Source organism: Streptococcus oralis subsp. tigurinus, from assembly GCF_002356415.1.
GTDB lineage: Bacteria > Bacillota > Bacilli > Lactobacillales > Streptococcaceae > Streptococcus > Streptococcus oralis_F.
Genome location: NZ_AP018338.1, coordinates 115,344 through 228,638 on the forward strand (window position 1 = coordinate 115,344; position 113,295 = coordinate 228,638).

The 113,295-nt window shown below is 41.4% G+C and carries 126 protein-coding genes, 1 pseudogene and 2 riboswitches (2 of these 129 running past the window's edge); of the genes and pseudogenes, 97 read left to right on the top strand and 30 right to left on the bottom strand.

Annotated features, from left to right (window positions below; all coding sequences use genetic code 11):
- From STO1_RS00590 to STO1_RS00600, 3 genes are all read right to left on the bottom strand, one after another.
- A protein-coding gene (locus STO1_RS00590) for a DUF1700 domain-containing protein (RefSeq protein ID WP_096421519.1) crosses the window boundary here: on the bottom strand, positions 1 to 584 show its 5' portion. 10 nt of this gene lie to the left of the window's left edge; the window shows 584 of its 594 coding nt (coding positions 1–584); its start codon is at positions 582 to 584; its stop codon lies off the left edge, out of view.
- The gene (locus tag STO1_RS00595) at positions 571 to 897 is read right to left on the bottom strand and encodes a PadR family transcriptional regulator (RefSeq protein WP_000273860.1); all 327 of its coding nucleotides are present in this window, start codon (positions 895 to 897) and stop codon (positions 571 to 573) included. Before STO1_RS00595 ends, STO1_RS00590 begins: the two co-directional genes overlap by 14 nt.
- Before the next feature lie 136 nt (positions 898 to 1,033).
- Positions 1,034 to 2,200, bottom strand: a complete 1,167-nt coding sequence (locus STO1_RS00600; RefSeq protein ID WP_096421521.1) for a CynX/NimT family MFS transporter — start codon at positions 2,198 to 2,200, stop codon at positions 1,034 to 1,036.
- 221 nt (positions 2,201 to 2,421) lie between these two features.
- On the opposite strand from STO1_RS00600, the gene STO1_RS00605 reads away from it, so the two are divergent.
- Together STO1_RS00605 and STO1_RS00610 are read left to right on the top strand one after the other, a co-directional pair.
- Positions 2,422 to 3,252 (top strand): glycosyltransferase, encoded by an 831-nt coding sequence (locus STO1_RS00605; RefSeq protein WP_096421523.1) that lies wholly within the window; start codon positions 2,422 to 2,424, stop codon positions 3,250 to 3,252.
- Positions 3,253 to 3,327: 75 nt separating this feature from the next.
- The gene (locus STO1_RS00610; RefSeq protein WP_061588568.1) at positions 3,328 to 5,178 is read left to right on the top strand and encodes a nucleoside-diphosphate sugar epimerase/dehydratase; all 1,851 of its coding nucleotides are present in this window, start codon (positions 3,328 to 3,330) and stop codon (positions 5,176 to 5,178) included.
- Positions 5,179 to 5,273: 95 nt separating this feature from the next.
- On the opposite strand, the gene STO1_RS00615 is transcribed toward STO1_RS00610, so the two are convergent.
- The 3 genes from STO1_RS00615 to sdaAB are packed head-to-tail and all read right to left on the bottom strand — an operon-like array spanning position 5,274 to position 7,483.
- Positions 5,274 to 5,903, bottom strand: a complete 630-nt coding sequence (locus STO1_RS00615) for an HAD hydrolase-like protein (RefSeq protein ID WP_045617864.1) — start codon at positions 5,901 to 5,903, stop codon at positions 5,274 to 5,276.
- Positions 5,904 to 5,930: 27 nt separating this feature from the next.
- A complete protein-coding gene (gene sdaAA, locus STO1_RS00620; protein WP_096421525.1) occupies positions 5,931 to 6,803 on the bottom strand; it encodes an L-serine ammonia-lyase, iron-sulfur-dependent, subunit alpha in 873 nt (290 codons plus the stop codon).
- Positions 6,804 to 6,811: 8 nt separating this feature from the next.
- The gene (sdaAB, locus tag STO1_RS00625; protein WP_001191177.1) at positions 6,812 to 7,483 is read right to left on the bottom strand and encodes an L-serine ammonia-lyase, iron-sulfur-dependent subunit beta; all 672 of its coding nucleotides are present in this window, start codon (positions 7,481 to 7,483) and stop codon (positions 6,812 to 6,814) included.
- Positions 7,484 to 7,724: 241 nt separating this feature from the next.
- Here sdaAB and STO1_RS00630 point away from each other — a divergent pair, with 241 nt between their 5' ends.
- From STO1_RS00630 to mnmG, 7 genes are all read left to right on the top strand, one after another.
- Positions 7,725 to 8,330: an aggregation-promoting factor gene (locus STO1_RS00630; RefSeq protein ID WP_045617861.1), complete on the top strand. Its 606-nt coding sequence runs from the start codon at positions 7,725 to 7,727 to the stop codon at positions 8,328 to 8,330.
- Between the two features lie 277 nt (positions 8,331 to 8,607).
- Entirely contained in the window at positions 8,608 to 9,414 is an 807-nt protein-coding gene (locus STO1_RS00635; RefSeq protein WP_096421527.1) for an ABC transporter substrate-binding protein, read from the top strand.
- Positions 9,415 to 9,429: 15 nt separating this feature from the next.
- Complete coding sequence (locus STO1_RS00640; protein WP_096421529.1) at positions 9,430 to 10,626, top strand: argininosuccinate synthase; 1,197 nt, start codon at positions 9,430 to 9,432, stop codon at positions 10,624 to 10,626.
- A 27-nt stretch (positions 10,627 to 10,653) separates the two neighbouring features.
- The gene (gene argH / locus STO1_RS00645; RefSeq protein ID WP_096421531.1) at positions 10,654 to 12,045 is read left to right on the top strand and encodes an argininosuccinate lyase; all 1,392 of its coding nucleotides are present in this window, start codon (positions 10,654 to 10,656) and stop codon (positions 12,043 to 12,045) included.
- A gap of 427 nt (positions 12,046 to 12,472) precedes the next feature.
- Positions 12,473 to 13,594, top strand: coding sequence for a tRNA 2-thiouridine(34) synthase MnmA (gene mnmA, locus STO1_RS00650; RefSeq protein WP_096421533.1), 1,122 nt, complete (start codon positions 12,473 to 12,475; stop codon positions 13,592 to 13,594).
- Between the two features lie 140 nt (positions 13,595 to 13,734).
- Complete coding sequence (locus tag STO1_RS00655) at positions 13,735 to 14,190, top strand: NUDIX hydrolase (RefSeq protein ID WP_033584759.1); 456 nt, start codon at positions 13,735 to 13,737, stop codon at positions 14,188 to 14,190.
- Positions 14,191 to 14,198: 8 nt separating this feature from the next.
- Positions 14,199 to 16,112: a tRNA uridine-5-carboxymethylaminomethyl(34) synthesis enzyme MnmG gene (gene mnmG / locus STO1_RS00660; RefSeq protein WP_096421535.1), complete on the top strand. Its 1,914-nt coding sequence runs from the start codon at positions 14,199 to 14,201 to the stop codon at positions 16,110 to 16,112.
- 36 nt (positions 16,113 to 16,148) lie between these two features.
- Here the strand turns inward: mnmG and rnjA are convergent, their stop codons facing one another.
- Both rnjA and STO1_RS00670 read right to left on the bottom strand, forming a co-directional pair.
- Positions 16,149 to 17,831, bottom strand: coding sequence for a ribonuclease J1 (gene rnjA / locus STO1_RS00665; protein ID WP_096421537.1), 1,683 nt, complete (start codon positions 17,829 to 17,831; stop codon positions 16,149 to 16,151).
- A 1-nt stretch (position 17,832) separates the two neighbouring features.
- Positions 17,833 to 18,066 (bottom strand): DNA-dependent RNA polymerase subunit epsilon, encoded by a 234-nt coding sequence (locus STO1_RS00670; RefSeq protein WP_000639581.1) that lies wholly within the window; start codon positions 18,064 to 18,066, stop codon positions 17,833 to 17,835.
- 209 nt (positions 18,067 to 18,275) lie between these two features.
- Here STO1_RS00670 and STO1_RS09730 point away from each other — a divergent pair, with 209 nt between their 5' ends.
- The 16 genes from STO1_RS09730 to dltD all read left to right on the top strand — a co-directional run bounded on the left by STO1_RS09730 (position 18,276) and on the right by dltD (position 32,896).
- Positions 18,276 to 18,464 carry a hypothetical protein gene (locus STO1_RS09730; protein ID WP_071788332.1) on the top strand — a complete coding sequence of 63 codons (189 nt, stop codon included), beginning with the start codon at positions 18,276 to 18,278 and terminating at the stop codon, positions 18,462 to 18,464.
- Between the two features lie 404 nt (positions 18,465 to 18,868).
- Positions 18,869 to 19,552: a tRNA (adenosine(37)-N6)-threonylcarbamoyltransferase complex dimerization subunit type 1 TsaB gene (gene tsaB / locus STO1_RS00685; protein ID WP_096421539.1), complete on the top strand. Its 684-nt coding sequence runs from the start codon at positions 18,869 to 18,871 to the stop codon at positions 19,550 to 19,552.
- The gene (rimI, locus tag STO1_RS00690) at positions 19,549 to 19,986 is read left to right on the top strand and encodes a ribosomal protein S18-alanine N-acetyltransferase (protein ID WP_096421541.1); all 438 of its coding nucleotides are present in this window, start codon (positions 19,549 to 19,551) and stop codon (positions 19,984 to 19,986) included. The genes tsaB and rimI overlap by 4 nt, the downstream gene beginning before the upstream one ends.
- Entirely contained in the window at positions 19,976 to 20,986 is a 1,011-nt protein-coding gene (tsaD, locus tag STO1_RS00695; protein WP_096421543.1) for a tRNA (adenosine(37)-N6)-threonylcarbamoyltransferase complex transferase subunit TsaD, read from the top strand. Before rimI ends, tsaD begins: the two co-directional genes overlap by 11 nt.
- A gap of 103 nt (positions 20,987 to 21,089) precedes the next feature.
- Entirely contained in the window at positions 21,090 to 21,953 is an 864-nt protein-coding gene (locus STO1_RS00700) for an XRE/MutR family transcriptional regulator (protein ID WP_096421545.1), read from the top strand.
- 115 nt (positions 21,954 to 22,068) lie between these two features.
- A complete protein-coding gene (locus tag STO1_RS00705; protein WP_096421547.1) occupies positions 22,069 to 22,734 on the top strand; it encodes a CPBP family intramembrane glutamic endopeptidase in 666 nt (221 codons plus the stop codon).
- 70 nt (positions 22,735 to 22,804) lie between these two features.
- A complete protein-coding gene (locus STO1_RS00710; RefSeq protein WP_033584774.1) occupies positions 22,805 to 24,031 on the top strand; it encodes an MFS transporter in 1,227 nt (408 codons plus the stop codon).
- Between the two features lie 158 nt (positions 24,032 to 24,189).
- Positions 24,190 to 24,885 (top strand): AzlC family ABC transporter permease, encoded by a 696-nt coding sequence (locus STO1_RS00715; RefSeq protein WP_081730819.1) that lies wholly within the window; start codon positions 24,190 to 24,192, stop codon positions 24,883 to 24,885.
- Entirely contained in the window at positions 24,875 to 25,198 is a 324-nt protein-coding gene (locus STO1_RS00720; protein WP_000253936.1) for an AzlD domain-containing protein, read from the top strand. The genes STO1_RS00715 and STO1_RS00720 overlap by 11 nt, the downstream gene beginning before the upstream one ends.
- Positions 25,199 to 25,301: 103 nt before the next feature.
- A complete protein-coding gene (locus STO1_RS00725; RefSeq protein WP_000724973.1) occupies positions 25,302 to 26,132 on the top strand; it encodes an amino acid ABC transporter substrate-binding protein in 831 nt (276 codons plus the stop codon).
- 154 nt (positions 26,133 to 26,286) lie between these two features.
- On the top strand, positions 26,287 to 27,141 hold the full coding sequence (locus tag STO1_RS00730) for a MetQ/NlpA family ABC transporter substrate-binding protein (RefSeq protein ID WP_096421549.1): 855 nt from the start codon (positions 26,287 to 26,289) through the stop codon (positions 27,139 to 27,141).
- 98 nt (positions 27,142 to 27,239) lie between these two features.
- On the top strand, positions 27,240 to 28,613 hold the full coding sequence (locus STO1_RS00735) for a M20 family metallopeptidase (protein WP_096421551.1): 1,374 nt from the start codon (positions 27,240 to 27,242) through the stop codon (positions 28,611 to 28,613).
- A complete protein-coding gene (locus tag STO1_RS00740; RefSeq protein ID WP_096421553.1) occupies positions 28,606 to 29,667 on the top strand; it encodes a methionine ABC transporter ATP-binding protein in 1,062 nt (353 codons plus the stop codon). The genes STO1_RS00735 and STO1_RS00740 overlap by 8 nt, the downstream gene beginning before the upstream one ends.
- 1 nt (position 29,668) lies before the next feature.
- Positions 29,669 to 30,361 (top strand): methionine ABC transporter permease, encoded by a 693-nt coding sequence (locus tag STO1_RS00745; RefSeq protein ID WP_000137507.1) that lies wholly within the window; start codon positions 29,669 to 29,671, stop codon positions 30,359 to 30,361.
- Between the two features lie 160 nt (positions 30,362 to 30,521).
- Positions 30,522 to 31,676 (top strand): D-alanyl-lipoteichoic acid biosynthesis protein DltB, encoded by a 1,155-nt coding sequence (gene dltB, locus STO1_RS00750; protein WP_096421555.1) that lies wholly within the window; start codon positions 30,522 to 30,524, stop codon positions 31,674 to 31,676.
- A gap of 47 nt (positions 31,677 to 31,723) precedes the next feature.
- Positions 31,724 to 32,896 (top strand): D-alanyl-lipoteichoic acid biosynthesis protein DltD, encoded by a 1,173-nt coding sequence (gene dltD, locus STO1_RS00755; RefSeq protein ID WP_096421557.1) that lies wholly within the window; start codon positions 31,724 to 31,726, stop codon positions 32,894 to 32,896.
- A gap of 174 nt (positions 32,897 to 33,070) precedes the next feature.
- Here dltD and STO1_RS00760 read toward each other — a convergent pair whose 3' ends face one another.
- Positions 33,071 to 33,640, bottom strand: coding sequence for an MptD family putative ECF transporter S component (locus STO1_RS00760; protein WP_096421559.1), 570 nt, complete (start codon positions 33,638 to 33,640; stop codon positions 33,071 to 33,073).
- A 133-nt stretch (positions 33,641 to 33,773) separates the two neighbouring features.
- On the opposite strand from STO1_RS00760, the gene STO1_RS00765 reads away from it, so the two are divergent.
- The 5 genes from STO1_RS00765 (at position 33,774) to nrdI (ending at position 38,473) form a co-directional block, all read left to right on the top strand.
- On the top strand, positions 33,774 to 34,388 hold the full coding sequence (locus STO1_RS00765) for a YesL family protein (RefSeq protein ID WP_007520841.1): 615 nt from the start codon (positions 33,774 to 33,776) through the stop codon (positions 34,386 to 34,388).
- Entirely contained in the window at positions 34,366 to 36,036 is a 1,671-nt protein-coding gene (locus tag STO1_RS00770; RefSeq protein ID WP_021164619.1) for a sensor histidine kinase, read from the top strand. The genes STO1_RS00765 and STO1_RS00770 overlap by 23 nt, the downstream gene beginning before the upstream one ends.
- An 11-nt stretch (positions 36,037 to 36,047) precedes the next feature.
- A complete protein-coding gene (locus tag STO1_RS00775; protein WP_096421561.1) occupies positions 36,048 to 37,334 on the top strand; it encodes a response regulator transcription factor in 1,287 nt (428 codons plus the stop codon).
- Between the two features lie 58 nt (positions 37,335 to 37,392).
- Complete coding sequence (locus STO1_RS00780; RefSeq protein WP_096421563.1) at positions 37,393 to 37,926, top strand: ABC transporter permease; 534 nt, start codon at positions 37,393 to 37,395, stop codon at positions 37,924 to 37,926.
- Between the two features lie 76 nt (positions 37,927 to 38,002).
- Positions 38,003 to 38,473, top strand: a complete 471-nt coding sequence (nrdI, locus tag STO1_RS00785; protein WP_007520838.1) for a class Ib ribonucleoside-diphosphate reductase assembly flavoprotein NrdI — start codon at positions 38,003 to 38,005, stop codon at positions 38,471 to 38,473.
- An 81-nt stretch (positions 38,474 to 38,554) separates the two neighbouring features.
- On the opposite strand, the gene STO1_RS00790 is transcribed toward nrdI, so the two are convergent.
- The 3 genes from STO1_RS00790 to argS all read right to left on the bottom strand — a co-directional run bounded on the left by STO1_RS00790 (position 38,555) and on the right by argS (position 42,296).
- The gene (locus tag STO1_RS00790) at positions 38,555 to 39,817 is read right to left on the bottom strand and encodes an NRAMP family divalent metal transporter (RefSeq protein WP_000084702.1); all 1,263 of its coding nucleotides are present in this window, start codon (positions 39,815 to 39,817) and stop codon (positions 38,555 to 38,557) included.
- 214 nt (positions 39,818 to 40,031) lie between these two features.
- A complete protein-coding gene (locus STO1_RS00795) occupies positions 40,032 to 40,277 on the bottom strand; it encodes a hypothetical protein (RefSeq protein ID WP_000084849.1) in 246 nt (81 codons plus the stop codon).
- Positions 40,278 to 40,604: 327 nt separating this feature from the next.
- Positions 40,605 to 42,296, bottom strand: coding sequence for an arginine--tRNA ligase (gene argS / locus STO1_RS00800; protein ID WP_096421565.1), 1,692 nt, complete (start codon positions 42,294 to 42,296; stop codon positions 40,605 to 40,607).
- 154 nt (positions 42,297 to 42,450) lie between these two features.
- On the opposite strand from argS, the gene argR reads away from it, so the two are divergent.
- Both argR and mutS read left to right on the top strand, forming a co-directional pair.
- The gene (gene argR / locus STO1_RS00805; RefSeq protein ID WP_084911200.1) at positions 42,451 to 42,897 is read left to right on the top strand and encodes an arginine repressor; all 447 of its coding nucleotides are present in this window, start codon (positions 42,451 to 42,453) and stop codon (positions 42,895 to 42,897) included.
- Between the two features lie 50 nt (positions 42,898 to 42,947).
- Positions 42,948 to 45,482 carry a DNA mismatch repair protein MutS gene (gene mutS, locus STO1_RS00810; protein WP_096421567.1) on the top strand — a complete coding sequence of 845 codons (2,535 nt, stop codon included), beginning with the start codon at positions 42,948 to 42,950 and terminating at the stop codon, positions 45,480 to 45,482.
- A gap of 41 nt (positions 45,483 to 45,523) precedes the next feature.
- Here the strand turns inward: mutS and STO1_RS00815 are convergent, their stop codons facing one another.
- Positions 45,524 to 45,982, bottom strand: coding sequence for a DUF3021 domain-containing protein (locus STO1_RS00815; RefSeq protein WP_007520834.1), 459 nt, complete (start codon positions 45,980 to 45,982; stop codon positions 45,524 to 45,526).
- On the bottom strand, positions 45,979 to 46,419 hold the full coding sequence (locus STO1_RS00820; RefSeq protein WP_061588590.1) for a LytTR family DNA-binding domain-containing protein: 441 nt from the start codon (positions 46,417 to 46,419) through the stop codon (positions 45,979 to 45,981). The genes STO1_RS00815 and STO1_RS00820 overlap by 4 nt, the downstream gene beginning before the upstream one ends.
- A gap of 208 nt (positions 46,420 to 46,627) precedes the next feature.
- On the opposite strand from STO1_RS00820, the gene mutL reads away from it, so the two are divergent.
- Positions 46,628 to 48,577, top strand: coding sequence for a DNA mismatch repair endonuclease MutL (gene mutL, locus STO1_RS00830; protein ID WP_096421569.1), 1,950 nt, complete (start codon positions 46,628 to 46,630; stop codon positions 48,575 to 48,577).
- A gap of 430 nt (positions 48,578 to 49,007) precedes the next feature.
- Here mutL and ribE (STO1_RS00840) read toward each other — a convergent pair whose 3' ends face one another.
- From ribE (STO1_RS00840) to ribD, 4 genes are read right to left on the bottom strand one after another with little or no spacing between them, the layout of a single operon-like run.
- Positions 49,008 to 49,475, bottom strand: coding sequence for a 6,7-dimethyl-8-ribityllumazine synthase (gene ribE, locus STO1_RS00840; protein WP_096421573.1), 468 nt, complete (start codon positions 49,473 to 49,475; stop codon positions 49,008 to 49,010).
- Positions 49,476 to 50,681, bottom strand: a complete 1,206-nt coding sequence (locus STO1_RS00845) for a bifunctional 3,4-dihydroxy-2-butanone-4-phosphate synthase/GTP cyclohydrolase II (protein WP_096421575.1) — start codon at positions 50,679 to 50,681, stop codon at positions 49,476 to 49,478.
- 19 nt (positions 50,682 to 50,700) lie between these two features.
- Positions 50,701 to 51,336 carry a riboflavin synthase gene (gene ribE / locus STO1_RS00850; RefSeq protein WP_084939411.1) on the bottom strand — a complete coding sequence of 212 codons (636 nt, stop codon included), beginning with the start codon at positions 51,334 to 51,336 and terminating at the stop codon, positions 50,701 to 50,703.
- Positions 51,321 to 52,421: a bifunctional diaminohydroxyphosphoribosylaminopyrimidine deaminase/5-amino-6-(5-phosphoribosylamino)uracil reductase RibD gene (gene ribD / locus STO1_RS00855; protein WP_033605860.1), complete on the bottom strand. Its 1,101-nt coding sequence runs from the start codon at positions 52,419 to 52,421 to the stop codon at positions 51,321 to 51,323. The genes ribE (STO1_RS00850) and ribD overlap by 16 nt, the downstream gene beginning before the upstream one ends.
- Before the next feature lie 132 nt (positions 52,422 to 52,553).
- A riboswitch (FMN riboswitch) is annotated at positions 52,554 to 52,668 on the bottom strand.
- A 156-nt stretch (positions 52,669 to 52,824) separates the two neighbouring features.
- Here ribD and ruvA point away from each other — a divergent pair.
- The gene (gene ruvA / locus STO1_RS00860) at positions 52,825 to 53,418 is read left to right on the top strand and encodes a Holliday junction branch migration protein RuvA (protein ID WP_033584805.1); all 594 of its coding nucleotides are present in this window, start codon (positions 52,825 to 52,827) and stop codon (positions 53,416 to 53,418) included.
- A gap of 9 nt (positions 53,419 to 53,427) precedes the next feature.
- Positions 53,428 to 53,994, top strand: a complete 567-nt coding sequence (locus STO1_RS00865; RefSeq protein WP_070656861.1) for a DNA-3-methyladenine glycosylase I — start codon at positions 53,428 to 53,430, stop codon at positions 53,992 to 53,994.
- Between the two features lie 79 nt (positions 53,995 to 54,073).
- On the opposite strand, the gene STO1_RS00870 is transcribed toward STO1_RS00865, so the two are convergent.
- The 5 genes from STO1_RS00870 to STO1_RS00890 all read right to left on the bottom strand — a co-directional run bounded on the left by STO1_RS00870 (position 54,074) and on the right by STO1_RS00890 (position 57,635).
- Positions 54,074 to 54,337 carry a SemiSWEET family transporter gene (locus tag STO1_RS00870; protein WP_000166112.1) on the bottom strand — a complete coding sequence of 88 codons (264 nt, stop codon included), beginning with the start codon at positions 54,335 to 54,337 and terminating at the stop codon, positions 54,074 to 54,076.
- A 105-nt stretch (positions 54,338 to 54,442) separates the two neighbouring features.
- On the bottom strand, positions 54,443 to 55,477 hold the full coding sequence (locus tag STO1_RS00875) for a S66 family peptidase (protein ID WP_084939410.1): 1,035 nt from the start codon (positions 55,475 to 55,477) through the stop codon (positions 54,443 to 54,445).
- A gap of 161 nt (positions 55,478 to 55,638) precedes the next feature.
- Positions 55,639 to 55,986: a hypothetical protein gene (locus STO1_RS00880; RefSeq protein WP_096421577.1), complete on the bottom strand. Its 348-nt coding sequence runs from the start codon at positions 55,984 to 55,986 to the stop codon at positions 55,639 to 55,641.
- A gap of 15 nt (positions 55,987 to 56,001) precedes the next feature.
- Positions 56,002 to 56,679: a DUF1129 domain-containing protein gene (locus STO1_RS00885; protein ID WP_033605859.1), complete on the bottom strand. Its 678-nt coding sequence runs from the start codon at positions 56,677 to 56,679 to the stop codon at positions 56,002 to 56,004.
- Positions 56,680 to 56,690: 11 nt separating this feature from the next.
- Positions 56,691 to 57,635, bottom strand: coding sequence for a magnesium transporter CorA family protein (locus tag STO1_RS00890; RefSeq protein WP_033605858.1), 945 nt, complete (start codon positions 57,633 to 57,635; stop codon positions 56,691 to 56,693).
- Positions 57,636 to 57,771: 136 nt separating this feature from the next.
- Between STO1_RS00890 and uvrA the strand changes: the two genes are divergently transcribed.
- A complete protein-coding gene (gene uvrA / locus STO1_RS00895) occupies positions 57,772 to 60,597 on the top strand; it encodes an excinuclease ABC subunit UvrA (protein WP_096421581.1) in 2,826 nt (941 codons plus the stop codon).
- A gap of 36 nt (positions 60,598 to 60,633) precedes the next feature.
- On the opposite strand, the gene STO1_RS00900 is transcribed toward uvrA, so the two are convergent.
- Entirely contained in the window at positions 60,634 to 61,389 is a 756-nt protein-coding gene (locus tag STO1_RS00900; RefSeq protein ID WP_007520822.1) for a hypothetical protein, read from the bottom strand.
- Positions 61,390 to 61,536: 147 nt separating this feature from the next.
- On the opposite strand from STO1_RS00900, the gene STO1_RS00905 reads away from it, so the two are divergent.
- From STO1_RS00905 to STO1_RS01150, 51 genes and pseudogenes are all read left to right on the top strand, one after another.
- Positions 61,537 to 62,598: a M24 family metallopeptidase gene (locus tag STO1_RS00905; protein ID WP_007520821.1), complete on the top strand. Its 1,062-nt coding sequence runs from the start codon at positions 61,537 to 61,539 to the stop codon at positions 62,596 to 62,598.
- A 53-nt stretch (positions 62,599 to 62,651) separates the two neighbouring features.
- A riboswitch (M-box (ykoK) riboswitch) is annotated at positions 62,652 to 62,805 on the top strand.
- A gap of 192 nt (positions 62,806 to 62,997) precedes the next feature.
- Positions 62,998 to 65,658, top strand: coding sequence for a magnesium-translocating P-type ATPase (gene mgtA, locus STO1_RS00910; RefSeq protein WP_096421583.1), 2,661 nt, complete (start codon positions 62,998 to 63,000; stop codon positions 65,656 to 65,658).
- Between the two features lie 135 nt (positions 65,659 to 65,793).
- Positions 65,794 to 66,192: a transcriptional regulator Spx gene (spx, locus tag STO1_RS00915; RefSeq protein ID WP_000591165.1), complete on the top strand. Its 399-nt coding sequence runs from the start codon at positions 65,794 to 65,796 to the stop codon at positions 66,190 to 66,192.
- 66 nt (positions 66,193 to 66,258) lie between these two features.
- Positions 66,259 to 66,828 (top strand): SP0191 family lipoprotein, encoded by a 570-nt coding sequence (locus STO1_RS00920; protein WP_096421585.1) that lies wholly within the window; start codon positions 66,259 to 66,261, stop codon positions 66,826 to 66,828.
- An 86-nt stretch (positions 66,829 to 66,914) separates the two neighbouring features.
- Entirely contained in the window at positions 66,915 to 67,181 is a 267-nt protein-coding gene (locus tag STO1_RS00925) for an IreB family regulatory phosphoprotein (RefSeq protein WP_000507059.1), read from the top strand.
- A gap of 3 nt (positions 67,182 to 67,184) precedes the next feature.
- Entirely contained in the window at positions 67,185 to 67,604 is a 420-nt protein-coding gene (gene ruvX, locus STO1_RS00930; protein WP_002876031.1) for a Holliday junction resolvase RuvX, read from the top strand.
- A gap of 15 nt (positions 67,605 to 67,619) precedes the next feature.
- Positions 67,620 to 67,925, top strand: a complete 306-nt coding sequence (locus tag STO1_RS00935; RefSeq protein WP_000017624.1) for a DUF1292 domain-containing protein — start codon at positions 67,620 to 67,622, stop codon at positions 67,923 to 67,925.
- Positions 67,926 to 68,231: 306 nt separating this feature from the next.
- Positions 68,232 to 69,482: a bifunctional folylpolyglutamate synthase/dihydrofolate synthase gene (locus tag STO1_RS00940; protein WP_096421587.1), complete on the top strand. Its 1,251-nt coding sequence runs from the start codon at positions 68,232 to 68,234 to the stop codon at positions 69,480 to 69,482.
- 90 nt (positions 69,483 to 69,572) lie between these two features.
- Positions 69,573 to 70,028: an SP_0198 family lipoprotein gene (locus STO1_RS00945; protein ID WP_007520814.1), complete on the top strand. Its 456-nt coding sequence runs from the start codon at positions 69,573 to 69,575 to the stop codon at positions 70,026 to 70,028.
- A gap of 310 nt (positions 70,029 to 70,338) precedes the next feature.
- Positions 70,339 to 70,578, top strand: a pseudogene (locus tag STO1_RS00950) (3-oxoacyl-[acyl-carrier-protein] synthase III C-terminal domain-containing protein); the annotation flags it as partial.
- 123 nt (positions 70,579 to 70,701) lie between these two features.
- Positions 70,702 to 72,234 (top strand): cardiolipin synthase, encoded by a 1,533-nt coding sequence (gene cls / locus STO1_RS00955; RefSeq protein WP_096421589.1) that lies wholly within the window; start codon positions 70,702 to 70,704, stop codon positions 72,232 to 72,234.
- A gap of 75 nt (positions 72,235 to 72,309) precedes the next feature.
- A complete protein-coding gene (locus STO1_RS09735; protein ID WP_164497043.1) occupies positions 72,310 to 72,453 on the top strand; it encodes a hypothetical protein in 144 nt (47 codons plus the stop codon).
- 35 nt (positions 72,454 to 72,488) lie between these two features.
- Positions 72,489 to 74,006: a damage-inducible protein CinA gene (locus STO1_RS00960; RefSeq protein ID WP_096421591.1), complete on the top strand. Its 1,518-nt coding sequence runs from the start codon at positions 72,489 to 72,491 to the stop codon at positions 74,004 to 74,006.
- Positions 74,007 to 74,134: 128 nt separating this feature from the next.
- Complete coding sequence (gene nrdD, locus STO1_RS00965) at positions 74,135 to 76,342, top strand: anaerobic ribonucleoside-triphosphate reductase (protein ID WP_172843635.1); 2,208 nt, start codon at positions 74,135 to 74,137, stop codon at positions 76,340 to 76,342.
- 11 nt (positions 76,343 to 76,353) lie between these two features.
- The gene (locus STO1_RS00970; RefSeq protein ID WP_061598879.1) at positions 76,354 to 76,500 is read left to right on the top strand and encodes a hypothetical protein; all 147 of its coding nucleotides are present in this window, start codon (positions 76,354 to 76,356) and stop codon (positions 76,498 to 76,500) included.
- Positions 76,501 to 76,537: 37 nt separating this feature from the next.
- On the top strand, positions 76,538 to 77,038 hold the full coding sequence (locus STO1_RS00975) for a GNAT family N-acetyltransferase (RefSeq protein WP_096421595.1): 501 nt from the start codon (positions 76,538 to 76,540) through the stop codon (positions 77,036 to 77,038).
- Positions 77,039 to 77,042: 4 nt separating this feature from the next.
- Positions 77,043 to 77,639, top strand: a complete 597-nt coding sequence (gene nrdG, locus STO1_RS00980; protein ID WP_096421597.1) for an anaerobic ribonucleoside-triphosphate reductase activating protein — start codon at positions 77,043 to 77,045, stop codon at positions 77,637 to 77,639.
- Entirely contained in the window at positions 77,636 to 78,262 is a 627-nt protein-coding gene (locus STO1_RS00985) for a uridine kinase family protein (protein ID WP_096421599.1), read from the top strand. The genes nrdG and STO1_RS00985 overlap by 4 nt, the downstream gene beginning before the upstream one ends.
- 265 nt (positions 78,263 to 78,527) lie before the next feature.
- The gene (gene rpsJ / locus STO1_RS00990) at positions 78,528 to 78,836 is read left to right on the top strand and encodes a 30S ribosomal protein S10 (RefSeq protein ID WP_001284513.1); all 309 of its coding nucleotides are present in this window, start codon (positions 78,528 to 78,530) and stop codon (positions 78,834 to 78,836) included.
- 82 nt (positions 78,837 to 78,918) lie between these two features.
- Positions 78,919 to 79,545: a 50S ribosomal protein L3 gene (gene rplC, locus STO1_RS00995; protein WP_000160197.1), complete on the top strand. Its 627-nt coding sequence runs from the start codon at positions 78,919 to 78,921 to the stop codon at positions 79,543 to 79,545.
- A gap of 24 nt (positions 79,546 to 79,569) precedes the next feature.
- Positions 79,570 to 80,193 (top strand): 50S ribosomal protein L4, encoded by a 624-nt coding sequence (rplD, locus tag STO1_RS01000; RefSeq protein ID WP_000024550.1) that lies wholly within the window; start codon positions 79,570 to 79,572, stop codon positions 80,191 to 80,193.
- Positions 80,193 to 80,489 (top strand): 50S ribosomal protein L23, encoded by a 297-nt coding sequence (locus STO1_RS01005; protein ID WP_001055347.1) that lies wholly within the window; start codon positions 80,193 to 80,195, stop codon positions 80,487 to 80,489. Before rplD ends, STO1_RS01005 begins: the two co-directional genes overlap by 1 nt.
- A gap of 17 nt (positions 80,490 to 80,506) precedes the next feature.
- Complete coding sequence (gene rplB, locus STO1_RS01010) at positions 80,507 to 81,340, top strand: 50S ribosomal protein L2 (protein ID WP_000512901.1); 834 nt, start codon at positions 80,507 to 80,509, stop codon at positions 81,338 to 81,340.
- 103 nt (positions 81,341 to 81,443) lie between these two features.
- Positions 81,444 to 81,725 carry a 30S ribosomal protein S19 gene (gene rpsS / locus STO1_RS01015; RefSeq protein WP_000533766.1) on the top strand — a complete coding sequence of 94 codons (282 nt, stop codon included), beginning with the start codon at positions 81,444 to 81,446 and terminating at the stop codon, positions 81,723 to 81,725.
- Positions 81,726 to 81,736: 11 nt separating this feature from the next.
- Positions 81,737 to 82,081 (top strand): 50S ribosomal protein L22, encoded by a 345-nt coding sequence (rplV, locus tag STO1_RS01020; protein WP_000818137.1) that lies wholly within the window; start codon positions 81,737 to 81,739, stop codon positions 82,079 to 82,081.
- Positions 82,082 to 82,093: 12 nt separating this feature from the next.
- Positions 82,094 to 82,747, top strand: coding sequence for a 30S ribosomal protein S3 (rpsC, locus tag STO1_RS01025; protein ID WP_096421601.1), 654 nt, complete (start codon positions 82,094 to 82,096; stop codon positions 82,745 to 82,747).
- A 3-nt stretch (positions 82,748 to 82,750) separates the two neighbouring features.
- Complete coding sequence (rplP, locus tag STO1_RS01030) at positions 82,751 to 83,164, top strand: 50S ribosomal protein L16 (RefSeq protein ID WP_000960947.1); 414 nt, start codon at positions 82,751 to 82,753, stop codon at positions 83,162 to 83,164.
- Between the two features lie 9 nt (positions 83,165 to 83,173).
- Positions 83,174 to 83,380, top strand: a complete 207-nt coding sequence (rpmC, locus tag STO1_RS01035; RefSeq protein ID WP_000772918.1) for a 50S ribosomal protein L29 — start codon at positions 83,174 to 83,176, stop codon at positions 83,378 to 83,380.
- 24 nt (positions 83,381 to 83,404) lie between these two features.
- Complete coding sequence (rpsQ, locus tag STO1_RS01040) at positions 83,405 to 83,665, top strand: 30S ribosomal protein S17 (RefSeq protein WP_000440801.1); 261 nt, start codon at positions 83,405 to 83,407, stop codon at positions 83,663 to 83,665.
- Between the two features lie 25 nt (positions 83,666 to 83,690).
- A complete protein-coding gene (gene rplN / locus STO1_RS01045) occupies positions 83,691 to 84,059 on the top strand; it encodes a 50S ribosomal protein L14 (protein ID WP_000616547.1) in 369 nt (122 codons plus the stop codon).
- A gap of 183 nt (positions 84,060 to 84,242) precedes the next feature.
- Complete coding sequence (gene rplX / locus STO1_RS01050; protein WP_000497691.1) at positions 84,243 to 84,548, top strand: 50S ribosomal protein L24; 306 nt, start codon at positions 84,243 to 84,245, stop codon at positions 84,546 to 84,548.
- Between the two features lie 23 nt (positions 84,549 to 84,571).
- A complete protein-coding gene (rplE, locus tag STO1_RS01055) occupies positions 84,572 to 85,114 on the top strand; it encodes a 50S ribosomal protein L5 (protein ID WP_000013542.1) in 543 nt (180 codons plus the stop codon).
- Positions 85,115 to 85,131: 17 nt separating this feature from the next.
- A complete protein-coding gene (locus tag STO1_RS01060) occupies positions 85,132 to 85,317 on the top strand; it encodes a type Z 30S ribosomal protein S14 (RefSeq protein WP_001085697.1) in 186 nt (61 codons plus the stop codon).
- A gap of 213 nt (positions 85,318 to 85,530) precedes the next feature.
- A complete protein-coding gene (rpsH, locus tag STO1_RS01065) occupies positions 85,531 to 85,929 on the top strand; it encodes a 30S ribosomal protein S8 (RefSeq protein ID WP_096421603.1) in 399 nt (132 codons plus the stop codon).
- A gap of 166 nt (positions 85,930 to 86,095) precedes the next feature.
- Positions 86,096 to 86,275, top strand: a complete 180-nt coding sequence (locus STO1_RS01070) for a hypothetical protein (RefSeq protein ID WP_000648250.1) — start codon at positions 86,096 to 86,098, stop codon at positions 86,273 to 86,275.
- A 62-nt stretch (positions 86,276 to 86,337) separates the two neighbouring features.
- Positions 86,338 to 86,874 carry a 50S ribosomal protein L6 gene (gene rplF / locus STO1_RS01075; RefSeq protein WP_096421605.1) on the top strand — a complete coding sequence of 179 codons (537 nt, stop codon included), beginning with the start codon at positions 86,338 to 86,340 and terminating at the stop codon, positions 86,872 to 86,874.
- A gap of 83 nt (positions 86,875 to 86,957) precedes the next feature.
- The gene (gene rplR / locus STO1_RS01080; protein WP_000624044.1) at positions 86,958 to 87,314 is read left to right on the top strand and encodes a 50S ribosomal protein L18; all 357 of its coding nucleotides are present in this window, start codon (positions 86,958 to 86,960) and stop codon (positions 87,312 to 87,314) included.
- Positions 87,315 to 87,331: 17 nt separating this feature from the next.
- Entirely contained in the window at positions 87,332 to 87,826 is a 495-nt protein-coding gene (rpsE, locus tag STO1_RS01085) for a 30S ribosomal protein S5 (protein WP_000874197.1), read from the top strand.
- Positions 87,827 to 87,839: 13 nt separating this feature from the next.
- Positions 87,840 to 88,022 (top strand): 50S ribosomal protein L30, encoded by a 183-nt coding sequence (gene rpmD / locus STO1_RS01090; RefSeq protein ID WP_000057241.1) that lies wholly within the window; start codon positions 87,840 to 87,842, stop codon positions 88,020 to 88,022.
- Between the two features lie 144 nt (positions 88,023 to 88,166).
- Complete coding sequence (gene rplO, locus STO1_RS01095; protein ID WP_000766094.1) at positions 88,167 to 88,607, top strand: 50S ribosomal protein L15; 441 nt, start codon at positions 88,167 to 88,169, stop codon at positions 88,605 to 88,607.
- A 12-nt stretch (positions 88,608 to 88,619) separates the two neighbouring features.
- Complete coding sequence (secY, locus tag STO1_RS01100; RefSeq protein WP_000465390.1) at positions 88,620 to 89,930, top strand: preprotein translocase subunit SecY; 1,311 nt, start codon at positions 88,620 to 88,622, stop codon at positions 89,928 to 89,930.
- A 156-nt stretch (positions 89,931 to 90,086) separates the two neighbouring features.
- Complete coding sequence (locus tag STO1_RS01105) at positions 90,087 to 90,725, top strand: adenylate kinase (RefSeq protein ID WP_084852761.1); 639 nt, start codon at positions 90,087 to 90,089, stop codon at positions 90,723 to 90,725.
- A gap of 116 nt (positions 90,726 to 90,841) precedes the next feature.
- Positions 90,842 to 91,060: a translation initiation factor IF-1 gene (gene infA, locus STO1_RS01110; RefSeq protein ID WP_001029883.1), complete on the top strand. Its 219-nt coding sequence runs from the start codon at positions 90,842 to 90,844 to the stop codon at positions 91,058 to 91,060.
- A 24-nt stretch (positions 91,061 to 91,084) separates the two neighbouring features.
- On the top strand, positions 91,085 to 91,201 hold the full coding sequence (gene rpmJ / locus STO1_RS01115) for a 50S ribosomal protein L36 (protein WP_001808836.1): 117 nt from the start codon (positions 91,085 to 91,087) through the stop codon (positions 91,199 to 91,201).
- Positions 91,202 to 91,218: 17 nt separating this feature from the next.
- Positions 91,219 to 91,584 carry a 30S ribosomal protein S13 gene (gene rpsM / locus STO1_RS01120; RefSeq protein ID WP_000090786.1) on the top strand — a complete coding sequence of 122 codons (366 nt, stop codon included), beginning with the start codon at positions 91,219 to 91,221 and terminating at the stop codon, positions 91,582 to 91,584.
- 17 nt (positions 91,585 to 91,601) lie between these two features.
- Positions 91,602 to 91,985, top strand: coding sequence for a 30S ribosomal protein S11 (gene rpsK / locus STO1_RS01125; protein ID WP_001118385.1), 384 nt, complete (start codon positions 91,602 to 91,604; stop codon positions 91,983 to 91,985).
- Between the two features lie 42 nt (positions 91,986 to 92,027).
- Positions 92,028 to 92,963, top strand: coding sequence for a DNA-directed RNA polymerase subunit alpha (locus STO1_RS01130; RefSeq protein ID WP_000568993.1), 936 nt, complete (start codon positions 92,028 to 92,030; stop codon positions 92,961 to 92,963).
- Positions 92,964 to 92,974: 11 nt separating this feature from the next.
- Positions 92,975 to 93,361, top strand: a complete 387-nt coding sequence (rplQ, locus tag STO1_RS01135) for a 50S ribosomal protein L17 (protein WP_000331493.1) — start codon at positions 92,975 to 92,977, stop codon at positions 93,359 to 93,361.
- Positions 93,362 to 93,623: 262 nt separating this feature from the next.
- Positions 93,624 to 93,890 (top strand): ACT domain-containing protein, encoded by a 267-nt coding sequence (locus STO1_RS01140; protein WP_045617779.1) that lies wholly within the window; start codon positions 93,624 to 93,626, stop codon positions 93,888 to 93,890.
- 9 nt (positions 93,891 to 93,899) lie between these two features.
- On the top strand, positions 93,900 to 95,237 hold the full coding sequence (locus tag STO1_RS01145; protein ID WP_096421607.1) for a PFL family protein: 1,338 nt from the start codon (positions 93,900 to 93,902) through the stop codon (positions 95,235 to 95,237).
- A gap of 236 nt (positions 95,238 to 95,473) precedes the next feature.
- Complete coding sequence (locus STO1_RS01150; protein ID WP_096421609.1) at positions 95,474 to 96,175, top strand: histidine phosphatase family protein; 702 nt, start codon at positions 95,474 to 95,476, stop codon at positions 96,173 to 96,175.
- Positions 96,176 to 96,269: 94 nt separating this feature from the next.
- Here STO1_RS01150 and STO1_RS01155 read toward each other — a convergent pair whose 3' ends face one another.
- The 6 genes from STO1_RS01155 to STO1_RS01180 all read right to left on the bottom strand — a co-directional run bounded on the left by STO1_RS01155 (position 96,270) and on the right by STO1_RS01180 (position 103,900).
- Complete coding sequence (locus tag STO1_RS01155) at positions 96,270 to 97,928, bottom strand: ABC transporter permease (RefSeq protein WP_096421611.1); 1,659 nt, start codon at positions 97,926 to 97,928, stop codon at positions 96,270 to 96,272.
- Positions 97,918 to 99,009: an ABC transporter ATP-binding protein gene (locus STO1_RS01160; protein WP_007520794.1), complete on the bottom strand. Its 1,092-nt coding sequence runs from the start codon at positions 99,007 to 99,009 to the stop codon at positions 97,918 to 97,920. The genes STO1_RS01155 and STO1_RS01160 overlap by 11 nt, the downstream gene beginning before the upstream one ends.
- A gap of 12 nt (positions 99,010 to 99,021) precedes the next feature.
- A complete protein-coding gene (locus STO1_RS01165) occupies positions 99,022 to 100,068 on the bottom strand; it encodes an ABC transporter substrate-binding protein (protein WP_007520793.1) in 1,047 nt (348 codons plus the stop codon).
- 162 nt (positions 100,069 to 100,230) lie between these two features.
- Positions 100,231 to 101,271 carry an ABC transporter substrate-binding protein gene (locus tag STO1_RS01170; RefSeq protein ID WP_096421613.1) on the bottom strand — a complete coding sequence of 347 codons (1,041 nt, stop codon included), beginning with the start codon at positions 101,269 to 101,271 and terminating at the stop codon, positions 100,231 to 100,233.
- A 216-nt stretch (positions 101,272 to 101,487) separates the two neighbouring features.
- A complete protein-coding gene (locus STO1_RS01175) occupies positions 101,488 to 102,258 on the bottom strand; it encodes a response regulator transcription factor (protein ID WP_021164622.1) in 771 nt (256 codons plus the stop codon).
- The gene (locus STO1_RS01180; RefSeq protein WP_007520790.1) at positions 102,251 to 103,900 is read right to left on the bottom strand and encodes a sensor histidine kinase; all 1,650 of its coding nucleotides are present in this window, start codon (positions 103,898 to 103,900) and stop codon (positions 102,251 to 102,253) included. The genes STO1_RS01175 and STO1_RS01180 overlap by 8 nt, the downstream gene beginning before the upstream one ends.
- A gap of 147 nt (positions 103,901 to 104,047) precedes the next feature.
- Here STO1_RS01180 and leuS point away from each other — a divergent pair, with 147 nt between their 5' ends.
- The 10 genes from leuS to STO1_RS01230 form a co-directional block, all read left to right on the top strand.
- A complete protein-coding gene (gene leuS, locus STO1_RS01185) occupies positions 104,048 to 106,549 on the top strand; it encodes a leucine--tRNA ligase (protein ID WP_007520789.1) in 2,502 nt (833 codons plus the stop codon).
- A gap of 173 nt (positions 106,550 to 106,722) precedes the next feature.
- A complete protein-coding gene (locus STO1_RS01190; RefSeq protein WP_070569314.1) occupies positions 106,723 to 107,136 on the top strand; it encodes a YjdF family protein in 414 nt (137 codons plus the stop codon).
- Positions 107,137 to 107,630: 494 nt separating this feature from the next.
- A complete protein-coding gene (locus STO1_RS01195) occupies positions 107,631 to 108,497 on the top strand; it encodes an ABC transporter ATP-binding protein (protein ID WP_033585855.1) in 867 nt (288 codons plus the stop codon).
- A complete protein-coding gene (locus tag STO1_RS01200) occupies positions 108,497 to 109,339 on the top strand; it encodes an ABC transporter permease (protein ID WP_033585856.1) in 843 nt (280 codons plus the stop codon). Before STO1_RS01195 ends, STO1_RS01200 begins: the two co-directional genes overlap by 1 nt.
- Before the next feature lie 18 nt (positions 109,340 to 109,357).
- Positions 109,358 to 109,813: a LytTR family DNA-binding domain-containing protein gene (locus tag STO1_RS01205; RefSeq protein WP_009729708.1), complete on the top strand. Its 456-nt coding sequence runs from the start codon at positions 109,358 to 109,360 to the stop codon at positions 109,811 to 109,813.
- Positions 109,814 to 109,822: 9 nt separating this feature from the next.
- A complete protein-coding gene (locus STO1_RS01210; protein ID WP_084939383.1) occupies positions 109,823 to 110,242 on the top strand; it encodes a DUF3021 domain-containing protein in 420 nt (139 codons plus the stop codon).
- Between the two features lie 94 nt (positions 110,243 to 110,336).
- Positions 110,337 to 111,032 (top strand): GNAT family N-acetyltransferase, encoded by a 696-nt coding sequence (locus tag STO1_RS01215; protein WP_096421615.1) that lies wholly within the window; start codon positions 110,337 to 110,339, stop codon positions 111,030 to 111,032.
- 11 nt (positions 111,033 to 111,043) lie between these two features.
- Complete coding sequence (locus STO1_RS01220) at positions 111,044 to 111,460, top strand: GNAT family N-acetyltransferase (RefSeq protein ID WP_096421617.1); 417 nt, start codon at positions 111,044 to 111,046, stop codon at positions 111,458 to 111,460.
- Between the two features lie 486 nt (positions 111,461 to 111,946).
- Complete coding sequence (gene ruvB / locus STO1_RS01225) at positions 111,947 to 112,945, top strand: Holliday junction branch migration DNA helicase RuvB (RefSeq protein ID WP_080978824.1); 999 nt, start codon at positions 111,947 to 111,949, stop codon at positions 112,943 to 112,945.
- Positions 112,926 to 113,295 carry the 5' portion of a nucleotidyltransferase family protein gene (locus STO1_RS01230; protein ID WP_096421619.1) on the top strand. The gene runs 215 nt beyond the window's last position, so only the first 370 of its 585 coding nucleotides appear in the window; the start codon lies at positions 112,926 to 112,928; the stop codon falls past the right edge of the window. Before ruvB ends, STO1_RS01230 begins: the two co-directional genes overlap by 20 nt.

The following is a 113,295-nucleotide window of genomic DNA, read 5'->3' on the forward strand; positions in this document are numbered from 1 at the left end:
CTGTCACCTCTCTTTCCTTTTTTAAGAATCCATTGTGCCAAGCGGACGATTAGGAGGCCAAAGAAACGAGCTACATAGGAGATACCTAGTAGAACAAGAGAAGAAGCACCGATAGAAAGCAAACCAGCCCCAAAAATCAAGATAAAGGCAGATTTGGCTTCGACTAGGACGCTAAAGCTCTCTACGATAAAAAGTCCACCTAGCAGGATACCCGTTACAGAGACGGTAAAGAAGGCTAAAATGACGGAGACGGCTGCGATAATAATACCGATGATGGCCATGAGGATGCCGATCCCGACCGGAATTCCGATAGGAGCTACTAGCAGGGCCAGGAGGGCAATGTGTAGCAGTTGACGGTCATTCTTTTGAGCAGGGGCTTCATTGACTTTTTTATCGAGAAGATCAGAGAGGATATCATGGGCAGCTTCTTTTGGAGTTCCCAGACTGGCAATGAGTTCCTCTTCGCCCTCTGGGCCTGCATCGTCAAATAGTTCCTTAAAGTAGTCCATAGCTTCGATGCGGTCAGCTTCAGGCAGTTTATTGAGATAGGTTTCTAACTGAGTCAGATAGTCAGTTCTTGTCATGGCGGATACTCCCTTCTATGATGCCGTTGACGGTGTCGGTATAGAGCGTCCACTCTTCCTTTAGAGTAACGAGCTGCTCTACGCCCCGATTGGTCAAGGAGTAGTATTTGCGCATACGCCCCTGAAACTCTCTAGAGTAGGTGGTCAGAAAGCCACTGGCTTCCAATTTTTTGAGAATGGGATAGAGCGTAGATTCTTTGATATTGGCGATGAGTTTAATGGTTTGGCTAATCTCATAACCATAAGAATCTCCCTGCTCCAGTACAGCCAAGATGAGAAACTCGATTAAGGCAGAGGATGTTGGGAAGTACATGGGAAACCTCCTTTATATTATATAAAAATTTTATATATACTCTTTTCAAATATATTGTATCTCAAGTTGAAAGCCCTGTCAAGAAATATGTGTAAAAATTTTATATATAAAAAAACTCCTAGTAAAAACTAGAAGTTTAAAGAATTTTATCAACCCGATCCACCATAAAGAGTGAGATGGTCATGATGATATCGATGGCTAGAAGGGCAAGGACAGCTGGAATCCAAGATTGGAAAAGGTCAAAGCTATAACCAAACAAGGTAGGACCAAAGGCCGCCAAGATGTAGCCCCCTGTTTGCGCCAGGCCTGAGAGTTGCGCAGTCTTTTCAGGCGAGCTGGTCTTAAGTGAGAAGCAAACCATGAGATAAGGAAAGAGAGCACTACAGGCCGTTCCAATTAAGAGGTGAGCGACTAGCCAGTAGAGGAAGTTGTTGCTTGGGTACAAGAGCATGGCAATTCCCATCATACCAGCGATAGAGATGATTGCCAGCATGATTCGACGGTGGCAATCAGATAGACGAGTCGTCAGACTTGGGATGGTCATGGAAAAAGGAATGCTGATCAGCGAGAAGATAGAAGCTAGAAGAGCCGCATCGCTATTAGAAAGACCAGCACTAATAGCCATAGTTGGCAACCAGGTCATACTTGTATAAAAGAGCAAGGACTGAAGCCCGCCAAAGATAATGATAGCCCAGACATCTTTACTTTTTAGAATATTTTCTTTGACTTGCTTTTCTTTTTTGCTTTCTAGGTGGTGGTTGTGGCGATGATTTGGCAACCAGACTAGCAGAGTGACCAGACATAGAAAGCTGAGAACGAGGATGAGGCCCTTCCAAGAACTAGCTTGGGTGATAGGGACCGAAAGATAAGAAGCGATGGCCGTTGAAATCCCCATGGCAGTGACATAGAGAGTTGTTAGGAAGCTAATCTTTTGAGGCTGATTTGCCTGAATCATACTAGGGAGAAGAACATTAAAAATAGCAATGCTCGCACCGATAATCAGAGTTCCTAGATAGAGAAGGGGAAGATTGAAAATCCGAATGACAGAGCCAATAGTTAAGAGGAGAAGACAGTAAGTGAAGAGATGTTCTAGTCCAATTTTTTGTGCCAAGCGACTCGCAAAAGCCGAGAAAAGAGCAAACATCAAGAGAGGGAGACTGGTTAAAATCCCAAGAGAACTAACCTCAACTCCTAGTCCCTGAGCGATATCTCTTAAAATGGTTGGAAGAGCAGTGAAAGGAGAGCGTAAAACGGTACCGATTAAGAGAATTCCTAGGATAAAAAAGAGTGATTGTTTTTTCATAAAAACCTCGAATAGATGATTTTATTAACAGCTTATTTTAAGGTTTTTTCTATATAATGTCAAGTAATGATAGCTAAGAAAGTTCGATTGATTTAAGCGAGAATAGAGTGAAAGGAGATACATTTCTTTACTAGAATTTTCCTTGATTTGATATAAAAATAGGAAAGTGAGAAAATTTGTGATAAAATAGTGGAAGGAAATCTATATATTGGAGAAAAACGGTGCCTGAAAAGCAAAAAATCAGCGTCTTGATGTCGGTCTATGTAAAGGAAAACCCGACGTTTTTGAGAGATGCTATCAAAAGTGTTCAAAATCAAACCTTGAAACCGAGTGAACTTGTTCTTGTTGAGGATGGGCCCCTCACGCCTGAGCTCTATCAGGTGCTAGATGAAGTGGAAGCTCAGTCAGACATTCCAGTGAAACGGTGCCCCTTAGAGCAAAATCAAGGTTTAGGCTTGGCTCTTCGTTACGGTGTTTTGCAGTGCCAGTATAACATTATTGCTCGCATGGATACGGACGATTTAGCCGTTCCGGATCGTTTTGAGAAACAGCTTCAACTGATGGAGAAAGAAAATCTCGATCTCTTAGGTGGGCAGATTGCAGAGTTTATTGACAATCCAGATGAGATTGTGTCTTATCGTCGTGTTCCAACTCAGCACGCAGACATTGTGGCTTATCAGAGAATGAGAAGCGCCTTTAACCATATGACAGTCATGTTCAAAAAGGACATGGTCCTCAAGGCGGGCAACTACGAAGACGGGCTTTACATGGAGGATGATCTCCTTTGGCTCAATATGATTACGTCAGGTGCCAAGACTGGCAACCTAGATCAAATCTTGTGTAAGGTTCGTGTCGGTGCAGGGATGTTTGAGCGTCGAGGTGGCTTGCGTTACCTTAAATTCTACCGTCAAGCTCGCCAACGGATGCTTGAGCGAGGGCAAATTTCTTACATAGAATATGCTAAAAGTATGTTCATTCAGGCAATTGTTGCACTTTGTCCAGGTTTTGTACGTCAGTTTATCTTTGTCAAACTTTTAAGAAAGAGCAAGTAAGACCTGATAGATTGAACGATTCGGGTTATCATAACAATAGTATCATTTGACTCTTTTAAGGGGGAGTAAATTCCTATGAATAAAAAACTAACAGATTACGTGATTGATCTGGTTGAAATTTTAAATAAACAGCAAAAACAAGTGTTTTGGGGGATATTCGATATTCTGAGTATGGTGGTTTCCATCATCGTATCTTATATCTTGTTTTATGGCCTTATAAATCCTGCGCCTGTGGACTATGTGATTTACACTCTTTTAGCCTTCCTTCTCTATCAAATCATGATTGCATTTTGGGGGCTAAATGCTAGTATCAGTCGTTATAGCAAGATTACGGATTTCATGAAAATCTTTTTCGGAGTGATGCTCAGCAGTGTTCTTTCTTATGGAATCTGCTATGCCTTTCTTCCATTGTTTTCTATCCGTTTCATCGTACTCTTCATTTTGTTGAGTACCTTCCTCATCTTGCTTCCTCGTATCACTTGGCAGCTGATTTATTCTAAGCGCAAGCAAGGTAGTGGAGATGGAGAGCATCGCCGTACCTTCTTGATCGGTGCTGGTGATGGTGGCGCCCTCTTTATGAACAGCTACCAACATCCAACTAGCGAGCTTGAGATAGTGGGGATTTTGGATAACGATGAAAAGAAAAAGGGACAAAAACTAGGTGGAATCCCAGTTTTGGGCTCTTATGATAATCTACCTGAATTGGCCAAACGTCACCAAATCGAGCGTGTTATCGTAGCAATCCCTTCGCTTGATCCATCAGAGTATGAACGTATCTTGCAGATGTGTAATAAACTAGGTGTCAAATGTTACAAGATGCCTAAAGTTGAGACGGTTGTTCAAGGTTTACATCAATCGGGTAGTGGTTTCCAAAAAATTGATATCACGGACCTTTTGGGCCGTCAGGAAATTCGCCTTGACGAATCACGTCTGGGTACTGAGATTACAGGCAAGACCATCTTGGTGACAGGAGCTGGTGGTTCGATTGGTTCGGAAATTTGTCGCCAGATTAGCCGCTTCAACCCAGAGCGTATCGTCTTGCTTGGACATGGTGAAAATTCAATCTACCTTATTTATCATGAGTTGATTCGTAAATTCCAAGGGATTGATTATGTTCCTGTCATTGCAGATATTCAGGATTATGATCGTCTTTTACAAGTGTTTGAACAGTACAAACCAGCTATCATCTACCATGCTGCAGCCCACAAACATGTTCCAATGATGGAGCGCAATCCAAAAGAAGCCTTCAAGAACAATATCCTCGGGACCTACAATGTTGCCAAGGCTGTTGATGAGGCCAAAGTACCTAAGATGGTCATGATTTCGACTGACAAGGCGGTTAATCCGCCGAATGTTATGGGGGCGACTAAGCGCGTGGCAGAGTTGATTGTCACTGGCTTTAACCAACGTAGCAAATCAACCTACTGTGCAGTTCGTTTTGGGAATGTTCTTGGTAGCCGTGGTAGCGTGATTCCTGTTTTTGAACGCCAGATTGCTGAAGGTGGTCCTGTAACGGTGACAGACTTCCGTATGACACGTTACTTCATGACCATTCCAGAGGCTAGCCGTCTGGTCATCCATGCTGGCGCTTATGCCAAGGACGGAGAAGTCTTTATCCTTGATATGGGCAAACCGGTCAAGATCTACGACTTGGCTAAGAAAATGGTCCTTCTAAGCGGGCACACGGAAAGTGAAATTCCAATCGTTGAGGTCGGTATCCGACCAGGTGAAAAACTCTATGAAGAACTCTTGGTTTCGACCGAATTGGTTGATAACCAAGTCATGGATAAGATTTTCGTTGGTAAGGTTAACGTCATGCCTCTAGAAGCCATCGATCAAAAGATTGAAGAATTCCGTTCACTCAGTGGAGATGAGCTCAAAGAAGCAATTATTTCCTTTGCAAATGAGACAACCCATGCTGAGTAAGGGTGACTAATTAACTAATTATAAATAAAAGGCCAAGGTTCTGTTTGTACAGGACCCTGGCCTTTTTACTCTGTAATTTCAAATCGTTGTATTATTTATAGTTGCCTAATGATATCGTCAATGGTACGGGCAATCCAATCAGGTTGATAGCTGAGCAAATCAGCCTCTTCTCCAAATCCCCAAGTAACAGCAAACTTTTTAATGCCAGTTTCTTGGGCTCCAATCATATCAAATTTGGTGTCCCCGATGATGAGGACTTGGTCTGCAGGGAGTCGATACGTCTGTAAGGCGTAACGGATGACATCCGCCTTGTGAGGCGTTTCAGGACTGGAACCGAAAATGCCATCAAAGAAATGATGGATTCCCAGATTTTTAGTCATATCATGAGCAGTAGGAGTATTCTTTGTTGTAGTGATGTAGAGAGGGTAGTTTTGCGAAAGCTCTTGGAGTAATTCCGTTATTCGGGGGAAGAGTTGGGCTTCGTGGATTCCTTTTTTCTTATAGTAAGAACGATAGATTTGAACAGCTTCTGAGATTTGTTCTTTTGGAAGGCAGGTCGCAAAACTACTTTCAAGCGGCGGGCCCATAAAACCACGAATAGTTTTGGCATCAGGGCTTGGAACTCCTAGTTGTTCAAAGGTATAGGTGAAGGCATTGTGGATCCCAATGGAGCTGTCAACCAGGGTTCCGTCTAGATCAAAAAAGATAGCTGAGATAGAGGACATGATTTCTCCTAATAGATATAGATAAGCTTATTCTCCGAAGATTTCTTTTTGTAGGCGACGACCAGTCGGAGTGGCTGCAAGTCCACCTTCAGCCGTTTCACGAAAGGCAGTTGGGAGGCTGGATCCGACTTGGTACATGGCATCGATAACTTCATCGACAGGGATTTTAGATTCGATACCTGCCAAGGCCATATCAGCCGCGATAAAGGCAAAGCTGGCTCCCATGGCATTTCGTTTGACACATGGAACCTCAACCAGACCAGCGACGGGATCGCAGATGAGACCCAGCATATTTTTAATGACAAAGGCGATGGCTTGGCTAGCCTGATAGGGAGTTCCACCTGCAGCCAAGGTTAAGGCTGCGGCACTCATGGCAGAGGCCGATCCGACTTCGGCCTGGCAGCCACCTTCAGCACCTGAGATAGAAGCGTTGTTTGCGATAACCAATCCAAAGGCGCCTGCTGCAAAGAGGAAATCGAGCTGTTCTTTGTGGCTGAGGTCAAGTTTTTGGCTAGCTGCAGTAAGAACGGCTGGCAAACAACCAGCACTTCCTGCGGTTGGAGTGGCACAGACCAAGCCCATTTTAGCGTTGTGTTCGTTAACCGCGATGGCATTTCGGGCTGCTGATAGGATGGTAAAGTCTGACAAGGCCTTGCCACTTTTGAGATGGCGATCTAGCTTGGCAGCATCTCCACCCGTTAGACCACTGCGGGATTTGTTTTCACTAAGGCCAAGCTCGACAGAGGCTTTCATGACTTCTAGATTGCGTTCCATGAGGAGGAGAACTTCGTCTCGGCATCGGCCAGTCAGTTCATATTCTGTCGCAATCATGAGTTCTGCGACATTTCCTTGGAAGTCTAGGTCTGCCTGCTCGACCAATTCTTTGATAGAATAAAACATGTTTCCTCCTACTTAAAGAAATTGACATTGTGGAGATGAGGGATTTTTCGGATTTCTTCAATCGCCTCTTCGCAACTTCGACTATCGACTTCGATAATCATAATGGCTTTTTCTCCAGCTTTTTCCCGAGTCACATTCATCTGAGCGATGTTGATATCAAAACGAGAGAGGGCTTCTGTGACGTGGGCAATCATACCCGGAATATCCTGATGCACGATGATGATGGTCGGGGTATTCATGTTGAGAGAGACGGCAAAACCATTGAGTTCCGTAACTTGAATATTTCCCCCACCGATGGAAATCCCTGTCACACTAATGGACTTATGGTCATTCTTTACAGTGATTTTAGTGGTGTTAGGGTGAGGAGCATTGCTGTCTTTCTGAATGGTCCAGACAATCTTGATGCCCCGTTTATGGGCAATCTCGAGACTGTTTGGGATGTCGGGATCATCCGTATCCATACCCAAAATACCAGCGACGAGAGCAAGGTCCGTTCCATGACCACGGTAGGTCTTGGCAAATGAGTTAAATAATTGGAATTCTACCTCTGTTGGCGTATCGTCAAAGATGGAAGAGACGATTTTTCCGATACGAACGGCACCAGCTGTATGGCTACTTGATGGGCCAATCATAACAGGCCCGATAATATCAAAGACAGATTGAAAACGAAGTGATTGCATCTGTTTCCCCTTACAAAGATTCTTATATCTATTATATCAAAGAATGAACCTCTGCGCTTATTTCCCTTATCAAAAACTTAAAATGATTAAAGATGGTATAAAATAAGGTCTTTTGTGACAAAAACCTTCGTAAAACGGTAAATATAAAACATTTTTGTAATATTTCTACATATAACCGTTAAACAACAGTAACATTTAAAAGGTATCATAGATATATTCAATAGAAGGAGAATTTTTAGATATGTCATTAACAACTAAAAAAATCAAAACAACTATCGCAGGAGTAGCAGCTTTGCTTGCTTTCTTTGCCCCAGCTCTTGCCTCTGCACAAGAAACTGTAACTTACACTGTTAAATCAGGTGATACTCTTTCAGAAATTGCTGAGAAGTACAACACGACTGCTGAAAAATTAGCAGCAAAAAACAACATTAAAGATATTCACCTTATCTATGTTGACCAAGTTTTGGTCATCGAAGGGACAGCTTCTACTGCAGCTCCAGCAGCAACAACGGAAGAAACAGCTCCAGTAGCTACAGAAACAGTTGAAGAAGCTCCAGCAGCAACAACAACTTATGAAGCACCAACAGCAGAAAGCAACACTGCAGCAGCTTCTACTGTAAGTGGTTCTGAAGCAGAAGCCAAAGAATGGATCGCTCAAAAAGAATCAGGTGGTAGCTACACAGCTACAAACGGCCAATACATCGGACGTTACCAATTGACAGATTCATACTTGAACGGTGACTACTCAGCTGAAAACCAAGAACGTGTAGCAGATGCCTACGTTGCAGGACGTTACGGTTCATGGACAGCTGCCAAGAACTTCTGGCTTAACAACGGTTGGTATTAAGAATACAAGAGTCCTTTAGGGCTCTTTTTTGTTTCTCTATAACAAAAAGCGTAACAATCTTCTCAGTAATGCTCTATTTGTATAATTCCAACGAAATTCTTCAAATTGTTTTAAAACTCAAATAGTATAAATAAGCTTATTATATGTAAAAATATATCATATAATAAGCTTTTTCTTGATTTAAATGAAATAAAATACAGTTTTCTCTTGACAAACGAGAATGAGAGGAGTATTATTTATACAATAATAAAGTATAAAAATAAAAGGAGGCTCTTCTATGAATAAAGTGAAGAAGGTGTTGATGACGATGTTTGGTTTGCTTATGTTTCCCTTATTGTTTGCTTGTAGTAACAGTCAGTCCCAAGGTGTTGAAGCCATTAAGGCTAAAGGAAAATTGGTGGTGGCCCTAAATCCAGAGTTTGCTCCATTTGAATATCAGAAATTGGTTGATGGGAAAAATCAGATTGTAGGTTCAGATGTTGAGCTAGCCAAAGCCATCGCAAAGGAACTAGGTGTAGAAGTGGAGTTCTCTCCAATGAGTTTTGACAATGTACTGGCTAGTCTTGATTCAGGTAAGGCCGATCTTGCCATATCAGGTGTTTCTAAAACGGAGGAGAGAAGTCAAGTTTACGATTTTTCAATTCCCTACTACACTTCGAAAAATAAGGTTATCGTAAGAAAATCTGAATTAACGAATTACCAATCAGTCAAGGATTTGGCTCAGAAAAAGGTTGGAGCGCAGAAAGGTTCTATCCAGGAAACTCTGGCCAAAGAAACCTTGCAGGATTCTTCTCTCGTTTCACTTCCTAAAAATGGAAATTTGATAACAGATTTGAAATCAGGGCAACTGGATGCGGTTATCTTTGAGGAACCAGTGGCGAAAGGATTTGTAGAGAATAATCCAGACCTAGCCATCGCTGAGTTTGATTTTGACAATGACAAAGAAGATTCCTACGCTGTTGCGATGAAAAAAGACAGTAAAGAATTAAAAGAGGCGATTGACAAAACCATCCAGAAGTTGAAGGATTCTGGGGAGTTGGACAAATTGATTGACGATGCTTTTAAAGCTTCTATCGAAAAATAGAAAGAAGGAAGAGAAATGAATAAGGAAAAAGTTATTTTAGCCTATTCAGGTGGATTGGATACATCAGTTGCTATTACATGGTTAAAAAAAGACTATGATGTGATCGCTGTTTGTATGGATGTGGGTGAAGGAAAAGATTTGGAGTTCATCCATGATAAAGCTCTCAAGGTTGGGGCTGTAGAGTCTTATGTCATTGATGTTAAGGAAGAATTTGCTAATGACTATGTTTTAGTGGCCCTTCAGGCTCATGCCTACTATGAACAAAAGTACCCCTTAGTATCTGCTCTGAGTCGCCCTCTTATTTCAAAAAAACTCGTTGAAATAGCTCATCAGACGGGGGCAACTACAATTGCCCATGGTTGTACAGGTAAGGGAAACGACCAAGTTCGGTTTGAAGTCTCTATTGCAGCTTTGGATCCCAATTTAAAAGTAGTTGCGCCTGTTCGTGAGTGGAAATGGTCTCGTGAAGAAGAAATCCAATATGCCAAAGAAAATGGCGTTCCAGTTCCTGCTGACCTTGATAATCCTTACTCTGTCGATCAAAATCTTTGGGGACGTGCAAATGAATGTGGTGTCTTGGAAAATCCTTGGAACCAAGCACCAGAAGAAGCATTTGGAATCACATCTTCACCAGAAGAGGCGCCAGACAGTCCAGAATTTATTGACATTGAGTTTAGCTGCGGGGTGCCCATCTCCCTCAATGGAGAAAAGATGAAAGTGGCGGATTTGATTCAAAATCTAAATGAAATTGCAGGCAAACACGGTGTCGGTCGTATTGACCATGTGGAAAATCGCCTAGTCGGTATTAAGTCAAGAGAGATTTATGAGTGCCCAGGTGCTGTGACTTTATTGGTAGCTCATAAGGAGATTGAAGACTTGACTCTTGTGAGAGAAGTGGCTCATTTCAAACCCATTATCGAAAATGAGTTGTCCAATCTCATCTATAATGCCTTGTGGTTTAGCCCAGCAACTCAGGCTTTGATTGCCTATATCAAGGAGACACAGAAAGTTGTCAATGGAACTGCAAAAGTTAAACTTTACAAGGGAAACGCCCAGGTAGTGGCTCGAAAATCACCAAATTCTCTTTACGATGAAAATTTGGCGACTTATACCAGTGCGGATACCTTTGACCAAGATGCGGCTGTTGGATTTATCAAGCTTTGGGGGCTTCCGACTAAGGTTTATTCAGAAGTTCAGAAAAATGTAGAGTAGTGACGCGATAGAAAGGGACGACAGGATATGTCGAAAAATACAAAATTATGGGGTGGTCGATTTGAAGGCACTGTGGAAGATTGGGTAGAACAGTTCGGTGCGAGTATTTCCTTTGACCACCAGCTGGCAAGATTTGATTTGATGGGTTCCTTAGCTCATGTTCAAATGCTAGGACAGACTGGCATTTTGAGCTTGGAAGAGGCAGAGCAGATCCAAGATGGTCTGAAAACTTTGTTGCGAGATTTAGAGGCAGGAGAGCTTCATTTTGATATTGCAAATGAAGATATTCATATGAATATGGAAGTGTTGCTGACAGAGAAAATTGGTCCTCTGGCTGGAAAACTACATACGGCTCGTTCTCGGAATGACCAAGTTGCAACGGATATGCACTTATATCTAAAGGAGCAGCTTGGCCATGTCTTGGATAAGTTGGCGAATCTGAATAGTGTTTTGCTGGATTTGGCTGAAAAACATGTGGAAACCATCATGCCAGGTTATACTCATTTGCAACATGCCCAACCGATTAGTTTTGCCCATCATCTCATGGCTTATTATAATATGTTCCAAAGGGATAGCGAGCGCTTTGCATTTAACTTGAAACATACGGACCTATCTCCACTGGGTGCGGCTGCCTTAGCGGGGACAACTTTTCCAATCGATCGTCAATTATCGAGTGATTTATTGGGTTTCCAACAACCCTATACCAATTCCTTGGACGCAGTGAGTGACCGTGATTTTATCTTAGAATTTCTGTCAAATGCCAGCATTTTGATGATGCATATGAGTCGTTTTTGTGAGGAAATCATCAATTGGTGCAGTTTTGAGTATCAGTACATTAGCTTGTCTGATAGCTTTTCAACGGGTTCATCTATCATGCCCCAGAAGAAAAATCCTGATATGGCGGAATTGATTCGAGGGAAGACAGGCCGAGTTTACGGGAACTTGCTTGGGCTATTGACCGTCATGAAGTCTTTGCCTCTGGCTTACAATAAGGATTTGCAAGAGGACAAGGAAGGCATGTTTGATACAGTAGAAACGATTTTAAATTCTCTGGATGTGTTGGCAGGTATGCTATCGAGCATGCAGGTTAATAAGGCCAAAATGCAGCAATCCACAGAGAATGATTTTTCGAATGCGACCGAACTGGCAGATTATTTGGCTGAAAAAGGTCTTCCCTTTAGAGAAGCGCATGAAATAGTAGGGAAATTGGTTCTAGACTCTATCAAGCATGGTAAAAATATTCAAGATTGGGATTTGGAGGAGTTGCAAGTCTACCATCCCTTGATTGAAGAGGATATTTATATCTACTTGCGCCCAGAAACCGCTGTTCAGAGACGGAATTCCTTAGGAGGAACCGGCTTTGAGCAAGTGAAATACCAGATAGAACAAGCGAAGAAAGAACTTAAAGGGGAAAATTGATTCGTTTGCAAAGGAAGAAAGAGAGGTTGAGATGATTTATCAGCCTCTTTCTTGTCTTCTCCAACCAAGCGTGTTATAATGAATACTGCTCAAGCGACCTTCAATCGTTAAAGCACACACGACCTTCAATCGTGAACTGGTCATTTCGTTTATCTTTTATTACGTCGTTAACTCGAAATGAGATGCAAGCTGAGCTTGTCTGATTTATAACCTCAATCAGTCTCCCAGACTGATTGAGCGAACTCGAGATATGCCTGCGACTCGTTGCCTATCATATTTTCATTTTAAGATGATAGGCTAAAATGGTCTCCCAGACCATTTTACTCCTAAAAGCAAACGAAAAGACTATACTCGAAGAAATTCTATTGAAAGTCATAGTAAATAGAATTTTGAGGGTATGAATAAACGAATAGATGGGAGACTTACCATGAGTGATAACTCTAAAACACGTGTTGTCGTGGGGATGAGTGGTGGTGTTGATTCGTCGGTGACGGCTCTCTTGCTCAAGGAGCAGGGCTACGATGTGATCGGTATCTTCATGAAGAACTGGGATGACACAGATGAAAACGGCGTCTGTACGGCGACCGAAGATTACAAGGATGTGGCTGCGGTGGCAGACCAGATCGGCATTCCTTACTACTCTGTCAATTTTGAAAAAGAGTACTGGGACCGCGTCTTTGAGTATTTCCTAGCGGAATACCGTGCAGGGCGCACGCCAAATCCAGATGTTATGTGCAACAAGGAAATCAAGTTCAAGGCCTTTTTGGACTATGCTATGACCTTGGGTGCAGACTATGTAGCGACTGGGCATTATGCTCGAGTGGTGCGTGATGAGGATGGCACTGTTCACATGCTTCGTGGCGTGGACAATGGCAAGGACCAGACCTATTTCCTCAGTCAACTTTCGCAAGAACAACTCCAAAAAACCATGTTCCCATTGGGACATTTGGAAAAGCCTGAAGTACGAAAACTAGCAGAAGAAGCAGGTCTTGCGACTGCCAAGAAGAAAGATTCGACAGGGATTTGCTTTATCGGAGAAAAGAACTTTAAAAACTTTCTCAGTAACTACCTGCCAGCCCAGCCTGGTCGCATGATGACTGTGGACGGTCGCGATATGGGTGAGCATGCAGGACTTATGTATTATACGATTGGTCAGCGTGGAGGACTTGGTATCGGTGGTCAACACGGCGGTGACAATGCCCCTTGGTTCGTTGTCGGAAAAGATTTGAGCCAAAATATCCTCTATGTCGGCCAAGGTTTCTATCATGATTCGCTCATGTCAACAAGCCTAGAGGCCAGTCAAGTTCACTTTACTCGTGACATGCCAGAGGAATTTACTCTAGAATGCACAGCAAAATTCCGCTACCGTCAGCCTGATTCTAAGGTGACAGTACATGTCAAAGGAGACAAGGCAGAGGTCATCTTTGCGGAGCCACAGCGCGCGATCACACCAGGACAGGCAGTTGTCTTTTACGATGGCGAAGAGTGTCTCGGTGGCGGTTTGATTGACAACGCCTACCGTGATGGCAAGGTTTGTCAGTACATATAGATTGACAAATTTTCTCAATTTGCTACAATAATAACAGCAATAGAAATGATGGTCAAAGCTCATGGATGTTGCAGGCTTTTTTGTCCTGCACTCCTTTGGAGTTTTGACTGTTTTTGTGTCGTTTAAGGGAAAGGACAAGAATGACTCAGCAAGATTTTCGGACAAAAGTGGGAAATACTGTTTTTGGTGTTCGGGCGACAGCCTTGATTCTTCAAAATCGCAAGCTCCTAGTTACCAAAGACAAGGGCAAGTATTACACTATTGGCGGTGCGATTCAAGTCAATGAAAGCACGGAAGAAGCGGTAGTTCGTGAAGTGAGGGAAGAGCTGGGTGTCAAAGCTCAAGCTGGGCAGCTAGCTTTTGTGGTCGAAAATCGTTTTGAACAGGACGGTGTTTCCTATCACAACATTGAGTTTCATTATCTGGTGAACTTACTTGAGGATGCCCCATTGACCATGCAGGAAGATGAAAAAACGCAGCCCTGTGAGTGGATTGATTTGGATCAGCTCCAGAATATTCAACTAGTTCCAGCCTTTTTAAAAACAGCCCTACCAGAATGGGACGGCCAACTAAGACACATTCATCTTGAGGAATAGGAGAGAAAATGACTTATAATTTTACGGAAGAATACGATATTATTGTAATCGGTGCGGGACACGCTGGGGTCGAGGCTTCCTTGGCTGCCAGCCGTATGGGCTGCAAGGTCTTGCTCGCGACCATCAACATTGAAATGCTGGCTTTTATGCCTTGTAACCCTTCTATCGGTGGTTCTGCCAAAGGGATTGTTGTGCGTGAAGTCGATGCCCTCGGTGGTGAAATGGCCAAGAATATTGACAAGACTTACATCCAGATGAAGATGCTAAACACAGGGAAAGGACCTGCTGTTCGCGCCCTTCGTGCGCAGGCTGATAAGGAACTTTACTCTAAGGAGATGCGCAAGACAGTTGAAAATCAAGAGAATCTGACCCTTCGTCAAACCATGATTGATGAGATTTTGGTGGAAGATGACAAGGTTGTCGGTGTGCGTACGGCGACCCATCAAGAGTATGCTGCCAAGGCTGTTATCGTGACAACGGGGACAGCTCTCCGTGGAGAAATTATCATCGGAGACCTAAAGTACTCATCAGGTCCTAACCACAGCCTAGCTTCTATTAACCTTGCTGACAATCTCAAGGAACTGGGCCTCGAAATCGGTCGTTTCAAGACAGGAACCCCTCCACGTGTCAAGGCTTCATCTATCAACTATGATGTGACAGAGATTCAGCCAGGAGACGAGGCGCCAAATCACTTCTCATACACTTCACGAGATGAGGACTATGTCAAGGACCAAGTGCCATGCTGGTTGACCTATACCAATGGAACCAGTCATGAGATTATCCAAAATAATCTCCACCGTGCACCTATGTTTACAGGTGTGGTCAAGGGTGTAGGTCCTCGTTACTGTCCGTCGATTGAGGATAAAATTGTGCGCTTTGCGGACAAGGAACGTCACCAACTTTTCCTAGAGCCGGAAGGGCGCAATACAGAGGAAGTCTATGTCCAAGGTCTTTCAACCAGTCTGCCTGAGGATGTCCAACGTGAGCTGGTTCATTCCATTAAAGGTCTGGAAAATGCAGAGATGATGCGAACAGGTTATGCCATCGAGTATGACATGGTCTTACCTCATCAGTTGCGTGCAACACTTGAAACCAAGAAAATCTCAGGACTCTTCACAGCTGGTCAGACAAATGGAACGTCAGGTTACGAAGAAGCTGCTGGCCAAGGGATTATCGCTGGTATCAATGCGGCTTTGAAAATCCAAGGCAAGCCTGAGTTGATTTTGAAGCGCAGTGACGGCTATATCGGGGTGATGATCGATGACTTGGTGACCAAGGGCACCATTGAACCCTACCGTCTCTTGACCAGCCGTGCTGAATACCGTCTCATCCTTCGTCATGACAATGCTGATATGCGTTTGACCGAGATGGGACGCGAGATTGGCCTTGTTGACGATGAACGCTGGGCTCGTTTTGAAATCAAGAAAAACCAATTTGACAATGAGATGAAGCGACTAGATAGCATCAAACTCAAACCAGTCAAGGAAACCAATGCTAAGGTTGAGGAGATGGGCTTCAAGCCATTGACCGATGCGGTGACAGCCAAGGAATTCCTTCGCCGTCCAGAAGTTTCTTACCAAGATGTGGTGGCCTTCATAGGGCCAGCTGCCGAGGACTTGGATGACAAGATTATCGAATTGATTGAAACAGAGATCAAGTACGAAGGCTATATTTCCAAAGCCATGGATCAGGTTGCCAAGATGAAACGCATGGAAGAAAAACGCATTCCAGCTAATATTGACTGGGATGATATTGACTCCATTGCAACAGAAGCCCGCCAGAAGTTCAAACTTATCAATCCAGAAACTATCGGCCAAGCCAGTCGTATTTCGGGAGTGAATCCAGCAGATATTTCTATTCTGATGGTGTATCTCGAAGGTAAAAATCGTAGTATTTCTAAAAATCAAGAAAAGAAAGCATAGAAAAAACAGCTCCGAAGACGGGGCTGTTTTGTTGATTTATTCTTCTTCATCTGGTGTGAGGATCATCGGGATGATGATTGGTTCACGTTCTGTATTTTCATAGAGGAAAGGACGAATGGCGTTGACAATAGCACCATTGATGGATTGTACGCTGGCGTCCTTATTTTTCAATGCGATACGAATAGCATTGAAGAGGATGCGCTGGCTTTGGCGAATCAAGTCTCCAGATTCTCTCATGTAGACAAAGCCTCGGCTGAGGATATCAGGACCAGACAAGATCATTTTAGACTTGAAGTCAACAGTTGCGACTGCTAGAACGACACCGTCTTCGGATAGATCACGACGATCTTTGAGGACAGCAGCGCCGATTTCACCGATACGATTTCCATCAACATAGATGTCTTGCGCGTTGAAATGGCCTGCGATACGGGCAGAGTTAGCAGTAAGGGCAAGCACATCACCATTGCTCATGATAAAGATATTGTCCTTCTCGACACCAGTATCCACCGCTAGTCCAGCATGGACTTTCTGCATACGGTATTCACCATGGACAGGCATGAAGTATTTGGGCTTGATCAAGCGGAGCATGAGTTTTTGCTCTTGCTGACCACCGTGTCCAGAGGTGTGGATATTGTTGATTTTACCGTGGATAACTTCAACACCAGCTTCTGAAATGATGTTAATCAGCTTGTTGACGCTAGTCGTATTTCCAGGGATTGGACTTGAAGAGAAGATAACGGTATCGCCGGGTTGGAGTTGCACCTGACGATGAGTTCCATTAGCGATACGAGAGAGGGCTGCCATCGGCTCCCCTTGACTACCTGTACAGAGAATCAGAACCTCGCCTGCAGGATAGTCTTTGATTTCATTTGGCTCGATAAAGGTTCCCTTAGGAGCTTTGATGTAGCCAAGCTCGATACCGTTGACAATGGCCTTTTCCATCGAACGTCCAAAGACCGCAATCTTGCGTCCAGTCTTAACAGCGGCATCCGTTGCTTGCTGGAGACGGAAGATATTTGAGGCAAAGGATGCAAAGATGATACGTCCTTCAATACCTTGAATGATCTTCATGATGGACTGACCAACGACTTTTTCAGAGTTGGTAAAGGTTGGCACTTCTGCATTTGTCGAGTCAGAGAGGAGGCAGAGCACACCCTCTTCACCAAGGGCTGCCATCCGGTGCAAGTCCGCTGGTTCACCAACTGGGGTGAAGTCGAACTTGAAGTCACCTGTACAGACGATTTTCCCTTGAGGGGTATGAATGACAATCCCTAAAGGCTCTGGAATGGAGTGAGTGGTTCTAAAGAAAGTTGCCTTGAGATTTTTAAAGGTCAACTCAGTGTTGTGATTGATTTCGTAAAGTTTGGCGTTGCGCAAGAGGCCGTGTTCTTCGAGTTTTCCACGGATCAAAGCCAAGGCAAGTGGCCCAGCGTAGATAGGGACATTTGCTTGCTTGAGCAGGAAGGGAATCCCACCGATGTGGTCCTCGTGTCCGTGTGTGATCAAGACAGCCTTGACGCGGTCGATATTGTCCACGATGTAAGAGTAGTCGGGGATAACGTAGTCGATACCCAGCAAGTCATCTTCTGGGAATTTAATCCCAGCATCGACGATGATAATCTCGTCTTGGTATTCAATTCCGTATGTATTTTTCCCGATTTCTCCCAGACCACCGATGGCAAAAACGCCGACTTCTTCAGGTTTAAGAGTGTAGGCCATATTAGAACTCCGTAATCTCGAAAGCGCCAGTTTCTTTTTCGTAATCTAGCAATTTGTCAGACAAGAGTTCGATAAATTCGATGTTGTACTCTGGGCGGTTTTCTTCGACAAGTTGGCGAGCAGCGATACGGCCCTCAAGTTCTGAGTTGGCATCGATGTCTAGGTAAAGTGAGCGTGTTGTTTCACGACGTGGGCTACGTTCTTTTGTTTCTTGATAAAAAACTTTGTAAATCATATAGTTCCTTTCTATTTACAGGTCAGCTTATTCCAAACTTTTAGCAGAGATTTGCTTGATTTCATTCCATTTTGTGTCTAGATTGACCTTGATTCGTTACAATTATTTCAATTATACCACAAAATGAAAAATTAGTAAAAGACGGAAAATGAGAAAGTAAAGGCTGACAAAAGCGTAAAACTTGGATGACAAGATGAAATAAAATTGTTTTGAGCAAAAAAGAAAAAGCCCTTAACCGAAGTCAAGAGCCTACTAACAACACTGGGGGCGAATTATTCAATCGCAATTTCAGTTCTTTAGAAACCAAAGTTTCAGGGGTAGTACTGCAACCCGAAGAATCAAAGATTCAACCTGCATTTCCTACCAGTGTGCAATTATATTTTAACATTGATGGTTAAAAGAGTCAAAGAATTTGCTGTCTTTAATTCCCTCTTTTTTCTCAGCAAAAATCGAGTTAAAACATAAAAAGAAAACAATGCAAACAGATGAATCAACTGGTAAGGGTGTAACGATTATGTTTAAATCGTTGAGAATGATGAGCAAACTATAAGAGATGAAGAAAATAACATTCATCCTTCTAAAAATGTGTCTTTTATCTAGCATAATTGATCCAAATTTCTTACGAAAAGCCTTCCTTTTTATCCTTCACTTATTCTATTCGAAAAAATAAGAAAATCTAAAAAATTTTTTGCACCTTGCTACTCATTTACTGGCAGGTCTTTTTTGTTTGGAAACAAAGAAAATTCCCATGCGTCAGCTTTTGTAGTATAATAGTAAGCAGACAAAAAGATAGGAATGTGTTATGAAAGTATTAGCTTTTGATACGTCTAGTAAGGCTCTTTCTCTAGCCATTTTAGAGGACAAGCAGGTTCTTGCCGAGACTATGATTAATATCAAGAAAAACCACAGTATTACCCTCATGCCTGCCATCGATTTTTTGATGTCGAGTCTGGACCTGACGCCCAAAGATTTGGATCGAATCGTGGTGGCTGAAGGCCCAGGTAGCTACACAGGCTTACGAATTGCGGTAGCAACTGCCAAGACCTTGGCTCATACCCTGAACATCGAGTTAGTGGGGATGTCTAGCCTATTGGCTCTGGTGCCACGCCAACAAGAAGGCTTGTTCGTCCCTTTGATGGATGCGCGTCGCAACAATGTTTACGCAGGATTTTATGAAAATGCCAAGCCAGTCTTGCCAGAAGCACACCTGTCCTTTGCGGAAGTGCTAGAGCAGGTCAAGGATGCTGAACAGGTGACCTTTGTTGGAGAAGTTAGAGCCTTTGTGGAGCAGATCCAAGAACAGCTACCACAAGCTAGCTACCAAGAAACCTTGCCAAATGCAGCTAATCTAGCTCTTTGGGCATGGGACAAGAAAGAAGACTCCTTGCACGACTTTGTGCCAAATTACCTCAAACGTGTTGAAGCTGAGGAAAATTGGCTCAAGAACCATACCGAGTCTGGCGAGCCTTACATTAAACGCCTATGATAGAAATCAAACGAATCCAAAGACAGCCTGACCTAGCTCAATCTATCTATGCTGTCATGGCAGCTGTTTACCCAGTCAGCCCTTGGACGCTGGAACAAATCCAAGCAGACCTGTCCCAAGATCAGACTTGGTATGCTCTGGCTTATGACGGGGCAGAAGTGATTGGCTTTCTAGCCGTTCAGGAGAATCTCTTTGAATCAGAAGTCCTGCAAATCGCTGTCAAAAGAGCCTATCAGGGTCAGGGGATTGCGTCAGCCTTGTTTGCAACATTGCCGACAGCCAAGGAGATTTTCCTCGAAGTCAGAAAGTCAAACCAACGAGCGCAAGCATTTTACAAGAAAGAAAAGATGGCGATCATCGCTGAGCGAAAGGCTTACTATCATGGCCCAGTTGAGGACGCCATTATCATGAAGAGAGAAATAGATGAAGGATAGATATATTTTAGCATTTGAGACATCCTGTGATGAGACCAGTGTCGCCGTCTTGAAAAACGACGATGAGCTCTTGTCCAATGTCATTGCGAGTCAAATTGAGAGCCACAAACGTTTTGGGGGTGTAGTGCCAGAAGTGGCCAGTCGTCACCATGTCGAGGTCATTACAGCCTGTATCGAGGAGGCTCTAGCAGAAGCAGGAATTACAGAAGAAGATGTGACAGCCGTTGCCGTTACCTACGGACCTGGATTGGTTGGAACTCTGCTAGTTGGCTTGTCAGCTGCCAAGGCCTTTGCTTGGGCGCATGGTCTGCCACTTATCCCCGTCAACCACATGGCGGGCCACCTCATGGCAGCTCAAAGTGTCGAGCCTTTGGAGTTTCCCTTGCTAGCTCTCTTGGTCAGCGGTGGGCACACCGAGTTGGTCTATGTTTCTGAGGCTGGGGATTATAAGATTGTTGGGGAAACGCGGGACGATGCGGTTGGTGAGGCCTATGATAAGGTAGGCCGTGTCATGGGATTGACCTATCCAGCAGGTCGCGAAATTGACGAGCTGGCTCATCGGGGGCAGGATATTTATGATTTCCCTCGTGCCATGATCAAGGAAGACAATCTGGAGTTTTCCTTCTCAGGTCTCAAGTCTGCCTTTATCAATCTTCACCACAATGCTGAGCAAAAGGGAGAAAGCTTGTCCAAGGAAGACCTGTCAGCATCTTTCCAAGCAGCAGTCATGGATATTCTCATGGTAAAAACCAAGAAAGCTTTAGATAAATACCCTGTTAAAACCCTTGTTGTCGCAGGTGGTGTGGCGGCCAATAAAGGTCTTAGAGAACGCTTGGCAGCCGAAATCACTGATGTCAAGGTCATTATTCCACCCCTACGCCTCTGCGGAGACAATGCAGGTATGATTGCCTATGCCAGCGTCAGCGAGTGGAATAAAGAAAACTTTGCAGACTTGGACCTTAATGCCAAACCGAGTCTCGCCTTTGATACCATAGAATAAAGAGTCAGCTTGAGGCTGGCTTTTTAACTCCGGAAAATGTCAGAATATTTTGACATAAATGTAAAAATGATGATATAATATGTAAAAATTAGGAGGTGGTCAGATGATTGAGAGAATGGAATTGGGAGAATTTTACAAGGAATTACGTTTGGCGAGAAAACTCAAGCAGTCAGATGTGGCTTGTGAGGGTCTGACAGCATCCCAGCTATCCAAGTTTGAACTGGGCCAGTCTATGCTGTCTGCAGATAAGCTGATTCTAGCTATCCAAGGGATAAATGTGACCTTCGATGAGTTTGGACACAAGCTTAATAACTATCAAGAATCCCCGCATATGCGAATCGGTCGAAAGGTTGTGGATCGTTTTGCCCATCAAGATATGGCTGGCTTAGAGCAACTATTAGAGGAAGTCGAGCAGGAACAGATGGCACAGACTTATCGTCGTTTGAATGCTATTGTGATCAAAGATGCTATCCATTCCTTAGATAAAAGGTATCCGTTAGAAGAGGAGGATAGCGAGTTTTTGACCACCTATCTCTATGCTATCGAGTCTTGGACCTGGTTTGAACTCTATCTTTTTTGCAATACCATGCCTTTCTTAAGTAATCAAGATTTGATTTTTTTATCAACCTCTTTACTTGAAAAATCAAAGGAATTTAAAGAGTTGGTACACAATCGATTGTATGTGAAGCAAGGACTCTTAAATATCATCTCAGAGCTCATGGAACGCAAACTTTTCTCTTACGTTCCAATCTTTGAAGCCGAGTTGGAGAGGATGTTGCGACCGTATGATGTTTTTGAAAAAGTATCATGGCAATTTCTAAAAAAATTGAGTGTTTTCCTTCAGACCAAGGGAAGCAATCAAAAAGAGATTGAACACTTTATCCAATCTTTGCAGGTATTAGAGAATCCCCAATTAATAGCCCTTTTTGAACTACGCTTACAGCAATACAAAGAACTTATCGATTAACAAACAATCGCAAATAAGAAATTCCTATAAGAAAAAATGTCAAATATGCGATTTTCTAAAATAGGGCAGTTTTCGTGTTATACTTTCTTTATTTCATAGTATAGGAGAAAATAGGATGAAAAAGATAATCTCACAATATTACTTTATTATAGCTGTTTTGCTTGTCATTGCTGACCAGTTCTTCATTCGTTTGCTTTTACATAGCGATCTTGCTGCTGGTCTATCTGACTTTGCCTATTATTTGTCGGATATGCTGTTGAATTTTCTTGTGGTTCTGCTTACTATTATTGTTATGGTTTGGTCAGGGAAATGGCAGAAAATCAATAGTAGAAAATTTAAAGGATCTTATCTTTTCTATTCTTTTTTAGCTCTGCTTGCTTTTGTTATTTGGAATTTCGTTACCTTTTTTCTTTTCCCGCCTACTCGAAATGAAATTTCTTATCAACATGCTGCTCCTACTTTTACAGGAGCTACGGCATTTTTAATGTATTTTTTCTATCCTGTGATTGCAGGTCCTATTTTTGAAGAGATGATTTATCGTGGATTGGTGATGACAGCTCTGGAAAAAGGAAAGAAATGGGGACTGGATGTGCTCGGTTCGGCTGCTTTGTTTGGAATCTTGCACATTAGTAACCACGGTTGGGTCTTGACAGACTTTTTCGTATATATGGGTGGCGGTCTCATATTTGCAGTCTTATTTAGAGTGACAAAGTCCATTTATTGGCCTATTGGACTGCACATAGTCTACAATGGCATTGGTCAAATTTTACCGTTGCTGTAATTTTGGGTGCTCAGCAATATCGGTCTATCCTTGGGGAAAAGTTCCCATTTGAACTCAAAAAGGAGTTGCGATGAAAGTATTTATTCAAAATAGAGATTTTAGGCAACTAACCATCAACCAGTGGATTTCAATGGTTGGGGATACAATTTTTTATCTTGCTTTTTTGAATTATGTGGCAGATGCTTCGTTTGCCCCCTTGGCAATTTTACTCATTACGATTTCAGAGACTGTTCCTCAAGTTCTGCAAATTTTTATGGGAGTTTTGGCTGACTTTCAACACCATCGTGTTCTAAAGTATACGGTTATTAGTTTTGTCAAATTTGTACTTTATTCTATAGTGGCGCTTTCGCTTTCAGGGCAGCCCTTTTCCTTATGGCTTGTATTCTTTATTTGTTTAATGAACCTTTTGTCGGATACATTGAGTTACTTTTCAGGAGCCATGCTTACTCCTATTTTTATAAGAATCATTGGGAAAGAACATCTGACAGAAGCTATTGGCTTTAAACAATCAACAGTTAGTTTAGTTCGGACAATCAGTAATATTCTAGGAGGGGTTTTACTAGGAATTCTTTCCATTCAGTTCATTTCCTTGCTAAACGCTCTGACGTTTCTGATAGCATTTGTAGGTATTCTTCTCATAAAAAATGATCTTTTGAAAGTTGAAAAAACAATTAGCTATCAAGAAGGTCTTTCTATAAAATCGTTTTGCCAGCATTTGTTCCAATCATCAAAATTGATCTGGAATATGGATAGAGTGATCTTCATTTTATTTATCGTCTCTATCAGCCAAGCGGTGATTAATGTTACTGTTCCTATTTCAACTCTTTTTTTAAGAAACCAACCGTTTTTGGATTTACAAACTGGTCAATCACTCGCTTTGTTATCAACACTAGAATTGTTAGCACTTATTGTCGGAAGCCTTGTAAGTGGCTATCTGAAAAATACGATTTCTATAAAAACAGCTCTATACGCTTCGGTCGTCATCCAGTTACTCCTTCTAGTAGGATTTGCCACAGTTCATTTTGGTTTGATTCTGCTTTTCAGCTCCTTGGATGCCTTCATCGCAGGGTTACTCTCTCCTAGATTGCAAGAACTCGTCTTTAAACAAATACCTGAGGAGTCAATGGGAGCGGTTCAATCCTCTATTGGTGCTATTACGGTTGTCTTACCAAGTCTATTCACAATCGTTTTCGTAACGATTGCTACAAGTTTTGGGGTCCTAGCGGTCAGCTTTATTCTATTGCTATTACTCCTAACCGCATTTGTCATGCTCTTGAATATTCGTGAGAGCATTTAGAGGAGAATTTGTATAATAGGTGTTTGAGACTGGATCGCCAGTCTTTTTATGACGGCCAAAATCAGCAGACTTTTTTCTCTTCTTTGAATATGTTATAATAGTCCGTGCTGTGGCTGTGATGATGAACAGCCTCAACTGGAGAAAATATGAGGAGAAGGATGAAAGAAAAAGGATTTTGGGAAGGTGTACATGCGGCCATGCCGACTGCCCTCGGCTATGTTAGTATCGGTCTGGCTTGTGGGATTATCGGTGCGCCCTATGTGACACCTGTTGAGATGGGCTTGATGAGCCTCTTTGTTTATGCCGGGAGCGCCCAGTTTGCCATGTTGGCACTGATTGCGGTACAAGCGCCTGTGGCAGCTATTGCTATGACGGTCTTTTTGATCAACTTGCGACTCTTTTTGCTGAGCTTGCATGCATCGACCTATTTCCGTCATACTAGTCTCTGGCAAAATATCGGCATGTCTAGTCTCCTGACAGATGAGACCTATGGCGTTTTGATGGGAGAATTAGCCCATACAGATAAAGTCCATCCTATGTGGATGCACGGGAACAATCTCAATAGTTATGTAGCCTGGTTTATTGGGACAGTGGCGGGGACGGCTTTAGGTGGCCTTCTTCCAAATCCTGAAGTCTTTGGCTTGGACTTTGCCCTTGTTGGGATGTTTATCGGGATTTTTACTTCACAATTTCAGATTATGCAAAGACGGGTTCCTGTACGGAATCTGCTACTAATCCTAGCCGTTGTTGCGGTGTCCTTCTTTTTGCTCTTGACAGTAGTGTCTCAGTCGCTAGCTGTTTTGTTTGCGACCTTGCTAGGTTGTACCATGGGGGTGGTCTTAGATGGTCAGTAAATATCTTTTGTTAGCCGTTATCTTTTCAGGCCTAGTGACTTGGATTCCCCGTATGATTCCCTTCATCTTGGTTAAGTACAAGGGCTTGCCAGCTATCGTCGAGCGGTTTTTGAAGTTTTTGCCTGTTTCCATTATCTTTGCCTTGATCCTTTCAAGCGTAGTGACTGGCAAAGTTGGCAGTCTCCCTCAAATCAAATGGCTGGACTTTTTAGCAGTCTTTCCAACGGCTTGGGTAGCCTTTCGCTACCGCAATCTAGTAGGTACGGTTCTTTTTGGGGTAGTCTTGATTGCAGTCTTGCGTCTGGTCTTTTAAATCAGCCATAAAAAAAACCTATCACCGAGATAGATATCATATAATGGCAAAAAAAAATATTTTCTGTTAAGATAGTAAAGTATTCTATTTTGGAGGAAATGACATGAAAAAAATCGTTAAATACTCATCTCTTGCTGCTCTAGGACTTGTGGCTGTAGGTGTGTTAGCAGCTTGCTCAGGTGGTGCGAAAAAAGAGGGAGAAGCAGCTAGCAAGAAAGAAATTATCGTTGCAACTAATGCTACACCAAAACCATTCAACTATGAAGAAAATGGCGAATTGACTGGTTACGAAATTGAAGTGGTTCGCGCTATCTTTAAAGACTCTGACAAGTATGATGTCAAGTTTGAGAAGACAGAGTGGTCAGGAGTCTTTGCAGGACTTGATGCTGACCGTTACAATATGGCTGTTAGCAACATCAGCTACACTAAAGAACGTGCTGAAAAATACCTTTATGCAGCTCCAACTGCTAAAAACCCTAACGTTCTTGTAGTGAAAAAAGATGACCCTAGCATCAAATCGCTTGATGATATCGGTGGAAAATCAACAGAAGTTGTTCAAGGGACAACTTCTGCTAAACAGCTAGAAGACTACAACAAACAACATTCAGATAATCCAACTGTCCTAAAGTATACTAAAGCGGACTTCCAACAAATCATGGGACGCTTGAGCGATGGCCAGTTTGACTACAAGATTTTTGATAAAATCGGTGTTGAAACAGTCATCAAGGACCAAGGTTTGGACAACTTGAAAGTCATTGAACTTCCAAGCGACCAACAACCTTACGTTTACCCACTTCTTGCTAAAGGTCAAGATGAGTTGAAAACATTTGTAGACAAACGTATCCAAGAACTCTACAAAGACGGAACTCTTGAAAAGTTGTCTAAACAGTTCTTCGGAGACACTTATCTCCCAGCAGAAGCTGATATTAAATAGTGGTATGAAATCATCCAGTCTGAGAAAGGCGGATGATTTCTCAATTTTTAGGTATATAGTTTCAAACTATATGTCTGCCTATCTAATAACAATTTGCTAAATCAAATAAAGTATGAGATACTATTACGGTATTATTTTTAAAGGAGATAGAATCATGAAAATTAAAAAATGGCTCGGTGTAGCGGCTCTTGCTACAGTCGCAGGTTTGGCTCTTGCAGCTTGCGGAAATTCAGAAAAGAAAGCAGACAACGAAACAGTTGTCAAAATTGCAACAGTTAACCGTAGCGGTTCTGAAGAAGCGCGTTGGGATAAAATCCAAGAATTGGTTGAAAAAGATGGAATTAAATTGGAATTCACAGAGTTCACAGACTATTCACAACCAAACAAGGCAACTGCTGATGGCGAAGTAGACTTGAATGCTTTCCAACACTACAACTTCTTGAACAACTGGAACAAAGAAAACGGGAAAGACCTTGTAGCGATTGCAGATACATATATCTCACCAATCCGCCTTTACTCAGGTAAAAATGGGGAAGAAAACAAGTATACCAAAGTGGAAGAAATCCCAGATAACGGTGAAATCGCCGTACCAAACGATGCAACAAACGAAAGCCGTGCGCTTTACTTGCTTCAATCAGCTGGTTTGATCAAATTGGATGTTTCTGGAACTGCACTTGCAACAGTTGCGAACATTACAGAAAATCCAAAGAACTTGAAGATTACTGAATTGGATGCTAGCCAAACAGCACGTTCATTGTCATCAGTTGATGCTGCTGTTGTAAACAATACCTTCGTTACAGAAGCAAAATTGGACTACAAGAAAGCGCTCTTCAAAGAACAAGCTGATGAAAACTCAAAACAATGGTACAACATCATCGTTGCGAAAAAAGATTGGGAATCATCACCTAAGGCTGATGCCATCAAGAAAGTGATCGCAGCTTACCACACTGATGAAGTGAAAAAAGTTATCGAAGAAACATCAGACGGTTTGGACCAACCAGTTTGGTAATAAGACACAGGGAGGTGGGAGAGAGTTTCCACCTCTTGCTTTTGTATAGAGCATGGATTGTAAAGAAGACTATAGGTTCATAGAAAGGTAGAGAGAATATGGTTTTTCCTAGCGAACAAGAACAGATTGAAAAATTTGAAAGGGATCATATAGCCCAGCATTATTTTGAGGTTTTGCGTACCTTGATTTCCAAGAAATCAGTCTTTGCCCAGCAGGTTGGACTCAAGGAAGTCGCAAACTATCTGGGTGAGATTTTCAAGCGTGTGGGGGCTGAAGTGGAGATTGATGAGAGCTACACGGCTCCCTTTATCATGGCGCATTTCAAGAGTTCGCGTCCGGATGCCAAGACCTTGATCTTCTATAACCACTATGACACTGTGCCGGCGGATGGTGACCAGGTGTGGACAGAGGATCCTTTTACCCTTTCTGTGCGAAATGGCTTTATGTATGGGCGTGGGGTTGACGACGACAAGGGCCATATCACGGCTCGTTTGAGTGCTCTGAGAAAGTATATGCAGCACCATGATGACCTGCCTGTCAATATCAGCTTTATCATGGAGGGAGCGGAGGAATCCGCTTCTATGGATCTAGATAAGTATTTAGAGAAACATGCAGACAAACTTCGTGGGGCGGACTTGCTAGTCTGGGAACAAGGGACCAAGAACGCCTTGGAGCAGCTAGAAATCTCTGGTGGGAACAAGGGGATTGTGACCTTTGATGCCAAGGTAAAAAGCGCTGATGTCGATATCCACTCTAGTTATGGTGGAGTTGTGGAATCAGCTCCTTGGTATCTCCTTCAAGCCTTACAGTCTCTTCGTGCTGCAGATGGTCGTATCTTGGTCGAAGGCTTGTATGAGGATGTCCAAGAGCCGAATGAACGAGAATTGGCCTTGGTGGATACTTACGCCCAACGAAATCCAGGGGAAATTAGTCACATTTATGGTTTGGAATTGCCTCTCTTACAAGAGGATCGTGTAGCCTTCCTAAAACGTTTCTTTTTTGAGCCAGCCCTTAATATCGAAGGGATTCAGTCAGGTTATCAAGGGCAAGGGGTTAAAACGATTTTGCCAGCAGAAGCTAATGCCAAGTTAGAAGTTCGTTTGGTTCCTGGCCTAGAACCTCACAATGTCCTGGAAAAAATTCGGAAACAGCTAGACAAAAATGGCTTTGATAAGGTAGAATTATACTATACCTTGGGAGAGATGAGCTATCGAAGCGATATGAGCGCACCAGCCATTCTCAATGTGATCGAATTGGCCAAAAAATTCTATCCACAGGGCGTTTCAGTCTTGCCGACTACAGCAGGGACAGGACCTATGCATACGGTCTTTGATGCCCTAGAGGTACCCATGGTGGCCTTCGGTCTAGGAAATGCCAATAGCCGAGACCATGGTGGAGATGAAAACGTGCGAATCGCCGATTACTACACCCATATTGAATTAGTAGAGGAGCTGATTAGAAGCTATGAGTAGAGATATTATCAAGTTAGATCAGATCGATGTGACTTTTCACCAAAAGAAAAGAACCATCACAGCGGTCAAAGATGTGACTATTCACATCCAAGAAGGGGATATCTACGGAATCGTTGGATATTCTGGAGCAGGGAAATCAACCCTTGTACGGGTGATTAACCTCTTGCAAAAGCCATCTGCAGGAAAAATTACCATTGATAACGACGTCATTTTTGATGGCAAGGTGACCTTGACGGCAGAGCAGCTGCGTCGTAAACGTCAGGATATCGGGATGATTTTCCAGCATTTTAACCTGATGAGTCAAAAGACGGCAGAGGAAAATGTAGCCTTTGCCCTTAAACACTCTGGACTCAGCAAGGAAGAAAAGAAGGCCAAAGTAGCTAAGTTGTTAGACTTGGTTGGCTTGGCGGATCGTGCTGAAAACTACCCTTCACAACTATCAGGAGGGCAAAAACAGCGTGTGGCCATTGCGCGTGCCTTGGCCAATGATCCAAAAATCTTGATTTCAGATGAGTCAACGTCTGCTCTTGACCCTAAGACAACCAAGCAGATTTTGACCTTATTGCAAGATTTGAACCAAAAATTAGGTTTGACTGTTGTTTTGATTACACACGAAATGCAGATTGTCAAAGACATTGCTAATCGTGTGGCAGTCATGCAGGATGGCCGTTTGATTGAAGAGGGTAGTGTCCTTGAAATCTTCTCAGACCCTAAACAATCTTTGACCCAAGACTTCATCTCTACTGCAACAGGTATTGACGAAGCCATGGTCAAGATTGAGAAGCAAGAAATCGTAGAGCATTTATCTGAGAACAGTATCTTAGTGCAGCTCAAGTATGCAGGGGCTTCGACAGACGAGCCACTTTTGAATGAATTGTACAAACATTACCAAGTAACGGCTAATATCCTTTATGGAAATATCGAAATTCTCGATAGCACTCCTGTTGGAGAATTGGTTGTGGTCTTGTCAGGTGAAAAAGCAGCGCTAGCAGGTGCTCAAGAAGCTATCCGTCAAGCGGGTGTCCAGTTAAAAGTATTGAAGGGAGGACAGTAGAATGACAGAGTTGATTCAAACTTACTTACCAAATGTCTATAAGATGGGCTGGGCTGGTCAAGCAGGCTGGGGAACAGCCATTTATCTAACCCTTTATATGACAGTTCTTTCCTTCATTATTGGAGGGTTCTTGGGGCTTGTTGCAGGTCTTTTCCTCGTCTTGACAGCACCAGGCGGTGTCTTGGAAAATAAGGTTATCTTTTGGATTTTAGACAAGATTACCTCTATTTTCCGTGCGGTTCCTTTCATCATCCTCTTGGCAATCATGTCGCCACTGTCTCACTTGATTGTAAAGACTAGTATCGGGCCAAATGCAGCCCTTGTCCCACTTTCTTTTGCAGTCTTTGCCTTCTTTGCCCGTCAGGTGCAGGTGGTCTTGGCTGAGCTGGATGGTGGTGTCATTGAGGCGGCGCAGGCTAGTGGAGCGACATTCTGGGACATCGTGGGTGTTTACCTATCAGAAGGTTTGCCAGATTTGATTCGTGTGACGACTGTGACCTTGATTTCCCTTGTTGGGGAAACAGCTATGGCGGGAGCGGTCGGAGCTGGTGGTATTGGTAACGTAGCCATCGCTTATGGATTTAACCGCTACAATCACGATGTGACTATCTTGGCAACCATCATTATCATCTTGATTATCTTTACAATCCAATTCTTGGGAGATTTCTTGACCAAGAAATTAAGTCATAAATAAATGGAAGGAGCCCAACGGGACTCCTTTTTGTTTTCTTACCGAAATGCAAGAAGAGTAAAGTTTCTTTTTAGAAATATGCTATAATAAAGAAAGGCCTCTCAATTAGCAAATCGGAAAGTTTGCTGTAGGAGGGATGATAATGTAAAGGAGTTTGTCTGGTATGAATTATTTCGAGGGGAATGAGTTTTTCCTTCTCTTGTTTGTAGTTTTACTGATTGGTTTTGTGGTAAACTTTTTTGAAAAACGTAAAGACTACTATATTTTGACGCTCTCCCTCTTATTTGCAGGAGCTATTTATGGCAAGAGTAGAGCAATGATGGTCTATTTACTCGCCTTTGTCATTTACCAATATTCTCTAGTTTTTCTAGCACAGAGGATAGAAGCAAAGCGACTGAAACCACTGGTTTTTCTTTCCATTCTTCCTTTGGTGATCAATAAAGTCTTTGCCTTGACTTCTCTGCATTTGTTGGCCTTTATTGGAATTTCTTACATGTCCTTTAAGACCATTCAGATTATGCTAGAAATATCGGATGGCTTGATTAAAGAAAAAATCAGTGTAAAAGATTATTTACAGTTTTTGCTCTTTTTTCCAACAGTTAGTGCTGGTCCGATTGATCGGAGTAGGAGATTTTTAAAAGAGATAAACGATGTCATGCCTCGAAAAGAGTATCTAGAGTTAGCAGGGGACGGTGTGTATCGTATCGTTCTAGGCCTTCTTTACAAGGTTGTTTTGTCAACCTATGTGTACCAGATATTACTCGCTCTAAGCAATACTGGCACAGTCGTTTACTCAATTAAATATATGTACCTTTACACCCTGTATCTATTCTTCGACTTTGCAGGCTATAGTCTAATGGCCGTTGGAAGTAGTAATATTCTAGGTATTCAGACACCGATGAACTTTAACAAACCTTTCTTGAGTGTTGATATCAAGGATTTCTGGACTAGATGGCATATTACCTTGTCGACCTGGTTGAGAGATTTTGTATTTTCAAGAGTATTGATGCAGGTTATCAGGAAAAAATGGTTTAAAAACAGGCTACACAATGCAACCTATGCCTATATGGTCAATATGTTGGTCATGGGTTTTTGGCATGGTCTTAGTGTTAGCTACATTCTTTATGGTTTTTACCATGGTGTCTTGATGGCTGGATTTGAAGTGTATCAAAAGAAAAGCAATTTTTATAAGAAAAATAAAAACAAAAATTGGTATAAGCTACTAAGTTGGTTTGTGACCATGAATTTGGTTATGATTGGTTTCTTTATCTTTTCAGGTGAACCCTATAAAATCTTACTTACGATTTTAAAGAGATAAGAGATTGAAAAGAAATCGGACAGATCGAAGGGATAGGATAAAACGAGATGATTAAATTAAAAGCATTTTTACTATCGCTTGTGCTCGTAATTGCGACGCTTGCCCTTTTAAATGTGACATATGTCAAGAAGATTGATGATTATTATAAAGTCAAGGATAACAGTATTCGTTATAGCACCTCGTATGAAAAATATAAAAGTAGAGATATTTTAACAAGCAATATTACTCCCAATACATTGGTTCTAATGGGTTCTTCAGAGTTGGTTGCGACGATAAATGAAGACTATCATCCAAATAAAATTTTTAACTACAACGATTTTAATATCATGCAGATTGGGACTAGTTATTCTCAAAACATCATTCAGGCTTCTACTTTAGCCTCTATTGAAGGATCTATGAGTAAGCGAAAAGTGGCTATAGTAGAGTCGGTTCAGTGGTTTGAAAAAGATGGGACTCATCAAGATGCCTTTTTGAACAAGGCTTCTCAGGAACATATTTTTCACATGCTAGATAATGACAAGATTAGTAAAGAAACGAAAGAAAAACTAATCAATCGCATTATCGAGATTACCAAGGGGAACAAGCAACAAAATGACATCTACAAAAAATACAAAAGTTATTTCATAGATGGAAAAGGAACCATTGTTGATAAAAAACTATTAGAATTAGATAACGCGATGTATTCCTTTAAGCTCAAACGAAAATTTTATGAAAATCATGAGAAATCAGATTATCCCTCATCAGGAGATAAAACCCCAGACTATGATTGGCAGAAAATGACGAATCAGTTTGTGGAAGAGGTCAAAAAGAAAACAGACAATAATGACTATGCTGTTGATAATAACTACTACAATACTTACTTAAAAGATCGCTATGCATCGCTGAAAGATTCCAATAAAGATTTGAGCTATCTGGAGTCACCAGAATATTCAGATATGGAACTCTTCTTGACAGTTGCCAAAGAATTGGGCATTGAAGTTGAGGTTATTATTTTCCCAGTAAACGGGAAATGGAACGACTACACTGGTGTCTCAAGAGAAATGCGAGAAAAAACTTATAAAAAAATAGAAGATGTCGCAAAAAGCCATGGTGCAACGGTACTAAACTATGGAAACAGAGAGTATGATGATTACTTTTTATTTGACGTGATGCACGTTGGAGTGAAAGGATGGATGGAAGTTGAAAAAGAACTTTACAAATTTGCAAACCAAGCTAACTAACACACACCGTTTAATCTTGTGGACGCTATTTTTCTATACGGTTATCTTGAGCATCGTGATTTACTGTTTTGTGACCGATTTTTCGAATATTCAAGAATTTATCTATAGTGAATTTTAGGATTGTATACAAAAAGGCCCTGGAACTAGGCATTGCTAGTCTTCAGGGCCTTTAGCTTATAGTTTATCAGCTATTTTTTGACTTAGAAATTGGCCAATAACAGCTCCCATCAAGGCGCCTAGGAGGATACTTATGACAAAGAGAAGGATTTTGTCCAACTCTGGAGCGACCATGATACGGTCAATGTATTCTTGGGATTTTCCACGCGCGAGTAAGGTGGCCACGTAAGCTTTGGGGCTGATCCACATGAGGAGGATAGGGCCACTTGTGCTGAAAGCAAAGACGAAGAAGGAGAGGGTGTTTTTGATTCGATCTTTGTAGTTACCGAGACGAGCGATGGCATCTGCTGCAAGACCACAGATGATACCTGGAAGAAAGGTACCAGCACCATGTTTGCTAGCTAGGAAAAAAAGTGCCATAAAAAGACCTAAAGTGGTGATAGAGCCAAAACGAGGGACCTTCGTCAAAAGAAGCATGTAGACACTGCCACCGACAAGGGCAGAAAAGGCAGGTGCGTAGAACATATTACCTGTCTGGTCGACCAGGTGTCCTAGGAAGACTCCAATCCCCACACAGAGAAAGTAGAGGACGGCGGCTAAGAGGGTGGTTAAGATATTTTTCTTCATGAGGATCTCCTTGATGCAAACTAACAAAACCAATTGTATCACGCTTTTTAAGGATTGTAAATGAGAACTCTATATTTTTGAAAACGCTTGAAATATGATATAATGGTTACATTGTTAGTTTAAGGAGAGTAACATGGGAAAATTTCTAGAATTCGTCTTTAATCGTATCTTTTTAGGAATGATTGCGACAGCTTATTTCTGGCTATTAACACTAGCAGGAGGAGTGGTCTTTGGTTTGGCACCAGCTAGTGCCACCCTTATGAGTTTGTATGCGGAGCACGGTTATACCTATCGAGCATACCATTTGAAGGAAGCTTGGGAATTGTATAAGAGCAATTTTGTCAAGAGCAATCTGACTTTCTATAGTTTTGTGTTTGTGGATCTTGTACTGGTTTATGGTTTGTATCTTCTAGTTCAATTGCCCCACCAGACGATTTTCCACCTCTTGGCGACCTTTCTCAATGTCCTTGTAGTTGCTCTTGTCTTTCTAGCCTACACTGTTTCCTTGAAACTTCAGGTGTACTTTGATTTATCCTACCAAAATACTTTGAAACTGTCCCTTATTGGGATTTTTATGAGCTTACCTGCGATTACCAAGGTTTTACTTGGGACGACTCTCCTTGTAGGAGTTGGTTATTATATGCCTGCCTTGCTCTTTTTTGTAGGAATTGGAATGTGGCATTTCTTTATCAGTGATATGTTGGAACCTATTTATGAAAGTATCCATGAAAAATTGGCGACAAAATAGAATGAAGCAGTTCTGGCTTCACTCTCTTTTACGGATTTATAGTTCGGTTATGATCGTGGTCATTGCCAGTTTTGCGATTATGCTATCGTATGCTGACTGGGACTCACGTGAGAAAGAAGCCCAACGGGTTGCAGAACGTGTGACCACTCGGACAGTGAGTGAAGTGGAATATTATCACAGAGAGTCAACCCGACTTGCTCAGTCTTTGGTTGAAAATCAGGCCCGCATCGAAGGAATTTACAAGTATTTCAGTCTCAGCACACCAGACTATTTCTATTGGCAATTAGAGCGTAAAACTTCGCCTTATATCTCGGTTTCCCTGTATGAAAATATTGATGACCTCTATGTTAGGAATGATTTTGTGACTGGAGTGGCTATTGTTCTTCAGGACTATAAGGAAGTGTATGTTTCGACTAGAGAAAAACGCAGTGGAGAGAAAATTCCTGCGGAGGATTTTAAGCCAACAGCCAATAGTTTCGCCATTCCTGTTTCCGATCCTGTGTCTGACAAGGATTTAGGAGTGATTTATATCTCCCTATCCCCAGATGTTTTACATGGAGCTATTGACAATACTCGGGGTCATATCCCAATGGCTGTAACAGTAACTTCGCCTTTTGAGACTGAGATGTTCCATATTGGGGAGAAGGTCTCAGCCGAGCGAGAAAACTGGTTTGTGGGTGTCACCTCTCACGGTTATCAGGTTCGAGTTGCTGTTCCTAAAAATTTTGTTCTTACAGGAACTTTGACGAGTTCAGCTGTCATTATTGGGCTAAGTATTCTCTTTATCATTATTTTGTACGTGACCCTTAGACAGACTTTTTCAAATTACCAAAAGCAGGTCGTAGACCTAGTAGATTCGATCGAGGTGATTGCTCAAGGAGAAGAAGGCCTTCGAATCGATACCTCTGAAAAAGACCAAGAATTGCTTCTCATTGCAGAAACAACCAATGATATGTTGGACCGCCTGGAAAAAAATATCCACGATATCTATCAGCTAGAGCTCAGTCAAAAAGATGCCAATATGCGAGCCCTACAGGCTCAAATCAATCCTCACTTTATGTACAATACTCTGGAGTTTTTACGGATGTATGCCGTCATGCAAAGTCAGGATGAACTGGCAGATATTATCTATGAATTTAGTAGCTTGTTACGCAACAATATCTCCGACGAGCGGGAAACCACGCTGAAGCAGGAGTTGGAATTCTGCCGAAAATATAGCTATCTCTGCATGGTGCGTTATCCTAAATCCATTGCTTATGGTTTCAAGATTGCACCAGAATTGGAAGAAATGAGGATTCCAAAATTTACACTCCAACCATTAGTAGAAAACTACTTTGCCCATGGTGTTGACCATCGCAGAACAGATAATGTCATCAGTATCAAAGCCTTGAAGGGTCAAGGATTCGTTGAAATCTTAGTAGAAGACAATGGTCGAGGAATGTCCTCTGAGAAACTAGCTAGCTTGCAAGAAAAATTAGCTCAGCGAAGTTTTGAACACGAGGCAAGCTACAGTGGAGAGCGGCAATCAATTGGAATAGTAAATGTACACGAACGCTTTGTTCTCTACTTTGGGGATCGCTACCAAATCAGTGTAGAGTCAGCTGAGCAAGAAGGTGTTCGTTACCATATCACTATCCAGGATGAATAGAAAGGGTAGAAATGTATAAAGTTTTATTAGTAGACGATGAGTACATGGTGACAGAGGGGCTCAAGCGATTAATCCCCTTTGAAAAATGGGATATGCAAGTCGTCGCGACAGCTAATCACGCAGATGATGCTTTGGACTATGTTAAGAAAAATCCAGTGGATGTGATCATTTCCGATGTCAACATGCCAGATAAGACAGGACTTGAGATGATTAGGGAAATGAAAGAGCTACTTCCAGATACCTATTATATCTTGCTGTCTGGTTATCAGGAGTTTGATTATGTCAAAAAAGCCATGAACCTTAGTGTCGTGGATTATCTGGTCAAGCCAGTAGACAAGGTGGAGTTGGGCAATTTACTAGAAAAGATTGCGCTACAGCTTCAAGAAAAGGTGGAGCAAAGTCAGACCCTCAGTCAAGAATTAGATGAAGAAGGCTTTATCAGTTTCTTAGCAGGTAAAGAAAACTGGTGGATAGGACTTTCAAAGGAAAAGCAAGGCTCTTTTACCATTCCTTACTATGTTTTGGGGCAAGACTGGCAGATTTTCATCTCTGATCAACCGCTCGATGGCATCGTCGTGACACCATTTGAAGCACCCTACCAGCAGTCCTTTGAGAATTGGAAGATCAATGCTGAAAAAGCCCTCTTCTACGGTTCAGTCAATCTAGAAAAATCCGAGAGTTTGTTTGCTTATTACGAGCCGATTTATCGGGTGATTATCCAAGGGAATATCAATCAAATCATTGAAGAATTAACCCTGCTAGAGAAGGTTGTTTCGAAGAATACCCCGCGCGTGGCCATCACGAAGCAGCTCTTCACCCAGTTTGTCATGGATGTCTTCCATTTGTTTGAACACCTAAAAGCAGATGATATGACGGAGATTGTCAAAGCCATCCATGCCATTAACTCCTTTGAAGAATTGGTTGCCTATATCAAAGAAACCTTGACCAAGTTCTTTGGCCAGTACCGCATGAATGAAAATGTGGTGAGCGTTCTGGAGGTGATTGGGCGTGATTATCAGAAAGAGCTCTCACTTAAGGATATCAGTAAGGATCTCTTTATCAATCCTGTCTATCTCGGTCAGCTAATCAAGAGAGAAACCAACTCAACCTTTGCGGAATTGCTCAATAAACAGCGAATTAAGGCGGCGCAACAACTCTTACTTTCAACCAGTGATAGTATCGAAGATATTTGCTATGCAGTTGGCTACAGTAATGTTGGATATTTCTACAAGGTTTTCCGTAAATTGTGCGGAAAATCACCGAAAGCCTATCGGAAACAAGTTGAAACCAGCTTGTAAAAGTTGTATTCCTGTACAAAAAATGCTATAATGTTCAAAATATCTTATGGAGGAAAACATGAAAAAGAATCCTATTTATCTTTGGGTCTTGTTAGTTCTATCAGCCCTTATTTCATCTATGTCACTATTTGGAATCTTGAGTCCATTGCCAAGTAAAGATGCTCTTCGTGCTAGCCTGGCAAATAGCGGGACGCTCACTGCCCAGCAATTAGAAGACACGGTCAACTATACTTACAAAGTATCAGAATCCTCTCACTCTATTTTTAATATGTTGTTGATTATTTTATCTGCAATTTTAGTTGTAGTAGCCTTTGTATTTCTCGTACGTAAAAACGTACAATTCGCAAACTATACTTATGTTGGCTATGTTCTACTAGCTATTGTTGGTTTGGTTTATAGCTATATGAACGTTCAAGATGCGGTTCAATTAATCAAAGATAGTGCCCTTGGCTTAGGAATGGGAGCATTAGCAAAAGGAACGAATATTTTGTTCATCATTATAAATGTTCTCTTTTTAGCCTTAGTCTTTTACAAGATGTGGCGCCAACAAAAAGATTTGGCCGAAGAAGTCGAAGCAGAAGAAGTTGCCTAAGTATTGACAAAAAAGAACTATCAAGTTACAATCTTGGTAGTTCTTTTTAAATCGTAAACAAAAAATAGAGGTCAACATGAAAAAAATATCCTTAGTGTATATCAGTCTGAGTGGGAATACAGAAAGTTTTGTAACCCGACTCAAGGACTATCTCTTGTCCCAGTACGAAGGGATTGAGGTCCAAAAAATCCATATCAAGGACCTAGTCAAGGAAGGTCAAGAATTCTTTGAAATGGAACATCCCTATATCGCTTTCTTGCCGACCTATCTGGAAGGTGGAAATGGTGTCGATAACGGCGATGTCGAGATTTTAACAACTCCACTGGGCGACTTTATCGCCTATGGGGACAATGCTAGTAAGTGTTTTGGGGTAGTCGGTTCTGGTAATCGTAATTTTAACAATCAATACTGCCTGACAGCCAAGCAGTATAGTCAGCGCTTTGGTTTCCCAGTTTTGGCTGACTTTGAAATGCGTGGTATGCTGGGAGATATTAAAAAGGTCGCAGCGATCATTGCAGACTTGTATGAGTTAGAAACAGAAAAATAAAGTAGTACTGAGGGGCAGTTGAGATTGTCAACTGCTTTTTGAGTATACAAAAAGCACCCCGTAAGGGTGCCATTTTATAAACTATCCTGCTTTTCCGATGGCAAGTGCATAGATAAAGAAAATAGCAAAGCCAAAGAGGAAAATCAATCCTGCGATAGCGAGGAGTTTTAGCCAAGAAGGAAGATTTTTATTTTCACGTGTCACCAATACATAGTTCAAAAGAGCGAAGAATGGTGTTGTCAGGAAAGAACCAATCATGGCGAAGCGAAGCATAGTTGATACTTGACCAGCAAAGAACTTGATGATGATGATACCGATAACAGCTGTGAGGGTCATCCAGATGTTCAAAGATTTGCTATCATCCTCTTTTTGACTTAACAAGAGTCGTAGGGAAACCTGATTAACGCGGGAATAGCCATCGATAACAGTAATGACTGTTCCAAAGATACAGAGAAAGGCGATGAAGGTGATCAAGTAACGGGACCATTCTCCAAGAACAGAGGCATACATACCCACGAATTGAGAGATGTATTTGGCTGAAGCGGCCTCAACTGCTTGTCCTGTAGGATACTGAATGAGTGCTCCGAGTGCTACAAAGAATACAGCCAGGATAGCAGTTCCAATGTAACCAACGTTAAAGTCGAAAAGGGCGTCCTCTGTATTAAAGTTGACAGTCTTTTTCTTTTCAGCAGACCAGAGTGAGTTGATGGCTGAAATTTCAATAGGGGCAGGCATCCATCCTAGGAGGGAAACGATAAAAGGGAGGGCTGCCATTTGCCAAGGTGTCTTCTCGACAAAATCAGAGCTGTATTCTGGATGCTTAATTGCTGCAATGATAACTGCAAGAACAGTTGCAATAGTCAAAGCAGACATGATCCATTTTGCCATACCATCCAATAGTTTGTAGCCACCAAATAGTAGCATGGCCCAAATGACTGCAACAAGGATCAGGGACCACTGAGTGATGCTAAGGCCAATCATTGGGAAGGCGCTAGCGATGATGGCTGAGCAAAGGATAGCGACTCCAGCTGTGTTGACCATGGCAGAGAAAACATTGAGGACAAAGAAAATCCAGAGATAGATTTTTCCTTTTTCGGCATAGCCTTCGACCAAGGTTTTACCAGTGTCAGCAGTATATTCGGCGCCAAAACGGAAAAATGGGTATTTAAAAACATTGGCCAAGATAACCAAGAGGAGTAGTGACCAACCATAAGAACCACCAGCTTGAGTAGAGGATACAATGTGAGAACCTCCAACGGCGGCAGAAGCCATGAGGATTCCTGGTCCCATTGCCTTTAGTTTGCTTGCCCAGGTTGACTGGTTTGATAACGTAACTTGTGACATAATAAACGCTCCTATTTTTGAATTTTCAGAATAATCTGAATAGATAGCTACTATTCTACAAAAAACTTAAAAGAAATGCAAGAATATTTTGAAAAAAGTTAGAAAATCCTGAAAAAATTCACAAAAATCATATGAAAATAACTGTGGCTGTTTCAAGGGGATGACGTTGACTAGGGCGAATAAAAATCCGAGAAGAAAGCTTCTCGGATTTTGATTATTTCAATTGATCTGTGACGTCTTTTGAGAGCAACATTCCCAGATGGTAAGTTTTATTGATATGTGCAATGACATCATTGATGTTGTCAGTCGTGTGAATTTTCTCTTTGATGTCAGCCTTAAATATTTCATCCTTCAAGAGTTGCTCTTGGTAGAGCTTTTGCAGTCTTTCTTTCTCGTACTTATTGAGCAGAAAAAGGAAAACCAAGCTAATTATAACGAGGATATAAGCATATTGGCTCATAGGAAATCTCCATGTATGATAAAGAAATAGTAGTGAATAGATCGAATTAGTGAAGCGCCTAACCAAATCTATGATAGGCTTTGACATTCGTTGCTTAGATTGACTTGCATTCAAGTGACTTGAAGATTACGACCAGCCCTTAAACTAATTAATAGATTTGATTGACCAATTTAGTGAGGTGTTTAGGCAAGTGTCTCTGGTTACGACGTAAAGAAACATAAATCGAGAATATTTATGTTTCTTTACTAGTGAAGCGCCAAGCCAAATCCCTGATAGGATTTGGTGTTAGTTACTTAGATTGCTTTGCAATCAAGTAACTTTGGCGATTTACATCTTCTCTGGCGCTTCTACCCCGAGCAAACGAAGAGCTTCTTTGAGGACGACTGCGGTTGCGTAGCTGAGGGCCAGACGACTGTCGCGCTCAGGACTTTCATCTAGGATACGTGTATGTGCATAATATTTGTTAAATGCTTGAGCCAAACTAATCGCAAATTTCGCAATGATAGAAGGTTCAAAATTATCTGCTGCACGATTGATAATACGTGGGAAGTCTTGGAGTAGTTTAATGATTTCCCAGCTTTCAGCATCATTCAGGCTGTAGTTGCCAGCCGTATTTGGTTTGAAATCGGCTTTGCGCAAGATAGATTGGATACGAGCGTAAGCATATTGAACGTAAGGTCCAGTTTCACCTTCAAAGGATACCATTGCTTCAAGGTCGAAGTCATATCCATTTGTACGGTCGGTCTTAAGATCATAGAACTTGATAGCCCCAACTCCAACAGCATGGGCAACTTGGTCTTTATTTTCTAACTCAGGATTTTTCGCTTCGATTTGGGCTTTGGCACGACTAACAGCCTCTGCGATAGTCGGTTCTAGCAAGATGACATTTCCTTTACGAGTAGAGAGTTTTTTCCCTTCTTTTGTTACCAATCCAAATGGAACATGGACAATGTCTTGACTCCAATCGTAGCCCATCTCTTGTAATACTGCCTTGAGTTGTTTAAAGTGAGCAGATTGCTCTTGGCCAACGACGTAGATAGATTTAGCAAATTGGTATTTGTTTTTACGGTAAAGGGCTGCAGCCAAATCACGAGTGATATAGAGAGTTGCCCCATCAGATTTCTTGATAAGGGCTGGATGTTCAATTCCATATTTCTCAAGATTAACGACTTGGGCTCCTTCTGACTCAACAAGAAGTCCTTTTTCAGCAAGAATGTCTACAACAGCATCCATCTTATCATTGTAGAAGGCTTCCCCGTTGTAACTGTCAAATTCGACTTGCAATTCATTGTAAAGGCGGTTAAATTCCACCAAACTTTCATCACGGAACCATTGCCAGAGAGCGAGAGCTTCCTCATCTCCATTTTCCAGTTTGCGGAACCATTCGCGTGCTTCTTCATCCAAGCTAGGATCCTTTTCAGCTTCAGCGTTGATGCGAACGTAGAGTTTAAGAAGTTCATCGATTGGATGAGCTTTAATAGCTTCCTCGCTTCCCCATTTCTTGTAGGCAACGATCAACATTCCAAACTGTTTACCCCAGTCTCCTAGGTGGTTGACCTTGACTGTTTGATAGCCGATCTTTTGGAAAATATGTGATAAGCTATCTCCGATAACCGTTGAACGCAAGTGCCCAATAGAGAATGGTTTAGCGATATTGGGACTAGACATATCGATAACGATATTTTCTTGCTTGCCAATGGTTTGGTCAGCATAGTGCTCTTTTTCAGTGATAACATCCTGTAATACTTGAGCCGAAATAGCACTTTTATCAAGGAAAAAGTTGACGTAAGGTCCTGTAGCAACAACCTTTTCAAAGGCCTGACTATTAATTTTTTCAGCAATATCTGCTGCAATTATTTGCGGAGCTTTACGCTCGCCCTTTGCTAGAGAAAAGGCAGGGAAGGCGATGTCTCCCATTTCTGAGTTTTTAGGTGTTTCTAGTAAATTTAAAATAGCCTCTTGATCCAGGCTATCAATGACGCTAGCCAACTCGCTAGCAATCAATTCTTTTGTATTCATAAGGGCTCCTTTTGGGCTTTTTTACTATTTTAACACAATTTACTACATTTTTTGAGAAAGAAAAGAATTTTTTTGAATTATCTATTTTTTTTGGTATAATATAGTTATAAAATAAATGTAAAATTTGTTATAAATATTCACTTAAGAGGATAACATGAGAAAAAGAGAACGGCATCAATTGATTAAAAAGATGATCACCGAAGAAAAACTTGGGACACAAAAAGAGATTCAAGATCGTTTAGAAGCTCGTAATGTTTATGTGACACAAACGACTTTGTCACGTGATTTGCGTGAAATCGGCTTGACCAAGATCAAGAAAAATGATATGGTGTATTATGTACTAGCAAATGAGACAGATAAGATTGATTTAGTTGAATTTTTGTCTCATCATTTAGAAGGAGTTGCAAGAGCAGAGTTCACCTTGGTACTTCATACCAAACTTGGGGAAGCTGCAGTCTTAGCAAACATTGTAGATGCAAACAAGGATGAATGGATTTTAGGAACGGTTGCTGGTGCTAATACCTTATTGGTTATTTGTCGAGACCAGCACGTTGCCAAGCTGATGGAAGATCGTTTGCTAGATTTGATGAAAGATAAATAAGGTCTTGGGAGTTGCTCTCAAGACTTATTTTTAACAAGGAGAGACGGAAAATGGCAACAGAAAAGCTATCACCCGGCATGCAACAGTATGTGGATATTAAAAAACAATACCCAGATGCTTTTTTGCTTTTTCGGATGGGTGATTTTTACGAGTTGTTCTATGAAGATGCAATCAATGCAGCGCAGATTTTAGAAATTTCCTTAACGAGTCGGAATAAAAATGCAGAAAATCCGATACCCATGGCGGGCGTCCCCTATCATTCTGCCCAGCAGTATATCGACGTATTGATCGAGCAGGGCTATAAGGTGGCCATAGCCGAACAGATGGAAGATCCCAAACAAGCAGTCGGTGTTGTCAAGCGAGAGGTGGTCCAGGTCATCACACCTGGAACGGTCGTCGATAGCAGTAAGCCGGATAGTCAGAATAATTTCTTGGTTGCCTTAGATCGTGATGGCAATCAATTTGGCTTGGCTTATATGGATCTAGTGACAGGTGATTTTTATGTGACAGGTTTATTGGATTTTACTCTCGTTTGTGGGGAAATCCGTAACCTCAAGGCTCGAGAAGTGGTGCTGGGTTATGACTTGTCTGAGGAAGAAGAACAAATCCTCAGCCGTCAGATGAATCTTGTGCTTTCCTATGAGAAGGAAGGCTTTGAGGATGTCCATTTACTGGATCCACGACTGGCAGCTGTGGAGCAAGCGGCAGCTAGTAAGCTGCTCCAGTATGTTCACCGTACCCAGATGCGGGAATTGAACCATCTCAAACCAGTTATCCGCTATGAAATCAAAGATTTCTTGCAGATGGATTATGCGACCAAGGCTAGTCTGGATTTGGTTGAGAATGCCCGTTCAGGCAAGAAGCAAGGCAGTCTTTTCTGGCTTTTGGATGAAACCAAAACGGCTATGGGTATGCGGCTCTTACGTTCTTGGATTCATCGTCCCTTGATTGATAAGGAGCGAATCGTCCAGCGTCAAGAGGTGGTGCAGGTCTTTCTTGACCACTTCTTTGAGCGTAGTGATTTAACGGACAGTCTCAAAGGTGTTTATGATATCGAACGCTTGGCTAGTCGGGTTTCTTTTGGCAAGACCAATCCTAAGGATCTCTTGCAATTGGCGACTACCTTATCTAGTGTGCCACGGATTCGAGCGATTTTAGAGGGAATGGAGAAACCTGCTCTGGCCTATCTCATCGCACAGTTGGATGCCATTCCAGAGTTGGAGAGCTTGATTAGCGCGGCGATTGCCCCTGAAGCCCCTCATGTGATTACAGAAGGTGGTATTATTCGGACGGGATTTGATGAGACCTTGGATAAATACCGCCGAGTACTCAGAGAAGGGACTAGCTGGATTGCAGAGATTGAGGCTAAGGAGAGAGAAAACTCTGGTATCAGCACGCTTAAGATTGACTACAATAAAAAAGATGGCTACTATTTCCATGTGACCAATTCGCAACTGGGGAATGTGCCAGCCCACTTTTTCCGCAAGGCGACGCTGAAAAACTCGGAACGCTTCGGTACCGAGGAATTAGCCCGTATCGAGGGGGATATGTTGGAGGCGCGTGAGAAGTCAGCCAACCTAGAGTATGAAATCTTTATGCGCATCCGTGAGGAAGTCAGCAAGTACATCCAGCGTTTACAGGCTTTAGCCCAAGGAATTGCGACGGTCGATGTCTTGCAGAGTTTAGCAGTTGTGGCTGAAACCCAGCATTTGATCCGACCTGAGTTTGGAGAGGACTCACAAATCAATATCCAGAAAGGACGTCATGCTGTCGTTGAAAAAGTTATGGGTGCTCAGACTTATATTCCAAATACCATTCAGATGTCAGAAGATACCAGCATTCAACTGATTACAGGGCCAAACATGAGTGGGAAATCTACCTATATGCGTCAGCTAGCCATAACAGCGGTTATGGCCCAGCTAGGCTCTTATGTGCCAGCAGAAAGTGCTCATTTGCCAATTTTTGATGCCATCTTTACTCGTATCGGAGCGGCAGATGACTTGGTTTCAGGTCAATCAACCTTTATGGTAGAGATGATGGAGGCCAACAATGCCATTTCGCATGCGACCAAAAACTCTCTCATTCTCTTTGATGAATTAGGTCGTGGAACTGCGACCTATGATGGCATGGCTCTTGCCCAGTCCATCATCGAATACATTCATGAGCATATCGGAGCCAAGACCCTCTTTGCCACCCACTACCATGAGTTGACTAGCCTGGGGTCTAGCCTGGAACACTTGGTCAATGTCCACGTGGCAACCTTAGAACAGGATGGGCAGGTTACCTTTCTTCACAAGATTGAACCAGGGCCTGCTGACAAATCCTACGGTATCCATGTTGCTAAGATTGCTGGCTTACCAGCAGAACTTTTAGCAAGAGCGGATAAGATTTTAACGCAACTGGAGAGTCAGGGGGGAGAAAGCCCAGCTCCGATGAGGCAAACAAGTGCTGTCACGGAACAGATTTCTCTCTTTGACACGCCTGAAGAACATCCTATCCTAGCAGAATTGGCTAAACTGGATGTTTACAACATGACTCCTATGCAGGCTATGAATGTCTTAGTAGAGTTCAAACAAAAGTTATAAAAAGAATCCCACTCATGCATTTGTGAGTGGGTTTTTCTCTATTACTGTTTATGGGACAAGAGTTGATTGATGTGGTCCACTTTTTTGGCTTCTCTTTTATAGAGGATAGTCCAGATGATAAGGTAGACAATCGCAAACTCCGGAATGAGTTGGAGATAGAAAATCCAGTGGAAGGGGAACCAACCAGCTAGAGTTGCCAGTGGGACAAAGCCAGCCAGCATGAGGAAGAAATGGGAAAGCGTCGCACGGAGTAAGCTCCAGTCACGATTGAATAAGCGACCGCCAAAGCTAAAGAGAACGCCGATAGCTGACCAGATGACCATACAGTAGAGCAAGACCAGGGAACCGTGAACCTGATGTTGCACCATCACTTGGCCAATCAGAGAATCGGGACTCAGTGGGGCGTAGGTATTTGGGGAATAAATGAATGAAAAGATGATAGAAAGGATGAGGCCGATAAGAACGCCAGCGGCTGCGTCGTGAAAGATTTGTTTTTTCATAGTTCTAATTTCTCCTTGATGGTTTTTAGGTAACGGCGAGATGAGTAGGTGAAGCTTTCATTTTTTAGACAGATTTCTATCAGACCGTTGGGAGTGAGCTTGAGATGAGAGATCGAGTCGATATTAATGATTTCTGATTGGGAAATTTGGATAAAAGTGGTCGGCAGAATTTCAAGAACTTGATAGAGCCGTAAATCAATGGCGTAGGTATGACTTGCCGTTTCTGCTAGAATCTTCCGATTCTCGATATAGAAGCGCTGTATCTTACCAATCTTAATTAGATAGACCCGATCATCAATCTTTCCTTTGATTGTTTCTTTTTGGTCAAGATTTTCTGCGAATTCGATGACTTTCTGGACTTTTTCGGTCGGCTGAGGTGTTTGGACAATCAGCTTTTCCTCCTCGTAAGTCTCATTAATCTGTAGTTCTACTTTCATAAATTTCCCTCCTTGTCTTTCATACAAAATTGTGATTACTTCCTGTACACCTTTATTAAACACTATTTTACGACCCATGGCAAGAGCTTTTGTCTATGTGGAGAGATTTGGAGTCTATGTGGTATTTGCTTTTTCTGATAGTATCTGAAATATGGTATAATAGCACTAATCAATTTCTAGGAAAATAGATACAGAAAGGGGCTGAAAGATGTCTCATATTATTGAATTGCCAGAGGTGCTGGCAAACCAGATCGCGGCAGGAGAGGTCATTGAACGTCCTGCCAGTGTGGTTAAAGAGTTGGTAGAAAATGCCATTGATGCGGGTTCTAGTCAGATTATCATCGAGATTGAGGAAGCTGGCCTCAAGAAAATTCAAATCACCGATAATGGTCATGGAATTGCCCACGATGAGGTGGAATTGGCCTTGCGTCGACATGCGACCAGTAAGATAAAAAATCAAGCAGACCTCTTTCGGATTCGAACGCTCGGATTTCGAGGTGAAGCCCTGCCTTCTATCGCTTCTGTCAGTGTCTTGACTTTGTTGACGGCGGTGGATGGTGCGAGTCATGGGACCAAGCTCGTTGCGCGTGGGGGTGAAGTAGAAGAAATCATCCCAGCGACTAGCCCTGTGGGGACCAAGGTTTGTGTAGAGGACCTCTTTTTCAACACGCCTGCCCGTCTCAAGTATATGAAGAGCCAGCAGGCGGAGTTGTCTCATATCATTGATATTGTCAACCGTCTGGGCTTGGCTCATCCTGAGATTTCTTTTAGCTTGATTAGTGATGGCAAAGAAATGACACGAACAGCTGGAACTGGTCAACTGCGTCAAGCCATTGCAGGGATTTATGGTTTGGCGAGTGCTAAGAAGATGATTGCCATTGAAAACTCGGACTTAGATTTCGAAATTACAGGTTTTGTGTCTCTGCCTGAGTTGACTCGGGCTAATCGCAACTATATCAGCCTCTTCATCAATGGTCGTTATATCAAGAACTTCTTGCTCAATCGTGCTATTTTGGATGGTTACGGAAGCAAGCTTATGGTGGGCCGTTTTCCACTGGCTGTCATTCACATCCATATTGATCCCTATCTAGCTGATGTCAATGTGCATCCAACCAAACAAGAAGTGCGGATTTCTAAGGAAAGAGAGCTGATGACGCTGGTTTCAGAGGCTATCGCAAAGAGTCTGAAGGAACAGACCTTGATACCTGATGCCTTGGAAAATCTTGCCAAATCTACCGTGCGCAATCGTCAAAAGGTAGAACAGACCATTCTCCCACTCAAAGAAAATACGCTCTACTATGAAAAAACAGAACTCTCAAGACCTTGTCAAGCTGAGGTGGCTGATCATCAGGTTGAATTAACTGAGGAAGGTAGGGACCTAACCCTGTTTGCCAAGGAAACCTTGGACCAGCTAACCAAGCCCGCAAAACTGCATTTTGCGGAGAGAAAGCCTGCTAACTACGACCAACTAGACCATCCAGAGTTAGATCTTGCTAGCCTCGATAAGGCTTATGACAAGCTGGAGCGAGAAGAAGCATCCAGCTTCCCAGAGTTGGAGTTTTTCGGACAAATGCACGGGACCTATCTTTTTGCCCAAGGGCGAGATGGCCTCTACATTATAGACCAACATGCAGCCCAGGAACGGGTCAAGTATGAGGAATACCGTGAAAGCATAGGTAATGTTGACCAGAGCCAGCAACAACTCCTAGTGCCCTACATCTTTGAATTCCCAGCAGATGATGCCCTTCGTCTCAGGGAAAGAATGCCTCTCTTAGAGGAAGTGGGTGTCTTTCTAGCAGAGTACGGAGAAAATCAATTTATCCTACGTGAACATCCTATTTGGATGGCAGAGGAAGAAATCGAGTCTGGTATCTATGAAATGTGTGACATGCTGCTCTTGACCAAGGAAGTTTCGATCAAGAAATACCGAGCAGAGCTAGCCATCATGATGTCCTGCAAGCGGTCTATCAAGGCTAACCATCGTATCGATGACCATTCAGCCAGACAACTCCTTTATCAGCTCTCTCAATGCGACAACCCCTATAACTGCCCCCACGGACGTCCTGTTTTGGTGCATTTCACCAAGTCAGATATGGAAAAAATGTTTCGACGCATTCAGGAAAATCACACCAGCCTCCGTGAGTTGGGGAAATATTAATACTCTTCGAAAATCAAATTCAAACCACGTCAACGTCGCCTTGCCGTACTCAAGTACAGCTTGCGGCTAGTTTCCTAGTTTGCTCTTTGATTTTCATTGAGTATAAAAGTACAAAAAAGACTGGGAAAAATTTTCAAAATCAGAAAAACGCATAAAATCAGATCTTCAAAAACCTTGATTCTATGCGTTTTATCATAGAAATATTTACTTTTTTTCTTCCGAATACTCGTCAAAGATCTCTTTAAACCACATCAGTTTTATCAGTAATCTCAAAATAGTGTTTTGAGCTAATTTTGCCAGTTTTGTCTGCAACATCGAAGCTGTGTTTTACCAATCTGCGACTGGCTTCCTAGTTTGCTCTATGATTTTCATAGAGTATTCAATTGCGATTTTGCCAAGTTTCTTTATTCATTTAAAAGTAGAGTCTGTTCTAAGCGTCTAATGTACGAATTAGGTTGACCATTTCAATAGCTCCTTGTGCACACTCAGAACCCTTATTTCCTGCTTTAGTGCCAGCTCGCTCTATGGCTTGTTCAATTGTATCTGTCGTTAGCACACCAAACATAACTGGGATTTCGCTATTTAAACTGATTTGGGCGATTCCCTTAGATACCTCGCTACATACATAATCATAATGACTTGTACTACCTCTAATGACAGCGCCCAAGCAGATAATTGCATCATATTTGTTACTTTTTGCCATTTTTGATGCAATCAGCGGTATTTCAAAAGCTCCTGGAACCCAGGCTACCTCGATATCTTTCTCGTTTACATTCCCTCTTTTGAGATTATCTAGTGCTCCAGATAATAATTTTGAAGTTATAAATTCATTAAATCTCGCTACAACAATACCTATTTTAATATCGTTCGCTACTAAATTACCTTCATAAGTGTTCATTTATTTTTCCTCCATATTTAAAATGTGACCCATTCGATTTTTCTTTGTCTTTAAATAAAAACTGTCGTAAGGATTAGCTTCTATTTCGATTGGTATTCTACTGGAAATGGTAATTCCATATTTTTCTAACTGTTCAACCTTGTCAGGATTATTTGTCAGTAAATGTAGTGACTGTAGTCCCAGGTCTTTAAGCATTTGTGCTCCAATGTGATATTCTCTTAAATCACCTTCAAATCCTAACGCAAGATTGGCATCAAGCGTATCCATTCCTTGATCTTGTAAATGATAGGCTTTTAATTTATTGATAAGTCCAATTCCTCGTCCCTCCTGTCGCAAGTAAAGTAAGACACCCGAACCATTCTCAGCAATCATTTTCATAGCTTTATCAAATTGCTGTCCACAATCGCACCGTAAAGAGCCTAAAACATCTCCTGTTAAACATTCAGAGTGGACCCGACATAATACATTGGTTCCATCCTCTATATTTCCCATAATAAGAGCAAGGTGATGTTCCCCGTTTAGTTTATCTATATAGCTAATTGCTTTAAAATTACCGTATCTAGTAGGCATATTGACAGTTGAAACTCGTTCTACCAGCTGATCATATACTTTTCTATATTCTTGTAATTCTTTGATGGTAATTAGTGGAATGTTGTGTTTCTTAGAAAACTGAATTAAATCATCTGTTCTCATCATTTTGCCATCATGATTCATTATTTCACAACATAGGCCACACTCTTTTAGTCCTGCTAATTTTAATAGATCAACAGTTGCTTCTGTGTGTCCATTTCTTTCTAGAACACCACCGTTTTTCGCAATTAAAGGAAACATGTGTCCTGGCCTGCGAAAATCAGAGGGGCTTATATCTTCGGTGACACACATACGTGCGGTCAATCCTCTTTCCTCGGCAGAAATACCTGTGGTCGTTTCCTTATAATCAATTGAAACTGTAAAAGCAGTCTTATGATTATCTGTATTGTTTTCAACCATGGGTGAAAGCATTAATTGATTAGCTAAACTTTCGCTCATAGGCATACAAATTAATCCTTTGGCATAAGTAGCCATGAAATTAACATTTTCTGTTGTGGCTGCTTGTGCGGAACAAATTAAGTCTCCTTCGTTTTCTCTATCCTTGTCGTCTATAACAAGAACAAGTCGTCCCTTCTGCAATGCTTCTAATGCTTCTTGTATTTTTCGATATTCCATTGACTAATCATCCTTTCTGCTAAAATCCATTTTGATATAATAGTTCCTTAGATATCTCTGATTTCAGAGAGTTATCCATCAGTTTTTGCACATATTTGCCTAAGATATCATTTTCAAGATTTACTGTACTCCCGACTTGTTTACTCTTAAGAATGGTTTGTGCCAAAGTATGAGGGATAACAGATACTGAAAAGTTTAGTTTGGAGACTTTAGCGACAGTCAGACTAATGCCGTCAATTGTAATAGATCCTTTTTCAACTATTAAATCTAAAATTTCTTTTTGTGTGTTGATTTGATACCATACAGCATTATCATCTTTTTTTATTGACGAGATTTTTCCTGTACCATCAATGTGTCCTGTAACGACGTGACCTCCAAGTCGACCGTTGACAGATAAGGCTCTTTCTAGATTTACCTCACTTCCATATTTTAATAGTGTAAGAGTTGTTCGGCTCCATGTTTCATTCATTACATCAACTGTAAAGGATTGATGATTGAAATGAGTAACTGTAAGACAGATACCATTTACTGCTATACTATCGCCTAAATGGATATCCGTTAATACTTTTGAGGCTTTAATTGATAGTTTGCAATTACGAGAGTCTTTCTGTATTCTTTCAACTTTTCCGATTTCTTCAATTATTCCTGTGAACATGGATAAATCACCTCACTTTCTATGAGATAGTCATCTCCTATTTGAGAAAAAGCATAAGGCTTCAAGCTAATAGCGTCATTTGGCAAAGAAATACCTTCACCTCCGACAGGAAACTTGGCACTGCCTCCAAAAATTTTTGGTGCAATATATATTTTCAGCTCATCAACAATTTGTTGTTCCAAAGCACTCCAATTCATTAGACTGCCCCCTTCTAGAAGTAGGCTATCAATCTGCATATTTCCTAGATGTTGCATTAAACTTGATAAGTCTATATGATTGCCTTTTTTCTTTATGGGAAGTATTTCACAGCCATGATTTTGATATAGCTTCATTTTATTTTTGTCTTCAGAGGAAGTGGCAATGTAAGTTTTAATATCATTTGCTGTTTTTACGATTTTAGAGGTAAGAGGAGTTCGTAAATGTGTATCGCATATGATACGGATAGGATTTTTCCCTTCCTCCAATCTACATGTCAGCAAAGGATCGTCTTGAATAACAGTATTGACTCCCACCATAATCGCACTAACATGGTGTCGTAACTGATGTACATGCTTTCTTGCCTCTTCTCCAGTAATCCATTTGGATTGATTTGTTTTAGTGGCTATTTTTCCATCCATTGTCATTGCATATTTCATAAAAACATAGGGTACATGCTGGGTAATATACTTTCTAAAACTTTTTATTAAGTTAAGACACTCATTTTCTAAAACTCCAACAGTAACTTGAAGATTATTTTCCTCAAGTATCTTTACTCCTTTTCCAGATACAATAGGGTTACAGTCTAGGCTTCCAATGACTACTCTTGTAATACCACTATCGATTATAGCGTCTATACAAGGAGGTGTTTTCCCGAAGTGACAACAGGGTTCAAGTGTTACATAAAGCGTTGCTCCGACAGGGGATTCTCTACAGTTTTTTAGAGCATTTCTCTCAGCATGTGGGCCACCAAAAAACTCATGATAACCTTGTCCGATAATGTGATTATCTTTTACAATAACTGCGCCAACCATAGGATTGGGATTGACGTAACCAGCTCCTTTTTGTGCCAATTTTATTGCTAATTTCATATATTTTGAGTCGCTCATCTCACTACCTCCAAAAAAAATACCTTGAATAGGGGACTATTCAAGGCATACAAAAGAAAACTTATGCGATTAACAAAAATGCTCTGAAATGACAAGTAATCATTTCAGAGCACGCAAAAAGCACAAATATACTTTTATCTTCTTTCATCCAGACTATACTGTCGGCTTTGGAATTTCACCAAATCATGCCTTTCGGCTCGTGGGCTATACCACCGGTAGGGAATTTCACCCTGCCCTGAAGATAGTTATTCAATTACAGGTGATTATAGTACTTAATTTTCAATATGTCAATAGATAAGCATAAATTATTTTTGATATACTGTATTTGTGATAGTCGATTCTCACTCCTCGGATAAAGAAAATATGATATACTAGATAAACGAAATAAGAGAAAAGGAAAACTATGTACGAATATTTAAAAGGAATCATTACCAAAATTACTGCCAAATACATTGTTCTTGAAACCAACGGTATCGGTTATATCCTGCATGTAGCCAATCCCTATGCTTACTCGGGACAGGTCAATCAAGAATCTCAAATTTATGTGCATCAGGTTGTGCGTGAGGACGCCCATCTACTTTATGGATTTCGCTCAGAAGATGAGAAAAAGCTCTTTCTCAGTCTGATTTCGGTATCTGGGATTGGGCCTGTGTCAGCTCTTGCTATTATCGCTGCTGATGACAATGTTGGCTTGGTTCAAGCCATCGAAAGCAAGAACATCACCTACTTGACCAAGTTTCCTAAAATTGGCAAGAAAACAGCCCAGCAGATGGTGCTGGACTTGGAAGGCAAGGTAGTTGTGGCTAGTGATGACCTTCCTGCTAAGGTGGCAGTGCAAGCAAGCATTGAAAACCAAGAACTGGAAGAAGCCATGGAAGCCATGTTGGCACTGGGCTACAAGGCGACCGAGCTTAAGAAAATCAAGAAATTCTTTGAAGGGACGACGGATACAGCAGAGAACTATATCAAGTCGGCCCTTAAAATGTTGGTGAAATAGGAGAATAATATGACAAAACGCTGTTCGTGGGTTAAGATGACCAATCCGCTCTACATCGCCTACCACGACCAGGAGTGGGGGCAGCCCCTCCATGATGACCAAGCATTGTTTGAGTTGTTGTGTATGGAAACCTATCAGGCAGGCCTGTCTTGGGAAACGGTACTAAACAAACGCCAAGGATTCCGAGAAGCATTTCATGGCTATCAAATTCAAGCGGTCGCGGAAATGACAGATGGGGAGTTGGAAGCCTTGTTAGAGAATCCAGCCATCATCCGAAATCGTGCCAAGCTCTTTGCGACACGTGCCAACGCCCAAGCATTTTTACAAATCCAGAAAACCTTTGGCTCTTTTGACGCTTATCTCTGGTCCTTTGTTGAGGGGAAAACGATCGTGAATGATGTTCCTGACTATCACCTAGCACCTGCTAAAACAGCCTTGTCTGAAAAATTATCTCAAGATCTCAAAAAACGAGGCTTCAAGTTCACAGGTCCTGTTGCAGTCTTGTCATTTCTACAAGCTGCAGGTTTGATTGACGACCACGAAAATGATTGTGAGTGGAAAAGCAGAAATAAGTGAGTGCAGTCGTCTAACTATCTGAGAAAATAGAAAAAGCTGAGAAATTTATTTCAGCTTTTTGATTATATGCTAGTAATTTTTATAGTGCAGTAAGAAATGTCAGTCCACCTAAGACAACGCCAGCTGAGTTTGGAATAATTAGTATCCAATCCTTCTTAGGTTCTTTTGTCCACCCGTAAATAACCCAAATTAAACAAGATACTGCTGCGGATAAAGGCTGGAATGGTTGAGCTTTGTTGCCTTGTAAATTGGCAAAAATTTGTGGGATGTAGGCGATAAATACAATAATCCCGATAAAGGCTCCAATTGAACCGACAATTTGATTTATTTTTTGTTTAGTCATATACACCTCCCCCAAAAAGATATCATAAAAATAAGCAAAATGCAATAAATTCAGACACAAATTGTAACGAAAATCAATACCAGAGCACAAAAATGGAGAAATTGTTTATTTTTTGTTATAGTCAAAGCGAATGACTTGCTCCTGTGCATCTACATAGGCGTGAACGCCAAAGGGTACAATGGCTCCTGGTGTGGCGTGCCCAACGTTTAGATTATAGACAATTGGGATATTGCTGTCAACGATGCTCATTAGTGCCTCTTTATAGTCGTTATAGAAGGTTTCATCCATTGGCTTTCCGACCAAGAGTCCACTGATGACCTCAAATATTCCAGTTTTTTTCAAAGCCAGCACCATCTTTTTGAAGTTTTCTGGCTCAGGCTTTTCTTCGCTTGTTTCTAACAAGAGAATCTTTCCTTCCCAGTCGGTTAAGTCAGGGAAGAGTTTGTACTTTTGGCAGAGGTCTGTGCTATCTGCGTGTAGAGAGTTGTCAAAAATATCATAGAGAGACTCAAGGCAACCGCCGAGAATTTCCCCCTCAAACTGGGTATTTCCTTGTAACAAGTCAAAACCTGTATTTACATGACTGATACGAGCTGTTCCCAGAGCCTTGGGACTAAAATCAGTCCGTTCCTCATACCAAACGTCGCTAGGGCGGATTTCTAAGATTCTTCCCGTCTCGATCAATTCTTTAAAGTAGTGGAGACTATAGGGCAACATCTCCTTGTCTAATTCACAAATATCTGCTAGAAAGGATTGGCCGTAAAAAGTCTTGATTCCTAGTTTATGCAACATAAGATGGTTCATGGTCGTATCGGAGAAACCGAGAAAAATCTTTGGTTTGATAACCTTTTGTAGTTGGTCATTTTCAAAAAGATAAGGTAGCAAACGATAGGTATCATTCCCACCGATGGCGCAGAGGATCATGTCGATGCTATCATCCGAAAAGGCCTGCATCAAATCCTCTGCACGCGCCTCAGGATGGTTCTTGATAAAGTCTAATCCTTTTTGCGAATGGGGCAAAAACACAGGATTGAGTCCCAGATCCTTGAGACGCTGGACACCTAGCTCCACTTCGTGTTTGACAAAGTCTTCTCCGATAATGCCACTAGACAAGCTCACGATACCAATAGTAGAAACCATATCTCATCCTCCTAGAAATTGATTGTGCCTATTTTATCATAAAAGATGAGAGAAAACTATAGGGATTAGGGTCAGAAGTTCTATTGGATATCAAGAAAGCAAGAAAAAAAGCAACCGCCTTTGCAGTTGCTTTTCGTTTTTCTAATCTCGCTAGATATGAGTTACTTGGTCAACTCTTGATTATAAGAGAGGGCCAAATCAATCCAGTAAGGAAGTTCTTTTTGACCTTCTATATCTAAGTCTATATAGCCGTGATAAAGGCGTCCCCTCATCAATGTAGTATGAGCTCCTGTTCGGGGTAGAACTTGCTTTTCTATTTCTTTGCCAATTCTGACCATAACCAGTTCGTCCTTTCTGGAACTGACTGTAAGGACCATTTTCCCACGAATCATAAAGGCAAGGCCACCAAACAGTTTCTTTTCTTCTAGCTCTTCTTCGAAAATTTGGGGAGGAAGTTTGAGTGCTAGAATTTTTCGAATCTGCTGAGCTAAAGATTGACTATATGCCATAGCTTTTCACTTTTCTTAATAACGTGATGGGCCTGCGCTTGCGCTTCGGATATTGAAGCGTTTCTTGAGATAGAAGCGAAGGGCGAGAAGGGCCGCTCCTAGGACAGCCAAAGGCAGTGGAGCAAGAATTGGATTGAGAGCTGCTGGTAGGAAGCTTGTTGCGAAGAAGACAGCCAACCAGAGAACCATAGCAGCGAGGATGACGAGGATTGATTTCCAGAAAGGAGGGCGCTGGCTACGATCTGTGTCTGGTCCATAGTACTGGTAGACAAAGTAGTACATCAAGTAGAAGGCAAGTCCTCCTACAAGTCCAACCAACAAGAGGGTAATCAACCCATAGCCAATAGCCTGATCTGTAGAGAAGAAGGTAGTCAGAGCGCTAACCAATGCAAAGAGACTGGTGATAAAAAGGGCTGAGTCCATAATCATGAGTTTTGGATCATCATTTTCTTTTGGATGCTCTTTTTCATATTGCTCTTTGACAGTGAAGCTATGAGCCCAGTGGGTTGGAGCCCCGTAGAGGGAACGTGCAGTCGTTCCTTTGGCTTGCTCTTCAAGGATTTTAGGAATGACTTCCTCAAAGATAGCCTTGATTTCAGCGTCTGTTTTACCATCTTTGATAAATTGTTGGGTAGCGATGTGGATAAACTCTTGGTTTTTCTTAGTTAATTTTTGTAAATCAATCTGAGACATAGGGATTCCTCTTAGAACCATTTTTTATGGATGAGATAGAGAGTGAGCGAAACACTCAGAGCAAAGGCGATAAAGACGATTAACCAGAAGGCGTGAGGCTCACCGTTTAGAGGGATTTCATTATCCTTAAAGTTCATCCCGTAGGCTGAGAAGATCATGGTTGGGATAGACATAACGATGGTCACGAGAGCCAGGGTCTTCATGATGTTGTTCTGGTTATTGGAAATGATAGAGGCAAAGGTCTCTGTCATAGAGTGAAGGACGTTTCCATAAATATCTGCCATCTCAATGGCCTGTTGGGTTTCAATCAGAGTGTCTTCGAGTAGGTCTTCGTCTTCTAGGTATTTCTTGATATTGCTAGTTGCGCTGGTCAATTTCTTAATCACGCGCTCGTTCGTCTTAAGCGAGGCCTTGAAATAGACGATGGTCTTTTCCAATTCCATGAGCTCGATCAGCTCTTCGTTTCGAGTAGACTTGTGAAGTTGACTTTCGATTTGTTCACTCTTACGGTCGATCGAACGAAGGGCCGTAAGGTAAAGTTCGGCGTTGCGGTAGAGAATCTGGAAGATAAAGCGTGAACGCATGAAGGTGTAAAAGTTGCGCAGTCTACGGTTGATAAAGACATCGAGAACGGGGAGGGATTCCAAGCAGGTGGTGATAATGGTTTCCTCGGTGATGATAATCCCCAGCGGAATCGTAACGTAGTAGGTACGATTGTTTCTTTCCTCTGTGATGGGAACGTCCACGATGATCAAAGTATACTCGTCTTCGATGGTAATACGGGACATTTCTTCCGCATCGAGCGGTGCTCGAAGGTCGGCAATGTCAATGTCGAAGGCGTTAGCGATTTCCAACGATTCATTTTGTGTAGGATTGACGAGGTTGATCCAAGTACCCGGTTCAAGCGTGTCGATCTCTTTAAATTCAGTTGTTGTTGAGAGAAAAACTTGTTTCATATCCCCTATCCTTTCCTACTATTCAGTGATTCATTTTTTGCACCGTACTATTATACTATAAAAACAGCTTTTTGGGTAATAGAATTTCACATTTTTTGGTATAATGGAAAGCAATAATGGACTAGAAAGAACAAAGATGCAAGATAAAATTGTGATTCATGGGGCGCGTGCCCATAACTTAAAAAATATTGATGTGGAGATTCCAAGAGACAAGCTGGTTGTTGTGACTGGTTTGTCAGGTTCTGGGAAATCCAGTCTGGCCTTTGATACCCTCTATGCTGAAGGTCAACGTCGCTATGTGGAGAGTCTATCTGCTTATGCCCGTCAATTTTTGGGCAACATGGAAAAACCAGATGTAGATGCCATTGATGGCCTCAGCCCAGCTATTTCCATCGACCAAAAAACGACTAGCAAAAACCCGCGCTCGACCGTTGGAACGACGACTGAAATCAATGATTATTTGCGTCTCCTCTACGCACGTGTGGGGACGCCATACTGTATCAACGGGCATGGGGCTATCAAGGCTTCTTCTGTGGAGCAAATTGTGGATAAGGTTTTGGAATTGCCAGAACGCCAACGTCTGCAAATCTTAGCTCCTGTCATTCGTAAGAAAAAAGGGCAACACAAGAGCGTCATTGAAAAGATTCAGAAAGACGGTTATGTCCGCGTCCGTGTGGATGGGGAAGTTTATGATGTGACCGAAGTGCCAGAGTTGTCGAAGAGCAAGCAACACAATATCGATGTCGTGGTCGACCGTATTGTCATTAAGGAGGGCATTCGTAGCCGTCTCTTTGATTCCATTGAGGCTGCCCTTCGTATCGCAGAAGGTTATGTCATTATCGACACTATGGACGATTCTGAGTTGCTCTTCTCTGAGCATTATGCCTGTCCAGTTTGTGGATTTACTGTTCCAGAGTTAGAGCCTCGTCTCTTCTCTTTCAATGCTCCTTTCGGCTCTTGTAGTGAGTGTGACGGTTTGGGTATCAAGCTAGAAGTGGATACTGATTTGGTAGTGCCAGACGCCAGCAAAACTTTGCGTGAGGGAGCCTTGGCACCTTGGAATCCTATCTCATCTAACTACTATCCAAACATGCTAGAGCAGGCCATGACAGCCTTTGGAGTAGATATGGATAAGCCTTTTGAAGACTTGTCAGAAGAAGATAAGAACTTGATTCTTTACGGCTCAGATGGCAAGGAATTCCATTTCCATTATGAAAATGAATTTGGTGGTGTGCGTGATATCGACATTCCGTTTGAGGGAGTCGTCAATAATATCAAGCGTCGTTATCACGAAACCAATAGTGATTACACGCGCACCCAAATGCGTCTCTACATGAATGAGCTGACCTGCGGGACTTGTCACGGCTACCGTCTCAATGACCAGGCCTTGTCTGTCCGTGTGGGTGGGGAGAAAGGACCCCATATCGGAGAGATTTCAGACCTGTCTATCGCAGACCACTTGGCTTTGGTGAGCCAGTTGACTCTGTCTGAAAATGAAGCCATTATCGCCCGTCCCATTCTCAAGGAAATCAAGGATCGCTTGACCTTTCTCAATAACGTAGGTCTTAACTATTTGACTCTGTCGCGTTCGGCAGGAACCCTTTCAGGTGGGGAGAGTCAGCGTATTCGCTTGGCGACCCAGATTGGATCCAACCTATCAGGTGTCCTATATATCCTGGATGAGCCGTCCATCGGTCTTCACCAGAGGGATAATGACCGCCTGATTGCTAGTCTGAAAAAGATGCGTGACTTGGGCAATACTCTCATCGTGGTGGAACACGACGAAGATACCATGCGCGAGGCGGATTATCTGATTGACGTTGGTCCGGGTGCTGGTGTTTTTGGTGGAGAGATTGTTGCTGCAGGAACGCCCAAACAGGTGGCTCGCAACAGCAAGTCTATCACTGGTCAGTACTTGTCAGGAAAAAGAGCGATTCCAGTGCCAGCAGAGCGCCGTTCCGGAAATGGTCGCTTTATCGAGGTGACAGGAGCGCGTGAGAACAACTTGCAAAATATTACCGCTCGCTTCCCATTAGGAAAATTCATCGCAGTGACAGGGGTGTCAGGTTCAGGGAAATCGACCCTAATCAACAGTATTCTCAAAAAAGCAATCGCTCAGAAACTAAATCGCAATTCAGATAAACCTGGTAAATTTAAAACGATTACGGGGATTGAGCATGTAGACCGCTTGATTGACATTGACCAGAGCCCGATCGGACGGACGCCGAGGTCCAACCCAGCTACCTATACGGGAGTTTTTGACGATATACGTGACCTCTTTGCCCAGACAAATGAAGCTAAGATTCGAGGCTATAAGAAGGGCCGTTTCAGTTTCAACGTCAAGGGTGGTCGTTGCGAAGCCTGCTCAGGTGACGGGATTATCAAGATTGAGATGCACTTCTTGCCAGATGTTTACGTGGCTTGTGAAGTTTGCCATGGGACTCGCTACAACAGTGAAACCTTAGAAGTCCACTATAAGGAAAAGAATATCTCGCAAGTCTTGGACATGACGGTTAATGACGCAGTCGAATTTTTCCAACACATTCCCAAGATTCAACGTAAACTCCAGACTATCAAGGATGTAGGGCTGGGCTATGTAACCTTAGGACAACCAGCTACCACCCTTTCAGGTGGAGAAGCCCAGCGTATGAAGTTAGCTAGTGAACTCCACAAACGCTCAACAGGTAAGTCCTTCTACATTCTGGATGAGCCGACGACAGGACTTCATACGGAGGACATCGCTCGTCTGCTCAAGGTTTTAGCACGTTTTGTAGACGATGGCAATACAGTCCTCGTTATCGAGCACAATCTAGATGTTATTAAAACAGCAGACCATATCATCGACTTGGGACCTGAAGGCGGTGTTGGTGGAGGAACCATCATTGCAACAGGAACCCCAGAAGAAGTAGCGGCCAACGAAGCCAGCTACACAGGGCAGTATTTGAAAGGAAAGTTAAAATAAGATTTAAAAGGCTCTGCTTTTCAGGCAGAGTCTTTTTTATAATAAATTACGAATTTTTTGTTTTATAAATGGGTTAAGAGAATAGTCTTTATCCAGATATTCTAGGAGTGCTTGAGCAGACTCAGAAATGCGTTCGTAACCTTGCAAAAAGTGAGGCAATTGCTTGGCTTCCTTTGGATAACCTTCTTCAAATCGTCTGTTGGTATTAAAGATATCTATAAAATTAGATTTAGAAGTTGTTTCCAAACTGATTAGTTCAGCCCAAAGCTTGACGGATCTGTTTTGTATTAAATCATAAGCAGCTAATTTTTCGCCTCGCTGATAGCGACCTAGCCCTAAATATAGATTACATAAAATTTCTCCCAACAGCCATTCACGGTCTCTGTTTTCTTTTGATGACAGTCTTTGTGGCTGACAGATTGTTTCATCAAAACCGACCTCCTTCCAGATAATCTTGCCTTCAGAGAAGGGAATGTTTACCAGTTCATGACTTTCAAAGACAGCAAATTCACAAAAAACATCATCTTCAAATAGAACTTTATGTCCGTCCACTGTATTTTGGTAGTGAAATGCAATTGGTTCTAGCTTACTTAACCAGGTTAGGTCTTGGATATAAGTCTGCTTGTAGCCATCTTTTACAATAACAAAGAAGTCTAAATCTGAGTACTGATCCAATCGTTCTCTTTCTGTTCCGCAAGAACCAAGTGCCAGCAAAGCTAGTGCTTGGTTCGAATCTTTTAGAGACTGACCAATCTCATCTAGCCTTTGTAACAGTAATTCTGTTTTATTCATATCGATACCTCATTCTTTCTTGTCTAACAAAAATTATACATTAAGCGCTTTCAAGTGTCGATTTTATCTAATCCTAGCTATATAGATTGTATTATTTTCGGTATTTTTTTGCTATAATAAATTAAATCATTTTACGGAGGTTTTCTCATGTTATCAAGAGTTGAAAAATTTGAAGCAGCATTGGCTCAGACAGAATGCGATGCTGTCTTAGTAACCAATCTGAAGAATATTTACTATCTGACTGGTTTCAGCGGGACAGAAGCGACGGTTTTCATCAGTAAAAAGCGCCGAATTTTCCTGACGGATGCGCGCTATACCCTGATTGCTAAAGGAGTGGTTGAGGGCTTTGATATTGTTGAAACGCGAGATGCGGTTGGTGAAATTGCCAAAATCGTTGCAGACGACAAGCTGGAAAAAATTGGCTTTGATGACGAGATTTCCTATGCTTACTTCAAGATGCTGGAAAGTGTGTTTGCTGGTCATGAGTTGGTGCCGATGACAGGCTTTATCGAAAATCTGCGGATGATCAAGGATGAGCAAGAAATCGCAACCATTCGCAGGGCCTGCCAGATTTCGGATCAAGCCTTCCTAGATGTACTAGACTTTATTAAGCCTGGTCAGACGACAGAGCTGGCTGTTATGAACTTTTTGGATGCCCGCATGCGCCAGTTAGGTGCCTCAGGCGCCTCTTTTGACTTCATCATCGCTTCGGGCTACCGCTCTGCTATGCCACATGGAGTGGCTAGTAACAAGGTTATTCAAAAGGGTGAAACCCTAACCATGGACTTTGGTTGCTACTACAATCACTATGTCAGCGATATGACGCGGACTGTTCATGTGGGGCAGGTGACAGATGAGGAGCGGGAAATTTATGATATTGTCCTTCGCAGCAATCAAGCTCTGATAGAAGCAGCTGAGGCTGGTCTCAGTCGGATCGATTTTGACCGGATTCCTCGTCAAATTATCAACGATGCAGGCTACGGACCTTACTTTAGCCACGGGATTGGACATGGGATTGGTCTGGATATCCATGAAATTCCTTACTTTGGCAAGTCAGAAGAGCCAATCAAGGCTGGCATGGTCTTGACCGATGAGCCGGGCATCTATCTGGATGGAAAATACGGGGTGCGTATCGAGGATGATATCTTGATTACGGATACAGGTTGCGAATTATTGACCCTTGCTCCGAAAGAATTGATTGTTATCTAAGAAAAATGAGATAAATCATTGACTTTTACTATTGAAAGGTTTATACTGATAGGCGAAAACGGTAGGTGAGGCTACCATAGGGATACGGATGACTACCGCAAAGCAGTGGAGACACTACTCGTTGGTCAACAGTCCTGGTCGCGAAGGTCAAGACTAAGCTCATTACATTGCCCTATGGAGTTAAAGCTTGAACGAAAACAGATAATGAGTTTTTAGTCCTATCATTTTATGGTGGGATTTTCTACTGTTTTAGAACAAGGAAAGGAGACAGACGATGCAAATTGACGATCATCCAGAACCGCACATACACAGCCAATCGCTGATTTGTGTCGTTCTGCCCTCATAAAGTGATTGGTCTCTGTGTATGAAACATATCATTCATACAGATAGGAGAAACCAATGAAAACTACAAAAGAAAGATTAGCAACAGCTGTTCAAACATCATTAAAAGATAGTCTCGCTTTTTATCATACAAGTCTAGATGGACTGGGCCAAGAACAAGTTGAAGAAAACCGTGATCTTTATGGAGAAAATACTATCACCAAGGGTCAAGAGGATTCAATCATTAAAAAGATTTACGAGTCAATCATCAATCCATTCACAATAATTTTGCTTGTGATTGCCTTCATTTCTCTCGTTACAAACGTCTGGCTTGCCAAACCTGGTCAAGAAGATCCAACGACATCTATCATTATCGTTGTCTTAATTTTGATTTCAGGAGGTATCCGTTTTGTCCAAGAGTTGCGAAGTGATAAGGCAACAACCAACCTTTCAAAATTGATTGTCAACACTGCAACGGTTATTCGGGAAGGTCAAGTGCAAGAATTACCGATTGATGATTTGGTGGTAGGAGATATTGTGAAATTAAGTGCAGGGGACATGATTCCTGCAGATGTCGTCTTATTTGAATCACGCGACTTTTTTGTTCAACAGTCAGGTTTGACTGGAGAAAGTGATGCGGTCGAAAAAATTGCTTTAGAAAAAGTGCAACAACCCTCATTGGATAGTTTGCTAGAATCTGAATCCCTCGCTTTTATGGGAACAAATGTCATATCTGGTAGTGCAAAAGCGATGGTTTTGGCAGTTGGTGATCATACTATGATGGGAGCTATCGAACAGACTCTGAATACCTATGATGAACCAACTTCTTTTGAACGTGAAATGAACACCGTTTCATGGTTGCTCATTCGATTAATGCTGGTCATGGTTCCCATTGTATTTTTCACCAATGGTTTGACAGACGGTGACTGGTTGGAAGCAGGTGTCTTTGCACTTAGTGTTGGTGTGGGTCTTACACCAGAAATGTTGCCGATGATCATTACAGCTAGTCTAGCAAAAGGTTCTATCATCATGGCTAAAGAAAAGGTTGTGATTAAAAAACTCAATGCCATACAGGACTTAGGTGCCATCGATATCTTATGTACAGATAAAACAGGGACTTTAACTCAGGACGAGATTGTGTTGGAATATCCTTTGGATATCCATGGAGATTTGGACCTTACTGTCTTACGTAGAGCTTATCTAAATTCTTATTTCCAAACAGGTTTAAAGAATTTGATGGACCGAGCTATTATCAAACGGACAGAAAAAGAAGCGAAAGAACACAGCCTTCTACAAAATCTAGATCAAACATTTCAAAAAATTGATGAACTTCCCTTTGACTTTGAACGTAGACGGATGAGCGTCATTGTAAAAGATGATGAGGGGACTGTTAGTATGGTGACCAAGGGAGCCTTAGAAGAAATGCTCACGATTTCATCTCGTGTAGAGTATCATGGCGAAATAACTCCTTTGACGGATGCCATTCGTGCAGAAATCTTAGCAGAAGTCGGACAATTAAATAAACAAGGGCTACGTGTCTTAGGGATTGGCTATAAGACGGATATACAAGAAGGCTATAGTTATACAGCCAAAGATGAAAAGGATATGATCCTGACCGGTTATCTTGCCTTCTTGGATCCACCAAAACCTTCAGCGGCACCTGCAATCAAGGCTTTACTTGAACATGGTGTTAAAACTAAGATTTTAACTGGGGATAATGAAAAAGTAACGCAAGCCATCTGTGAGAAAGTTGGTTTGGACATTGAACACATCCTTTTAGGGGTAGATATCGACCAAATGTCAGATGAGCAGTTGGCAGAAGTGGTTGAAAGTGTAACAGTATTTGCTAAATTGTCTCCTGACCAAAAAGCTCGCATCATTCTACAGTTAAAAAGAAATGGTCATGGTGTTGGTTATATGGGAGATGGTATTAACGATGCTCCATCTATGAAGGTGGCAGATGTTGGCATTTCCGTTGATACTGCAGTAGATATTGCCAAAGAGACTGCTGATGTCATTTTGCTAGATAAGGATTTGATGGTGCTTGAAAAAGGGCTGGTTGAAGGACGAAAAGTCTATGCTAATATGACTAAGTACATTAAGATGACAGTTAGTTCAAACTTTGGGAATATATTCTCTCTTCTAGTTGCAAGTATCTTCTTGCCATTTCTACCAATGTCTCCTGTTCATCTAATTGTCCTAAACTTAGTTTACGATTTATCTTGTGTGGCCTTGCCGTTTGATAATGTGGATCAAGACTTCCTAAAACAACCCCATACATGGGAAGCAAAATCCATTACCCGATTTATGGTTTGGATGGGGCCTATCTCATCTATCTTTGATATTTTGACCTTTATCTTCCTTTACTTTATCATTGTTCCATTGATGACAGGACATGATTATGTTCATGGGTCTGAATCAGCCCTTCAGTTTATTATCTTTTTCCAAACAGGATGGTTCATCGAATCTATGTGGTCTCAAACAATGGTCATCCACATGCTTCGTACAGCAAAAGTTCCTTTTGTACAGAGCAGACCAGCCTGGCTTGTGATTTTGATGACTTTAGTTGCTGCCTTTTTTGTAACCAGTCTACCTTATGGACCGCTAGTACATATCCTTCGTTTAGCTCCATTGGGACTGCCTTACTTCTTGTTCTTAATCTGTATTATTTTCTTGTATATGTTTAGTGTCACAGTTATTAAGAAATTTTACATTAAGAAGTACAAGGGATGGCTATAGTTTGTGATTTGTCAAGAAAAAAGTACGAAAATCGCTAAAAAAGTTAAATTTTTTTAAAAATAGGTCCCAAGTCGGATGTTTTTTATGGTATAATAGACTAAACTGATAGTAACATGTAGCGAAAGGGGTAGGTACATGATCAAAATTTATACAGTCTCAAGTTGTACTAGCTGTAAAAAAGCGAAAACTTGGCTCAATGCCCACCAGTTAAGTTATAAAGAACAAAATCTTGGTAAAGAAGGAATTACGAGAGAAGAGTTATTAGACATTCTCACGAAAACCGATAATGGAATTGCCAGTATCGTTTCATCGAAAAACCGCTACGCTAAAGCTCTTGGAGTTGACATTGAAGATTTGAGTGTCAATGAAGTGCTCAACTTAATCATGGAAACACCACGGATCTTAAAGAGTCCGATTCTCGTTGACGAGAAGCGCCTACAAGTCGGCTATAAAGAAGATGATATCCGTGCCTTCTTGCCACGCTCTGTCCGTAATGTAGAAAATGCAGAAGCACGTCTACGTGCAGCTCTATAAAACATCAAGGCTGGGAGTGATTCCTGGCCTTGTTTGCTCTTCTATTTCAAAATCATGTGAGGAATTATGAAAAAGTTACTAATTGCTAGTTTTGCTCTACTCTTTTTGCTTGCGGGATGTGGGCAAAAAAAGGAAACCCCTGCTGCTTCTACAACAGCATCTGACCCCATCCAATCAAACCTTCCCGTTTTGGACAATGCCGAAAAGAATACGGTTGTCACTAAGACCCTGTTGATGCCGAAGTCAGAAAATGGAACGCAGCAGATTCAGACTATTACCTATAAAGGCAATCAATTTTTGACCTTGACCATTCAGCAAAAACGACCTGTCGGGGATGAACTCAAGACTTTTATCTCTGAAAATGGCCTAGAGGAGACGCAAAAAGCGCTTCAAGAAGCTGAAGAGAAGGATGAGACCATCCAAGAGGCACGCAAACTAGCAGGATTTACACTGGAAACCAAGCTACTCAGCGAGACCGAAATCCAGACAACAACGACTTATGATTTTCAAGTATTGGATGTCAAAAAGGCATCTCAGATCGAATATTTAAAAAATATCGGTCTTGAAAATCTCTTAAAAAACGAACCTAGCCAATATATTGCAGACAGAGTGGCAAATGGGGCGACAGAACAATAGAAAATCCAAATTAATAGACTGACTTATTTGTAGAACGTCAGGGAATGTGCTATAATAGTACTATTCTAAGGAAAGAGGGTGTTAGAATGGGATTTACTGAAGAAACTGTACGGTTTAAATTGGATGATTCCAATAAGAAAGAAATTAGCGAAACGTTGACAGATGTTTATGCTTCTTTGAATGACAAGGGCTACAATCCGATTAACCAGATCGTCGGTTATGTATTGAGTGGAGACCCTGCCTACGTTCCTCGTTATAACAATGCACGAAATCAAATCCGTAAGTATGAGCGTGATGAAATTGTTGAAGAACTGGTACGCTACTACCTTAAAGGACAAGGAGTCGATCTATAATCTATGAGAATTATGGGATTGGATGTCGGTTCAAAAACAGTAGGGGTGGCGATTAGCGATCCGCTCGGCTTCACCGCTCAGGGACTTGAAATCATCCAAATCAATGAGGATCAAGGCCAGTTTGGTTTTGACCGTATCAAGGAATTGGTTGACAGCTATAAGGTGGAACGCTTTGTAGTAGGTTTGCCAAAGAACATGAACAATACCAGCGGTCCGCGAGTAGAAGCCAGTCAAGCCTATGGTGCCAAGCTAGAAGAACTCTTTGGTTTGCCAGTAGACTATCAGGATGAGCGTTTGACAACGGTCGCTGCGGAGCGTATGTTGATTGAACAAGCAGATATCAGCCGTAACAAACGCAAGAAAGTTATTGATAAGTTGGCTGCTCAGCTGATTTTGCAAAATTATTTAGATAGAAAATTTTAAGACAGAGGAGAGACTATGTCACACGATCACAACCATGACCACGAAGAACGTGAATTGATTACACTAGTAGATGAGCAAGGAAATGAAACCTTGTTTGAAATTCTTTTGACCATCGACGGGAAAGAAGAATTTGGTAAAAACTATGTTCTGCTAGTGCCGGTTAACGCAGAAGAAGATGAAAATGGTGAAGTTGAAATCCAAGCTTACTCATTCATCGAAAATGAAGACGGAACAGAAGGCGAATTGCAACCAATCCCAGAAGACTCAGAAGACGAATGGAACATGATTGAAGAAGTCTTCAACAGCTTTATGGAGGAGTAAAAACATCCAGTGGATGTTTTTAGCCCTGCACCAGAAATTAGAAACGCAGGAACGTTCGGGGAACGTTTTTAGCCCAGTTCCTTAAAATAAGAGAGAACTGGTTTGTTCAGTGAACATTTTTACCCTTACGCTAAAAATAAAGACCGTAAGTAAGTCCGGTGGACGTTTTTAGCCAACGTTGAAATTCATAGTAGCTAGTGATTAGCTAACCAGGTAAGAGGTCGGGATTTTAGTCCCAACCTCGTTTTTTATTTGTAATCATACTTTGATGCGGTAGTTGATTGGACTTTTGTTAAGGAGACATGTATGTTTGAAGTAGAAGAATGGCTTCATAGTCGGATTGGTTTAAACTTTAGATCTGGACTTGGACGAATGCAGCGAGCAGTGGATTTGCTGGGGAATCCTGAGAGGACTTATCCTATTATCCACGTAACAGGGACTAACGGTAAAGGGTCAACTATTGCCTTCATGAGGGAGTTGTTTGTTACTCATGGTAAAAAAGTTGGTACTTTTACCTCTCCTCATATCATCAGTATCCATGATCGAATCTGTATCAGTGGACAACCGATTGCTGATGCAGATTTTATCCGTTTGGCGGAGCAGGTCAAGGAGATGGAAAAAACTCTTTTGGAAACACATGACCAATTATCTTTCTTTGAGTTGCTGACCTTGATTGCTTTTCTCTATTTTAGGGAACAAGAGGTGGATTTAGTTTTACTAGAAGTGGGGATTGGTGGTTTACTTGATACCACTAATGTCGTAACAGGAGAAATTGCAGTGGTTACTTCCATTGGCCTAGATCATCAGGAGACATTGGGTGACAGTCTGGAGAAAATAGCAGAGCAGAAAGCTGGTATCTTCAAGGTTGGAAAGAAGGCGGTCATTGCCAAGCTTACTCCAGAAGCAGAGCTTGTCTGTCAAAGTAAAGCGAGAGAGTTAGCTGTTGAACTTTATCAAGCTGGGCGAGACTTCACATTGAATGCGGGTGATTTTTCAAGTAGCTTAGCAAGATTTTCCCAGCTTAAAATCGGTTTGGAAGGCGCCTACCAGCAAGAAAATGCCGCCTTGGCTTTACAAACTTTTCTTTTGTTTATGGTGTCAAGAGAGGAAAAAGTCGAAGAAGAGCTTGTGAGACAGGCCTTGCAAGAAACTCACTGGGCAGGTCGCTTGGAACGGATTCGCCCGCAAATCTACCTAGATGGGGCTCACAATCTGCCAGCCTTGACTCGTCTAGTCGAGTTTATCCAAGGGAAAATCCAGCAAGGTTACCAGGTTCGCATCCTTTTTGGAGCACTTAAACGCAAGGATTATCAGGGGATGCTAGGCTATCTATCTAAGCAGTTGCCTCAGGTGGAACTTAAGGTAACAGGCTTTGACTACCAAGGTTCTTTGGATGAGAGGGATGTGACGGGTTACGATTTGATTCCTTCCTATGGCGATTTTATCAGAGAATTTGAAGAAAAGGCCAATGACCAGGACCTGCTTTTCGTGACGGGATCACTCTACTTTATCTCGGAAGTGCGAGCAAGTTTGATAAGAAGCGATGGGACTAGTTGACCTTCTAGGTTTAAGTTGTTATACTGGAGGTAGGAGGTACATCTGGAAACTGATCCAGCAAAACATTGACAAAAAAGAAAGGAAATCGCTATGAAAATCAAAACATTCACACTTTCTATTGCTTTCCTAGCAATTCTTAGTCTAATAGCAGCTTGTGGATCTGCCAACCAGCAAAATTCACAGTCTCAATCAAGTCAACCAAGTTCCTCTTCGAGTTCTGTAACGAGTTCAAGCGAAGCTACAACCAGTACGGAACAAAGTTCAACTTCAAGTCAATCAAGCAACATCGATGGGACCTATACTGAAAAAGATGAGAAAGACCAGATCACCCTTGTTGTAACAGGTAAAACAGGTACATGGACAGAGGTCGAGCCAGATGGAGAAAAGGAAGTCAAGCAAGTTACTTTTGATCCAGAAAATCAGCGCGTGATTATCGGTGATGATGTCAAAATTTATGCAGTTAATGGAAATCAAATAATTATCGATGATATGGATCGAGAAGCATCTGACCGAGTAGTATCTGACCGAGTGGTATTAACAAAATAGAACTTCAAATCTAACTAAATAGAAGTTTGGAATTAAGGTTCCGACTTTACCTTCTACGACCTCAATAGCGACTGTCCTAGGATTTGTTCGATATTGAAAAATATAAATAATTATGGAGAACTATCATTTTGGTAGTTCTTTTTTTAAAAAATTTGCCAGATTTTTTATTGAAAAATCCGCTTGTCGATTTTTTATGTTCCATTACTACAGAGGACGGGTAGTTTAAAGACGGTGGTTTTCTCGGTTAAAAGTATCCTTAAAGTTCACAGTTTATGAAAAAATAAAGGATACGATATTAGCCTTGGGAGATGTGGAGTATAACATTCCTCACCAAGCAAGTCGTGCTCTTCCTTTGGTTATGGAAAAGCTAGGTGTGGCTGAGAATCAATACCTCAATCTCGTCACGGACTATGGAAATATGGTGTCAGTCTCTGTGCCATTTGGCTTGGCCTATTCATTGGACCATGGATTGGTTAAAGAAGGAGATACCGTCTACCTTATGGGAACTGCAGCAGGTATGACAGTCAATATGTTGGCTCTCAAACTGTAATACACATCTGAAAATGGAAGGGCAAGAGTAAAAGGTTGCTATCTACCCCTGAACTGAGGTATACTAGTAGAAAGATTAGTTTATTAAGCAGTTAAGGAGAATGTTAGAAAAGGAAGGGGATGTATGACAGCTAGAAAAATGCAGCTACTCATGTCCAAGTATGGTTTTAGTATTACTATCATGTTGGCAGAGTTGTTTATCATCTTTGGTTTATTTCTCTATCTAGGGCAGATGGCTCCGATTCTCTGGATTATCCTTGTCATTTTAGTAAGCTTAGCGACCATTGTATCGATTGTTAATCGATCTATGAATCCTGAGAGTAAGGTAACATGGTTGTTAGTAGCCTTTGTGCCAGTTTTTGGCCCTTTGCTCTATATCATGTTTGGAGAGCGCCGTTTATCTAAAAAAGAATTGAAGCAGCTAAAGCAGCTCCAATCAATGGTTTACAGAGAGGATAATAGCAGGGCTCTCCGTTTGGAGTTAAAAGAACAAGACAAGTCGGCTTACGGGGTTATCAAATCTCTCCTCAGTATGGACACGAATGCAGATGTCTATAATCGAACGGATACCCATTTTTTCCCTTCAGGGGAAAGCATGTGGCGTCAGATGCTAGAGGATCTCAAAAAAGCCGAGAAGTTTATCTTTCTTGAATACTATATCATCGAAGAAGGTTTGATGTGGAATAGTATTTTGGAGATTTTGGAAGAAAAGGCAGCTCAAGGAGTAGAAGTTAAGCTTCTTTATGACGATATTGGATGCATGGCAACCTTACCTGGGGATTATACCATCCAGCTTCGTAGCCGAGGGATTGAAGCCCATAAATTTAACAAGGTGATTCCACGCTTGACCGTTGCCTATAACAACCGTGACCACCGTAAAATCATGATTATCGATGGGCAGATTGCGTATACAGGTGGTGCCAATCTAGCAGATGAGTATATCAACCATATCGAACGCTTTGGTTACTGGAAGGATAGCGGTATTCGCCTAGATGGATCGGCAGTTAAGGCTTTTACTAGACTCTTTTTATCAACTTGGTATATTAACCGTGGGGAAATTAGTGACTTTGACCAATACCATCTCGAAAATCAACCCAAAGATGGGATGGGGCTTTGTATCCCTTACAGTAGCGGTCCCAAACCCATCTACCGAGCCCAGGTTGGAAAAACGGTCTATCAAAATCTTATCAATCAAGCTACAGACTACGTCTACATCACGACTCCCTATCTGATTGCTGACTACGATCTAACTGAAAGTATTAAAAATGCAGCATTGAGAGGGGTAGATGTGCGAATTGTGACGCCGTGTATCCCAGATAAAAAGGTTATTCAGTTAGTTACTCGAGGAGCCTACCCAGACTTGCTATCTGCGGGGGTTCGTATTTATGAGTATAGCCCGGGATTCCTTCATAGCAAGCAAATGCTTGTTGATGGAGAGGCGGCTACTGTGGGAACCATCAATTTTGACTATCGGAGTTTGCTTCACCACTATGAAAATGCCGTCTTGCTTTATAGAACGCAGTCCATCATCGATATTGAAAGGGACTTTGAAGAGATTTTTAAAGTTTCTCAAGAAATTTATCCCCACACCATCAAAACAAGCTGGTATCAAAGCCTGATCAAGGAAATTGTCCAGTTGTTTGCGCCTATGCTCTAACTATCCATCAAGATCTAGCCCAAGGCTGGATCTTATTTTTGTCTTCTTACGAATAGATAAGTAAAGGAGAAAACCATGCTTAATCTAGAAGATGATGATTTTATCAGAGAGTATAGTAATAGTCGATTCCACCGTTTTCGTGAAATCGAACGCTTTGCGCTATTGGATAAGAAATTCAGCAAATATCAATCCCAAGCTGACATTCCTGTAAGATTTTGATATACTAAAACAGATAAACTTAGAGGAGAAATTGAATGAATGTATACGGGAAAATAGATGAGAAACAAGAAGAATCTCATTACCAAGACTGGTCCGTTCCAGAAAAGCGAGAAGGAGCTCCGATTCCCTTTTTTAGTATCTTGCTTTGGAGTTTAGTAGCTACAGCTATTTCTGTGGTTATCCCCCTTATTTTTGGTTTAGTAAGCCCGCAACAAACTCAGGATCTTTATACTGGTTGGGCCTTGCATCAAAATGGTCAAATGTATACCGATTATTTTGGGACGGAGGGATTGCTCTATTACCTGCTTGCCTATCTTTCACAAGGCAGTATTCTGATTGCTTTGGTTGAGTGGTTGGCCTTATTTGGAGCAGGTGTTTTTCTTTTTAAATCTGCGGATACTCTTACAGGCCGTGTAGAAGAAGCCAAGCAGCTTGTGTTTGTGTTTAATCTGTTGGTAGCAGGTCTCGCTTTTGGTGGTGGCTATGCTCTCTTGCTAGCCTTGCCTTTCCTATTTTATTCACTTAGCATTGTTACGAACTACCTAGCTTATCCAAACGGTGACAAAGGATTTTTACGTGTTGGTATGAGCCTTGCTCTCGCTTTCTTCCTTGCGCCAATCCCAACCGCCTTGTTTGCGGCTGTATTGGCTCTAGGCATCATTGGCTTTAATCTAGGTAAAGGTCACTTTGTTCACGGGTTATATCAGTTCTTTGCGTCAGCCTTAGGGTTCTCACTCTTATTCTATCCTTTGGGCTACTATACAGTGTTAACAGGTAGTTTTGGGGATGCCATTAGCCAGACCTTGTATCCGGTAAATACTCTTAGCTTCTTTTCAAATGCGCATTTGCTTGAAAATGCAGCCTTCTACGGCTTACTTGCTATTGGGCTAGGTTCCCTTAGTTTGCTCTTTTCTGGTTTGTTCCAGTCAAAATCAGCTAAGCAATATTCCCTATCGATTGCTGCTAGTTTGGGCTTATTGCTTTCTTTGGGGCTCTTGATTTTTTCCAAAGAACCCATCAACGGTACTCATCTTGTGGTACTAATTCCTTTCTTGGTCTTGCTCCTTCTGACAGGAATCAAGGAAGATGTTTCGGATGGAGGCAGTCGTCGTAGAAGAAGACGTGAGAAACAAACTTCTTTCCTTAAAGGAAATTTCTATCTACCACTGATTGCCCTTGCCTATCTTATTGTTCTTCCTATCGTGAGTCGCTACCTTTCGCATCCAGCGACTTATCAGGAGAGAGAACGTCTTGCTAGCATGGTAAAACAGCAAACGAGTTCTGAGGATCGTGTCTATGCTTGGGATGATCGTCCTGATTTCTACCGTGCAAGTGAACGCTTGGCGCCGACTTCTCTATCAACTCCAACACTCTATACTGCAAGCGACGAAAATAAAACCAAACTGATGAATGATCTGAAAGAGAACCAACCGAAGATGATTGTGGTCAATCAAAAAGTTGCCTTGTGGTCAGATGTAGAGAGCTGGCTCAGTGAAAACTATGAGCTTGTTCAGACAGATACTAGCGAGTTTAAGCTTTATAAATTCAAATAACAAAAATCAATATCTTGTGGAATTTTAAAAATTTTAGGATTTTTAACACAAGATATTGATTTTTATTTTTAGAGTGGTATAATACTGAATATAAACTATTTAACAATATTTTAGAAAAGAGCATGGATATGATTGTATTAGAAGAAAAGCTTGCAACCGTTCCCACCTTGTTCGTTGAAAAACGAGATGGTAGACGTGTAGTATTTGATGTAGACAAGATTGACAAGGCTCTCCACAAGGCGGCAGAAAAAGTTATGGACGTTACGCCTCTAGTAGAAAAACGCCTAAATGGTCTAGTTGAAAGAATCGTTACCGAAATTCACAGTCGTTTCCCTAAAGGTGTGAAGATTTATGAGATTCAGAATGTCGTAGAGCATGAACTCCTTGAAGCCAAAGAGTATGCGCTGGCTGAGGAGTATATCACTTATCGGACACAAAGGGATTTTGAGCGCTCAAAAGCGACAGATATCAACTTTAGTATCCATAAACTGCTCAATAAAGATCAAGCAGTTGTCAATGAAAATGCCAATAAAGACAGTGATGTCTTTAATACTCAGCGTGATTTGACAGCAGGGATTGTTGGGAAATCAATCGGGCTGCAAATGCTTCCTAAGCACGTAGCTAATGCTCACCAAAAAGGGGATATCCACTATCATGACTTGGACTACAGCCCCTACACTCCGATGACCAACTGCTGTTTGATTGATTTTAAAGGCATGTTGGAAAATGGTTTTAAGATTGGAAATGCAGAGGTAGAGAGTCCCAAGTCTATCCAGACTGCGACAGCTCAAATTTCACAAATCATCGCCAACGTTGCTTCTAGCCAGTACGGGGGCTGCTCAGCTGACCGTATTGATGAAGTCTTGGCGCCTTATGCAGAGAAGAATTACCAAAAGCACCTCAAGGATGCGGAAGAGTGGGTCTTGCCCGAGAAACGTGAAGATTACGCTTGGAAGAAAACCCAAAAGGACATCTACGATGCCATGCAATCTCTTGAGTATGAAATCAACACTCTCTTCACTTCAAATGGACAAACACCTTTTACTTCGCTCGGTTTTGGTCTAGGAACTAGTCGTTTTGAACGGGAAATTCAAAAAGCTATCTTGACCATTCGTATCAAGGGGCTTGGTTCAGAACACCGCACAGCCATCTTCCCTAAACTCATCTTTACGCTTAAAAGAGGACTTAACTTAGAGGAAGGTTCACCTAACTACGACATCAAACAGTTGGCCCTCGAGTGTGCAACCAAGCGGATGTACCCAGATGTTTTGTCCTATGATAAGATTATCGAACTGACTGGTTCTTTCAAGGTTCCTATGGGTTGTCGCTCCTTCCTCCAAGGATGGAAAGATGAAAATGGTGTTGAGGTCAATTCAGGTCGGATGAATCTAGGTGTTGTGACGGTCAATTTGCCTCGTATCGCCCTCGAGTCTGAAGGGGATCTGAATAAGTTTTGGGAAATCTTCAACGAACGTATGAACATCGCAGAAGATGCTCTGGTTTACCGTGTTGAACGGACCAAGGAAGCAACACCAGCGAATGCCCCTATCCTCTATCAGTACGGAGCCTTCGGTCGCCGTCTCGGAAAAGAAGAAAGTGTAGACCAGCTCTTTAAGAATCGCCGTGCGACAGTTTCGCTGGGGTACATCGGTTTGTACGAGGTGGCGACAGTCTTCTTTGGAAATAGCTGGGAAAGCAATCCTGAAGCCAAGGAATTCACATTGGAAATCATTCGCGATATGAAACGTCGTGTGGAAGAGTGGTCTGACCAATATGGTTACCATTTCTCTATCTACTCCACACCGTCTGAAAGTCTGACAGACCGCTTCTGTCGCTTGGATACAGAGAAGTTCGGCTCTATTCCGGATATCACGGACAAGGAATACTACACCAACTCTTTCCACTACGATGTTCGTAAAAATCCAACACCGTTTGAAAAATTAGACTTTGAGAAAGTTTACCCAGAAGCAGGTGCGTCAGGTGGTTTCATCCATTATTGTGAGTATCCAGTTCTTCAACAAAATCCTAAGGCCCTGGAAGCTGTTTGGGACTATGCCTATGACCGAGTTGGCTATCTAGGAACCAATACTCCGATTGATCGTTGCTACAAGTGTGATTTTGAAGGGGATTTTGAACCAACTGAGCGAGGATTTGCTTGTCCCAACTGTGGCAATAGCGACCCTAAAACAGTAGATGTAGTCAAACGAACTTGTGGCTATCTAGGTAACCCTCAGGCTCGTCCGATGGTCAATGGGCGCCATAAGGAAATCGCTGCGCGTGTGAAACATATGAATGGTTCAACCATTAAGACACCTGGACATAAAGTAACAAACTAGAAAGAGACGGAATGGGGAAATACCAATTGGATGATAAGGGACGCGCTCAAGTGACTCGTTATCATGAAAAACATTCTAAAGGTGGGACGGGCAAAAAAGAACGCTTGCTCAATCTTAGAGAACAGTTTTTAAACAAGAACAAGAAAAAAGAAAAGTGAGAGTCCGCTCTCGCTTTTCTCTTAATTGGAGGTGAAAATGATACTACGCAGGCCAACATTGGCAGATAAAGAAACAGTTTTAGAGATGATGGCAGAGTTTGAACAGACTCAATCAGCCCACGATGGTGGGTTTTGGAACGCCAACAATTTTGTTTATGAAGAGTGGCTAGAAGATAATCTTCAAGCGGAAGCGGGACTCAATATTCCTGAAAACTGGGTTCCTGCTATCCAGCTGGTTAGTTTTGACGTAGCAGGCCAGGCTCTTGGCTTTCTCAACCTTCGTCTCCGATTAAATGACTACTTACTAGAAAATGGGGGCCATATTGGCTACTCCATTCGTCCATCTGAAAGAGGCAAAGGTTATGCGAAAGAATCACTCAGACAAGGCCTGCAAGTTGCCAAGGAAAAGAACATCAAAAAAGCGCTTGTGACCTGTAGTGCGGAAAACCCAGCTAGTAGAGCGGTGATTGTGGCAAATGATGGGGCGTTTGAGGGTGTTCGCAATGGCGTAGAACGTTACTGGATAGATTTGGAGTAGAAGGATGACATGGAATACACCAAAACCAGGTGAATGGAAAAGTGAGGAACTTAGTAAAGGGCGAATCATTGACTACAAGGCCTTTAACTTTGTGGATGGAGAAGGCGTGCGCAACTCCCTCTATGTCGCAGGCTGTATGTTCCACTGCGAGGGGTGCTATAATGTTGCGACTTGGTCTTTCAACGCAGGCATTCCCTATACGCCAGAGTTAGAAGAACAGATCATGGAAGACCTTGCCCAGCCCTATGTTCAAGGCTTGACCTTGCTAGGAGGAGAGCCCTTTCTTAATACGGGCATTCTCTTACCACTCGTTAAACGCATTCGAAAGGAATTGCCAGACAAAGACATCTGGTCATGGACCGGCTACACTTGGGAGGAAATGATGCTGGAGACTCCAGATAAACTGGAACTCTTATCATTGATTGACATCCTTGTCGATGGACGGTATGACAAAAGCAAGCGCAATCTTATGCTCCAGTTTCGAGGGTCTTCTAATCAACGAATTATCGATGTGCAAAAATCCCTCAAAAGTGGTCAAGTAGTGATTTGGGACAAGCTCAATGACGGAAAAGAAAGCTATGAACAGGTGAAGAGAGAATGAAGAAAAAAGACTTAATAGACCAACTGGTCTCAGAGATCGAAACTGGAAAAGTCAAAACACTGGGGATCTACGGTCACGGAGCGTCAGGTAAGTCTACCTTTGCTCAAGAATTGTTTCAAGCCCTAGATGCTGAAAAAGTAAACCTACTAGAAACAGACCCCTATATCACCTCAGAACGTCACCTGGTAGTACCAAAGCAAGCACTTGATCAAAAGGTGACAGCTTGTTTGCCAGTGGCGCATGAATTGGCAAGTTTGCAGAGAGATATTCTCGCTTTGCAGGCAGATATGGATGTCTTAACAATCGATGAACCTTGGAAGGCTAGCGAGATCTTATCTGGAGCCAAACCGATTCTGATTGTTGAAGGGATGTCTGTGGGGTTCCTACCCAAGGAACTCTTTGACAAAACCATCTGCTTCTACGCGGACGAAGAAACAGAAATAAAAAGGCGTCTAGCTCGAGATACGATTATGAGAAATCGCAATGCTTCCTTTGTACTAGCTAGCCATCAAATGAGACGGGAGCAGTATCTGCGATACTATAGAGAAAACGAGTCTAAAGCGGATATCTTAGTGGATCAATCGCAAGATAAATTCAAGGTCAAAATGACACACATTATATAGAAGAAAAGATTGATTTTTATAGACGTAAATCAGTAATCTTAGAAAGATGAAATAGGAAAACAGTTTCATCCTAAAAAAACGAAAAAAACCTAACAAATCCCTTGCAATCGCAGGGGCTTTGTGTTATTCTATTATGGTGCTGTAAATTACAGCCTTAGCTTTGATGCAAGAGGTTGCGACACGCTCGGTTGCATTGCCACGCAACGCGCGTCGGTTTTCTTGTGGAGCTAGCCTATTATCTTAAATAGACGAAAAGGAGAAAAAGATGGCAAACAAAAAAATCCGTATCCGTTTGAAAGCTTACGAACACCGTACGCTTGACACAGCGGCTGCAAAAATCGTAGAATCAGCTACTCGTACAGGTGCACAAGTTGCGGGTCCAATCCCACTTCCAACTGAGCGTAGCCTCTACACAATCATTCGTGCGACTCACAAATACAAAGACTCTCGCGAACAATTTGAAATGCGTACACACAAACGTTTGATCGATATCGTTAACCCAACTCAAAAAACAGTTGATGCGTTGATGAAATTGGATCTTCCAAGTGGTGTAAACGTAGAAATCAAACTTTAATTTAAAGCTTGATACCTCGAGCATAAAAAACGCTCGTTAAAAACTTTTTGAATAAAAAATATAGAAAAGGAACTATTTTCTCATGACAAAAGGAATCTTAGGGAAAAAAGTGGGAATGACTCAAATCTTCACTGAAGCTGGCGAATTGATCCCTGTAACAGTTATTGAAGCAACTCCAAACGTTGTTCTTCAAGTTAAAACTGTTGAAACAGACGGATACAACGCTATCCAAGTTGGTTTTGACGACAAACGCGAAGTATTGAGCAACAAACCTGCTAAAGGACATGTAGCGAAAGCTAACACGGCTCCTAAGCGCTTCATTCGTGAATTCAAAAACGTTGAAGGCTTGGAAGTTGGTGCTGAAATCACAGTTGAAACATTCGCAGCTGGAGACGTTGTTGACGTAACTGGTACTTCTAAAGGTAAAGGTTTCCAAGGTGTTATCAAGCGCCATGGGCAATCACGTGGACCAATGGCTCACGGTTCTCGTTACCACCGTCGTCCAGGTTCTATGGGACCTGTTGCACCTAACCGCGTGTTCAAAGGTAAAAACCTTGCAGGACGTATGGGTGGCGACCGCGTGACAATTCAAAACCTTGAAGTTGTACAAGTTGTTCCAGAAAAGAACGTTATCCTTATCAAAGGTAACGTACCAGGTGCTAAGAAATCTCTTATCACCATCAAGTCAGCAGTTAAAGCTGGTAAATAATAAGGAAAGGGGAATACAGTCAAAATGGCAAATGTAACATTATTCGACCAAACTGGTAAACAAGCTGGCGAAGTTGTTCTTAACGATGCAATCTTTGGTATTGAACCAAACCAATCTGTTGTGTTTGATGTGATCATCAGCCAACGTGCTAGCCTTCGTCAAGGAACTCACGCAGTTAAAAATCGCTCAGCTGTTTCAGGTGGTGGACGCAAACCATGGCGTCAAAAAGGAACTGGACGTGCTCGTCAAGGTTCTATCCGCTCTCCACAATGGCGTGGTGGTGGAACTGTCTTCGGACCAACTCCACGTAGCTATGCGTACAAACTTCCTCAAAAAGTTCGTCGCCTTGCGCTTAAATCTGTTTACTCAGAAAAAGTTGCTGAAAACAAATTTGTAGCCGTTGATTCTCTTGAATTTACAGCTCCAAAAACTGCTGAATTTGCAAAAGTTCTTGCAGCTTTGAGCATCGATTCTAAAGTCCTTGTTATTCTTGAAGAAGGAAACGAATTCGCAGCTCTTTCAGCTCGTAACCTTCCAAACGTGAAAGTTGCGACTGCTACAACTGCAAGTGTTCTTGACATCGCAAATAGTGACAAACTTCTTGTTACTCAAGCAGCTATCTCTAAAATCGAGGAGGTTCTTGCATAATGAATTTGTATGATGTTATCAAAAAACCTGTTATCACTGAAAGCTCAATGGCTCAACTTGAAGCAGGAAAGTATGTATTTGAAGTTGACACTCGTGCGCACAAACTTTTGATTAAGCAAGCTGTTGAAGCTGCTTTTGAAGGTGTTAAGGTTGCAAATGTCAATACAATTAACGTAAAACCTAAAGCTAAACGTGTTGGACGTTACACTGGTTTTACTAACAAAACTAAAAAAGCTATCATCACACTTACAGCTGATTCAAAAGCAATCGAGTTGTTTGCTGCTGAAGCTGAATAATCTAAGGAGGAAATATCGTGGGAATTCGTGTTTATAAACCAACAACAAACGGTCGCCGTAATATGACTTCTTTGGATTTCGCTGAAATCACAACAAGCGCTCCTGAAAAATCATTGCTTGTTGCTTTGAAGAACAAGGCTGGTCGTAACAACAACGGTCGTATCACTGTTCGTCACCAAGGTGGTGGGCACAAACGTTTCTACCGTTTGGTTGACTTCAAACGTAACAAAGACAACGTTGAAGCAGTTGTTAAAACTATCGAGTACGATCCAAACCGTTCTGCAAACATCGCTCTTGTACACTACACAGACGGTGTGAAAGCATACATCATCGCTCCAAAAGGTCTTGAGGTTGGTCAACGTATCGTTTCAGGCCCAGAAGCAGATATCAAAGTCGGAAATGCTCTTCCACTTGCTAACATTCCAGTTGGTACTTTGATCCACAACATCGAGTTGAAACCAGGTCGTGGTGGAGAATTGGTGCGTGCAGCTGGAGCTTCTGCTCAAGTATTGGGTCAAGAAGGTAAATATGTTCTTGTTCGTCTTCAATCTGGCGAAGTACGTATGATTCTTGGAACTTGTCGTGCAACAGTTGGTGTTGTCGGAAACGAACAACATGGACTTGTAAACCTTGGTAAAGCAGGACGTAGCCGTTGGAAAGGTATCCGCCCAACAGTTCGTGGTTCTGTAATGAACCCTAACGATCACCCACACGGTGGTGGTGAAGGTAAAGCACCAGTTGGTCGTAAAGCGCCATCTACTCCATGGGGCAAACCTGCTCTTGGTCTTAAAACTCGTAACAAGAAAGCGAAATCTGACAAACTTATCGTTCGTCGTCGCAACGAGAAATAATAGTAAACTAGTCGCTTAAGCAACTAGGGAATCCGCCAGCTCGGTAGCGCTCCATGTGAGCGCAAGCCGCTGTGGTACAATATTTAAAGGAGAAAACATAAAAATGGGACGCAGTCTTAAAAAAGGACCTTTCGTCGATGAGCATTTGATGAAAAAAGTTGAAGCTCAAGCTAACGACGAAAAGAAAAAAGTTATCAAAACTTGGTCACGTCGTTCAACGATCTTCCCAAGTTTCATTGGTTACACTATTGCAGTTTATGACGGACGTAAACACGTACCTGTTTACATCCAAGAAGACATGGTAGGTCACAAACTTGGTGAATTCGCACCAACTCGTACTTACAAAGGTCACGCTGCAGACGACAAGAAAACACGTAGAAAATAAGGAGAACATAAATGGCAGAAATTACTTCAGCTAAAGCAATGGCTCGTACAGTACGTGTTTCACCTCGTAAATCACGTCTTGTTCTTGACAATATTCGTGGTAAAAGCGTAGCCGACGCTATTGCAATCTTGACATTCACTCCAAACAAAGCTGCTGAAATCATCTTGAAAGTTTTGAATTCAGCTGTAGCTAACGCTGAAAACAACTTTGGTTTGGATAAAGCTAACTTGGTAGTATCTGAAGCATTCGCAAACGAAGGACCAACTATGAAACGTTTTCGTCCACGTGCGAAAGGTTCAGCTTCACCAATCAACAAACGTACAGCTCACATCACTGTAGCTGTTGCAGAAAAATAAGGAGGTAACATCGTGGGTCAAAAAGTACATCCAATTGGTATGCGTGTCGGCATCATCCGTGATTGGGATGCCAAATGGTATGCTGAAAAAGAATACGCGGATTACCTTCATGAAGATCTTGCAATCCGTAAATTCGTTCAAAAAGAACTTGCTGATGCAGCAGTTTCAACTATCGAAATCGAACGCGCAGTGAACAAAGTTAACGTTTCACTTCACACTGCTAAACCAGGTATGGTTATCGGTAAAGGTGGCGCTAACGTTGATGCACTCCGTGCAAAACTTAACAAATTGACTGGAAAACAAGTACACATCAACATCATCGAAATCAAACAACCTGATTTGGATGCTCACCTTGTAGGTAAAGGCATTGCTCGTCAATTGGAGCAACGTGTTGCTTTCCGTCGTGCACAAAAACAAGCAATCCAACGCGCAATGCGTGCCGGAGCTAAAGGAATCAAAACTCAAGTATCAGGTCGTTTGAACGGTGCAGATATTGCCCGTGCTGAAGGATACTCAGAAGGAACTGTTCCACTCCACACACTTCGTGCAGATATCGATTACGCTTGGGAAGAAGCAGATACTACATACGGTAAACTTGGTGTTAAAGTATGGATCTACCGTGGTGAAGTTCTTCCAGCTCGTAAAAACACTAAAGGAGGTAAATAACCAATGTTAGTACCTAAACGTGTTAAACACCGTCGTGAATTCCGTGGAAAAATGCGCGGTGAAGCAAAAGGTGGAAAAGAAGTAGCATTCGGTGAATACGGTCTTCAAGCTACAACTAGCCACTGGATTACTAACCGCCAAATCGAAGCTGCTCGTATCGCCATGACTCGTTACATGAAACGTGGTGGTAAAGTTTGGATTAAAATCTTCCCACACAAATCATACACTGCTAAAGCTATCGGTGTGCGTATGGGATCTGGTAAAGGGGCACCTGAAGGTTGGGTTGCACCAGTTAAACGCGGTAAAGTGATGTTCGAAATCGCTGGTGTATCTGAAGAGATTGCACGTGAAGCGCTTCGTCTTGCTAGCCACAAATTGCCAGTTAAAACTAAATTCGTAAAACGTGAAGCAGAATAAGGAGAAGGCATGAAACTTAATGAAGTAAAAGAATTTGTTAAAGAACTTCGTGGTCTTTCTCAAGAAGAACTCGCGAAGCGCGAAAACGAATTGAAAAAAGAATTGTTTGAACTTCGTTTCCAAGCTGCTACTGGTCAATTGGAACAAACAGCTCGCTTGAAAGAAGTTAAAAAACAAATCGCTCGTATCAAAACAGTTCAATCTGAAGCGAAATAATAGACTAGGGAAGGAGAAATTTCAATGGAACGCAATAATCGTAAAGTTCTTGTTGGACGTGTTGTATCTGACAAAATGGACAAGACAATCACAGTTGTAGTTGAAACAAAACGTAACCACCCAGTCTATGGTAAACGTATTAACTACTCTAAAAAATACAAAGCACATGATGAAAACAATGTTGCCAAAGAAGGTGATATCGTACGTATCATGGAAACTCGCCCGCTTTCAGCTACAAAACGTTTCCGTCTTGTAGAAGTTGTTGAAGAAGCGGTTATCATCTAATCAAGCCTGAAAGGAGAAAACTGAAATGATTCAAACAGAAACTCGTTTGAAAGTCGCAGACAACAGCGGTGCACGCGAAATCTTGACTATCAAAGTTCTTGGTGGTTCTAAACGTAAATTTGCGAACATCGGTGATGTTATTGTGGCATCTGTAAAACAAGCTACTCCTGGTGGTGCGGTTAAAAAAGGTGACGTTGTAAAAGCTGTTATCGTTCGTACTAAATCAGGTGCTCGTCGCGCTGATGGTTCATACATCAAGTTTGACGAAAATGCAGCAGTTATCATCCGTGATGACAAAACTCCTCGCGGAACACGTATCTTTGGTCCAGTTGCACGTGAATTACGTGAAGGTGGCTTCATGAAGATCGTGTCACTTGCTCCAGAAGTACTTTAATAAATTGCTCAAAGAAAATTAAAACAAGTCTAGGAAGTGAAACGAAAGCATAACTTGAGTTAGGTGAGTTGAAACTGACGAAGATTTGCTTTGATTTTCGTAGAGTAAAAACAAACAAACTAGTCCCCTGGAATTGACTCCAGGGTGCCCTTGTGGGCGTAAGAAAAATCAAGGAGAAACCTAATGTTTGTAAAAAAAGGCGACAAAGTTCGCGTAATCGCTGGTAAAGATAAGGGAACAGAAGCTGTTGTCCTTACTGCCCTTCCAAAAGTAAACAAAGTTATCGTTGAAGGTGTTAACATCGTTAAGAAACACCAACGTCCAACTAACGAGCTTCCTCAAGGTGGTATCATCGAGAAAGAAGCAGCTATCCACGTATCAAACGTCCAAGTTTTGGACAAGAACGGTGTAGCTGGTCGTGTTGGTTACAAATTTGTAGACGGTAAAAAAGTTCGCTACAACAAAAAATCAGGCGAAGTGCTTGATTAATCACGAAGGAAAGGAGAAGTATAATGGCAAATCGTTTAAAAGAAAAATATCTTAATGAAGTAGTTCCTGCTTTGACAGAACAATTCAACTACTCATCAGTGATGGCTGTGCCTAAAGTAGATAAGATCGTTTTGAACATGGGTGTTGGTGAAGCTGTATCAAACGCTAAAAGCCTTGAAAAAGCTGCTGAAGAATTGGCACTTATCTCAGGTCAAAAACCACTTATCACTAAAGCTAAAAAATCAATCGCCGGCTTCCGTCTTCGTGAAGGTGTAGCGATCGGTGCAAAAGTTACCCTTCGTGGTGAACGTATGTATGAATTCTTGGATAAATTGGTTTCAGTTTCACTTCCACGTGTGCGTGACTTCCACGGTGTTCCAACAAAATCATTTGATGGACGCGGAAACTACACTCTTGGTGTGAAAGAACAATTGATCTTCCCAGAAATCAATTTTGATGACGTTGACAAAACTCGTGGTCTTGACATCGTTATCGTAACAACTGCTAACACTGACGAAGAGTCACGTGCATTGCTTACAGGCCTTGGAATGCCTTTTGCAAAATAATATAGGAGGTAAATCTAATGGCTAAAAAATCAATGATTGCTAAGAACAAACGTCCAGCGAAGTTCTCTACTCAAGCTTATACTCGTTGTGAAAAATGTGGTCGTCCACATTCAGTTTACCGCAAATTTAAACTTTGCCGTGTTTGCTTCCGTGAATTAGCTTACAAAGGACAAATTCCTGGTGTAACAAAAGCATCTTGGTAATATCATGATACAAAGAGCGTAACAACCACAGCAAAAATAGGAAATTTGGAGAAGGAGCGATGCCCCAAAACAAATTTATCTTTTTTGCACAGGTTGTAGCTCGTTTTCAAATAAGAGTTCTCTCATTTGAATGTGTCAATACTATCTGAGCCCAGCTCAATCATTAACTAGCAAGTGCAACTTGCAAACTACTAGTAAGAGGAGAAAAACAAAATGGTTATGACTGACCCAATCGCAGACTTCCTAACTCGTATTCGTAACGCTAACCAAGCGAAACACGAAGTACTTGAAGTACCTGCATCAAACATCAAAAAAGGGATTGCTGAAATCTTTAAACGCGAAGGTTTTGTAAAAAACGTTGAAATCATCGAAGATGACAAACAAGGCATCATCCGTGTATTCCTTAAATACGGACCAAACGGTGAAAAAGTTATCACTAACTTGAAACGTGTTTCTAAACCAGGACTTCGTGTCTACAAAAAACGTGAAGATCTTCCAAAAGTTCTTAACGGACTTGGAATTGCTATCCTTTCAACTTCTGAAGGTTTGCTTACTGATAAAGAAGCTCGCCAAAAAAACGTTGGTGGAGAAGTTATCGCTTACGTTTGGTAAAATCAAGATACAAAGAGCGTCATGGGCAATGTGAAAATAGGAAATCTGACAAAGAGTGTTAACACTCTAGGAAGATTTGTCTTTTTCACACAGACCATAGCTCGTGTTCAATTTAGCTGATTTACTGATCAGCTAAATAGAGAGTAAATTAGTTTAGGAGAAAAAGATGAAAGCTACTGAATTGAATGAAAAACTTATTGTTGCAGAAGACGCTTTGGCTGAATTGTCAAAAGATGACCTTGTATCTCTTTTATGTGAAATTGGTTATAGTCCTGCGGCTATTGATGTATTGACAGAATATCAGGAGTTTGTCAAAGCTTTTCGAAAGAAACTAGGTTTGCTCTAATCCGAATGCCCCCCGTGAAAACTGGCCATTCTGGCCTGACAATTTAACAGGAGAAAATAAACATGTCACGTATTGGTAATAAAGTTATCGTGTTGCCTGCTGGTGTTGAAGTCACTAACAATGACAACGTAGTAACTGTAAAAGGACCTAAAGGAGAACTTACTCGTAAGTTCTCAAAAGATATTGAAATTCGCTTGGAAGGTACTGAAGTAACTCTTCACCGTCCAAACGATTCAAAAGAAATGAAAACTATCCACGGAACTACTCGTGCCCTTTTGAATAACATGGTAATTGGTGTATCAGAAGGATTCAAGAAAGAACTTGAAATGCGTGGGGTTGGTTACCGTGCACAACTTCAAGGATCAAAACTTGTTTTGGCTGTTGGTAAATCTCATCCAGATGAAGTTGAAGCTCCAGAAGGGATTACCTTTGAACTTCCAAACCCAACAACAATCGTTGTTAACGGAATTTCAAAAGAAGTAGTTGGTCAAACAGCTGCTTACGTACGTAGCCTTCGTTCACCAGAACCATATAAAGGTAAAGGTATCCGTTACGTTGGCGAATACGTTCGTCTTAAAGAAGGTAAAACAGGTAAATAATGTTGAGTGGTTGATTTTCAACCACCAACCTATTTTCCAACTTTGTGCATAGCACGCGATTTAAAACTAAAGAGGTGAAAACTGTGATTTCTAAACCAGATAAAAACAAACTCCGCCAAAAACGCCACCGTCGCGTTCGCGGAAAACTCTCTGGAACTGCTGATCGCCCACGTTTGAACGTATTCCGTTCTAATACAGGCATCTACGCTCAAGTGATTGATGACGTAGCGGGTGTAACGCTCGCAAGTGCTTCAACTCTTGACAAAGAAGTTTCAAAAGGAACTAAAACTGAACAAGCCGTTGCTGTCGGTAAACTCGTTGCAGAACGTGCAAACGCTAAAGGTATTTCAGAAGTGGTGTTCGACCGCGGTGGATATCTATATCACGGACGTGTGAAAGCTTTGGCTGATGCAGCTCGTGAAAACGGATTGAAATTCTAATAGGAGGACACTAGAAAATGGCATTTAAAGACAATGCAGTTGAATTTGAAGAACGCGTAGTTGCTGTCAACCGTGTTACAAAAGTTGTTAAAGGTGGACGTCGTCTTCGTTTCGCAGCTCTTGTTGTTGTTGGTGACCGCAATGGTCGCGTAGGATTTGGTACTGGTAAAGCTCAAGAAGTTCCAGAAGCAATCCGTAAAGCAGTAGATGATGCTAAGAAAAACTTGATTGAAGTACCTATGGTTGGAACAACAATTCCTCACGAAGTTCTTTCAGAATTCGGTGGAGCTAAAGTATTGTTGAAACCTGCTGTAGAAGGTTCTGGAGTTGCCGCTGGTGGTGCAGTTCGTGCCGTTGTGGAATTGGCAGGTGTGGCAGATATTACGTCTAAATCACTTGGCTCTAACACTCCAATCAACATTGTTCGCGCAACTGTTGAAGGTTTGAAACAATTGAAACGCGCTGAAGAAGTTGCTGCCCTTCGTGGTATCTCAGTTTCTGATTTGGCATAAGAAAGGGGATAAAATGGCTCAAATTAAAATTACTTTGACTAAGTCTCCAATCGGACGCATTCCATCACAACGTAAAACTGTTGTAGCACTTGGACTTGGCAAATTGAACAGCTCTGTTATCAAAGAAGACAACGCTGCTATCCGTGGTATGATCACTGCAGTATCTCACTTGGTAACAGTTGAAGAAGTAAACTAATGAATCTTTAGGGGATGTGGAAATACTCATCCCCTAAAACTAGATATAGTCATCTAAGATGACCATGTATAGGCGAGTTGATAAGGGAGACAACCTTTTCTCTCTTATCGGCGCTAGCATTTTACAAAAGAGGAGAAAACAATAATGAAACTTCATGAATTGAAACCTGCAGAAGGTTCTCGTAAAGTACGTAACCGTGTTGGTCGTGGTACTTCATCTGGTAATGGTAAAACATCTGGACGCGGTCAAAAAGGTCAAAAAGCTCGTAGCGGTGGCGGAGTTCGCCTTGGTTTTGAAGGTGGACAAACTCCATTGTTCCGTCGTATGCCAAAACGTGGATTCACTAACATCAACGCTAAAGAATACGCAATTGTAAACCTTGACCAATTGAACGTCTTTGAAGACGGTGCAGAAGTAACTCCAGTTGTGCTTATCGAAGCAGGAATTGTGAAAGCTGAAAAATCAGGAGTTAAAATTCTTGGTAACGGTGAATTGACTAAGAAATTGACTGTTAAAGCGGCTAAATTCTCTAAATCAGCTGAGGAAGCTATCACTGCTAAAGGTGGTTCTGTAGAAGTCATCTAAGAGAGGTGACCCATGTTTTTTAAATTATTAAAAGAAGCTCTCAAGGTTAAACAAGTTCGATCAAAAATTCTCTTTACAATTTTTATCATTCTTGTTTTCCGTATTGGGACAAGTATTACTGTTCCAGGGGTGAATGCAAAAAGTTTAGAAGCTCTCAGTGGTTTATCTTTCTTAAACATGCTTAGTCTTGTTTCAGGGAATGCCATGAAGAACTTCTCCGTTTTTGCACTTGGTGTAAGTCCGTACATCACTGCTTCTATCGTTGTTCAATTGCTACAAATGGATATTTTACCGAAGTTTGTAGAATGGGGCAAACAAGGGGAAGTAGGACGGAGAAAACTAAACCAGGCTACTCGTTATATTGCACTGGTGCTTGCATTTGTTCAATCTATCGGGATTACAGCAGGGTTTAATACTCTATCTGGAGCGAAATTATTAACGACAGATTTAACTCCACAAGTCTTTGTTACCATTGGGATCATCCTAACAGCAGGTAGTATGATAGTAACTTGGCTTGGGGAGCAAATTACAGATAAAGGATATGGTAATGGTGTTTCCATGATCATCTTTGCAGGTATTGTCGCTTCAATTCCTGAGATGATTAAGGGTATCTATGTTGACTACTTTGTCAATATCCCAAGTAGCCGATTGACTTCATCTATTATCTTTGTTGTTATTTTGATTATCGCTGTCTTGTTGATTGTTTACTTTACAACATATGTTCAACAGGCAGAATATAAAATCCCAATCCAATATACAAAAGTTGCTCAAGGAGCCCCATCAAGTTCATACCTCCCTTTGAAGGTAAACCCAGCAGGGGTTATCCCAGTTATCTTTGCAAGTTCCATTACAGCAGCACCTGCAGCTATCCTTCAATTTTTGAGTGCTACAGGTCATGATTGGGCTTGGGTACGTACAGCACAGGAAATGTTATCTACAACATCTCCAACAGGTGTTGCTATGTATGCCTTGTTGATCATTCTCTTTACATTCTTCTATACGTTTGTACAGATCAATCCAGAGAAGGCAGCAGAAAACTTGCAAAAGAGTGGAGCCTACATTCATGGGGTCCGTCCTGGTAAAGGGACAGAAGAATACATGTCGAAACTTCTTCGTCGTCTTGCGACTGTCGGCTCTCTCTTCTTAGGTGTTATTTCTATCTTACCTATCGTAGCTAAAGATGTATTTGGCCTTTCAGAAGTTGTTGCTTTTGGGGGAACAAGTCTACTAATCATTATCTCGACAGGTATTGAAGGAATTAAACAATTGGAAGGATATCTATTGAAACGTAAGTATGTTGGTTTCTTAGACACAACAGAATAGTTGTAATAGGAAATAAAATTGACTATTGCTCAGAGAGTGGAGTGTAAAAATCGAAGACGTTGTCAGATTTTTATCTCCTCTCTTCTATTTTGTTTTTAAATAGGGGTTGAAATAGATTTCTGCTTCTATTTAAATACAAAATAAGGAGATCCTATCATGAATCTTTTGATTATGGGCTTACCTGGAGCAGGTAAGGGAACGCAAGCAGCTAAAATTGTGGAGAAATTCCATGTTGCACATATCTCAACAGGCGACATGTTCCGTGCTGCTATGGCTAATCAAACTGAAATGGGTGTACTTGCCAAGTCATACATTGACAAAGGTGAGTTGGTTCCAGATGAAGTTACAAATGGAATCGTTAAAGAACGCCTTTCACAGGACGACATCAAGGAAACAGGTTTCTTGTTAGATGGTTACCCACGTACGATTGAACAAGCCCATGCCTTGGACAAAACATTGGCGGAACTTGGTATCGAACTGGAAGGTGTGATTAACATCGAAGTGAATCCAGACTGTCTCTTGGAACGCTTGAGTGGCCGTATCATTCACCGCAAAACAGGTGAAACTTTCCACAAAGTTTTCAATCCACCAGTTGACTACAAAGAAGAGGATTACTACCAACGCGAAGATGATAAACCAGAGACAGTTAAACGTCGTTTGGATGTGAATATTGCACAAGGTGAACCAATCATTGCTCACTATCGTGCCAAAGGTTTGGTCCACGATATCGAAGGAAATCAAGATATCAATGATGTGTTCAAAGACATCGAAAAAGTATTGACAAATTTGAAATAAAGCGTTTTTCATACTTGCAAAAAATCGCGACAAATGTTATACTGAGATAGTCTGACTTATAATTGTTGCCTCTGTGTCTTGAGGCATCGAATCGAAATTTATGGAGGTGCTTTTGCGTGGCAAAAGACGATGTGATTGAAGTTGAAGGCAAAGTAGTCGATACAATGCCGAACGCAATGTTTACGGTTGAACTTGAAAATGGACATCAGATTTTAGCAACAGTTTCTGGTAAAATTCGTAAAAACTATATTCGTATTTTAGCGGGAGATCGTGTTACTGTCGAGATGAGTCCATATGACTTGACACGTGGACGTATCACTTACCGCTTTAAATAATCGAAAAACTTGGAGGGATAAGAAATGAAAGTAAGACCATCGGTCAAACCAATTTGCGAATACTGTAAAGTAATTCGTCGTAATGGTCGTGTTATGGTAATTTGCCCAGCAAATCCAAAACACAAACAACGTCAAGGATAAGATAGAAAGGAGAAAACATGGCTCGTATTGCTGGAGTTGACATTCCAAATGACAAACGCGTAGTAATCTCATTGACTTACGTTTATGGTATCGGACTTTCAACATCTAAGAAAATTTTGGCTGCTGCTGGAATCTCAGAAGATGTTCGTGTACGTGACCTTACATCAGATCAAGAAGATGCTATCCGTCGTGAAGTGGATGCAATCAAAGTTGAAGGTGACCTTCGTCGTGAAGTAAACTTGAACATTAAACGTTTGATGGAAATCGGTTCATACCGTGGTATTCGTCACCGTCGTGGACTTCCTGTCCGTGGACAAAACACTAAAAATAACGCTCGCACTCGTAAAGGTAAAGCTGTTGCGATTGCTGGTAAGAAAAAATAATATAGGAGGTAAAAGTCTTGGCTAAACCAACACGTAAACGTCGTGTGAAAAAGAATATCGAATCTGGTATTGCTCATATTCACGCTACATTTAATAACACTATTGTTATGATTACTGATGTGCATGGTAATGCAATTGCTTGGTCATCAGCTGGTGCTCTTGGTTTCAAAGGTTCTCGTAAATCTACACCATTCGCTGCTCAAATGGCTTCTGAAGCTGCTGCTAAATCTGCACAAGAACACGGTCTTAAATCAGTTGAAGTTACTGTAAAAGGTCCAGGTTCTGGTCGTGAGTCAGCTATTCGTGCGCTTGCTGCCGCTGGTCTTGAAGTAACAGCAATTCGTGATGTGACTCCAGTGCCACACAATGGTGCTCGTCCTCCAAAACGTCGCCGTGTATAATCATCGCATTACACTGCTTTTCGTTTAAGAGGGAGTAACTAAATGATTGAGTTTGAAAAACCAAATATAACAAAAATTGATGAAAATAAAGATTATGGCAAGTTTGTAATCGAACCACTTGAACGTGGCTACGGTACAACTCTTGGTAACTCTCTTCGTCGTGTACTACTAGCTTCTCTACCAGGAGCAGCAGTGACATCTATCAACATTGAAGGTGTCTTGCATGAGTTTGACACAGTTCCAGGTGTTCGTGAAGACGTGATGCAAATCATTCTGAACATTAAAGGGATTGCAGTGAAATCATACGTTGAAGACGAAAAAATCATTGAACTTGACGTTGAAGGTCCTGCTGAAATTACAGCTGGAGACATTTTGACTGACAGTGATATTGAGATTGTAAATCCAGATCATTATCTCTTTACAATCGGAGAAGGTTCTTCCCTAAAAGCGACAATGACTGTTAACAGTGGTCGTGGATATGTACCTGCTGATGAAAATAAAAAAGATAATGCACCAGTTGGAACACTTGCTGTAGATTCTATTTATACACCAGTTACAAAAGTCAACTATCAAGTTGAACCTGCTCGTGTAGGTAGCAATGATGGATTTGACAAATTAACCCTTGAAATCTTGACTAATGGAACAATTATTCCAGAAGATGCTTTAGGGCTTTCAGCACGTATCTTGACAGAACATCTTGATTTGTTTACAAATCTTACTGAGATTGCTAAGTCAACTGAAGTGATGAAAGAAGCTGATACTGAATCTGACGATCGTATTTTGGATCGGACGATTGAGGAACTGGACTTGTCTGTGCGTTCATACAACTGTTTGAAACGTGCCGGTATCAATACTGTGCATGATTTGACAGAAAAATCTGAAGCAGAGATGATGAAAGTACGAAATCTTGGACGCAAGAGTTTGGAAGAAGTGAAACTCAAACTCATTGACTTGGGTCTTGGATTAAAAGATAAATAAAGGAGGAATACATGGCTTACCGTAAACTAGGACGCACTAGCTCACAACGTAAAGCAATGCTTCGCGATTTGACAACTGACCTTTTGATCAACGAATCAATCGTGACAACTGAAGCTCGTGCTAAAGAAATCCGTAAAACTGTTGAAAAAATGATTACTCTAGGTAAACGTGGTGATTTGCATGCACGTCGTCAAGCAGCTGCTTTTGTACGTAATGAAATCGCATCTGAAAACTATGATGAAGCAACTGATAAGTACACTTCTACTACAGCACTTCAAAAATTGTTCTCAGAAATCGCACCTCGTTATGCTGAACGTAACGGTGGATACACTCGTATCCTTAAAACTGAACCACGTCGTGGTGATGCTGCGCCAATGGCAATCATCGAATTAGTATAAAATCATCAATTTTGTTGAGTGTTATGATGATGGAGTCGTGTGCTCTTAGTCTAGCTCTGGTCTACCGCTGGGACTTTGGTCCTAGCGGGAACACTCATCATCATTTGATAGGGTAGACGCTTGTTTACGAAATTGTTTTTTCTTAAGAACAACTTCGTAAGCAGGCGTTATTTAGTATTTTCAATGGAAATATGCTATACTAGGAAAAAAGAAAATCAAAAACGTTCAGGTTTTCTAATAATCGTAGAATGGGAGTCTAAAAATGAAGGCTATTATTACAGTGGTTGGCAAGGACAAGGCTGGTATTGTTGCAGGCGTGTCTACTAAAATTGCAGAATTGGGTTTGAATATTGATGATATTTCTCAAACAGTACTGGATGAGTATTTTACCATGATGGCAGTCGTATCTAGTGATGAAAAACAGGATTTTACAACTCTCCGAAATGAGTTTGAAACGTTCGGTCAGACCTTGAATGTCAAAATCAATATTCAAAGTGCGGCGATTTTTGACGCTATGTATAATATCTAGGAGGTGGCTATGGATATTAGACAAGTTACAGAAACCATTGCCATGATCGAGGAGCAGAACTTCGATATCAGAACCATCACCATGGGGATTTCCCTTTTGGACTGTATTGATCCAGATATCAATCGTGCTGCTGAAAAGATTTACCAAAAAATCACCACTAAAGCTGCAAATTTAGTGGCTGTAGGAGACGAAATTGCTGCAGAACTTGGGATTCCTATTGTTAATAAACGGGTATCGGTGACTCCAATTTCCTTGATTGGAGCTGCGACTGATGCGACAGACTATCTTGTTTTGGCAAAGGCACTTGACAAGGCTGCCAAGGAGATTGGTGTTGACTTTATTGGTGGATTCTCAGCTTTGGTACAAAAAGGCTACCAAAAAGGAGATGAAATTCTCATCAATTCTATCCCACGCGCTCTAGCTGAGACAGACAAGGTTTGTTCGTCTGTTAACATTGGCTCAACTAAGTCAGGTATCAACATGACTGCGATTGCTGATATGGGACGTATCGTCAAGGAAACAGCTGCGCTATCAGATATGGGTGCAGCCAAGCTGGTCGTATTTGCTAATGCTGTTGAGGACAATCCTTTTATGGCGGGGGCCTTCCATGGTGTCGGTGAAGCAGATGTCATCATCAATGTTGGAGTTTCAGGCCCTGGTGTCGTCAAGCGCGCCTTGGAGAAAGTTCGTGGACAGAGCTTTGATGTAGTAGCTGAGACGGTCAAGAAAACAGCCTTTAAGATTACTCGTATTGGTCAGTTAGTTGGTCAAATGGCAAGTGAACGGCTTGGAGTCGACTTTGGGATCGTAGACCTAAGTTTGGCACCAACTCCGGCAGTTGGTGATTCTGTGGCTCGAGTACTGGAGGAAATGGGTCTAGAAACAGTAGGAACGCATGGGACGACGGCTGCCCTTGCTCTTTTGAATGACCAAGTTAAGAAGGGCGGAGTGATGGCTTGTAACCAAGTCGGTGGCTTGTCAGGTGCTTTTATCCCCGTTTCTGAAGATGAGGGGATGATTGCTGCAGTGCAAAATGGCTCTCTGAATTTAGAAAAACTAGAGGCCATGACGGCTATCTGTTCTGTTGGGCTGGATATGATTGCCATTCCGGAAGATACGCCTGCTGAAACCATTGCGGCTATGATTGCGGATGAGGCGGCAATCGGTGTTATTAACATGAAAACAACGGCTGTCCGTATTATTCCAAAGGGCAAAGAAGGCGATATGATTGAGTTCGGTGGTTTGCTAGGAACAGCTCCAGTTATGAAGGTCAACGGAGCATCGTCTGTTGATTTCATCTCTCGTGGTGGCCAAATTCCAGCTCCAATCCATAGTTTTAAAAATTAATAAAAAAGAGAGAGGATTTAAGTTGGGTTTAAGGATGACTGTGTATACTATAATCATTAAATAAAGACCTCCTAACTTTATTTAATAGAAATCCTAAACTTTTTCATAATAATCTCCTAGGGAAGCTACCGTGAGGGTAGCTTTTCTTGTGGTAAAATTAGGAGAAGGAGCTTTGCTTTTGAAAGCCAAATATTTCTTTGATCCATGATATAATAGAAGAAAATGGAGGATAGAAAATGTCTAAAGTAAGATTGTACTTAGTCCGTCATGGGAAAACCATGTTTAACACGATTGGACGTGCTCAAGGATGGAGTGATACGCCTCTAACTGCAGAAGGTGAGTTGGGAATTCATGAGTTGGGAATTGGCTTGAGAGAGTCTGGTTTGCAGTTTGACCGAGCTTATTCCAGTGATTCAGGGCGTACCATTCAGACCATGGGAATTATCCTAGAAGAACTGGGCTTACAAGGGAAAATCCCTTACCGCATGGATAAGCGAATCCGTGAGTGGTGCTTTGGTAGTTTTGATGGGGCCTATGATGGGGATCTCTTTATGGGGGTCATTCCTCGTGTTTTCAAGGTGGATCATGTTCATCAGTTATCCTATGCGGAGCTAGCTGAAGGTTTGGTAGAGGTTGATACTGCTGGTTGGGCTGAAGGTTGGGAAAAACTCAGTGGTCGTATCAGAGAAGGTTTCGAAACGATTGCCAAAGAAATGGAAGAACAAGGTGGTGGCAATGCCCTGGTTGTGAGTCACGGGATGACCATTGGTACGATGGTTTATCTCATCAATGGCATGCATCCGCATGGTCTAGATAATGGTAGTGTGACCGTTCTAGAATACGAGAACGGTCAGTTTACAGTCGATGTCGTTGGTGACCGTAGTTACCGAGAACTAGGGCGTGAGAAGATGGGAGAAATCTCTATTCAGTCAAAATAGAACGGCTTGCTATAAACTAGAGATTTGATAACCATATCAAAATAAGAAAAAACAGCCAAGGGATATCCTTTCGGCTGTTTTTGATAGAGGAAAACTAGAGGGTAATGCTATTGTTTTTAGAAATTTTCATAAATAGTAATAATGAAGTAACTGTCAAGACAGTGAGGATAGTTGACAAAGCAGCTGCCACACCATAATTTCCACGAAGTACTTCAGTGTAGATAGCTACAGTCATTGTTCTAGTCTTAACATTGTATAAGAGAATTGAAGTAGAAAGTTCTGAAATCATTGTTACCCATGATAAGATTGCACCTGAGATGATACCTGAAAGCATCATTGGGGTGGTGATTTTAGTAAAGGTATTAAGACGACTACTTCCTAAACTTTCTGCAGCTTCTTCAATGAACGGAGAAATCTGTTGCAAGCTAGCTACTGAAGATCGAATAGTATATGGGAGTCTTCTAACAGATAAGGACATGATTAGGATAAAGGCTGTTCCTGTAATCATAAGGAAGCCACTTCCGAAGATTCCTGTATTGAAAGAAGAGATAAATGCAATACCGAGAACAGTTCCTGGTACGATATAAGGTACCATACTGAGGCTGTCAATTAAGTTTGTAAACAAATTTCGTTTTCTAACGGCTAGGTAGGAGATAAATGTTGCAAATAGGACAACTAGAACTAAGGCAATCAAAGGGATACGAATGGTATTGAAAATAGCAGACCCCATGCGATTGAAAGCTACCTTGTAACTGTTTAGAGAATAGCCTTTGACAAATACCATACCTGATGTTTTTAGGAAAGAAGTATAAATCAAGTAGACTTGAGGTAGAACAGAGAACAAGATAATTCCGTAGACTGTTGCATAAATAGCAGCCATTTTTCCTTTTGTAGTTTTTTTAGGTTGGATTGGATGGAGCGAATTCATGCTGAAACTGTAGCGATTTGAAATGTATTTTTGGATAAGGAAAATTGCTAAGGCAATGATAATCGCCATAATTGCTAAAGCAGATGCAAAAGCAGAATTTCCTCCAACCTCGCTAATAAATTGGGTATAAATCAGGACAGGGAAAGTCCTATATCCTTCACCAATCAACATAGGCGTTCCAAAGTCTGAGAATGCTCTCATAAATACAAGCAAGGCAGCAGCTAGTAAGGTTGGAACTAGGAGAGGTAAAACAACCGTTACGATACGTTTAAATCCGAAGGACCCCATGCTTTCAGCGGCTTCAAGTAGAGAATTGTCAATACTTTTCATTGTCCCAGCAACGTATAGAAATACCAGTGGGAATAGTTGCAGTGTAAAGACAAGTACAATTCCTTTGAATCCATAAATATCGATAGCTGGAAGATGAAGGGAATTTGTCAGAAATTTAGTGATAACCCCATTTCGTCCCAGCAAGAGAATCCAGGAGTAGGCTCCCACGAAAGGAGCTGACATGGAAGCAATGATAATCAATATTTGTAGAAATTTCTTCCCCTTGAAGTCATACATAGAGAAGAGATAAGCTAATAAGGTTCCTACAACTAAGGAAGTGACAGTAGCGGTAATGGAAACCTTGAAACTGTTGACAAGTGTCTCAGAGTAATATGCTTTACTAAAGAAAGTAACAAAATTAGCTAGTGAGAATTGTCCTTCATGTATGAGTGCCTGCTTGAGAACAGTAACGATAGGATAAACGAGAAAGACAAGATAGGTAAGAAAGATGAAGAAAGAGGAGGCTGTCCAAATATTTAGTTTTTTACGTTCCATGGCTGACTCCTTTTATGAGATTGCGCGAACCGTCTTCAGAGAAGACATTGAGTTTTTGAGTATTGATTCTCAAACGAACACAATCTCCTTTTTCTAAATCTTCTTCGAATGTTGATTCTTCACTTACTTGAAGTTTTGGAGCAAATCCAGTTTCAATGAAGTATTCAGTGTTAAGACCAAGGTAAACACTGTCGGTGATTGTTCCATTGATTGGACCATTTTCATCACGGATAAATTCTTCAGGACGAATGCTAACACGGATGTTTTGCTCGTCAACTTGATCAAGAGTTGGCATACGAAGAGAATAGCCGTCTTCAAAGACTATGTAAGCTCCGTCAGCTTGTTTTTCTAGACGAGCAGGGATTATATTTGTTCTACCAATAAATGTTGCAACAAATTCATTAGCTGGTTTATGATAGAGTTCTTTTGGTCGGCCGATTTGTTGGATAACCCCATCTTTCATAACAGCAATTTGGTCTGAAATAGCCATAGCTTCTTCTTGGTCGTGGGTCACATAAACAGTTGTAATTCCCACTTCGTGTTGAATTTCTCGAATGGCTTGACGCATATCCAAGCGCAGTTTGGCATCCAGATTACTAAGTGGCTCGTCCATGAGGAGAACACTTGGATTAACAGCTAAGGCGCGTGCCAAGGCGACACGTTGTTGTTGTCCACCACTGAGTTTATCTGGCTTTCGATCCGCATATTGAGCAATTTGCATGAGTTCAAGATACTTATTGGTCTGTTGGATCAATTCTTCTTTGGGAACTTTCTTTTGCTTGAGACCAAAAGCAACATTATCTCGAACAGTCAAATGTGGAAAAATAGCGTAGTTTTGGAAAACCATTCCAATATTGCGTTTGCTGGGTTCCATATTATTGATTTTTGTATCATCGAAGTAAAATTCTCCACCTTCGATACTGTTAAAACCCGCAATCATACGAAGAAGAGTCGTTTTCCCACAACCTGAAGGTCCCAAGAGAGTAAAGAGACTTCCTTTGGGAATAGTAACATTCAAGTTTTCAATAACAGGGACGTCGTGGTAGATTTTTTTTGCGTTAATAATTTTGATCTCACTCATAGTGAACCTCTTTTACTGTTTAGATTGGATATCTGTAAAGACTTCGTTGTATTTCTTAACGATATCTGATTTATTCTTGATAACATAATCATAATCTTCAGTGAGTGTTTTGATTTTGTCAATTGGTTTCATATTTTCGCTTGTTTTAGCATTTTTACGAACAGGACGGTTAGTAGTGGTTGTACCAAGGGTATCTTGTACTTCTTGAGAGATAATAAAATCGATAAATTTCTTAGCATTTTCCATGTTTTTAGCTTTTTTAACGATAGCAGCACTCGCTGGTAAGAAAACAGTTCCTTCTTTTGGATAGACTACCTTGATGTTAGCTCCATCATTTAAGAGTTTAACCGCTGGATCTTCATAAGAGAGACCAACAGCCATTTCTCCATCAGCTACTGCTTTATAGACACCAGATGAGCTTGAACCGATTTTACCGTCAATAAGTGTGAAGAGATCTTTTACATAAGACCAAGCTTTATCATCTTTGTAGCCACCTTGAGCTTGGAGCATATTTGTTAATTGAGCAAAGGCGCTAGAAGAGTTTGCTGGGTCAGCAGTTGCGATTTTTCCTTTTAGTTCAGGTTTGAGGAGGTCACTATATCCTTCAATGTTCATGCCTTTAGTTAAATCAGGGTTGATGATTAAAACACTACCATCTAGCGTATAAGGAGTAGAGTAGCCAGTTGTGTTTTGATATTCTTTGATAACATTATCATTTTCTTTTGAAGTATAGTTTTCAAAGAGTTCTCCGTGGGTAGCATATTGTGTATAAGAACCACCAAAGATGACATCGGCGACAGGAGCTTCTTTTTCTGACTCTAGTTTTTTGAAAAGTTCTCCAGTACCAGCTTGAATCAGTTCTACTTTGATACCATATTTTTCTTCAAAGGCAGGAATAGTTGCTCCAATTAAGCCCTCTGAGTTTGGTGAATAAACGACTAGCGAACCGCCGTCTCCTTTATCAGATGAACTGTCATCGGCAGATTCATTAGAAGAACAAGCAGCAAGACCAAAAAGAGCTAGTCCGCAAGCAGCATAATACATCCATTTCTTTTTCATGATGGATACCTCCGTTATGTTATTTAAGTTTATTTTAAAACAATGTAAGCGTTTTTAAAACTAATAATTCTATTCTATTAGAGTAAAATTCTCTACAAAAACGGAAGTAATCTTTTTGATTTTATAGTAGGGTTCGACAGTTAATAATTGAAAAGTCAAATTTTATTTTTTAGATTGGATATCTGTAAAAATATCATTGTACTTTTTAAGAATAGCTGATTTATTTTGGATGACATAATCTGAATCTTCAGTAGCGATATTGATTTCTGTCATTGATTTCATATTTTTATTGGTTTTAGCATTTTTTCGAATGGGTCTGATGGTTGTTTCAGTTCCTAGTTTATCCTGAATGTCTTGAGAAAGAAGGAAATCGATAAATTTTTTAGCATTTTCCATGTGTTTGGCATTTTTGATAATAGCTGCGTTACCAGGTAAAAAGACGGTTCCTTCTTTTGGATAAATGACTTTTACATCAACGCCATCGTTTAAGAGTTTCAATGCAGGATCTTCATAGGTAAGTCCTACAGCCATTTCTCCGTCAGCGACAGATTTGTAGACATTTGAAGAACTAGAAGCAATTTTCCCGTCTACTAAGCTAAATAGATTTTTCACATATGTCCAAGCTTGCTCATTTTCATAGCCACCTTGATCCACAAGCATGTTTGTTAATTGAGCAAAGGCACTAGAAGAATTACTTGGATCAGCAGTAGCAATTTTTCCTTTTAATTTAGGATTAAGTAAATCATTATAGCCTTCAATTTTAATATCTTTAGTTAAAGCTGAATTGACAATTAGAACACTGACATCAAGAGTGTATGGAGTGTAGAATCCTGTTTTATTCTGATATTCAGGGATAATTTGGTCGTTTTCTTGGGAGATATAGGGCTCAAAGAGTTTTTCGTTAGAAGAGAAGAGTGCGTAGGAACCTCCGAAAATGACATCGGCTACGGGAGCTTCTTTCTCAGCTTCTGCTTTCTTGAATAATTCACCAGTACTAGCTTGGACTAAGTCAACCTTGATGCCATATTTTTCTTCGAAGGCTGGGATTGTTTCTTCGATAAGATCTTCAGGGTTAGGCGAGTATACAACCAAAGTGTTATTCGAATCTGTTTCAGTGCTAGTTTCCGCTCCTATAGCTGAAGAACATCCTGATAAAGTAAGAAATATCCAACCACAAGAGAGAAAGAATAGTAGTTTTTTCATAAGAGTCTCCTTTTTTACGAACGTTTTTGCTCTACAACTTTTATAACGTTTATAATTTGTAGAGTCCTACAGAATATAATAAAAACCTTAAAGAAATCTAAAATAGAAAATAGGAATTAAGCTCCTAGAGTAAGGATGCGTGAACTGTGGATAGGATTTTGATGGTAAGTATAAAATAAAAAGATTGCTACAATAAAGTTAAGCAATCCTTTTACATCAATGATTTTTATCCATAAGTTTTAATTCTTTTGGAGAAATATGGAGATACTTTTTAAAGACTTTGGCAAAATATTTATAGTCTGAAAATCCAACTTGTTCAGAGATATCGCTTAAGGGGGCATTGGGGGACTCGGCCATTTTATCTATAGCTTGCTTGAGGCGGTAGCGTAAGATATATTCATTTAGTGTCATGGGGAAGTCTTCTTTGATAACCTTATATAGATAACTTTCACTATATCCCAGCGATTCTGCTAGCTTACTAATAGTAAAATGTTCTGCATAGTGGTTGTGGACAAAGGAAATAATTTGCTGAATGATTTGATTTTGTGTATCAACTTGTTGGATAGAGGAGAGTAAAGTTTGATATTCTTCTAAAAAAGGAGTTTCTTGATAGGTGCTAACTTGTAATCGCAAAACAATGTTTTGAAGACATTCTGTCAATTCCTTTGTGTCAATTGGTTTGGATAAGAAATCAACTGCCCCATATTGCATGGCTTTTTTTGCATTTTGAAAATCGTTATAACCAGATAAGATAACTTTTTCATAAGAAAGGGTACGAGTGGCTTCGAACATCATAAAAGCATCCATAATTGGCATTGTGATGTCTGTTAAGACAATATGAGGTTCTTTTTCTTGGATGAGTTTCATTCCCTCTTGACCGTGACTGGCAGTTCCTACAACTTGGATGCCTAAGGCAGAGTAGTCTACGGCAATCTCTAGCCATTTTCGAATGAGGTGTTCATCTTCTACGATAATGAGCTTAAACATGAGTTAGTCCTTTCGTTACAAATTTGACCCAAGTTTCTCCTTGACGATTGACTCCTAAATCTAGCTGAACATCAGGAAAGAAATTGCTCAATCGTTTGTAGCTGTTAACAATGCCATGCTGGGTATGAGGGCTATCTAAAGAGTCTAAAATAGCGACTCGCTCTTGTTTTGTGAGTCCTCCGGCATTGTCCTTGACCCAAAAAGTCAGAGAATCTGCTTCCAAGGTAATTTGGATATCAATATGAAGATCAATACGGTATTGCATCCCATATTTTATAGCATTTTCTACTAAGGGAAGCAAGAAAAGTTTAGGGATAGGCTGATTATCGACAGTTTCTGGGCAGACAATATCATAGGAAAAGTGCTCGAAACGAATTTTATGAATAATAAGGTAATCCTTTATAATCTTTAAATCTTGACAAATGGTTGTTTCTTTTTCTAAATCGGTGATACTGTAGCGAAGAATGCGCGTGAGATTTTGGATTAGGTCTTGTGTGAGACTTGCATCCATTAAAGAAGTGATTTTAATCGTCTCAAGCGTATTGTAGAGAAAATGAGGATTGAACTGAGCTTCCAGCATTTTTCTTTCAAAAATCCACTTTTCTTTTTCGATGGTCAACATTTTCTGATGAAGTTGATCTAATTCATACAACATATTATTAATTTTTTCGGCCATAAATTCAAACTCATCACCTGTTTGTAGATAAAGCCTTTTTTCTGCTTGTTTGGGAATTTCTTGAAGTTGGTAAACTAAACTTTCAATAGGAACAGCGTTGTGTGTAGCAATCTTATGAGCAATTCGTCTTGCTTGCGAGAAGTAGAGGAAGAATATACATAAGGTGAGAATGGAGGCTAGGCCGAGTAAGCTAGGAATAGGAAAGAAGGATTGAAAAGTATAGATTGAAAAAATAGCACCGACTTTTTCTTTTTGAACAATAAGCGGTTCGTTCGCATACCAGTGGGTGCGAGAGTGTAGGAGTTTCTCATCAAATTTTTCAAGAGTGGAACGAGTAAATTGATTTGTATTGTTGGAAAACATATTTCCAAAGCTATCGGTAATGATGTATTTAGAATTTATCATTGGGAAACTTGAGATGAAATCATTCTCAGTTACGAAAGCAATAGTATAGGCTTTAACTCGTTGGTTTTGAAGTAGTGGTTTGATAAAGAGTGTGTAGTGTTGCTTGTCTGAAGAGAGTGCAATTTTTTCTGTAACTTTATCTTGAGAAGGATTTTGAATAAGCAGTTTTAGATAGTAGGGTGATAAAATACTTTCTTGATGATCTCGATTGGTACTAAATAGTAATTCACCTGTATCACTTAGGATAATGAGGTCAGAACTAAGTTTTAATTTAGCTTTTGTCTCGTAAAATAAGCTAAAGACTTCTCGCTCTGTGTGTTTGCCGTCCAAAAATCCAGGAATCATTTTATAGTTCATAGTGGCCAGGAGCTCATTATTTGCTTCTTTCATCTCTTGAACTTGTTTGACAATCTGTCTCGTGTCTTTGGAGAGTTGTTGCTTTTGTAAAAAATAGGAAAAACCAAAAAGTAAAATGAGTAGTAAAAGAGAGGTCACAAAGGCTGCGATAGAGCTTCTATGGAGGATTTCTTTTTGGAGAGATTTTTTAAAGGAATGAGACATCTGCTACCTCCTTGGAAGGGTTTTCTGTTATAAGTATAGCAGTTTAAAAATTCTAGAGCAAGGTAAAATAGAAAAGTATAGAATAGAACGAGACCAAATTCCCCCAAAAATGGTATAATAGTAACATCATAAAATTGGAGAAATAGCATGAGTTTTTACAATCATAAGGAAATTGAGCCTAAGTGGCAAGGCTACTGGGCGAAACATCATACGTTTAAGACAGGAACAGATGCCTCAAAACCGAAGTTCTATGCTCTCGACATGTTCCCATATCCTTCAGGAGCCGGATTGCACGTAGGACACCCAGAAGGTTACACAGCAACGGATATTCTCAGCCGTTACAAACGTGCGCAAGGCTACAACGTCCTTCACCCAATGGGATGGGATGCCTTTGGTTTGCCTGCAGAGCAATACGCTATGGATACGGGGAATGACCCAGCAGAATTTACAGCGGAAAACATTGCTAACTTCAAACGTCAAATCAATGCACTTGGATTCTCTTATGACTGGGATCGTGAAGTCAACACAACAGATCCAAACTACTACAAATGGACGCAGTGGATTTTCACCAAACTTTACGAAAAAGGATTGGCCTATGAAGCCGAAGTACCAGTAAACTGGGTGGAAGAATTGGGAACGGCCATTGCCAACGAAGAGGTCCTTCCTGATGGAACTTCTGAGCGTGGAGGCTATCCAGTTGTCCGCAAACCAATGCGCCAATGGATGCTCAAAATCACGGCCTATGCAGAGCGCTTGCTCAATGACTTGGATGAACTTGATTGGCCAGAGTCTATCAAGGATATGCAACGCAACTGGATTGGGAAATCAACTGGTGCCAATGTAACTTTCAAAGTAAAAGGAACCGACAAGGAATTTACAGTCTTTACAACTCGTCCTGATACCCTTTTCGGTGCTACTTTCACTGTCTTGGCTCCTGAACATGACCTAGTTGACGCTATCACAAGTCCAGAGCAAGCTGAAGCCATAGCAGACTACAAACATCAAGCTAGTCTTAAGTCTGACTTGGCTCGTACCGACCTTGCCAAGGAAAAAACAGGGGTTTGGACCGGTGCTTATGCCATCAACCCTGTCAATGGCAAAGAAATTCCAATCTGGATTGCGGACTATGTTCTTGCTAGCTATGGAACAGGTGCGGTAATGGCTGTGCCAGCCCACGACCAACGTGACTGGGAATTTGCCAAACAGTTTGGTCTTCCAATCGTAGAAGTGCTTGAAGGTGGTAATGTGGCGGAAGCTGCCTACACAGAAGATGGACTTCACGTTAACTCAGATTTCCTAGATGGTCTTAACAAAGAAGACGCCATTGCTAAAATCGTAGCTTGGTTGGAAGAGAAAGGTTGTGGACAAGAGAAGGTTACCTACCGTCTCCGCGACTGGCTCTTTAGCCGTCAACGTTACTGGGGTGAACCAATCCCAATTATTCATTGGGAAGATGGGACTTCAACGGCTGTTCCTGAAAATGAACTCCCACTTGTCTTGCCAGTCACCAAGGACATCCGCCCTTCAGGTACGGGTGAAAGCCCATTGGCTAACTTGACAGACTGGCTTGAAGTAACTCGTGAAGATGGGGTCAAAGGTCGTCGTGAAACCAATACGATGCCACAATGGGCTGGTTCAAGTTGGTACTACCTCCGCTATATCGATCCACACAACACAGAGAAATTGGCTGATGAGGACCTTCTCAAACAATGGTTGCCAGTCGATATCTACGTGGGTGGTGCAGAACACGCCGTTCTTCACTTGCTCTACGCTCGTTTCTGGCACAAATTCCTCTATGATCTCGGTGTCGTTCCAACTAAAGAGCCATTCCAAAAACTCTTTAACCAAGGAATGATCTTGGGTACTAGCTACCGTGACCACCGTGGCGCTCTTGTGGCGACTGACAAGGTTGAAAAACGTGACGGTTCCTTCTTCCATGTGGAAACAGGGGAAGAGTTGGAGCAAGCACCAGCCAAGATGTCTAAATCTCTCAAGAACGTGGTCAACCCAGACGATGTGGTGGAACAATACGGTGCCGATACTCTTCGTGTCTATGAAATGTTCATGGGACCACTTGATGCTTCGATCGCTTGGTCAGAAGAAGGTCTGGAAGGAAGCCGTAAGTTCCTTGACCGTGTTTACCGTTTGATGACAACCAAAGAAATTGTTGCGGAAAATAGCGGTGCTCTTGACAAAGTCTACAACGAAACTGTTAAGGCTGTTACTGAGCAAATCGAGTCGATGAAGTTCAACACAGACATTGCCCAACTCATGGTCTTTGTCAACGCGGCTAACAAGGAAGACAAGCTCTATGTAGACTACGCCAAAGGATTTATCCAATTGCTTGCCCCAGTTGCGCCACACTTGGCAGAAGAGCTCTGGCAAACAGTCGCAGCAACAGGTGAGTCAATCTCTTACGTAGCTTGGCCAACTTGGGACGAAAGCAAATTGGTTGAAGACGAAATTGAAATCGTCGTCCAAATCAAAGGAAAAGTCCGTGCCAAACTCATGGTCGCTAAAGACCTGTCACGCGAAGAATTGCAAGAAATTGCTCTGGCTGACGAAAAAGTCAAAGCAGAGATTGATGGTAAGGAAATTGTGAAAGTGATTGCGGTACCTAACAAACTCGTTAATATCGTTTTGAAATAAGATAGGAATCCTTCAGAGTAGAATCTGGGGGATTTGTAAATTGGATTATGCTATAATAGTCCCAACTAAGATAAAAACACAGTTCTGGTTGGTAGTCCAGACGTAGGCAAGCCTATCAGTAACCTTCCTCCTTGGTTGTCCATTCTTAGGGATAGATTTAAGGAGGTGCTGTCATGGAAATCGTTTCAATTGGCTTGACAGTTTATTTTGAAGATGGATTTTGGCATGGATTGTTTGAACAAGAGTATGAGGGAACTTATCAAGTTTGTCGAGTGACATTTGGTCAGGAACCAAAAGAGGATGAAATTTTGAAACTTTTACAGACTCAGTTTGTTCGGTTATCTTTTAGTCCAGAGGCAACAGTCAAACAGCATGTGAAGATTAAGAATCCGAAGCGTTTGCAGCGAGCTGTAAAGAAACAGGTGAAGCAGAAAGTTTCTTCTAAGTCACAAGAGCTCTTACAGTTGCAGTATGAGGAACGGAAAAAGCATTCAAAACAACAGTCCAGTCTCCAAAAGCAATTGCTCAAGCAAGAGAAATTTGAACGCAAACAGCAAAAACGTAGAGAGAAGCACAAGGGGCACTAGTGACTCTCTCTTTCATAAAATAGAACAGCTCTTCTTGGATAACAAGAGCTGTTTTTGCTTGTATTGAAGATTTCTTTCCTAATAGATAGACTTATCGTTAATGGCAGTTTCAAATTCAGGACCATACTTGCTTACTTCAAATTCAATCTTGCCCCATTCAGCATTTTCATTTTACTAGAAGGGAGTGTGTGTCATGATTTCTGATTCATTTTTTATTGTTTGCTTTGGTGAGAACAATACTACCGACTCTTGGCTTTTTCTGCTAGATGTGGTAAAACACCTCTTTTATAGCGCATGTTTTAAAAAATAATGTTTGGTTGTAAGTGATTTTAAACTTCCTCTAGTGATTCGATAGGAGAAAAACGAGCCTGCTCTACTTTAACTTAATCCCCATTATTTTACCACTTGGCCTTTCATTTTAACTGCTTATCTCAAAAGTCGATTTTTCTTTCATTCTTTTTGTTAAACTAGTGAGGTAAAGAGGAGGGGAAAATATGATTTTACAAGCTAAACATTTGACTAAACGGTACGGTAATCATATGGCTGTCGATGATATTCAGTTAGAGTTTGAAAAAGGAAGTTTCAATGCTATTTTGGGACCCAATGGTGCAGGGAAATCAACCACTATTTCCATGTTAATCGGTTTGAAAAAGCCGACACAAGGTCAGATTCGATATGCGCCAAATACGAAAATCGGAGTTGTTTTTCAAGCTAGTGTACTGGATGAGATGTTGACGGTTAGGGAAAATCTCACGATTCGTGCTCAACAGTATAAGGAGATTGCGGCAAGTCGTGTGGATGATTTGATTCATCAACTGGGTTTGACTGCTTTCCAGAAACAACTCTATGGAACTTTGTCAGGTGGGCAAAAACGTCGGGTTGATATTGCGCGTGCTCTTCTTTCGCGACCAGATATTCTTTTCTTGGATGAACCAACGACAGGTCTTGATATTCAGACTCGCAAATCCATCTGGGATCTGCTGTATCGACTACAAAAGGATGAAGGTATGACGATTATCTTAACGACTCATTATCTGGATGAAGCAGATGAAGCGGATCAGATCTATATCGTTGATCATGGAAAAGTGATCGCGCAAGGTTCTGCGACTGCTATCAAAAGTCAGTATGCATCTAATATCCTAAAAATTCGTTTTAAGGAAATGAAGGATCTAGAAAAATTGCGACAGACCGGAATGACAGTCGAGGAAGAAAACGAGTTGGAATATCTTTTTTATCCAAGGACGTCACAGGAAGCCATTGAATATTTGGCAAAAGTTCGAGAAGAAATTGATTCTTTTGAGTTTCGCCCAGGTACTATGGATGATGCCTTTATTGCACTTACAGGAAGAGAGGTTCGCTAATGCTAGCTTTATTGAAACGGAATTTTATCTTATATTTTCGTAATCGTTCGGGAGTATTTTTCTCATTATTGGGGGCATTGATTTCCTTCCTCCTTTATATCATTTTTTTGCAGAAGAACCTGACGGATTCTTGGTCCCAACTCCCTGATAATACGAACCTTTTAAATGACTGGCTGATGGGTGGGACCTTGGCTGTGACTGGGATGACAACCAGTTTTACGGCTCTTACACAAATGGTACAGGATCGTGAAAATCAAGTGGATCAAGATCTCTTCTTGACAGATTTAGGTAACTGGGGCTTACAGGCGTCCTATCTAATCAGTAGTATTGTCATTTCTTTTATCATGCAGGTGTTTATGTATGCTGTTATGAGTTTTTATTTTAAAGAGAGCCCAGTTATCAGTCATTTACCGGAAATCGCTTTGATTATGTTGTTAAGCAGTCTGCTTTCAAGTTTGGTAAATGTTCTCTTGATTTATCGTTTTCAATCTGTAGATAGCCTTGGTAAACTGGCAACGATAGTGGGAACTGCTTCTGGATTTTTAGTAGGAACTTATATTCCCATTGGAGTATTACCTGATTCTGCACAGCTTTTCATGAAATGTACCCCTGCAACTTATATTGCTTCTCTCTATCGACAAGTCTTGATGAAAGAGCAGTTAGAGACCGCATTTTCAGGAAATAACAGTCTGTTACAGGAATTTCAAGACAAAATGGGAATCCAAATCAACTGGCAAGAACTATTGACAAAGGAAGAAACATACTTTATAGTGGTTATTATCAGTCTCGTCGCTATTCTTCTTTGGATGTTATTTGTTAAAGTGTTTAGCAAGAGAAAATAAAGGTGTATTGGAGAGAAAATGAAGATTCGTTTTGAAATGAAGACAGAGTTTTCAGAAAAAGACCCACACATTTTAATTCAGGCAGCTCAGTTAACTGACCAAGCAAGAGAAGTCATGGAGTATTTAGAACAATTTTCAACGACTAATCAGGTGGTCATTCCTATTCGAACGGATGATCATCTGGTTATGGTAAAAATTGAGGATCTTATTCTAGCAGATATCGATAAGAATTTGTTGACCATTTATACGGTAGACGGGATTTATAAAACTAAGGAAACATTGACAAACTTTCAGAATCGGATTAACCGGCGTAACTTTATACAGATATCACGTCATTCAATTATAAACATTGACCATCTAGAGTCATTATCGGATAGCTTTTCAGGGAACATGATGGCTAAAATGACTCGGGGTATCAAATCTAGTGTGAGTCGGAAATACGTTAAGTCCTTAATGGATTATCTAGGTTTATAGGAGAGAATCATGAAGCGATTGATTGCTTATTTTGTATCGGGAATGCGGACGGCCTCCTTTATTTATTTGAGTTTGGTGTTATTGGCTCAGTTTTATTCAGGTATTACCTATCCTGCACCAACGACAAAAAATATTCTAGCTTTGTTTTTGATGAGTGGAATTATGGGAGTATTGACCTTAATCCTTGAAAGGCTAGAGTTTCTTGCTTATAGTATGCGTGTAGGAGTTCATTTATTAGCGACAGCTACTATTTTAGTATTGACCTACCTATTTTTTGGCTGGGGTTCAGCATTGTTGAGTCCCTTGCTTTGGTTCTTTTTCTTATTAATTTATGGACTGATATGGTTGTACCAGATCTGGCAAACTCACAAGCTCACTCAACGAATTAATCAAGCCTTAGAAGATAAAAGAAAGAAAACGAATCACTAATGTAGTGTTGAGGATGAGGTTTGGGGAGAGTGCTAGTTTCCATATAGAGCAAATTATGATATAGTATTTTCAGCGTAAAACAAGGAGAAAAACGATGCCAGTAAATGAATATGGTCAGATAATTGGTGAGTCAATGGAAGGTTATACACCAGGTGAATTGCCTTCCATTGATTTCTTAGAAGGGCGCTACGCTCGGATAGAGGCTCTTTCGGTGGAAAAGCATGCGGAGGATTTGCTAACTGTTTATGGTCCTGATACGCCTCGTGAGATGTGGACCTACCTCTTTCAGGAGCCAGTGGCAGATATGGAGGAACTGGTTACCGTCTTAAATCAGATGTTGGCTCGTAAGGACCGTTTTTACTATGCGATTATAGATAAGGAAACTGGTAAGGCTTTGGGAACTTTTTCACTCATGCGCATTGATCAGAATAACCGAGTAATAGAAGTGGGTGCTGTCACTTTTTCTCCTGCTCTTAAGGGTACGAGGATAGGGACGGAGGCTCAATATCTCCTAGCTCGCTATGTTTTTGAGGAGCTTAGCTATCGTCGCTATGAGTGGAAATGCGATGCTCTAAATCTGCCATCAAAACGAGCTGCGGAACGTTTGGGCTTTGTCTATGAAGGAACCTTCCGCCAGGCAGTCGTTTATAAGGGGCGTACGAGGGATACGAATTGGCTCTCTATGATTGATAAGGACTGGCCTCAAGTTAAAGCTCGTTTGGAAGCATGGCTGTCTCCTGAAAACTTTGATAAAGATGGACGGCAGTACAAGAGCTTAAGAGAATTCTGAGAGGTATTGAGATGATAACTATTAGAAAGCAAGAAATTGTCAAGCTAGAGGATGTTTTGCATCTCTATCAGGCAGTCAGTTGGACAAATTATACCCATCAACCTCAGATGCTGGAGAAGGCCTTGTCTCACTCATTAGCGATTTATCTGGCACATGATGGAGATGCCGTGGTAGGCTTGGTTCGTTTGGTTGGAGATGGTTTCTCATCGATTTTTGTCCAGGATTTGATCGTTTTGCCTAGCTATCAGTGCCAAGGGATTGGTAGAGACTTGATGAAAGAGGCTTTAGGTGATTACAAAGATGCCTATCAAGTCCAACTAGTGACCGAACAGACAGAAAAAACCTTGGGATTCTATCGTTCTCTGGGATTTGAAGCCTTATCTACTTATGATTGTACTGGAATGATTTGGGTGGATCGAAAAAGATAAAAAATTATTTTTTCTTAAGTAAAGTTTAAGTCTCCTTGTGTATTATATAGTTATTAAATAAAGACCTCCTAATACTCTTCGAAAATCTCATCAACCTTCGTTAGAGTCGACTTAACTAACTATAGTTATGCTTGCGTCTATCTGTCTAGTCTGATTTCGATTTTCATTGAGTGTCCTTTATTTAATGAAATCCCAAACTTTTCTTTTTCATCATAATCTCCTAAAGAAGTCACCCAATCAGGTGGCTTTTTTATGGCTTGGAGAGGAAAAATCCATTTGAAAAAAATTTTTAAAAAAATGATAAATCAAAGAAAAAATTAAGTTAGCTTTAAGATTCATCTTGTATCATATAATCATTAAATAAAGACCTCCTAACTTTATTTAATGAAATCCTAAACTTTTCTTTTTCATAATAATCTCCCTAAAGAGGCCACCCAATCAGGTGGCTTTTTTGTTTGTGGCTTGGATTTTTGATATAATAGAGCCATGAGTAGAATTTTAGATAATGAAATCATGGGGGATGAGGAGTTGGTAGAACGTACCCTCCGTCCCCAGTATTTACGTGAATATATTGGGCAGGACAAGGTCAAGGATCAGCTTCAAATCTTTATTGAGGCAGCAAAAATGCGTGATGAGGCGCTGGACCATGTTCTTTTATTTGGTCCTCCAGGTCTCGGGAAAACAACCATGGCCTTTGTTATTGCCAATGAACTGGGAGTCAATCTCAAGCAAACGTCTGGTCCTGTCATTGAAAAAGCGGGTGATCTGGTAGCGATTTTGAATGATTTGGAGCCTGGAGACGTTCTCTTTATTGACGAGATTCATCGCTTACCCATGTCGGTGGAAGAGGTGCTCTATAGTGCCATGGAGGACTTCTACATTGATATCATGATTGGGGCTGGTGAAGGCAGTCGCAGTGTTCATTTGGATTTGCCGCCTTTTACCTTGATTGGTGCGACGACACGTGCGGGGATGCTTTCTAATCCTCTACGAGCACGTTTTGGGATTACGGGTCATATGGAATACTATGCCCACGCTGACTTGACGGAAATTGTTGAGCGGACAGCAGATATTTTTGAGATGGAAATCACTCATGAAGCTGCAGCTGAGTTGGCCTTACGCAGTCGTGGAACTCCTCGTATTGCCAATCGTCTCCTCAAGCGCGTGCGCGACTTTGCTCAGATTATGGGAGATGGCCTAATTGATGATGTGATTACGGATAAGGCCTTGACCATGCTGGATGTAGACCATGAAGGCTTAGACTATGTGGACCAAAAAATCCTCCGTACCATGATTGAGATGTACGGTGGCGGTCCTGTCGGGCTAGGAACCCTTTCGGTTAATATTGCCGAGGAGCGCGAGACGGTAGAAGATATGTACGAACCCTACCTCATCCAGAAAGGTTTCATCATGCGAACTCGTTCTGGACGGGTGGCGACAGCCAAGGCTTATGAACATTTGGGGTATGAATACAGTGAAAAATGAGCAAGATATTCTAGAGGTTTTTAGAAAAAATCCAGATATGATGACCATTCTGGCCATTATTCGTGACCTTGCTCTGAAAGACTCTTGGTTGGCGGCAGGTTCTGTCCGAAATTTTATCTGGAATCTCTTGTCAGACAAATCGCCTTTTGACCGTGAAACAGATGTGGATGTGATTTTCTTTGATCCAGATGTTTCTTATGAGGAAACAGTATCCCTAGAGAACAAGCTGAGAGAGGATTTTCCTCAGTATCAGTGGGAGTTGAAAAATCAGGTCTATATGCATCTGCACAATCCCCACACTGCGCCTTACACGAGTTCTCGTGATGCTATGAGTAAATATCCCGAACGCT

Coding starts and splice junctions, on each gene's coding strand:
- STO1_RS00595 (WP_000273860.1), bottom strand. CDS start 897: ATGTACTTCCCAACATCCTCTGCCTTAATCGAGTTTCTCATCTTGGCT.
- STO1_RS00600 (WP_096421521.1), bottom strand. CDS start 2,200: ATGAAAAAACAATCACTCTTTTTTATCCTAGGAATTCTCTTAATCGGT.
- STO1_RS00610 (WP_061588568.1), top strand. CDS start 3,328: ATGAATAAAAAACTAACAGATTACGTGATTGATCTGGTTGAAATTTTA.
- STO1_RS00615 (WP_045617864.1), bottom strand. CDS start 5,903: ATGTCCTCTATCTCAGCTATCTTTTTTGATCTAGACGGAACCCTGGTT.
- sdaAA (WP_096421525.1), bottom strand. CDS start 6,803: ATGTTTTATTCTATCAAAGAATTGGTCGAGCAGGCAGACCTAGACTTC.
- sdaAB (WP_001191177.1), bottom strand. CDS start 7,483: ATGCAATCACTTCGTTTTCAATCTGTCTTTGATATTATCGGGCCTGTT.
- STO1_RS00630 (WP_045617861.1), top strand. CDS start 7,725: ATGTCATTAACAACTAAAAAAATCAAAACAACTATCGCAGGAGTAGCA.
- STO1_RS00635 (WP_096421527.1), top strand. CDS start 8,608: ATGAATAAAGTGAAGAAGGTGTTGATGACGATGTTTGGTTTGCTTATG.
- STO1_RS00640 (WP_096421529.1), top strand. CDS start 9,430: ATGAATAAGGAAAAAGTTATTTTAGCCTATTCAGGTGGATTGGATACA.
- argH (WP_096421531.1), top strand. CDS start 10,654: ATGTCGAAAAATACAAAATTATGGGGTGGTCGATTTGAAGGCACTGTG.
- mnmA (WP_096421533.1), top strand. CDS start 12,473: ATGAGTGATAACTCTAAAACACGTGTTGTCGTGGGGATGAGTGGTGGT.
- STO1_RS00655 (WP_033584759.1), top strand. CDS start 13,735: ATGACTCAGCAAGATTTTCGGACAAAAGTGGGAAATACTGTTTTTGGT.
- mnmG (WP_096421535.1), top strand. CDS start 14,199: ATGACTTATAATTTTACGGAAGAATACGATATTATTGTAATCGGTGCG.
- rnjA (WP_096421537.1), bottom strand. CDS start 17,831: ATGGCCTACACTCTTAAACCTGAAGAAGTCGGCGTTTTTGCCATCGGT.
- STO1_RS00670 (WP_000639581.1), bottom strand. CDS start 18,066: ATGATTTACAAAGTTTTTTATCAAGAAACAAAAGAACGTAGCCCACGT.
- tsaB (WP_096421539.1), top strand. CDS start 18,869: ATGAAAGTATTAGCTTTTGATACGTCTAGTAAGGCTCTTTCTCTAGCC.
- rimI (WP_096421541.1), top strand. CDS start 19,549: ATGATAGAAATCAAACGAATCCAAAGACAGCCTGACCTAGCTCAATCT.
- tsaD (WP_096421543.1), top strand. CDS start 19,976: ATGAAGGATAGATATATTTTAGCATTTGAGACATCCTGTGATGAGACC.
- STO1_RS00700 (WP_096421545.1), top strand. CDS start 21,090: ATGATTGAGAGAATGGAATTGGGAGAATTTTACAAGGAATTACGTTTG.
- STO1_RS00705 (WP_096421547.1), top strand. CDS start 22,069: ATGAAAAAGATAATCTCACAATATTACTTTATTATAGCTGTTTTGCTT.
- STO1_RS00710 (WP_033584774.1), top strand. CDS start 22,805: ATGAAAGTATTTATTCAAAATAGAGATTTTAGGCAACTAACCATCAAC.
- STO1_RS00715 (WP_081730819.1), top strand. CDS start 24,190: ATGAAAGAAAAAGGATTTTGGGAAGGTGTACATGCGGCCATGCCGACT.
- STO1_RS00720 (WP_000253936.1), top strand. CDS start 24,875: ATGGTCAGTAAATATCTTTTGTTAGCCGTTATCTTTTCAGGCCTAGTG.
- STO1_RS00725 (WP_000724973.1), top strand. CDS start 25,302: ATGAAAAAAATCGTTAAATACTCATCTCTTGCTGCTCTAGGACTTGTG.
- STO1_RS00730 (WP_096421549.1), top strand. CDS start 26,287: ATGAAAATTAAAAAATGGCTCGGTGTAGCGGCTCTTGCTACAGTCGCA.
- STO1_RS00735 (WP_096421551.1), top strand. CDS start 27,240: ATGGTTTTTCCTAGCGAACAAGAACAGATTGAAAAATTTGAAAGGGAT.
- STO1_RS00740 (WP_096421553.1), top strand. CDS start 28,606: ATGAGTAGAGATATTATCAAGTTAGATCAGATCGATGTGACTTTTCAC.
- STO1_RS00745 (WP_000137507.1), top strand. CDS start 29,669: ATGACAGAGTTGATTCAAACTTACTTACCAAATGTCTATAAGATGGGC.
- dltB (WP_096421555.1), top strand. CDS start 30,522: ATGAATTATTTCGAGGGGAATGAGTTTTTCCTTCTCTTGTTTGTAGTT.
- dltD (WP_096421557.1), top strand. CDS start 31,724: ATGATTAAATTAAAAGCATTTTTACTATCGCTTGTGCTCGTAATTGCG.
- STO1_RS00760 (WP_096421559.1), bottom strand. CDS start 33,640: ATGAAGAAAAATATCTTAACCACCCTCTTAGCCGCCGTCCTCTACTTT.
- STO1_RS00765 (WP_007520841.1), top strand. CDS start 33,774: ATGGGAAAATTTCTAGAATTCGTCTTTAATCGTATCTTTTTAGGAATG.
- STO1_RS00770 (WP_021164619.1), top strand. CDS start 34,366: ATGAAAAATTGGCGACAAAATAGAATGAAGCAGTTCTGGCTTCACTCT.
- STO1_RS00775 (WP_096421561.1), top strand. CDS start 36,048: ATGTATAAAGTTTTATTAGTAGACGATGAGTACATGGTGACAGAGGGG.
- STO1_RS00780 (WP_096421563.1), top strand. CDS start 37,393: ATGAAAAAGAATCCTATTTATCTTTGGGTCTTGTTAGTTCTATCAGCC.
- nrdI (WP_007520838.1), top strand. CDS start 38,003: ATGAAAAAAATATCCTTAGTGTATATCAGTCTGAGTGGGAATACAGAA.
- STO1_RS00790 (WP_000084702.1), bottom strand. CDS start 39,817: ATGTCACAAGTTACGTTATCAAACCAGTCAACCTGGGCAAGCAAACTA.
- STO1_RS00795 (WP_000084849.1), bottom strand. CDS start 40,277: ATGAGCCAATATGCTTATATCCTCGTTATAATTAGCTTGGTTTTCCTT.
- argS (WP_096421565.1), bottom strand. CDS start 42,296: ATGAATACAAAAGAATTGATTGCTAGCGAGTTGGCTAGCGTCATTGAT.
- argR (WP_084911200.1), top strand. CDS start 42,451: ATGAGAAAAAGAGAACGGCATCAATTGATTAAAAAGATGATCACCGAA.
- mutS (WP_096421567.1), top strand. CDS start 42,948: ATGGCAACAGAAAAGCTATCACCCGGCATGCAACAGTATGTGGATATT.
- STO1_RS00815 (WP_007520834.1), bottom strand. CDS start 45,982: ATGAAAAAACAAATCTTTCACGACGCAGCCGCTGGCGTTCTTATCGGC.
- STO1_RS00820 (WP_061588590.1), bottom strand. CDS start 46,419: ATGAAAGTAGAACTACAGATTAATGAGACTTACGAGGAGGAAAAGCTG.
- mutL (WP_096421569.1), top strand. CDS start 46,628: ATGTCTCATATTATTGAATTGCCAGAGGTGCTGGCAAACCAGATCGCG.
- ribE (WP_096421573.1), bottom strand. CDS start 49,475: ATGAACACTTATGAAGGTAATTTAGTAGCGAACGATATTAAAATAGGT.
- STO1_RS00845 (WP_096421575.1), bottom strand. CDS start 50,681: ATGGAATATCGAAAAATACAAGAAGCATTAGAAGCATTGCAGAAGGGA.
- ribE (WP_084939411.1), bottom strand. CDS start 51,336: ATGTTCACAGGAATAATTGAAGAAATCGGAAAAGTTGAAAGAATACAG.
- ribD (WP_033605860.1), bottom strand. CDS start 52,421: ATGAGCGACTCAAAATATATGAAATTAGCAATAAAATTGGCACAAAAA.
- ruvA (WP_033584805.1), top strand. CDS start 52,825: ATGTACGAATATTTAAAAGGAATCATTACCAAAATTACTGCCAAATAC.
- STO1_RS00865 (WP_070656861.1), top strand. CDS start 53,428: ATGACAAAACGCTGTTCGTGGGTTAAGATGACCAATCCGCTCTACATC.
- STO1_RS00870 (WP_000166112.1), bottom strand. CDS start 54,337: ATGACTAAACAAAAAATAAATCAAATTGTCGGTTCAATTGGAGCCTTT.
- STO1_RS00875 (WP_084939410.1), bottom strand. CDS start 55,477: ATGGTTTCTACTATTGGTATCGTGAGCTTGTCTAGTGGCATTATCGGA.
- STO1_RS00880 (WP_096421577.1), bottom strand. CDS start 55,986: ATGGCATATAGTCAATCTTTAGCTCAGCAGATTCGAAAAATTCTAGCA.
- STO1_RS00885 (WP_033605859.1), bottom strand. CDS start 56,679: ATGTCTCAGATTGATTTACAAAAATTAACTAAGAAAAACCAAGAGTTT.
- STO1_RS00890 (WP_033605858.1), bottom strand. CDS start 57,635: ATGAAACAAGTTTTTCTCTCAACAACAACTGAATTTAAAGAGATCGAC.
- uvrA (WP_096421581.1), top strand. CDS start 57,772: ATGCAAGATAAAATTGTGATTCATGGGGCGCGTGCCCATAACTTAAAA.
- STO1_RS00900 (WP_007520822.1), bottom strand. CDS start 61,389: ATGAATAAAACAGAATTACTGTTACAAAGGCTAGATGAGATTGGTCAG.
- STO1_RS00905 (WP_007520821.1), top strand. CDS start 61,537: ATGTTATCAAGAGTTGAAAAATTTGAAGCAGCATTGGCTCAGACAGAA.
- mgtA (WP_096421583.1), top strand. CDS start 62,998: ATGAAAACTACAAAAGAAAGATTAGCAACAGCTGTTCAAACATCATTA.
- spx (WP_000591165.1), top strand. CDS start 65,794: ATGATCAAAATTTATACAGTCTCAAGTTGTACTAGCTGTAAAAAAGCG.
- STO1_RS00920 (WP_096421585.1), top strand. CDS start 66,259: ATGAAAAAGTTACTAATTGCTAGTTTTGCTCTACTCTTTTTGCTTGCG.
- STO1_RS00925 (WP_000507059.1), top strand. CDS start 66,915: ATGGGATTTACTGAAGAAACTGTACGGTTTAAATTGGATGATTCCAAT.
- ruvX (WP_002876031.1), top strand. CDS start 67,185: ATGAGAATTATGGGATTGGATGTCGGTTCAAAAACAGTAGGGGTGGCG.
- STO1_RS00935 (WP_000017624.1), top strand. CDS start 67,620: ATGTCACACGATCACAACCATGACCACGAAGAACGTGAATTGATTACA.
- STO1_RS00940 (WP_096421587.1), top strand. CDS start 68,232: ATGTTTGAAGTAGAAGAATGGCTTCATAGTCGGATTGGTTTAAACTTT.
- STO1_RS00945 (WP_007520814.1), top strand. CDS start 69,573: ATGAAAATCAAAACATTCACACTTTCTATTGCTTTCCTAGCAATTCTT.
- cls (WP_096421589.1), top strand. CDS start 70,702: ATGACAGCTAGAAAAATGCAGCTACTCATGTCCAAGTATGGTTTTAGT.
- STO1_RS09735 (WP_164497043.1), top strand. CDS start 72,310: ATGCTTAATCTAGAAGATGATGATTTTATCAGAGAGTATAGTAATAGT.
- STO1_RS00960 (WP_096421591.1), top strand. CDS start 72,489: ATGAATGTATACGGGAAAATAGATGAGAAACAAGAAGAATCTCATTAC.
- nrdD (WP_172843635.1), top strand. CDS start 74,135: ATGATTGTATTAGAAGAAAAGCTTGCAACCGTTCCCACCTTGTTCGTT.
- STO1_RS00970 (WP_061598879.1), top strand. CDS start 76,354: ATGGGGAAATACCAATTGGATGATAAGGGACGCGCTCAAGTGACTCGT.
- STO1_RS00975 (WP_096421595.1), top strand. CDS start 76,538: ATGATACTACGCAGGCCAACATTGGCAGATAAAGAAACAGTTTTAGAG.
- nrdG (WP_096421597.1), top strand. CDS start 77,043: ATGACATGGAATACACCAAAACCAGGTGAATGGAAAAGTGAGGAACTT.
- STO1_RS00985 (WP_096421599.1), top strand. CDS start 77,636: ATGAAGAAAAAAGACTTAATAGACCAACTGGTCTCAGAGATCGAAACT.
- rpsJ (WP_001284513.1), top strand. CDS start 78,528: ATGGCAAACAAAAAAATCCGTATCCGTTTGAAAGCTTACGAACACCGT.
- rplC (WP_000160197.1), top strand. CDS start 78,919: ATGACAAAAGGAATCTTAGGGAAAAAAGTGGGAATGACTCAAATCTTC.
- rplD (WP_000024550.1), top strand. CDS start 79,570: ATGGCAAATGTAACATTATTCGACCAAACTGGTAAACAAGCTGGCGAA.
- STO1_RS01005 (WP_001055347.1), top strand. CDS start 80,193: ATGAATTTGTATGATGTTATCAAAAAACCTGTTATCACTGAAAGCTCA.
- rpsS (WP_000533766.1), top strand. CDS start 81,444: ATGGGACGCAGTCTTAAAAAAGGACCTTTCGTCGATGAGCATTTGATG.
- rplV (WP_000818137.1), top strand. CDS start 81,737: ATGGCAGAAATTACTTCAGCTAAAGCAATGGCTCGTACAGTACGTGTT.
- rplP (WP_000960947.1), top strand. CDS start 82,751: ATGTTAGTACCTAAACGTGTTAAACACCGTCGTGAATTCCGTGGAAAA.
- rpmC (WP_000772918.1), top strand. CDS start 83,174: ATGAAACTTAATGAAGTAAAAGAATTTGTTAAAGAACTTCGTGGTCTT.
- rpsQ (WP_000440801.1), top strand. CDS start 83,405: ATGGAACGCAATAATCGTAAAGTTCTTGTTGGACGTGTTGTATCTGAC.
- rplN (WP_000616547.1), top strand. CDS start 83,691: ATGATTCAAACAGAAACTCGTTTGAAAGTCGCAGACAACAGCGGTGCA.
- rplX (WP_000497691.1), top strand. CDS start 84,243: ATGTTTGTAAAAAAAGGCGACAAAGTTCGCGTAATCGCTGGTAAAGAT.
- rplE (WP_000013542.1), top strand. CDS start 84,572: ATGGCAAATCGTTTAAAAGAAAAATATCTTAATGAAGTAGTTCCTGCT.
- STO1_RS01060 (WP_001085697.1), top strand. CDS start 85,132: ATGGCTAAAAAATCAATGATTGCTAAGAACAAACGTCCAGCGAAGTTC.
- rpsH (WP_096421603.1), top strand. CDS start 85,531: ATGGTTATGACTGACCCAATCGCAGACTTCCTAACTCGTATTCGTAAC.
- STO1_RS01070 (WP_000648250.1), top strand. CDS start 86,096: ATGAAAGCTACTGAATTGAATGAAAAACTTATTGTTGCAGAAGACGCT.
- rplF (WP_096421605.1), top strand. CDS start 86,338: ATGTCACGTATTGGTAATAAAGTTATCGTGTTGCCTGCTGGTGTTGAA.
- rpsE (WP_000874197.1), top strand. CDS start 87,332: ATGGCATTTAAAGACAATGCAGTTGAATTTGAAGAACGCGTAGTTGCT.
- rpmD (WP_000057241.1), top strand. CDS start 87,840: ATGGCTCAAATTAAAATTACTTTGACTAAGTCTCCAATCGGACGCATT.
- rplO (WP_000766094.1), top strand. CDS start 88,167: ATGAAACTTCATGAATTGAAACCTGCAGAAGGTTCTCGTAAAGTACGT.
- secY (WP_000465390.1), top strand. CDS start 88,620: ATGTTTTTTAAATTATTAAAAGAAGCTCTCAAGGTTAAACAAGTTCGA.
- STO1_RS01105 (WP_084852761.1), top strand. CDS start 90,087: ATGAATCTTTTGATTATGGGCTTACCTGGAGCAGGTAAGGGAACGCAA.
- rpmJ (WP_001808836.1), top strand. CDS start 91,085: ATGAAAGTAAGACCATCGGTCAAACCAATTTGCGAATACTGTAAAGTA.
- rpsM (WP_000090786.1), top strand. CDS start 91,219: ATGGCTCGTATTGCTGGAGTTGACATTCCAAATGACAAACGCGTAGTA.
- STO1_RS01130 (WP_000568993.1), top strand. CDS start 92,028: ATGATTGAGTTTGAAAAACCAAATATAACAAAAATTGATGAAAATAAA.
- rplQ (WP_000331493.1), top strand. CDS start 92,975: ATGGCTTACCGTAAACTAGGACGCACTAGCTCACAACGTAAAGCAATG.
- STO1_RS01140 (WP_045617779.1), top strand. CDS start 93,624: ATGAAGGCTATTATTACAGTGGTTGGCAAGGACAAGGCTGGTATTGTT.
- STO1_RS01145 (WP_096421607.1), top strand. CDS start 93,900: ATGGATATTAGACAAGTTACAGAAACCATTGCCATGATCGAGGAGCAG.
- STO1_RS01150 (WP_096421609.1), top strand. CDS start 95,474: ATGTCTAAAGTAAGATTGTACTTAGTCCGTCATGGGAAAACCATGTTT.
- STO1_RS01155 (WP_096421611.1), bottom strand. CDS start 97,928: ATGGAACGTAAAAAACTAAATATTTGGACAGCCTCCTCTTTCTTCATC.
- STO1_RS01160 (WP_007520794.1), bottom strand. CDS start 99,009: ATGAGTGAGATCAAAATTATTAACGCAAAAAAAATCTACCACGACGTC.
- STO1_RS01165 (WP_007520793.1), bottom strand. CDS start 100,068: ATGAAAAAGAAATGGATGTATTATGCTGCTTGCGGACTAGCTCTTTTT.
- STO1_RS01170 (WP_096421613.1), bottom strand. CDS start 101,271: ATGAAAAAACTACTATTCTTTCTCTCTTGTGGTTGGATATTTCTTACT.
- STO1_RS01175 (WP_021164622.1), bottom strand. CDS start 102,258: ATGTTTAAGCTCATTATCGTAGAAGATGAACACCTCATTCGAAAATGG.
- STO1_RS01180 (WP_007520790.1), bottom strand. CDS start 103,900: ATGTCTCATTCCTTTAAAAAATCTCTCCAAAAAGAAATCCTCCATAGA.
- leuS (WP_007520789.1), top strand. CDS start 104,048: ATGAGTTTTTACAATCATAAGGAAATTGAGCCTAAGTGGCAAGGCTAC.
- STO1_RS01190 (WP_070569314.1), top strand. CDS start 106,723: ATGGAAATCGTTTCAATTGGCTTGACAGTTTATTTTGAAGATGGATTT.
- STO1_RS01195 (WP_033585855.1), top strand. CDS start 107,631: ATGATTTTACAAGCTAAACATTTGACTAAACGGTACGGTAATCATATG.
- STO1_RS01200 (WP_033585856.1), top strand. CDS start 108,497: ATGCTAGCTTTATTGAAACGGAATTTTATCTTATATTTTCGTAATCGT.
- STO1_RS01205 (WP_009729708.1), top strand. CDS start 109,358: ATGAAGATTCGTTTTGAAATGAAGACAGAGTTTTCAGAAAAAGACCCA.
- STO1_RS01210 (WP_084939383.1), top strand. CDS start 109,823: ATGAAGCGATTGATTGCTTATTTTGTATCGGGAATGCGGACGGCCTCC.
- STO1_RS01215 (WP_096421615.1), top strand. CDS start 110,337: ATGCCAGTAAATGAATATGGTCAGATAATTGGTGAGTCAATGGAAGGT.
- STO1_RS01220 (WP_096421617.1), top strand. CDS start 111,044: ATGATAACTATTAGAAAGCAAGAAATTGTCAAGCTAGAGGATGTTTTG.
- ruvB (WP_080978824.1), top strand. CDS start 111,947: ATGAGTAGAATTTTAGATAATGAAATCATGGGGGATGAGGAGTTGGTA.